108 protein-coding genes, 1 tRNA gene and 3 pseudogenes (1 of these 112 running past the window's edge) are annotated in these 111,902 nt (G+C 65.5%); 74 read left to right on the forward strand and 38 right to left on the reverse strand.

Annotated elements, in window-relative coordinates:
* The 3 genes and pseudogenes from VLK31_RS19260 to VLK31_RS19270 all read right to left on the reverse strand — a co-directional run.
* On the reverse strand, nucleotides 1-668 hold a 668-nt coding region (locus tag VLK31_RS19260; RefSeq protein WP_409170043.1), incomplete at its 3' end, for a transposase.
* Nucleotides 669-743: 75 nt separating this feature from the next.
* Nucleotides 744-1,202, reverse strand: a pseudogene (locus tag VLK31_RS19265) (IS21 family transposase); the annotation flags it as partial.
* Between the two features lie 295 nt (nucleotides 1,203-1,497).
* Nucleotides 1,498-2,535 carry an IS30 family transposase gene (locus VLK31_RS19270; protein ID WP_409170044.1) on the reverse strand — a complete coding sequence of 346 codons (1,038 nt, stop codon included), beginning with the start codon at nucleotides 2,533-2,535 and terminating at the stop codon, nucleotides 1,498-1,500.
* A gap of 241 nt (nucleotides 2,536-2,776) precedes the next feature.
* Here VLK31_RS19270 and VLK31_RS19275 point away from each other — a divergent pair, with 241 nt between their 5' ends.
* The 7 genes from VLK31_RS19275 (at nucleotide 2,777) to VLK31_RS19305 (ending at nucleotide 8,865) form a co-directional block, all read left to right on the forward strand.
* Nucleotides 2,777-3,358 carry a hypothetical protein gene (locus VLK31_RS19275; protein ID WP_409170045.1) on the forward strand — a complete coding sequence of 194 codons (582 nt, stop codon included), beginning with the start codon at nucleotides 2,777-2,779 and terminating at the stop codon, nucleotides 3,356-3,358.
* Nucleotides 3,359-3,718: 360 nt separating this feature from the next.
* Entirely contained in the window at nucleotides 3,719-3,922 is a 204-nt protein-coding gene (locus VLK31_RS19280; protein WP_409170046.1) for a hypothetical protein, read from the forward strand.
* Nucleotides 3,923-4,072: 150 nt separating this feature from the next.
* Nucleotides 4,073-5,323, forward strand: a complete 1,251-nt coding sequence (locus tag VLK31_RS19285; RefSeq protein WP_409170047.1) for a ParB N-terminal domain-containing protein — start codon at nucleotides 4,073-4,075, stop codon at nucleotides 5,321-5,323.
* Between the two features lie 360 nt (nucleotides 5,324-5,683).
* A complete protein-coding gene (locus VLK31_RS19290) occupies nucleotides 5,684-6,640 on the forward strand; it encodes a hypothetical protein (RefSeq protein WP_409170048.1) in 957 nt (318 codons plus the stop codon).
* A gap of 214 nt (nucleotides 6,641-6,854) precedes the next feature.
* The gene (locus VLK31_RS19295) at nucleotides 6,855-7,679 is read left to right on the forward strand and encodes a hypothetical protein (protein WP_409170049.1); all 825 of its coding nucleotides are present in this window, start codon (nucleotides 6,855-6,857) and stop codon (nucleotides 7,677-7,679) included.
* 89 nt (nucleotides 7,680-7,768) lie between these two features.
* Entirely contained in the window at nucleotides 7,769-8,116 is a 348-nt protein-coding gene (locus tag VLK31_RS19300) for a class I SAM-dependent methyltransferase (protein WP_409170279.1), read from the forward strand.
* Nucleotides 8,117-8,262: 146 nt separating this feature from the next.
* The gene (locus VLK31_RS19305) at nucleotides 8,263-8,865 is read left to right on the forward strand and encodes a YSC84-related protein (RefSeq protein ID WP_409170050.1); all 603 of its coding nucleotides are present in this window, start codon (nucleotides 8,263-8,265) and stop codon (nucleotides 8,863-8,865) included.
* Nucleotides 8,866-9,598: 733 nt separating this feature from the next.
* Here the strand turns inward: VLK31_RS19305 and VLK31_RS19310 are convergent.
* Nucleotides 9,599-10,723: a sensor histidine kinase gene (locus VLK31_RS19310; RefSeq protein ID WP_409170051.1), complete on the reverse strand. Its 1,125-nt coding sequence runs from the start codon at nucleotides 10,721-10,723 to the stop codon at nucleotides 9,599-9,601.
* A 49-nt stretch (nucleotides 10,724-10,772) separates the two neighbouring features.
* Complete coding sequence (locus tag VLK31_RS19315; RefSeq protein ID WP_409170052.1) at nucleotides 10,773-11,003, reverse strand: hypothetical protein; 231 nt, start codon at nucleotides 11,001-11,003, stop codon at nucleotides 10,773-10,775.
* Nucleotides 11,004-11,483: 480 nt separating this feature from the next.
* Here VLK31_RS19315 and VLK31_RS19320 point away from each other — a divergent pair, with 480 nt between their 5' ends.
* The 3 genes from VLK31_RS19320 (at nucleotide 11,484) to VLK31_RS19330 (ending at nucleotide 13,077) form a co-directional block, all read left to right on the forward strand.
* Entirely contained in the window at nucleotides 11,484-11,870 is a 387-nt protein-coding gene (locus tag VLK31_RS19320) for a response regulator transcription factor (protein ID WP_409170053.1), read from the forward strand.
* The gene (locus VLK31_RS19325; protein WP_409170054.1) at nucleotides 11,867-12,427 is read left to right on the forward strand and encodes a chemotaxis protein CheB; all 561 of its coding nucleotides are present in this window, start codon (nucleotides 11,867-11,869) and stop codon (nucleotides 12,425-12,427) included. Before VLK31_RS19320 ends, VLK31_RS19325 begins: the two co-directional genes overlap by 4 nt.
* A 191-nt stretch (nucleotides 12,428-12,618) precedes the next feature.
* Nucleotides 12,619-13,077, forward strand: a complete 459-nt coding sequence (locus tag VLK31_RS19330) for a hypothetical protein (RefSeq protein WP_409170055.1) — start codon at nucleotides 12,619-12,621, stop codon at nucleotides 13,075-13,077.
* A 268-nt stretch (nucleotides 13,078-13,345) separates the two neighbouring features.
* Here the strand turns inward: VLK31_RS19330 and VLK31_RS19335 are convergent, their stop codons facing one another.
* From VLK31_RS19335 to VLK31_RS19355, 5 genes are all read right to left on the reverse strand, one after another.
* On the reverse strand, nucleotides 13,346-13,933 hold the full coding sequence (locus VLK31_RS19335; RefSeq protein WP_409170056.1) for a hypothetical protein: 588 nt from the start codon (nucleotides 13,931-13,933) through the stop codon (nucleotides 13,346-13,348).
* 54 nt (nucleotides 13,934-13,987) lie between these two features.
* Entirely contained in the window at nucleotides 13,988-14,356 is a 369-nt protein-coding gene (locus VLK31_RS19340; RefSeq protein ID WP_409170057.1) for a hypothetical protein, read from the reverse strand.
* Complete coding sequence (locus VLK31_RS19345; protein ID WP_409170058.1) at nucleotides 14,357-14,533, reverse strand: hypothetical protein; 177 nt, start codon at nucleotides 14,531-14,533, stop codon at nucleotides 14,357-14,359.
* A gap of 662 nt (nucleotides 14,534-15,195) precedes the next feature.
* Nucleotides 15,196-16,065, reverse strand: coding sequence for an FAD-binding oxidoreductase (locus VLK31_RS19350; RefSeq protein WP_409170059.1), 870 nt, complete (start codon nucleotides 16,063-16,065; stop codon nucleotides 15,196-15,198).
* A 14-nt stretch (nucleotides 16,066-16,079) separates the two neighbouring features.
* Nucleotides 16,080-16,637 (reverse strand): ferric reductase-like transmembrane domain-containing protein, encoded by a 558-nt coding sequence (locus VLK31_RS19355; RefSeq protein WP_409170060.1) that lies wholly within the window; start codon nucleotides 16,635-16,637, stop codon nucleotides 16,080-16,082.
* Nucleotides 16,638-16,864: 227 nt separating this feature from the next.
* On the opposite strand from VLK31_RS19355, the gene VLK31_RS19360 reads away from it, so the two are divergent.
* The 12 genes from VLK31_RS19360 to VLK31_RS19415 all read left to right on the forward strand — a co-directional run bounded on the left by VLK31_RS19360 (nucleotide 16,865) and on the right by VLK31_RS19415 (nucleotide 29,158).
* Nucleotides 16,865-18,397 carry an NAD(P)H-hydrate dehydratase gene (locus tag VLK31_RS19360; protein WP_409170061.1) on the forward strand — a complete coding sequence of 511 codons (1,533 nt, stop codon included), beginning with the start codon at nucleotides 16,865-16,867 and terminating at the stop codon, nucleotides 18,395-18,397.
* Nucleotides 18,398-18,462: 65 nt separating this feature from the next.
* Complete coding sequence (locus VLK31_RS19365) at nucleotides 18,463-19,824, forward strand: MFS transporter (RefSeq protein WP_409170062.1); 1,362 nt, start codon at nucleotides 18,463-18,465, stop codon at nucleotides 19,822-19,824.
* Between the two features lie 31 nt (nucleotides 19,825-19,855).
* Nucleotides 19,856-20,842: a 2-hydroxyacid dehydrogenase gene (locus VLK31_RS19370; RefSeq protein ID WP_409170063.1), complete on the forward strand. Its 987-nt coding sequence runs from the start codon at nucleotides 19,856-19,858 to the stop codon at nucleotides 20,840-20,842.
* A 4-nt stretch (nucleotides 20,843-20,846) separates the two neighbouring features.
* Nucleotides 20,847-21,830: a zinc-dependent alcohol dehydrogenase family protein gene (locus tag VLK31_RS19375; protein WP_409170064.1), complete on the forward strand. Its 984-nt coding sequence runs from the start codon at nucleotides 20,847-20,849 to the stop codon at nucleotides 21,828-21,830.
* A gap of 41 nt (nucleotides 21,831-21,871) precedes the next feature.
* Nucleotides 21,872-22,069: a hypothetical protein gene (locus tag VLK31_RS19380; protein ID WP_409170065.1), complete on the forward strand. Its 198-nt coding sequence runs from the start codon at nucleotides 21,872-21,874 to the stop codon at nucleotides 22,067-22,069.
* Nucleotides 22,070-22,440: 371 nt separating this feature from the next.
* Complete coding sequence (locus VLK31_RS19385; protein WP_409170066.1) at nucleotides 22,441-23,829, forward strand: NAD-dependent succinate-semialdehyde dehydrogenase; 1,389 nt, start codon at nucleotides 22,441-22,443, stop codon at nucleotides 23,827-23,829.
* 13 nt (nucleotides 23,830-23,842) lie between these two features.
* Nucleotides 23,843-25,024 (forward strand): NAD(P) transhydrogenase subunit alpha, encoded by a 1,182-nt coding sequence (locus tag VLK31_RS19390; protein WP_409170067.1) that lies wholly within the window; start codon nucleotides 23,843-23,845, stop codon nucleotides 25,022-25,024.
* A 19-nt stretch (nucleotides 25,025-25,043) separates the two neighbouring features.
* Nucleotides 25,044-25,421 (forward strand): NAD(P) transhydrogenase subunit alpha, encoded by a 378-nt coding sequence (locus VLK31_RS19395; protein ID WP_409170068.1) that lies wholly within the window; start codon nucleotides 25,044-25,046, stop codon nucleotides 25,419-25,421.
* 10 nt (nucleotides 25,422-25,431) lie between these two features.
* Nucleotides 25,432-26,895 carry an NAD(P)(+) transhydrogenase (Re/Si-specific) subunit beta gene (locus VLK31_RS19400; RefSeq protein ID WP_409170069.1) on the forward strand — a complete coding sequence of 488 codons (1,464 nt, stop codon included), beginning with the start codon at nucleotides 25,432-25,434 and terminating at the stop codon, nucleotides 26,893-26,895.
* A 31-nt stretch (nucleotides 26,896-26,926) separates the two neighbouring features.
* The gene (gene adhP, locus VLK31_RS19405; protein ID WP_409170070.1) at nucleotides 26,927-27,961 is read left to right on the forward strand and encodes an alcohol dehydrogenase AdhP; all 1,035 of its coding nucleotides are present in this window, start codon (nucleotides 26,927-26,929) and stop codon (nucleotides 27,959-27,961) included.
* A 59-nt stretch (nucleotides 27,962-28,020) separates the two neighbouring features.
* On the forward strand, nucleotides 28,021-28,254 hold the full coding sequence (locus VLK31_RS19410) for an SHOCT domain-containing protein (protein WP_323498708.1): 234 nt from the start codon (nucleotides 28,021-28,023) through the stop codon (nucleotides 28,252-28,254).
* A gap of 10 nt (nucleotides 28,255-28,264) precedes the next feature.
* Nucleotides 28,265-29,158, forward strand: coding sequence for an oxidoreductase (locus VLK31_RS19415; protein ID WP_409170071.1), 894 nt, complete (start codon nucleotides 28,265-28,267; stop codon nucleotides 29,156-29,158).
* Between the two features lie 149 nt (nucleotides 29,159-29,307).
* Here VLK31_RS19415 and VLK31_RS19420 read toward each other — a convergent pair whose 3' ends face one another.
* Genes VLK31_RS19420 through VLK31_RS19430 form a run of 3 tightly spaced genes read right to left on the reverse strand, consistent with a single transcriptional unit; the run spans nucleotide 29,308 to nucleotide 32,455 of the window.
* A complete protein-coding gene (locus VLK31_RS19420) occupies nucleotides 29,308-29,688 on the reverse strand; it encodes a hypothetical protein (protein ID WP_409170072.1) in 381 nt (126 codons plus the stop codon).
* The gene (locus VLK31_RS19425; RefSeq protein ID WP_409170073.1) at nucleotides 29,685-30,074 is read right to left on the reverse strand and encodes a TraR/DksA family transcriptional regulator; all 390 of its coding nucleotides are present in this window, start codon (nucleotides 30,072-30,074) and stop codon (nucleotides 29,685-29,687) included. Before VLK31_RS19425 ends, VLK31_RS19420 begins: the two co-directional genes overlap by 4 nt.
* Nucleotides 30,071-32,455 (reverse strand): phosphoketolase, encoded by a 2,385-nt coding sequence (locus VLK31_RS19430; protein WP_409170074.1) that lies wholly within the window; start codon nucleotides 32,453-32,455, stop codon nucleotides 30,071-30,073. The genes VLK31_RS19425 and VLK31_RS19430 overlap by 4 nt, the downstream gene beginning before the upstream one ends.
* A 159-nt stretch (nucleotides 32,456-32,614) precedes the next feature.
* On the opposite strand from VLK31_RS19430, the gene VLK31_RS19435 reads away from it, so the two are divergent.
* The 10 genes from VLK31_RS19435 to rpe are packed head-to-tail and all read left to right on the forward strand — an operon-like array spanning nucleotide 32,615 to nucleotide 48,713.
* On the forward strand, nucleotides 32,615-36,484 hold the full coding sequence (locus VLK31_RS19435) for a GH36-type glycosyl hydrolase domain-containing protein (RefSeq protein ID WP_409170075.1): 3,870 nt from the start codon (nucleotides 32,615-32,617) through the stop codon (nucleotides 36,482-36,484).
* Nucleotides 36,469-37,509 carry a phosphogluconate dehydrogenase (NAD(+)-dependent, decarboxylating) gene (gene gnd / locus VLK31_RS19440; protein WP_409170076.1) on the forward strand — a complete coding sequence of 347 codons (1,041 nt, stop codon included), beginning with the start codon at nucleotides 36,469-36,471 and terminating at the stop codon, nucleotides 37,507-37,509. The genes VLK31_RS19435 and gnd overlap by 16 nt, the downstream gene beginning before the upstream one ends.
* Nucleotides 37,506-38,924 (forward strand): glucose-6-phosphate dehydrogenase, encoded by a 1,419-nt coding sequence (gene zwf, locus VLK31_RS19445; protein WP_409170077.1) that lies wholly within the window; start codon nucleotides 37,506-37,508, stop codon nucleotides 38,922-38,924. Before gnd ends, zwf begins: the two co-directional genes overlap by 4 nt.
* 4 nt (nucleotides 38,925-38,928) lie before the next feature.
* Nucleotides 38,929-40,752, forward strand: coding sequence for a glycoside hydrolase family 15 protein (locus VLK31_RS19450; RefSeq protein ID WP_409170078.1), 1,824 nt, complete (start codon nucleotides 38,929-38,931; stop codon nucleotides 40,750-40,752).
* Nucleotides 40,749-41,468, forward strand: coding sequence for an ROK family protein (locus VLK31_RS19455; protein WP_409170079.1), 720 nt, complete (start codon nucleotides 40,749-40,751; stop codon nucleotides 41,466-41,468). Before VLK31_RS19450 ends, VLK31_RS19455 begins: the two co-directional genes overlap by 4 nt.
* The gene (gene tal / locus VLK31_RS19460; protein WP_409170080.1) at nucleotides 41,465-42,556 is read left to right on the forward strand and encodes a transaldolase; all 1,092 of its coding nucleotides are present in this window, start codon (nucleotides 41,465-41,467) and stop codon (nucleotides 42,554-42,556) included. The genes VLK31_RS19455 and tal overlap by 4 nt, the downstream gene beginning before the upstream one ends.
* A complete protein-coding gene (pgi, locus tag VLK31_RS19465) occupies nucleotides 42,553-44,193 on the forward strand; it encodes a glucose-6-phosphate isomerase (protein WP_409170081.1) in 1,641 nt (546 codons plus the stop codon). Before tal ends, pgi begins: the two co-directional genes overlap by 4 nt.
* Entirely contained in the window at nucleotides 44,180-46,330 is a 2,151-nt protein-coding gene (tkt, locus tag VLK31_RS19470) for a transketolase (protein WP_409170082.1), read from the forward strand. Before pgi ends, tkt begins: the two co-directional genes overlap by 14 nt.
* A complete protein-coding gene (gene pgm, locus VLK31_RS19475; protein ID WP_409170083.1) occupies nucleotides 46,327-48,000 on the forward strand; it encodes a phosphoglucomutase (alpha-D-glucose-1,6-bisphosphate-dependent) in 1,674 nt (557 codons plus the stop codon). The genes tkt and pgm overlap by 4 nt, the downstream gene beginning before the upstream one ends.
* A complete protein-coding gene (rpe, locus tag VLK31_RS19480; protein WP_409170084.1) occupies nucleotides 47,997-48,713 on the forward strand; it encodes a ribulose-phosphate 3-epimerase in 717 nt (238 codons plus the stop codon). The genes pgm and rpe overlap by 4 nt, the downstream gene beginning before the upstream one ends.
* 9 nt (nucleotides 48,714-48,722) lie before the next feature.
* Here the strand turns inward: rpe and VLK31_RS19485 are convergent, their stop codons facing one another.
* Nucleotides 48,723-49,943 carry an acetate/propionate family kinase gene (locus VLK31_RS19485; protein WP_409170085.1) on the reverse strand — a complete coding sequence of 407 codons (1,221 nt, stop codon included), beginning with the start codon at nucleotides 49,941-49,943 and terminating at the stop codon, nucleotides 48,723-48,725.
* Nucleotides 49,944-50,112: 169 nt separating this feature from the next.
* On the opposite strand from VLK31_RS19485, the gene atpD reads away from it, so the two are divergent.
* From atpD to VLK31_RS19540, 11 genes are all read left to right on the forward strand, one after another.
* A complete protein-coding gene (atpD, locus tag VLK31_RS19490; RefSeq protein ID WP_409170280.1) occupies nucleotides 50,113-51,552 on the forward strand; it encodes a F0F1 ATP synthase subunit beta in 1,440 nt (479 codons plus the stop codon).
* Complete coding sequence (locus VLK31_RS19495; protein WP_409170086.1) at nucleotides 51,542-51,931, forward strand: F0F1 ATP synthase subunit epsilon; 390 nt, start codon at nucleotides 51,542-51,544, stop codon at nucleotides 51,929-51,931. The genes atpD and VLK31_RS19495 overlap by 11 nt, the downstream gene beginning before the upstream one ends.
* On the forward strand, nucleotides 51,924-52,268 hold the full coding sequence (locus tag VLK31_RS19500; RefSeq protein WP_409170087.1) for an AtpZ/AtpI family protein: 345 nt from the start codon (nucleotides 51,924-51,926) through the stop codon (nucleotides 52,266-52,268). The genes VLK31_RS19495 and VLK31_RS19500 overlap by 8 nt, the downstream gene beginning before the upstream one ends.
* Entirely contained in the window at nucleotides 52,261-52,602 is a 342-nt protein-coding gene (locus VLK31_RS19505) for an ATP synthase subunit I (protein ID WP_409170088.1), read from the forward strand. The genes VLK31_RS19500 and VLK31_RS19505 overlap by 8 nt, the downstream gene beginning before the upstream one ends.
* Complete coding sequence (locus tag VLK31_RS19510) at nucleotides 52,592-53,293, forward strand: F0F1 ATP synthase subunit A (RefSeq protein WP_409170089.1); 702 nt, start codon at nucleotides 52,592-52,594, stop codon at nucleotides 53,291-53,293. The genes VLK31_RS19505 and VLK31_RS19510 overlap by 11 nt, the downstream gene beginning before the upstream one ends.
* 9 nt (nucleotides 53,294-53,302) lie before the next feature.
* A complete protein-coding gene (locus tag VLK31_RS19515) occupies nucleotides 53,303-53,593 on the forward strand; it encodes a F0F1 ATP synthase subunit C (protein ID WP_409170090.1) in 291 nt (96 codons plus the stop codon).
* 3 nt (nucleotides 53,594-53,596) lie between these two features.
* Nucleotides 53,597-54,385: a F0F1 ATP synthase subunit delta gene (locus VLK31_RS19520; RefSeq protein WP_409170091.1), complete on the forward strand. Its 789-nt coding sequence runs from the start codon at nucleotides 53,597-53,599 to the stop codon at nucleotides 54,383-54,385.
* Complete coding sequence (locus VLK31_RS19525) at nucleotides 54,382-55,911, forward strand: alternate F1F0 ATPase, F1 subunit alpha (protein ID WP_409170092.1); 1,530 nt, start codon at nucleotides 54,382-54,384, stop codon at nucleotides 55,909-55,911. Before VLK31_RS19520 ends, VLK31_RS19525 begins: the two co-directional genes overlap by 4 nt.
* 9 nt (nucleotides 55,912-55,920) lie before the next feature.
* Complete coding sequence (locus tag VLK31_RS19530; RefSeq protein WP_409170093.1) at nucleotides 55,921-56,829, forward strand: F0F1 ATP synthase subunit gamma; 909 nt, start codon at nucleotides 55,921-55,923, stop codon at nucleotides 56,827-56,829.
* Between the two features lie 142 nt (nucleotides 56,830-56,971).
* Nucleotides 56,972-57,793 carry a PRC-barrel domain-containing protein gene (locus VLK31_RS19535; protein WP_409170094.1) on the forward strand — a complete coding sequence of 274 codons (822 nt, stop codon included), beginning with the start codon at nucleotides 56,972-56,974 and terminating at the stop codon, nucleotides 57,791-57,793.
* A gap of 23 nt (nucleotides 57,794-57,816) precedes the next feature.
* The gene (locus VLK31_RS19540; RefSeq protein WP_409170095.1) at nucleotides 57,817-58,638 is read left to right on the forward strand and encodes a PRC-barrel domain-containing protein; all 822 of its coding nucleotides are present in this window, start codon (nucleotides 57,817-57,819) and stop codon (nucleotides 58,636-58,638) included.
* Nucleotides 58,639-58,699: 61 nt separating this feature from the next.
* Here the strand turns inward: VLK31_RS19540 and VLK31_RS19545 are convergent, their stop codons facing one another.
* Nucleotides 58,700-59,734, reverse strand: a complete 1,035-nt coding sequence (locus tag VLK31_RS19545) for an NADP-dependent oxidoreductase (RefSeq protein ID WP_409170096.1) — start codon at nucleotides 59,732-59,734, stop codon at nucleotides 58,700-58,702.
* Nucleotides 59,735-59,957: 223 nt separating this feature from the next.
* Here VLK31_RS19545 and VLK31_RS19550 point away from each other — a divergent pair, with 223 nt between their 5' ends.
* The gene (locus tag VLK31_RS19550; protein WP_409170097.1) at nucleotides 59,958-60,617 is read left to right on the forward strand and encodes a hypothetical protein; all 660 of its coding nucleotides are present in this window, start codon (nucleotides 59,958-59,960) and stop codon (nucleotides 60,615-60,617) included.
* Nucleotides 60,618-60,641: 24 nt separating this feature from the next.
* Here the strand turns inward: VLK31_RS19550 and VLK31_RS19555 are convergent, their stop codons facing one another.
* Genes VLK31_RS19555 through tpiA form a run of 4 tightly spaced genes read right to left on the reverse strand, consistent with a single transcriptional unit; the run spans nucleotide 60,642 to nucleotide 63,485 of the window.
* Nucleotides 60,642-61,244: a histidine phosphatase family protein gene (locus tag VLK31_RS19555; RefSeq protein WP_409170098.1), complete on the reverse strand. Its 603-nt coding sequence runs from the start codon at nucleotides 61,242-61,244 to the stop codon at nucleotides 60,642-60,644.
* Nucleotides 61,241-62,281, reverse strand: a complete 1,041-nt coding sequence (locus tag VLK31_RS19560) for a class I fructose-bisphosphate aldolase (protein ID WP_409170099.1) — start codon at nucleotides 62,279-62,281, stop codon at nucleotides 61,241-61,243. Before VLK31_RS19560 ends, VLK31_RS19555 begins: the two co-directional genes overlap by 4 nt.
* A complete protein-coding gene (locus VLK31_RS19565; RefSeq protein ID WP_409170100.1) occupies nucleotides 62,278-62,742 on the reverse strand; it encodes an RpiB/LacA/LacB family sugar-phosphate isomerase in 465 nt (154 codons plus the stop codon). The genes VLK31_RS19560 and VLK31_RS19565 overlap by 4 nt, the downstream gene beginning before the upstream one ends.
* A complete protein-coding gene (gene tpiA / locus VLK31_RS19570) occupies nucleotides 62,739-63,485 on the reverse strand; it encodes a triose-phosphate isomerase (RefSeq protein WP_409170101.1) in 747 nt (248 codons plus the stop codon). Before tpiA ends, VLK31_RS19565 begins: the two co-directional genes overlap by 4 nt.
* Before the next feature lie 329 nt (nucleotides 63,486-63,814).
* On the opposite strand from tpiA, the gene VLK31_RS19575 reads away from it, so the two are divergent.
* Entirely contained in the window at nucleotides 63,815-65,161 is a 1,347-nt protein-coding gene (locus VLK31_RS19575; RefSeq protein WP_409170102.1) for a glucoamylase family protein, read from the forward strand.
* 15 nt (nucleotides 65,162-65,176) lie between these two features.
* On the forward strand, nucleotides 65,177-66,682 hold the full coding sequence (locus VLK31_RS19580) for a mercuric reductase (protein ID WP_409170103.1): 1,506 nt from the start codon (nucleotides 65,177-65,179) through the stop codon (nucleotides 66,680-66,682).
* Between the two features lie 167 nt (nucleotides 66,683-66,849).
* On the opposite strand, the gene VLK31_RS19585 is transcribed toward VLK31_RS19580, so the two are convergent.
* Complete coding sequence (locus VLK31_RS19585; RefSeq protein WP_409170104.1) at nucleotides 66,850-67,509, reverse strand: BON domain-containing protein; 660 nt, start codon at nucleotides 67,507-67,509, stop codon at nucleotides 66,850-66,852.
* 159 nt (nucleotides 67,510-67,668) lie between these two features.
* Nucleotides 67,669-68,208, reverse strand: coding sequence for a hypothetical protein (locus tag VLK31_RS19590; protein WP_409170105.1), 540 nt, complete (start codon nucleotides 68,206-68,208; stop codon nucleotides 67,669-67,671).
* A gap of 254 nt (nucleotides 68,209-68,462) precedes the next feature.
* Between VLK31_RS19590 and dnaK the strand changes: the two genes are divergently transcribed.
* Entirely contained in the window at nucleotides 68,463-70,409 is a 1,947-nt protein-coding gene (gene dnaK / locus VLK31_RS19595; protein ID WP_409170106.1) for a molecular chaperone DnaK, read from the forward strand.
* A gap of 45 nt (nucleotides 70,410-70,454) precedes the next feature.
* Here the strand turns inward: dnaK and VLK31_RS19600 are convergent, their stop codons facing one another.
* Nucleotides 70,455-72,026 carry an oleate hydratase gene (locus VLK31_RS19600; RefSeq protein WP_409170107.1) on the reverse strand — a complete coding sequence of 524 codons (1,572 nt, stop codon included), beginning with the start codon at nucleotides 72,024-72,026 and terminating at the stop codon, nucleotides 70,455-70,457.
* 180 nt (nucleotides 72,027-72,206) lie between these two features.
* On the opposite strand from VLK31_RS19600, the gene VLK31_RS19605 reads away from it, so the two are divergent.
* The gene (locus VLK31_RS19605; protein ID WP_409170108.1) at nucleotides 72,207-72,755 is read left to right on the forward strand and encodes a Dps family protein; all 549 of its coding nucleotides are present in this window, start codon (nucleotides 72,207-72,209) and stop codon (nucleotides 72,753-72,755) included.
* Between the two features lie 20 nt (nucleotides 72,756-72,775).
* A complete protein-coding gene (locus VLK31_RS19610) occupies nucleotides 72,776-74,941 on the forward strand; it encodes a copper-transporting P-type ATPase (protein ID WP_409170109.1) in 2,166 nt (721 codons plus the stop codon).
* On the opposite strand, the gene VLK31_RS19615 is transcribed toward VLK31_RS19610, so the two are convergent.
* From VLK31_RS19615 to clpB, 7 genes are all read right to left on the reverse strand, one after another.
* A complete protein-coding gene (locus VLK31_RS19615; protein ID WP_409170110.1) occupies nucleotides 74,898-76,031 on the reverse strand; it encodes an alkene reductase in 1,134 nt (377 codons plus the stop codon). The genes VLK31_RS19610 and VLK31_RS19615 overlap by 44 nt on opposite strands.
* Nucleotides 76,032-76,115: 84 nt before the next feature.
* Nucleotides 76,116-76,790, reverse strand: a complete 675-nt coding sequence (locus VLK31_RS19620) for an ABC-type transport auxiliary lipoprotein family protein (protein WP_409170111.1) — start codon at nucleotides 76,788-76,790, stop codon at nucleotides 76,116-76,118.
* A complete protein-coding gene (locus tag VLK31_RS19625) occupies nucleotides 76,787-77,728 on the reverse strand; it encodes an MlaD family protein (protein WP_409170112.1) in 942 nt (313 codons plus the stop codon). Before VLK31_RS19625 ends, VLK31_RS19620 begins: the two co-directional genes overlap by 4 nt.
* The gene (locus VLK31_RS19630; protein WP_409170113.1) at nucleotides 77,725-78,567 is read right to left on the reverse strand and encodes an ABC transporter ATP-binding protein; all 843 of its coding nucleotides are present in this window, start codon (nucleotides 78,565-78,567) and stop codon (nucleotides 77,725-77,727) included. Before VLK31_RS19630 ends, VLK31_RS19625 begins: the two co-directional genes overlap by 4 nt.
* 1 nt (nucleotide 78,568) lies before the next feature.
* Nucleotides 78,569-79,744 (reverse strand): ABC transporter permease, encoded by a 1,176-nt coding sequence (locus tag VLK31_RS19635; RefSeq protein WP_409170114.1) that lies wholly within the window; start codon nucleotides 79,742-79,744, stop codon nucleotides 78,569-78,571.
* 1 nt (nucleotide 79,745) lies between these two features.
* On the reverse strand, nucleotides 79,746-80,033 hold the full coding sequence (locus VLK31_RS19640; protein WP_409170115.1) for a hypothetical protein: 288 nt from the start codon (nucleotides 80,031-80,033) through the stop codon (nucleotides 79,746-79,748).
* The gene (gene clpB, locus VLK31_RS19645) at nucleotides 80,033-82,696 is read right to left on the reverse strand and encodes an ATP-dependent chaperone ClpB (protein WP_409170116.1); all 2,664 of its coding nucleotides are present in this window, start codon (nucleotides 82,694-82,696) and stop codon (nucleotides 80,033-80,035) included. Before clpB ends, VLK31_RS19640 begins: the two co-directional genes overlap by 1 nt.
* A gap of 219 nt (nucleotides 82,697-82,915) precedes the next feature.
* On the opposite strand from clpB, the gene VLK31_RS19650 reads away from it, so the two are divergent.
* Genes VLK31_RS19650 through VLK31_RS19660 form a run of 3 tightly spaced genes read left to right on the forward strand, consistent with a single transcriptional unit; the run spans nucleotide 82,916 to nucleotide 84,358 of the window.
* On the forward strand, nucleotides 82,916-83,293 hold the full coding sequence (locus tag VLK31_RS19650; protein WP_409170117.1) for a hypothetical protein: 378 nt from the start codon (nucleotides 82,916-82,918) through the stop codon (nucleotides 83,291-83,293).
* Entirely contained in the window at nucleotides 83,290-83,943 is a 654-nt protein-coding gene (locus VLK31_RS19655) for a PRC-barrel domain-containing protein (RefSeq protein WP_409170118.1), read from the forward strand. Before VLK31_RS19650 ends, VLK31_RS19655 begins: the two co-directional genes overlap by 4 nt.
* A gap of 46 nt (nucleotides 83,944-83,989) precedes the next feature.
* Complete coding sequence (locus VLK31_RS19660; protein WP_409170119.1) at nucleotides 83,990-84,358, forward strand: hypothetical protein; 369 nt, start codon at nucleotides 83,990-83,992, stop codon at nucleotides 84,356-84,358.
* Between the two features lie 267 nt (nucleotides 84,359-84,625).
* Here the strand turns inward: VLK31_RS19660 and VLK31_RS19665 are convergent, their stop codons facing one another.
* A complete protein-coding gene (locus VLK31_RS19665; protein WP_409170120.1) occupies nucleotides 84,626-85,426 on the reverse strand; it encodes a DUF1269 domain-containing protein in 801 nt (266 codons plus the stop codon).
* A 310-nt stretch (nucleotides 85,427-85,736) separates the two neighbouring features.
* Nucleotides 85,737-86,129, reverse strand: a pseudogene (locus VLK31_RS19670) (PRC-barrel domain-containing protein); the annotation flags it as partial.
* A gap of 351 nt (nucleotides 86,130-86,480) precedes the next feature.
* Between VLK31_RS19670 and VLK31_RS19675 the strand changes: the two are divergent.
* Nucleotides 86,481-87,197, forward strand: coding sequence for a Crp/Fnr family transcriptional regulator (locus VLK31_RS19675; RefSeq protein ID WP_409170121.1), 717 nt, complete (start codon nucleotides 86,481-86,483; stop codon nucleotides 87,195-87,197).
* 16 nt (nucleotides 87,198-87,213) lie between these two features.
* Here the strand turns inward: VLK31_RS19675 and VLK31_RS19680 are convergent.
* Nucleotides 87,214-87,342, reverse strand: a pseudogene (locus tag VLK31_RS19680) (DNA-binding response regulator); the annotation flags it as partial.
* A gap of 206 nt (nucleotides 87,343-87,548) precedes the next feature.
* Between VLK31_RS19680 and VLK31_RS19685 the strand changes: the two are divergent.
* The 6 genes from VLK31_RS19685 to VLK31_RS19710 all read left to right on the forward strand — a co-directional run bounded on the left by VLK31_RS19685 (nucleotide 87,549) and on the right by VLK31_RS19710 (nucleotide 92,084).
* On the forward strand, nucleotides 87,549-88,241 hold the full coding sequence (locus tag VLK31_RS19685; protein WP_409170122.1) for a Crp/Fnr family transcriptional regulator: 693 nt from the start codon (nucleotides 87,549-87,551) through the stop codon (nucleotides 88,239-88,241).
* Nucleotides 88,242-88,510: 269 nt separating this feature from the next.
* Complete coding sequence (locus tag VLK31_RS19690) at nucleotides 88,511-89,920, forward strand: class I SAM-dependent methyltransferase (RefSeq protein WP_409170123.1); 1,410 nt, start codon at nucleotides 88,511-88,513, stop codon at nucleotides 89,918-89,920.
* On the forward strand, nucleotides 89,917-90,744 hold the full coding sequence (locus tag VLK31_RS19695) for a universal stress protein (RefSeq protein ID WP_409170124.1): 828 nt from the start codon (nucleotides 89,917-89,919) through the stop codon (nucleotides 90,742-90,744). Before VLK31_RS19690 ends, VLK31_RS19695 begins: the two co-directional genes overlap by 4 nt.
* A gap of 95 nt (nucleotides 90,745-90,839) precedes the next feature.
* A complete protein-coding gene (locus VLK31_RS19700; RefSeq protein WP_409170125.1) occupies nucleotides 90,840-91,016 on the forward strand; it encodes a BON domain-containing protein in 177 nt (58 codons plus the stop codon).
* A complete protein-coding gene (locus VLK31_RS19705; protein WP_409170126.1) occupies nucleotides 91,013-91,498 on the forward strand; it encodes a BON domain-containing protein in 486 nt (161 codons plus the stop codon). The genes VLK31_RS19700 and VLK31_RS19705 overlap by 4 nt, the downstream gene beginning before the upstream one ends.
* A gap of 10 nt (nucleotides 91,499-91,508) precedes the next feature.
* Complete coding sequence (locus tag VLK31_RS19710) at nucleotides 91,509-92,084, forward strand: GNAT family N-acetyltransferase (RefSeq protein ID WP_409170127.1); 576 nt, start codon at nucleotides 91,509-91,511, stop codon at nucleotides 92,082-92,084.
* A 4-nt stretch (nucleotides 92,085-92,088) separates the two neighbouring features.
* Here the strand turns inward: VLK31_RS19710 and VLK31_RS19715 are convergent, their stop codons facing one another.
* Nucleotides 92,089-92,997 (reverse strand): MBL fold metallo-hydrolase, encoded by a 909-nt coding sequence (locus tag VLK31_RS19715; protein WP_409170128.1) that lies wholly within the window; start codon nucleotides 92,995-92,997, stop codon nucleotides 92,089-92,091.
* A 92-nt stretch (nucleotides 92,998-93,089) separates the two neighbouring features.
* Here VLK31_RS19715 and VLK31_RS19720 point away from each other — a divergent pair, with 92 nt between their 5' ends.
* Genes VLK31_RS19720 through VLK31_RS19735 form a run of 4 tightly spaced genes read left to right on the forward strand, consistent with a single transcriptional unit; the run spans nucleotide 93,090 to nucleotide 94,953 of the window.
* Entirely contained in the window at nucleotides 93,090-93,416 is a 327-nt protein-coding gene (locus VLK31_RS19720) for a metalloregulator ArsR/SmtB family transcription factor (RefSeq protein WP_068628668.1), read from the forward strand.
* Nucleotides 93,416-93,850, forward strand: a complete 435-nt coding sequence (locus tag VLK31_RS19725; protein WP_409170281.1) for a YeeE/YedE family protein — start codon at nucleotides 93,416-93,418, stop codon at nucleotides 93,848-93,850. Before VLK31_RS19720 ends, VLK31_RS19725 begins: the two co-directional genes overlap by 1 nt.
* 8 nt (nucleotides 93,851-93,858) lie before the next feature.
* A complete protein-coding gene (locus VLK31_RS19730; RefSeq protein ID WP_409170129.1) occupies nucleotides 93,859-94,299 on the forward strand; it encodes a DUF6691 family protein in 441 nt (146 codons plus the stop codon).
* Between the two features lie 9 nt (nucleotides 94,300-94,308).
* Nucleotides 94,309-94,953 (forward strand): DUF599 domain-containing protein, encoded by a 645-nt coding sequence (locus tag VLK31_RS19735; protein ID WP_409170130.1) that lies wholly within the window; start codon nucleotides 94,309-94,311, stop codon nucleotides 94,951-94,953.
* Nucleotides 94,954-94,980: 27 nt separating this feature from the next.
* Here the strand turns inward: VLK31_RS19735 and VLK31_RS19740 are convergent, their stop codons facing one another.
* Complete coding sequence (locus tag VLK31_RS19740) at nucleotides 94,981-96,513, reverse strand: AAA family ATPase (protein ID WP_409170131.1); 1,533 nt, start codon at nucleotides 96,511-96,513, stop codon at nucleotides 94,981-94,983.
* A 99-nt stretch (nucleotides 96,514-96,612) separates the two neighbouring features.
* On the opposite strand from VLK31_RS19740, the gene VLK31_RS19745 reads away from it, so the two are divergent.
* The 8 genes from VLK31_RS19745 (at nucleotide 96,613) to VLK31_RS19780 (ending at nucleotide 104,675) form a co-directional block, all read left to right on the forward strand.
* The gene (locus VLK31_RS19745; RefSeq protein ID WP_409170132.1) at nucleotides 96,613-97,089 is read left to right on the forward strand and encodes a hypothetical protein; all 477 of its coding nucleotides are present in this window, start codon (nucleotides 96,613-96,615) and stop codon (nucleotides 97,087-97,089) included.
* On the forward strand, nucleotides 97,086-98,333 hold the full coding sequence (locus tag VLK31_RS19750; RefSeq protein ID WP_409170133.1) for an efflux RND transporter periplasmic adaptor subunit: 1,248 nt from the start codon (nucleotides 97,086-97,088) through the stop codon (nucleotides 98,331-98,333). The genes VLK31_RS19745 and VLK31_RS19750 overlap by 4 nt, the downstream gene beginning before the upstream one ends.
* A 5-nt stretch (nucleotides 98,334-98,338) precedes the next feature.
* Nucleotides 98,339-99,604: an FtsX-like permease family protein gene (locus VLK31_RS19755; RefSeq protein WP_409170134.1), complete on the forward strand. Its 1,266-nt coding sequence runs from the start codon at nucleotides 98,339-98,341 to the stop codon at nucleotides 99,602-99,604.
* Between the two features lie 10 nt (nucleotides 99,605-99,614).
* Entirely contained in the window at nucleotides 99,615-100,277 is a 663-nt protein-coding gene (locus VLK31_RS19760) for an ABC transporter ATP-binding protein (RefSeq protein ID WP_409170282.1), read from the forward strand.
* A 93-nt stretch (nucleotides 100,278-100,370) separates the two neighbouring features.
* Nucleotides 100,371-100,763 (forward strand): hypothetical protein, encoded by a 393-nt coding sequence (locus VLK31_RS19765; RefSeq protein WP_237288534.1) that lies wholly within the window; start codon nucleotides 100,371-100,373, stop codon nucleotides 100,761-100,763.
* Nucleotides 100,753-103,638, forward strand: coding sequence for a cation-translocating P-type ATPase (locus tag VLK31_RS19770; RefSeq protein WP_409170135.1), 2,886 nt, complete (start codon nucleotides 100,753-100,755; stop codon nucleotides 103,636-103,638). Before VLK31_RS19765 ends, VLK31_RS19770 begins: the two co-directional genes overlap by 11 nt.
* Nucleotides 103,616-104,041, forward strand: a complete 426-nt coding sequence (locus tag VLK31_RS19775) for a universal stress protein (RefSeq protein ID WP_409170136.1) — start codon at nucleotides 103,616-103,618, stop codon at nucleotides 104,039-104,041. Before VLK31_RS19770 ends, VLK31_RS19775 begins: the two co-directional genes overlap by 23 nt.
* Nucleotides 104,042-104,129: 88 nt before the next feature.
* Nucleotides 104,130-104,675, forward strand: coding sequence for a BON domain-containing protein (locus VLK31_RS19780; protein ID WP_409170137.1), 546 nt, complete (start codon nucleotides 104,130-104,132; stop codon nucleotides 104,673-104,675).
* A 308-nt stretch (nucleotides 104,676-104,983) separates the two neighbouring features.
* Here VLK31_RS19780 and VLK31_RS19785 read toward each other — a convergent pair whose 3' ends face one another.
* The 3 genes from VLK31_RS19785 to VLK31_RS19795 form a co-directional block, all read right to left on the reverse strand.
* The gene (locus VLK31_RS19785; protein WP_409170138.1) at nucleotides 104,984-106,615 is read right to left on the reverse strand and encodes a hypothetical protein; all 1,632 of its coding nucleotides are present in this window, start codon (nucleotides 106,613-106,615) and stop codon (nucleotides 104,984-104,986) included.
* A 220-nt stretch (nucleotides 106,616-106,835) separates the two neighbouring features.
* Nucleotides 106,836-106,912: transfer RNA gene (locus VLK31_RS19790), tRNA-Met, on the reverse strand.
* Between the two features lie 54 nt (nucleotides 106,913-106,966).
* Nucleotides 106,967-108,460 (reverse strand): VWA domain-containing protein, encoded by a 1,494-nt coding sequence (locus tag VLK31_RS19795; RefSeq protein ID WP_409170139.1) that lies wholly within the window; start codon nucleotides 108,458-108,460, stop codon nucleotides 106,967-106,969.
* A gap of 136 nt (nucleotides 108,461-108,596) precedes the next feature.
* Between VLK31_RS19795 and VLK31_RS19800 the strand changes: the two genes are divergently transcribed.
* Together VLK31_RS19800 and VLK31_RS19805 are read left to right on the forward strand one after the other, a co-directional pair.
* Complete coding sequence (locus tag VLK31_RS19800) at nucleotides 108,597-109,262, forward strand: sigma-70 family RNA polymerase sigma factor (protein ID WP_409170140.1); 666 nt, start codon at nucleotides 108,597-108,599, stop codon at nucleotides 109,260-109,262.
* A 127-nt stretch (nucleotides 109,263-109,389) separates the two neighbouring features.
* Entirely contained in the window at nucleotides 109,390-110,667 is a 1,278-nt protein-coding gene (locus VLK31_RS19805; protein WP_409170141.1) for a hypothetical protein, read from the forward strand.
* Nucleotides 110,668-110,721: 54 nt separating this feature from the next.
* Here VLK31_RS19805 and VLK31_RS19810 read toward each other — a convergent pair whose 3' ends face one another.
* Nucleotides 110,722-111,501, reverse strand: a complete 780-nt coding sequence (locus tag VLK31_RS19810) for an enoyl-CoA hydratase (RefSeq protein ID WP_409170142.1) — start codon at nucleotides 111,499-111,501, stop codon at nucleotides 110,722-110,724.
* Nucleotides 111,502-111,660: 159 nt separating this feature from the next.
* Here VLK31_RS19810 and VLK31_RS19815 point away from each other — a divergent pair, with 159 nt between their 5' ends.
* Nucleotides 111,661-111,902 carry the 5' end (the start) of a DUF2325 domain-containing protein gene (locus VLK31_RS19815; RefSeq protein ID WP_409170143.1) on the forward strand. 361 nt of this gene lie beyond the right edge of the window, so the window shows 242 of its 603 coding nt (coding positions 1-242); it begins with the start codon at nucleotides 111,661-111,663; the stop codon falls past the right edge of the window.

A 111,902-nucleotide genomic window follows, 5' to 3' on the forward strand; every position in this document is an offset into this window, starting at 1 on the left:
CTGCAGGCCCGCACACCCGATGTGGTGTACTTCGACTCGCTGCCACGGCCTTCGGCCCAGGCAGCCTGACCCCGCAGGATCCACTTAAAAGTAATCGGAATCTGTTCAAACGAACGGGGCCACCTCTCTTCGCGCTCATCTGGATGAGGCGGTTCAAGCTTGCTTGTCATGGATGCGGGTGTTTGGGGGCCGAGCAGCTGGTTCTTCCAGTTGTACAGCGTCGGCCTGCAAACGCCCAGTCTTTGCGCGACCGCTTGTGCACTTTCTTGTCGGGTGCACAGGGCGATGACTGCAGCCTGCTTCAGCTTGGGTGGGCGTGGTGACGTGTCATGTCGAGCCACGCCTGGCGAGCACAACTGAGGATGCTCCGCCTGAATCCAGGCACGCAGAGAGTCGCGTGCCGGATAGCCGAGCGTCTTGATGGTGGCTGCAATGCAGCGCCCGTGCGCGAGGTAATGCTCGACGGCCAGCGTCTGCTGCGCCTGTGAGCATTTGGGCTTTGTGCGCGTATAGCCGCGCGGTAGGTCCGAGCCCTGCTCATACGCCCGATGCCAGTTCTTGAGAGCGTTCTCTGTGGGGTAACCCAGCTGGTGGATGGTCTCGGCGACTCGATGGCCGAGTTTGATGAAGAGCTCGACTGCTCGGATTCGATCTTCGTAGGAATACATGAACTACTTTCAAAGTAGTCCAAGAATTCCGCCGCACCCCCGGTGGGGTCAAATTTCGGCCGGCGCCAACAGCGGGAAGGCAACCCCGGCGATCACCACTGCCAGTTCGTCGCACACCGTGAAGTCCGATAGTCCAAGACGCCCTGGCGGATGTTCCTGCGCGAAGAAGACTTCGCGCTCCGGCCCATGCAGGGCGCGCCACTGGCGTACGCGGCGTTGCAGCGTGCGCAAGACCGCCGCGCCGTAGTCGCCCGGATAGCGACGCTGCAGTTCCTCCAGCAGGGTCACCGCACTGAGTGCGCTGTCGGTGTGAAGCAGTGGCACAACCTCGCTGTCCCACACCGACGCCAAGGGGTCAGTGCGAGTGCGCCAAGCTCGTTCCTTGCGCTGTGATGGCAATACCTCTTGGTGTTCGATGCGCCGTGCGCTGCGTTCACTGATGCCGGCCTTGGCCGCTGCGGCGGCCTGGCTGAGCTTCAGATGATGTTGCTTGTACTTCTGCACTTGATGGTCCGTGATCTTCTTGCCGGGCACGACGCGAACCTTCGTTGAATGACGATCGGTTCACGTTAAACCCGCCTCACCGCCGCTACGTAGGAGCAGTTGCTCGATTTTCACAGTCCGCGTGAATTCAAAACCCTCTGCGCCCTTGCCGCGGGTCGCGCCGTGATGAGCGGGCGACAACGGGTTGAAGCAGCGGACTTCACGGGCTGGAAGACGACGGCGCGAAAAACGTTGGGTTTCATCTAAAGATCAGGGCAGCGCTGTTGCTCGGATTCCCGGAGTTTTAGATCGGCGGATTCAAATCTGAAGTGCAACACCCACAGTTTCAATGAACGAGACTCGATTGTGGCTGTGCGTGGGTGATCAGCAATTGCCGGTACACAGCCAGAGGCGTTCTCACGCCCAGTCCCTTGCGGGGCCGGTTGTTGATCTCATCGGCAATGGCATCGAGCTGTTCCTGGCTGTAGCCGCTCAGGTCCGTGCCCTTGGGCAGGTACTGGCGCACCAGACCATTGATGTTCTCGTTGGAGCCGCGCTGCCAGGGGCTGTGCGGGTCACAAAAGTACACCGCAATGCCCGTGTTGGCCGTCAGCTCCTTGTGGCGGGCCATCTCCCGGCCCTGGTCGTAGGTGAGCGTCTTGCGCATCGGCGCGGCGATGCCGTTGAGCTTGTCCGTGAAGGCCTGTAGCACGCTGGCCGCACTGGCGGGCTTGGGGTGCGGTAGCTTGACCAGCATCAGCAGGCGGGTGGTGCGCTCGACCAGCGTGCCCACCGCGCTGGCGTTGGCTTGGCCCTTGATCAAATCGCCCTCCCAGTGGCCCGGGAACTGCCGGTCCTGTACCTCGGGTGGGCGCACATGGATGCTGAGCATGTCCGGGATCTGCCCGCGCCGGTCCTGGCCCTTGCTGCGGGGTGTGCGCTTGTTGTGCGCCTGGCGCAGGCAGGCCACCAATTGGCGCTTGAGCTCGCCCACGGGCTGGGCGTAGATGCAGTTGTAGATCGTCTCGTAGGACACGCGGTACGGATGGCCATTGGGGTAGATGCGTGCCAGTGTCAGGGCAATCTGTTCGGGCGACCAGCGCAGGCCCAGGCAATGGCGCACCACGGCGAACATGACGCCCTCGCGATCAAGCTTGCGAGCCGGGCGGGCCAACTGCCGGCGCTGTCGGCAGCGGCTGTGGGCCGCGGCGCTGGCGTAGGCCCCCTCGCAGGTGTTTCTCTGCAACTCGCGGCTGACGGTGGCGGCAGAGCGATCAAGCATGCGGGCGATCGCCCGCACGCCCAGACCCTGCTGGCGCAAACTGGCCAGACTCACCCGGTCTTCGGGCTGCAGGTGGCGGTATGTCTTTGAGGAAATCGGCATCTGCTGACCTTAGCGGTGAGCAGGTGTTGCACTTCAGATTTGAATCCGCCATCAATGCGCTGGTAATTCATGTACACGATAAACCATTTGCATCGAATTCAAGCCTAGAAAATCGGCGTTTAAAACGCGCCAAAACGGTGTTGATGCAGCTTTTTACCGAAATTTCTGAGCTAAATTACGAATCAGTGTTCATAAAGAACCGCTGGTTCTACACACCCCACGCTCAGAAAGCGAAGCTCCAATGAAAATCTTCCTCGTCCCATTCTTCCGCTCCGAAATTCCTCGCCCCACAGTCGACACCAATGTCGTCCACCAGGTCTTGGCTCTGGACTTCTCGGGCGGACCTGGCATGTTGCCTTGGCAAATCAATTGCTATGACCATGTCGATTTGCACCTCAGCGAGATCCCTGAGTGCAGGTTGGCACCAAAACCCAAGGGCAGGCAAGCCGGAAGTGCCGATCCGTGCGCGACCTGCGCCTGCCGCTTGCAGCTGGAAGATGCGTCCGTCCGATTTCAGGAGCGTCTTTTTGCGGCGGCCCGTGAATTTGCAAAGGTCGACCGATGGTTCGAGTGTGCTCGCCTGATCGGACCTCACCAGGTGGCGCGCCTGGCCATGGGATTCAAAGATGGCATCGAATGGGCTCGAGAGCCGATGCCGTTGGGCCGGCCCACCCCTTCAGAAATTGAAATGGACCGCATCCTGATCCGGACCAGTTTCTATCGGTATATACCGCCAATGGCCAAGGAAACGGTTCAGCCCAATCCGGCGCCATCGTCATCTGGCACAGATGAGCCTGATCAACTTGCACGTTTGCGCGCTTAGTTAGACATGATTCTTTGGCCGCGAGCCAGCGGCGCAAAAGAGCTGGGTCATAAAAATATAGCTTTGAAGCTATATTTTGAAAGGAGCGATTGCTTTCAAATGAGAAATCGGTGTTTTAAATTGCTTTTCAAAGCTCGACTTGCGCGAAATCGCCTTTTGAAACCTTTATATTTCTCTGTGTGGATTTGAAGACGGGAACGACACCTTGGTGCGCTAACACCAAAGTGCCGTCCGTCGGAAAAGACACTGCCGGCAAAAAACCGGTGACGTCACTGCAGCAATGTTTACGAGGTGCCTGGAATTGGAAGCCCGACAACCGCCCATTGCTGCAGACCAAAAACCTCAGAAAGGCCTTTTGACATGTCAACACTATCCGATCCCACGCCCGCGCACAACACCGCGCACTTGCTCCGCGCGAGCACCCTCGCACCGCCCGCGGCAGTGGCCAAACCCGGCAGTCGCTTCATCGAGCACGCGATGAAGGCACTCCTGCGGATCTTTGCCCGCGGCGCCACTGACGGTGGCCGGCACCGCACGGTGCAGACGCTCACCAGTGCGAACTGAGCCCTGAGCGCTTTTCCACCACTGGGGCTTGCGAGCCCCGTCTTGCGACATCAGGTCCGCTTGGTGTCGGACCACTGCGCGCCCGAGCGATGCATCGATGAGGAGCGCAGATCGATGAACTAAATCTGGTTTGACTGGAGCGTCACCGCCATGAGCGACCTTCGAAAATTTTCTCTTCTCTTTGGTGCGGAGCCGCCACCTGAGTACGGGCCGCCCGGCTCGTCAGAGTTGCCGAGCAATGACCCGACGACCGCTGACCTTGAGAGCGAGGCCTGTCTGGAGCGCTGTCCCCGTCGCCGCCCGCAAATTCAACTCAATTCGGACCCCGGAGATGGCCAAGCTGCTCTGGATGCCGAACGCACGGCTGATCCCATGCAGGAAAAGGGCGCCCTCCAAGCCTTGCCGCCCTTGGCACCTCTCCTCGGCCCCATCCTTCAACTGAACCCGCTCCAGGTCGAAGTGTCGCCCGCGGTCATCGGCCGGCATGGCAGCCGGGATGAAGCGGCCGATGAAGCCCTGCTGAATTCGATCCGGCACGGCGGTACAAATTCAGAGCCTGTCCTGGTGCGAATCCTGCCGCCGCTTGCTGGCCAAGGCACTCGCTACCAGTTGATCTATGGTCAGCGCCGACTGCACGCGTGCCGCGAAGCTGGCTTGCCGCTTCGCGCACAGGTTGAAGAACTGACCGAGACGGACGTTCTGCGCTACGTCTCGAGCAGCCATGCAGGCTGGCAGGAGCACGCGCTCATTGACATTGGCTGGTGGGCGAGGGCCCGGTTGGAAGCGGGGCAGTTCCCGTCGGCCGCGGCGTTGTGCGCATTCATGGCGTGGGACGCAGGGTCGCTCAGCCGCTGCATCAGTCTCACCGAGATGCCCAGGTCGGTGACTGATCTCTTCACGCGCTCCAAAGGTTTGCAGCATCGCCATGTCAGTCCGTTGAACAAGCTACTGACGGCTGATCGCCAGGGACTGGTGGTCCGGGCCAAGGCGGTGGCCATGGTGAACGAACAGGCGAATTTCAAGATGACGACCATGGAACTCTTCGAGGCATTGCTGCCGAAGAAACCGGCGTCCGAGAAGCTCAAGAAACCGCGCAAGGTGCCGTGCGCCGATTGCGTGTTTGGTCCTGGTGCGAATGCTGCAACTGTCAACCCTGATGCGGCGCCGGTGAACTGGCGTTCGCGTTCACCGACGTCGTTGCCAGTCGTCGAAGACGATGGCTTCGATTTCGGGGACGTGTCGTCGGATGCGGATGGCTTCACACGCATGCGCTACAGCTTCCAGGACCTAACCGAGAAGGACAGGGAGTGGATCGCAGACGAGGAACTCAAGATGCTGCGGCGTGCACCTTTTTATCTCGCCCTTCAGTCGAAGGCGGCCAAGAAAGGGGGCGCACCATGATTCACGTGAGCGTGTCAGATTCCGGTGGCGTGGAATTGAACGGTTCAAGTTGCGTGGTCGGGGACGTTCGACGGCGAGACGTTTTCGTAATCGCTGGTCGGAACCGAAATCGGAAAAAAGTTTTGGAGACGGAAGTCGGCGAGGTCGTGAGTGCCGTCAGCGTGAAAGTTGCGAGCCCGATGTGGCGGGCATGGCTGATCTTCACGAACCTTGGCGTGCTCGGTAAAGTTGACGATCACGAAAATGCCTTTCGATTTCGGGATGGTTCCGCTGGCGGAAGAGGGCGCGTGCTGGGCGCTGAGCGGCGCATAAAACTAGTACCGACTAGCTGTGTAAATTGGAGTCCGAGCACCCGGTGCGGTGAACACCACCATGGCTGACGCGCCGCGGGGCAGCCAGTTTGTGCACCTTGAGCATTACTCGCTCAAGGCCTCCTCTCATCCGCGCTCGAAGAAAGGCCGGGCCAACATCAAGTTCATCGTCGATGAAATGCTGCGCGTTCCAAGTGCCTCACGCCATGTACCCCATGTGAAGCCACCGACCTTGCTCTTTGGCACGCAGGCGGACATCGAGGCGCTGCCGGTAGTGTTGCAGCAGGGGGCCGCGGTTTGTCGGGATGCTAAAGGGCGCAAGCAGCGCAGCGACACGCCGCTTTTGATGGGTGTGATCTTCTCGTTTCCATCCAAGGCGGTCGATTCGGCCTACCTTGCTTGGGAGCGGGACACGATCCAGTTTGCGCGACAGCACTTTGGGACCAGGGCAGTGGCAATCGCCAGGCATGAAGATGAAGAGTTTCCTCACCTGCATGTGCTGGTGCATGACCAAGGGCGATCGGTGCATCGGATCTCCCCAGGGTATGTGGATGGCAAGCGATCGCGGTCGTCGCTGGGCAGGTTCCAAGATGCGTACCAAGCAGCCGTTGGTGCCCAGCATGGCCTGGCTCGATGCGGACCGCGGCGCGAGCGCGAGCCTTCGACCAAGGAGCACAAGCGCGTCAAGGCGGAGATTGAAGGCGCTCATGCCGAACTGGCGGCGCTGCGGCATGAAGCCAAGCGCATCAAAGCGCAGGTCGACGCGGATGCGGCGCGCGAAGAACTGGCGCGGAGAAATTTGGCGCGAACACGGCAGGCGCTTGAAGCATCGATGGCGTCGCTGCAGCAGGCGATGGCGCAGCGTGTGGTGCTGAATGCACGCCGGCTTGATTTGGAGGCGTTGGAAGTCTCAGTGAAGCGTAGGGCGGAAGCAATGGACGAGATCGAAAGAGAGCGGTTCGATGCCATGGTGGCCACGAAGGCACCCGGAAGGGCGAAGCCTTGACCGATTCTCGCCCTCACCCTTTCGGCTTACACCTCGGAAATTCTGCGATCCGGGCCAAGAAGTCAGCACGCTCTCGTGAGCAATGCGCCGGCTGTTTTAGTGGATGAGGTCGAGCACCAGTGAAAAGGCAGGGTTCGATCCTCCAAGGCCGCCGGTGCGACCTGGACACCGATGCGCTCGAGCGTCTCTCAAAAAATCACACTAGGGAATCAGTATGTTTCATAGTTCAACCAGCGGCGGCGCACCTGTTGCCGCTCCTTCGCCCGCTAGCTTGTCCAACACCGGTGCCGGTTCAGATCCACAGCACTCTCCGACATTGAATGACTCGCAGGAGTTTGCCGCGCTGTGGCACTTCTTCTACAAGTTCATGGAGTCGCTGACGCACCTACGGTGGTGTGAAGACAAGTTGTGGCGGCGGATTGATGGCTTCAGTTATAGCGAGCCTAAATCCATGCGAATACTGATCGAGATGATGGCCTTGAGTTCACCCAAGGACCGAATGCACGCACACAATCTGTTCTTGGTGTGGAAGCTCTGCTCTAGGCCCGCGCATGTCGCCTTCTCGCAGTATGCGGATGCATGGTTACGCGGTCTTCGGACCTTTTCGTTGCCAGAGCACTTGCCCAGCAGCCAATTCAGAGCGCCTCCTGAAGTGGTTGGAAGTTTTGAAACGGCAGCGCTTATTGCATGTCTGATCTACGGCGCAGTCGGTCACGTGGATACTTTTGAAGTGAGGGATGTGTGGGTCAGAGCGTCTCACTGGATCAATCTCGCTGTTTCGGATAGCGCGGAAGCTGGAAAGGCGTTTCGGTCGCTTTGTTGGGCGACGGCTCAACTGGATGCGACTCACAGGGCATACCGTCAAGACAAACTGAAAAAAAGCGGGGTGAGCCCTATCGGTATTTCAGCCGACTGGGTCCGGAGGTACCGACACGCGGAGATCAAGATCCACTGGGGAGCGTACATATATCAGGCGCGCAAAGCGGTGGGGCTTAGTGAGCATCAGTTTGACGTTGCTCGTAGGCAGCTGCAACGCTAAATTGCTCCCGATATGGTCTGGATGGCCCCGGCCTTGACTGACCACCGGGAGTGGGCTTTGTGATCCCGTCGATCGGGCGGAGTTTCATAGTGGGTGCTTCACCGGGCTGCGTTGGCCAGCTGGGCAGCATGAGCAACACCCAGCGTGTGATGGAGCGTGCGCACTTCGAGATTGCCGACATGGAGCCGCTGCGACCGCACTTCGCATTGACGCTTCGGCACTGGGTCATGCGACTGGAAATGCATCACGCGCAGGCGCTTCAATACTTCAGCGAATCAACATGGCGGGTCTGGCGTCTGTACATGGCGGCCGGTGCGCTCGAGTTCAAATCCGGAGTGATCGGTGTCTACCAAGTGCTGGCCAGCAAGCGCGCCAGTCGCGCCGCTGCGCTGCCGCTGGTGTGGCGACATCAGTACCCGCGCCCTTCGGCGGCATGAACGGTCACTCGATGTCTTCAGAGTTCGGTGCCGCACAGACGTCGAATGGCCCGGGCGCGACAGTCGAACGGGACGCTGCGCAAAAGGGGTTGGAACCTTCAACTTCACGCGGCGATTCTTTCGATACAAGAAACAAGGAAATGACCATGAAGCACATTAAATCGGCGATCGCGGCCGTCGTCGTACTGGCGACATTTGCCACGGGATGTTCGACGACTGCAAGCACGAGCACGGCAGAATCGGGCAATGCGGTCACGGGGAGCGGAACGCTGTCGCCTCAGGCGCGCAGGGAGCTCGATACCGGTTACCGAAATACGATGGCGCGGCTTTTTGAAACTGCACACGGAAGCAGCGAACTGGTCTCCAAGGCGCGTGGTGTTCTCGTCTTTCCACGCGTGATTTCGGCGGGGCTCGTCATTGGGGGTCAGTATGGCGAAGGTGAACTCAGGGTCGATGGCGTAGTCGACGGTTACTACAAGACGACCACTGGCTCGGTTGGGCTTCAGGCAGGTGCTCAGACGACCTCGCTGGTGTTTGTGTTCATGACACAAGATGCATTGGATCGATTTCGCGCCGGTCGAGGATGGGCTGGCGGCATCGATGCATCAGTAGCGGTTATGAAACTGGGTGCGAATGCGAACATCGACGTCAACGTTGCCCGCGCCCCCACGGTGGCCTTCGTGATGACAGGCAGCGGGCTGATGGCCAACCTGTCGCTCGAGGGTACCAAGGTTACGCGCATCGACTGAGGAAGGTCAGGCGTGCGAGTTCTTGCAAAAGGGCTCGTGCGTTTTGATCCTGCACCGCAAGGCCGCAGCCTTGCGGTGCGATCTTTCCAAACGAACAGCGACATGATTTCGCACGGCTTAGGCCCGCCCTACAGCATCTGATGGTGCGCCATGAGGGGCTTCGGTAGGATGCCAAATTGAGAGAGACGTCAATGCAAGCCGCCGAGCGTGCATTGGTCCGCGGTGAAATTAAGCGACCCACGCCCTGCGCTTCCTGGGTGCCGAAGTCAGTCCAGCAGCACCAGGTCTCCATGATCCCGAGCGGTCTTTGTCGCTTTGACGGACAACGCTACGGAGCGCTGCCCGTCTGCGCCCCAGACAGCGTCGTTGGACTGTCCGTCGCTCTCGATCAGGCACGGCTCGATCGGGATCGTCTGCGTGCGTCCAGTGTCCGCCCAGTAAGCGAGTGGGCTGGTGTGGTGATGCGTGTGGTGTGTGTCGTGAAGCTCATGTCCTGTTCTTGAGGCCCTGCCCGAGTGGGGCGCAGTTCTAGGCGACGATGGTCGACTTCGATGGCGTCAGTGCGGCGCGGCCCCTGTCCCTGTCTTCCGCTGTGCCGTGCACGACCTGCCGGTGCTTGTCGACCTTAAGCGCAGTCTCGAACTTGACGATCTGATCTTTGGGTACGCCGGGCTGAGTCAGCGCGGCACCCAACGCAGACAATCCGCTCACGCATTACCAACATGATCAAACGCTACTGGAGTGAATAACGCGGCAGGCTGATCGTGAACACGCAACCCGACCCGGGGACATCACGTACTGTGAGCGACCCGAGATCGGCCTCGACGCTTTGGCGCGCAATCGACAGACCGAGACCCAGGCCAGCCCTGGCATCCGTGTTTTTCTTGAACGGCACGAACATCCGGGCGACACCGTCGGATGGCAAACCGCCGCAGTGGTCCTCGACATCGATCCGAACGTGCTCGCCGAATGCATGGGCGCTCAGCGTCACGACACTGCCTGCATGGGTGAACTTGAACGCGTTCTGGAGCAGGTTCGCCAAGGCCGCGTGCAGCAGCACCCGATCCGCCTTGACAGTCAGAAGCGGATCGACCGAACCCACTTTCAGCGTGGCCGTACCTGCCAGCGCGTCGAGGCGGGCCATGCCGGCTGCATCCGCGATGAAGGCGGCGACCGAGAACGTCTGGCGTGGGTCCGGTGCCTCATCGCGAACTTCCGCAATGGCCCGGCCGATCAACAGGCCCAGTGTCGAAAGACTGCGCTTCAGGATGGCGCCGGTGGCACCTCCGATCGCCATGTTGCCGAGCTCGAGCGCGCGCACGGCCAGCGTGGCGGTCCCGAGCGAGTTGCGCAGCTCGTGCACCAGAAAACCGAGCCTCTGCTTTTCGTCGGCCAGCTGTTGCAGCGAGATCTGGCTGTCGCGCTGATGGCTGAATTCCGTGACAGCGTCGGCGATGGCGTTGTCCAGGCAACGATTGAGCGTTCGAAACTCTGCCACGGCGAAAGGCGCATCGCGTTCGAACGCCAGATCCGTGATCGCTTGACACAGGTCGCCGTAGTCGTGCACCACCTGGTCGACGGTGTAGCCGAGATCCAGCAGTTCCTTGCCGTGGGCTGCAGCGCTGACGCCGATCTCCGACAGCGCCATCGCGTCACCGCCCGTCGGCCCGGAGATTCGGATGCCGGCTTCGGGGTCGTCATTGGCTTCGGCGGCGAGCGTTCTCGTGAGCTGGTTCAGGAACATCGGCAGGCCGTGGGCCAGCTGCGCTCCGGTGGCCGCCCGGCGCGGGCGTTGTGCGACCTTCAACTTGCACCGCGCCAGCAGCTCGTCGTGGTTGGTGGTCAAAAAACTGCGCATGAAACGTCCTTGGCCAAAAGACGATTTAAGGAGGTGTGGTCGGCGCACATCACGCCGCGGCCGATTTGCTGATCAACGGCTCCGCATAGCCCTGCTCGTCCGTCGCATGGCAACTGCAGGCCGCGTGCTCCAGACCGGCCCGTTCCACAGGAGCCGCTCCTGGATGGTATTCAATGAGCCCGGCAGGTAGGCCAGGAACTTCTGCGTCACCGATAGCGACGACGTGCGCGCGGTCTTTCAACGGAACTAGATGCCGTTGATGATTTTCGGGCTGCAACATGTTGGTTCCTGAAGTAGTGGTAGCGGCACCTGCGTGTCGTTCGGGATCACGGACCGCTGTCGCTCGCATTCACCATGAGCCTCGGGCCGGGAAGCCAACTTGTCCGTCTGCTACCGCACATAAATCGAGATTGCGGTAGCTTTGAGACTTGCGCCGACCCGAAGCTTCATTTTTCGTCGGACGGGATGTGGTGAGTCGCTTCGATTGCCTTCGCATCAACCTTCACGCCGGCGCGGACTGCTTTTTTGTGTGCGTTACCGCACGGTGTCGTATGCAACCTCGCGCTAGTGTGGGTGCCAACTATGCCGGGCCATCGCCGTGAACTCTGCCCACTTCGCCGCTGAAAAAAGGGGCGTCTCCAAAAATCGCTCAGAAATGCGGTCGCGGCTCCCGTGCGCATCTAGATCGAACGTTTAGCAGGATTCTTGGAGCGCGGGACCCTATGACATACAACTCAACCTGGCATCTGCCTTCTCGACCATGAGCATTTTCATTGTGGACGATCACCCGTTGATGAGCGAAGCTGTGGCCACATTGCTGGGCCATTTGTATCCGTTCGAGAGAATTGTGGAATTCGGATCAGTCGCCGGACCTTTGACGAGCGAGGACTCTGGTCTCTTACTGATTTGCCTGGACCTCAACATGCCGGGCATCTCGGGTTGCGCTGGCATACGGGCGCTCAAAGAGCATTTTCCCACCGTGCCGCTCGTTGTGTATTCCGCTTCCAGGGCCGGCGATGAAGAACGGGATTGCTCGGAGGCGGGCGCCGATGCCTACATTGAAAAGTCAATCGGTTCTCGAGAACTCGCGACAACGCTGCGTCGAATCCTCTCCCGCCAGTCCAGTGCCGTTGCCCTGGCAAGATGAAGATGAATGCGCAGCGCAACATCATCGTCATCGGCACCGCCAGTGGTGGCTTTACCGCCCTGTGCAAACTGCTCGAAGGCCTTGCAGCGACGGTCGATGTGACCGTGCTTGCAGCTTTCGACTCCGGCTCGCTACCTGCCGCATCTGTGCTGCAAGTGCTCGGCCACCAGTCCCATCTCAAAGTGAGCTACGCCCACGACGGAATGGTTGTTCAGCAAGGCCAGCTCATTCTCTCGCCCATGGCGCAAAGCATGCAGATCGTAGAGCCCGGCGTGATTGAGCTTGTAGCGCTGACAAGCCGGCCGGTCGATCTCCTTTTCGAGACCGCTGCGGGCGTGTACGGGAATCGGGTGATCGCTATCGTGCTGACAGGTGGTGTTCGCGACGGCGCGCGGGGCCTGATCGCCGTAGAGGCGGCACACGGCGTCGGCGTGGTCCAGGATCCTGCCGACGCCCTGGCTGAGACCATGCCGAGGAGTGCAATTCGAGGAGATCATCCGAACTACTGCACGCGGATGGAAGACATGCCCAAACTGCTGGCGAGCCTCGTTCGTTAACTGCACCGAGCAGCATCGCCGAGTTGCCTGTCCTTCATGGAGATGCCGCGTGCAGCCGGAGCATTTTTTTTGCTCTCCGTCCGTGCGGTGCCGCACTGTCGGAACGACGTGACGTTGTCAACATGGCTTGTAGATAAGGCCCGAATGCGAAGTTCGATAGCTTGATCTCTCCACCCGACATGGATACCCCCATGACCTATGACACGCTCGACGCATGCGGATTCATCCAACTGCTGCAGTCCTTCCGCGCCAGTGGTGGCACGGCGCCAGGTGGGGTCCTCGACGGCTTGCTGGCGGAACACCCTGTCGGCGAAGCGATCAGTCTCGCCTCGCTGGTCGATACCGGCCGGGTGTTCGGATTCGAGTGGCGCAACAACTTGTGGATTCCAATGTTCCAGTTTGATGCGAGAGACCTGTCGACCGTGTCAGCGCCGCAGACCGTCCGGGCTGGGCTGCCAGCAGGTTTGTCAGGCTGGGCGGTGGCCATGTGGTTTGCGATGCCGAATGCACGGCTGGACGGCAGCAGGCCTGTCGACTTGCTTGCATCGGACGCCTCGGCTGTGGTCCAGGCCGCGCAAGGTCTGTCGTCCGCGGACGAATCGGCCCTCCTTCGGATGCCTCAGGCGAGGGACGTTGCCATCCCTGCGTGAACCCTCGCCTCGATCCCTGGCCATGAAGACTTTCACCCAACTCGCTCTAGGTTCATAGGCCAGTTGATGCCCGCGCCGCCCGTCCATGCTGCCGACACACGACGGGTGTTGTCGGCACCGTCTCCCGGAGGCGGTATACCGCTGATGGCCGTTTTGGCCAGCAGTCCCGATGGGCGTTCGTTCCCGATCTGCTACCGGAAATATCCTTTCGGACATGCTCTGGGCGGCCGCGGCCATCAACCGCAGTGCGCTTGGCGGGCGGACGTGGTCACGGGACCTTGCCAAGTGCAACCCGGAACGCCTCCAGCCTGCTTTCGTATGCCTGCGCGTCGCCATAGTCGAGGAAGCGGTTGTATCGCGCGTGCGTGCCCAGTATCTTGTGAGCATGCTTGATGGGGCAGAAGTACTGCTCTGTGCGCGCCAGGATCTCGGCCATGTAGCCCATCAGTCCGTTGCCGTATTCGCAGTACGTGCAGTGGAACTTTTCGATGAAATTCAGATAGCCGAGGTGGTGACGGTCGAACACGAGGTAGTCGCGGCGCCTTACCTTGGTGATGCCATAGATGGGAAAGCAGGCCCACTGGTAGAAGGTCACGCAAGCATCGAGCATCAGCAAGGGAATCACCATGCCGTAAATGAGCGGACCGGTGATCAGGTTCTGCGGCCGGTCGGTGACCAACCAGCGAAAAAAATTTCGCTTCAGCTTGCGATGCGCTTCCCTGGCGGAATGCTCGAATTCGACACGCTTGCCCTTGAGCTGGAAGAACATTCGGCCTTCTTGTTCGTGGACGGCGGCCCGCAACTCCGTTTCGAGGGTTGCCATCTGTCCGAGGAGCTGATTGATTCGTTCATTCATGGGGTGCAACCGGGGGAAACCGGCTGAGGACAGCCGGCTCGGGTGTCTGCGTTGTCAGGGGTTCGTAGACATGTCGTCGGCGATGAGTCCGCCGCACTCGGCGTGAACTTCCGCGCCCGATTCGATGTTGCCGCTCTCACCGAATGGACCGATGAAATGGTCAGGCGAAATGTCTGCTCCGTCGGGGCTGTCTCGCCCGGTCGCACTGGCGCGTTCGCCGCTCCCCGAAGCATCGCTGTCGCTGGCGGTGTCGACGATCAGAGAGCCGAGTTCGTCTGCATGGTCACCATCACCTCGCATGGTCCGCTCGCCCTGCACATCGCTTCCGCTGTCGCTGCTGTCGCTCGGGCCCAGGGCATTGACGTCCCTCCCGGCTGCGTACTGCGCAGCGGGTTCGCCACCCAGAAAACTGCTGTTCGTCATTCAGAGAAGCTCTTTTTTCATCTGCTGGACTTGTGCCGCACTCCGGCTGCCACTCTGTTCGCGGCCTTCCTTTGGCAGATTTTGATTTGGCACGAGCGCCGGATGGGCATACGGGCGCTTGTGCAGCGTGCCTGTGATGCGGCCCGTCGTGGGCGTGAACGTCGAGTCGACAGTCATGTGATTTCCTTGATTTAACTGATGGATTGACGTTACAGGTCGCCGGTCGATGGTTCTGTTCGGTAGCCCACACCCAGGCCTCACGCCGATCCTTCAAAGGCGGATTGTTTTCATGGTCGATCGAGGTCGAACCTGGTTCATGACGCACGAACTGAAGGGGGGGCGTGAAGGTGCGTCGATGAACTTGGCGATGGCGCTACAGCGGCGGCATACATGCTGTGCAGGTCGGTGTGAAGACGCCATGCCTCGCTTGTGCGCACTCGTACCACCCATTGGTCGATGCATGGAAAACATTGAAGGCGCGTCACCGTATTCGAGCAGCCTTCGGTTCGCTTGCGAACGGACCGGCGCGGCATCTGGATCCACTGTGCCGCATGGCCGGTTTGGCCGATTCAAGACAACAGGAGTCTCCCATGTCGTTCGCGAGCATCTCTTTACACACATCGCCTGTAGGCCACGATCGGCGGGCGTCCAGGCACCGTGCGCCGCACCGGCCTTTTGCCAATGTCTGTCCGGACTACCCTTGCTTCTGCCGTCTTTGGCGGTCCGATGGAAGCGCCGACTTTCAAGGCCGCGATTTGCGCCGAATCCAACTTTCGTCAGAAGATCCCGGATTTTTTCTGTACCGTACTCTGTGCTCCGCCGTAACATCGCAACGGCAATCAACGCATTTCAAATAATTCCTGGTGGAATGCGTCGGGGTGCATACCAGAAGAAATAAGGTCGCGGCGCACGGCTTTGCCTAGACCTGCAGGGCCGCAAAACCAGATGTCATTTGCCTTCCAGTTCGGTACGGTGTCCCGGATTCGTTTCCCGTCAAGCCTCCCGTCGCGCGCGCTGAGAATCGCATGCAAATTTACCCGCGCTGCAGATGCGTCGTGTTTTAAAAGATCGGATGCGCTGACGTCGAGCTCAGCTGTACAGTAAAACAGGTCAATCGGGTTGCCGTCGTTATGGATTGCCAATGCTTTCATGCGTGCAATGAACGGTGTGATACCGACGCCGCCCCCAATCCAGATCTGCCCTTGATTGCGACCAGTGAAGTCGAATTGGCCATACGGACCTTCGATTGTGACCAAATCTCCTGGTTTGATCGTAAGGGCCAGCGTTCGAGTGTAGTCGCCCAGCTCTTTGATGATGAACCGCATATGTCCATCTGCTTCCCACGCCGAAGAGATCGTAAACGGGTGGGCACCTTCGTTTAAGTTGAAGGTGACAAAGGCAAACTGACCGGCCTTGTGACCGGCCCACGCATTATTCAGCTGAACAAAAACTTCAAGCAGGTTCATGCTTGCGTACGACGCGACATATTTGACTTGGCCGACCACGCGGCGGCTCAGACCAACGCGGTCAAACAGGATCCACAGCGCTGCGATCGCTCCGGTAGTCATGAGCAACGCCATCACCGAGCCGATGAGTTGGTTCCAGTATGCGAACGGCATCAGCACTACCGCATGGAACCCCAGAACAAGAAAAAGCACGGCCAGAAGGCGATGGGTTTTCCGGAAGACCCGGTAGGGAACGCGCTTCACCAACGCTATGCCGATCAGCGCACGACAGCCCCATAGAAGGCCCATTCGCCGACGGACTCGGCTAGACCGCGCTCCGTTTGCAAAGCCCGAAAAAAAGGGTCAGTCTGCAGCGCGTGGGCCCCATGTTCCGGCCGGGGGATCAGTCCCAATTCCGCCAGCCACTTCGGTGCTTTTGTCAGCGTCCAGTGCAAAGAAATGGTGATCAGCGTGCTGATTCCGAGCCACTTGTGCAAGCGGTAGATTCTGTCCAGCCCGCCCAGCCACTGCTCGAGCCCCATCGGCCGCACCGCAAGGACCAGAGCCATGCTCATCGTGCCAATGCTTAGCATGCCGGTGTAGGCAATCAGAGAACTGCGCAAGACGAGCCAGTTGAAAGGCGCCAGAAGCATCGGGTCGGCAAGTAGCCATAGGCCAGTGATTGCGACCAGCAGGGTGGAGAGAGTAATTTGAATGTGCTTCAAGGCGGGCAATGCCGGCGTGACAGTGCTGTCCGCGGCCATCAGAGCGTTTAAGAAAAATGGGCCGCAGCGAAGGTGCGGGGGCGAACAGAGCATCCACTCAACGATGCCCATTGAGCAACTCAGCGTCTGTGCGCTGGCGAACATCTGCTCGCAAGAGAAGCTGGCTCTGATTGAGGTGCTGCGGTGTTGAGCCTCCAGGTGATGTCCTGCAGTCGGCTTCCATACTTGCGCGGAAAGACGGGCCTCTTCGTGCTGTAACGAACAGACCGGCACCGGCTTCGGGCTGCATCCTGTGCCAAAACTCCAGGAGATCCAATGCTTGCGAGGCGAGTCGACTCATGACGCATCCCGCTAATAGCCACGTTCACGTTGCCGCCAAGGCCCTGGACTGCACGACGGCGCTGCTTACCGCGCTGCAGATGGCCGAATCCGACCGCTTGACTGTGATTTCAGGCATCAGTGAGACCACGCTGATGGAGCACGCGGGGCGGCCGGTGGCGCAGGCCATCATCGACCGTTGGAGTCCGCGCCCGGTGCTCGTGCTGTGCGGTCCCGGGAGCAACGGTGGCGATGGCTTCGTGGCCGCGCGGCGGCTGGCCGAAGCCGACTGGCCGGTGCGCGTGGCGGCGTTGGTGCCGCGCGAGCAGTTGCACGGCGCGGCGGCCCACCATGCGGCGCTGTGGCGAGGTCCGGTCGAGCCACTGACGCCGGCCGCACTCGACGGCGCGGAGCTGGTGGTCGATTCTCTTTTCGGTGCGGGCTTGAGCCGCGCGCTGGAAGGCGCTGCGGCCGCAACGCTCGTGGCCGCCTTGGCAAGGCAGCTGACCATCGTCGCGGTCGATGTGCCGAGTGGCCTGATGGCCGACACCGGGGTCGACGCGGGTGCGGTGCCGTCGGCCCTTACCGTCACGTGCTTTCGCAAGAAGCCCGGCCATCTGCTGCAACCGGGCCGCCGCCTGTGCGGCGAACTCGTGGTGGCTGACATCGGCACGCCCGCATCGGTGTTCCCGGCCATGTCGAAACATGGCGTGCCCGATACCTTCGAGAACGACCCCGCCCTGTGGGCCGACGCGCTACCCGGCCTGCAGGCAGACGGCAACAAATACACGCGTGGCCACGCGCTCGTCTGGGGTGGCTGGCCGACCACGGGCGCGGCCCGCATGGCAGCTCGCGCGGCGGCGCGAATCGGCGCAGGCCTGACCACCGTCGCCGTGCCAGAGGTCGCGCTGCCGGTCTATGCCGCGGCGCTGACCAGCATCATGGTGAGCGGGGTCGCGCGGCACGAAGACTTCGAGCGCCTGCTGGCCGACCGTCGCTACTCGGGCCTGCTGATCGGCCCGGGTGCCGGCATCGGGCCCGACACCCGCGCGCGGGTGCTCGCCATGTTGCGCACGGGCAGGCCGACCGTGATCGATGCCGATGCGCTGTCGGCATTCCGTGACGAGCCCGATGGCTTGTTCCGAGCCGTCACCGGGTCGTGCGTGCTGACGCCGCACGAAGGCGAGTTCTCGCGCCTGTTCGATACGACCGGCGACAAGCTCACCCGTGCCCGCGCCGGTGCGCACGGCAGTGGCGCCATCGTCGTGCTCAAGGGCAGCGACACCGTGATCGCGGCGCCCGATGGCCGCGCTATCGTCAACGCCAATGCGCCGCCGACGCTGGCCACCGCCGGTGCGGGCGACGTGCTGGGCGGCATGGTGCTGGGGCTGCTGGCGCAAGGCATGGAACCCTTCCTGGCAGCTGCGGCCGCCGTGTGGCTGCATGGCGAGGCCGCGGCCGGATTCGGTCCCGGCCTGCTGGCGGAGGACTTGCCCGATCTTCTGCCATCAGTGCTTCGGCGTCTGAGTGGCTTTGTTCGTCGTTCGTACTGAAGCGCACAGACGGTCGCCCTGTCGCCACGCATGCTCATGCCCATGCAACTCCAACGTAAACCATCATGACCACCCAGACTCCTTCTCACAACTTTCATGCAGCGAAGCCGCATGAAGCGCAACCCGTTGTCGATGGCGCCGCGCCGCACGATCTGAAGCCGCTCTTCCTCGTGGCGTGGCTGCTGTGTGCCGTCTTTTATTTCTTTCAGTACGCCGTGCGCTCTGCGCCTGGCGTGATGCAGACCGAGCTCACCCACGCCTGGGGCGGCAACCACATCGGCGCGATGATCTCCGCCTACTACGTTGCGTATGCGCTGATGGCGCTGGTGGCCGGTGTGCTGCTGGACCGCTACGGCGCGCGTCGCACCATTCCGTTCGGCATCGCCGTCGTTGGCATCGGATGTCTGGTCTTTGCGCAGGGTAGTGAGGCAGCAGGCATGGCTGGCTTCGTGCTGCAGGCGCTTGGAGCGATCTTTGCGTTCATCGGTTCGTCCTATGTTGCCGCGCGTTATCTGCCGGCGCGCATGCTGGCGATGTTCATCGGTTTCACGCAATGCCTGGGAATGGCCGGAGCGGCGTTCGGCTCCAAGCCGGTGCACATGGCGATCGATCCGGCCGGCAGCTTCCATGTCGGCTGGCAGTCCGTGTGGATCGCCTTCGCGGTCGCGGGCTTCGTGCTCGCCGTTGCAACCTGGCTCGTGATGCCCAAGGAGAGCGGAGACAGCCCGAGCCATCACGGCGCGCTGTCTTTCGCCAGTGTCGTCGCCCCGTTTAAGACGGTGTTCGGCAACGTGCAGAGCTGGCTCGCCGGCATCGTCGGCGGCTTGCTTTTCCTGCCCACGACGATCGGCGCACTGGTCTGGGCCACCGCTTTTCTGCATGGTGGCGAACACATGACGATGGCAGCAGCAGCATCCGACGCGGCAATGGTGCCGATCGGTTGGGTGATCGGCTGCCCGCTGCTGGGCTACATCTCAGACAAGATCGGCCGCCGGAAGCCCGTGCTGATCGTCGGCGCACTGGTGATGCTCGCGGCCGGCCTTGCCGCGATCTACGTTCCGGTGGGCACGCTGCCGCGCTTCTCGGTCGCGCTGCTGCTCGGCGTCGCGTCCGGTGCCGCGATGATTCCTTTTTCCATGATGAAAGAGCTGAACCCGTCACAGGTCAAAGGGACGGCGGCCGGCGTGATGAACTTCCTCGTCTTCGTAATGACCGGAATCATGTCGCCCTTCATCTCGCACTTGATGCTGCCCGACCAGGGAACGCCGATGACGCTGGGCGCGTTCCAGACGGCCTTGCTGCCGCTGGTGGGCGGCGTGATCGTAGCTATCGTGCTGAGCTTCTTCCTGCGCGAGTCCGGCACAGCTGGCGCGAAGCACAGCCCTTCGATCGCCGGCGTGGCATCGCCCAAGGTCGTCAGCGCCTGACTCCCACGACACCCCACAAAGAAGCTTCACCATGGACATCGCAGTCTTCAGCACCCAATCCTACGACCGCCGCTTTCTCGACGCCGCGGCCGCGGGCCACCACACGCTCCACTACATCGAAGCCCGCCTGACGCCCGACACGGCGGTGTTGGCGCGCGGCGCGAAGGCAGTCTGCGTCTTCGTCAACGATCAAGTCGACGAGTCGGTGCTCGGCCAGTTCAAGAGTCTGGGCATCGGTCTGGTCGTCTTGCGCGCGGCCGGCTACAACAACGTCGATCTGGCGGCGGCGAAGGCGCAGGGGATTGCGCTCGGCCGGGTGCCTGCCTATTCGCCAGAAGCCGTCGCGGAACATGCGGTGGCCTTGATCCTGTCACTCGATCGAAACATCCATCGCGCCTATGCGCGGGTGCGTGAAGGCAACTTCGCGCTCGAAGGCTTGCTCGGCTTCAACTTGCATGGCCGCACGGTCGGCATCGTGGGAACCGGTCGTATCGGCACCAGCATGGCGCGGATCATGACGGGCTTCGGATGCAAGGTGCTGGCCCATGACATTCAGCCGAATCCGCTGTGCGCCGAGATCGGCGTCAGCTACGTGCCTTTGGCACAACTGCTCGGCGCGTCGGACATCGTCACGCTGCACTGCCCGCTCACGCCACAGACGCAGCATCTCATCGATGCCGCCGCGATCGCCAAGATGAAGCACGGGGCGATGCTCATCAACACAAGCCGCGGACCGATCCTCGACACGAAGGCGGCAGTCTCGGCCATCAAGAGCGGCGCTCTTGGCCACCTCGGACTCGATGTCTACGAAGCGGAGGGTGCGCTGTTCTTCGACGACAAGTCCGACGACGTGATTCGCGACGACGTGTTCGAGCGGCTGCTGACATTTCCGAATGTTCTCGTCACCGGGCACCAGGCCTTTTTTACCGAAGATGCGATGACGGCCATCGCCGCGACGACCATCGCCAACATCGATGCGTTCGCAAAGAATGGAAAACCAATGCACGAAGTGAGCTGAAGTCATGCACGCCATGGTTCTGAACAAGATCGGTACTTCGCTCGAATGGACCGAGTTGCCCGACCGGCAGCCCGGGCCCGGCGAGATCCGCGTCGCGGTGGGGGCTTGCGGCGTCTGTCGCACCGATTTGCATGTCGTCGATGGCGAACTGCCGCACCCGCATGTGCCCATGATCCCGGGGCACGAGATCGTTGGCCGCATCGACGTCCTCGGCGCAGGCGTGACAGACCTCGTACTGGGCCAGCGTGTCGGCATTCCATGGCTCGGCCACACCTGTGGCGTCTGCCCGTTCTGCAAGATGCAGCGCGAGAACCTGTGCGACCGCCCGCTGTTCACGGGCTACACCCGCGATGGCGGCTTTGCAACGGCCACGGTTGCCGATGCGCGTTTTGCGTTTCCGTTGGGCGAGCGGGGCAGCGACGAGTCGCTCGCGCCCTTGCTGTGCGCCGGCCTGATCGGATGGCGCGCACTGACGATCGCAGGCGATACCAAAACGCTGGGCCTCTATGGCTTCGGCGCAGCCGCCCACATCCTCGCGCAGGTAGCGAAGTGGCAGGGCCGTTCGGTATTCGCCTTCACACGGCCGGGCGATCGCAAGACTCAGGACTTCGCACGCAGCCTCGGCGCGACCTGGGCCGGTGACTCCGACCAGGTGCCGCCGCAAGCACTCGATGCGGCCATCGTCTTTGCCACGGTCGGCGACCTGGTGCCGCTGGCGCTGAAGGCCGTGCGCAAGGGGGTTAGGGTGGTGTGCGCCGGCATCCACATGAGCGACATCCCGCGCTTCCCCTACAGCCTGCTGTGGGAGGAACGACAGCTGTTGTCGGTCGCCAACCTCACGCGGCAGGACGGGCTCAATTTCCTCGGCCAGGTGCCGCGCATGGGCATCGTCACGAAGACCACGCGCTACCCGCTGGAGCGTGCGAACGAGGCGCTCGCCGATCTGCGCGCTGGACGCTTCGAGGGTGCGGCCGTGCTGGTGCCGTGAACGTCAGCGGGTTTCGGTCTCCGGTCTCTGAGAGATCATCGATGAAGATCGATTCGAATACCTTTCGCGCGCAGCCACGGAAAGCGCTGATCCTGGATCGGCAACCGACGCGGATCAATGCGCTGTGCCGGTCGGAGAAGCAATATCGTCACCGCTTGCAAAGACACGTCGAGCACATGAGCGCTCTGCAGGCACTGCTGCAAGCGTCCAACCGCCATGCACTCCTGCTGGCCTTCTAGGCGATGGATTCCGCAGCGAAGTACGGTGCGATCCAGCATGTGATCTGAGCACTGGCAGCGGCGTGGACTCGCCCCGGTACATCGGGCCTGCGGACGATAACGACGCTGCACGGCTGATCGTCTCGCGCATCGTCCTGGACACCCTCAAGAAAATGAGGATGGCCTTTCCACGACCGACGCCGTCCCACCGTCAGGAGTTGAAGGTTGCTCGCGCAAAGTTGACGCGGTGATGTCAAGCGATGCACGCATCGATTGCGATCTCGGCCCACCCATCAAAAAAGGTCACTTTGTCTTCCTGAGTACGTTGCCGCACAGACCCTTGAATGCCAAGCGCGCATCGTTGTGTCCACCCCCCAACCCAGGAACACACCATGGCTTACGAGAGCATCAATCCCTTCAATGGCAAGACCCTCAAGACCTTCGAGCATCTGAACGGTGCGCAGCTGGAAGCCTCGCTCGCGACCGCGCAAGCGACCTTCGAGACCTGGAAGCACACGAGCTACAAGGAGCGTGCCGTCATCGTCGACAAGGCCGCCGCGCTGATGCGCGCCCATGTGGACGACTTCGCCAAACTGGCGACCCTCGAAATGGGCAAGCGCATCGACGAGGCCCGCGGCGAAGTCAAGTTCAGTGCCGACATCCTGGCCTATTACGCCCAGCACGGCGCCGAGTTCTTGGCGCCGACGAAGCTGCATCCGAAGGTCGGCGAAGCGCACATGGAAAGCAGCCCGTTCGGCGTGCTGTTCTGCGTCGAGCCCTGGAACTTTCCGTTCTATCAACTGGCACGCATCGCCGGCCCGCACCTGATGGCGGGCAACACGGTGGTGGTGAAGCACGCCGGCTGCGTGCCGCAGTGCGCGATCGCGTTCGAGAAGCTGTGGATCGATGCCGGGGCACCGAAGGGCGCCTACACCAACCTGCTGATCTCGCACGAACAGTCGAACATCGTCATCGACGACCCACGCATCAAGGGCGTGGCGCTGACTGGCAGCGTGGCCGCTGGTCGCAGCATTGCCGCACGCGCCGGGCAGAACCTGAAAAAGTCGTCGATGGAACTGGGCGGCAGCGACGCCTTCATCGTGCTCGACGATGCCGACCTGGCCAAGACCATTCCGTGGGCCGTGTGGGGCCGCATGTACAACGGCGGACAGACCTGCTGCGCGGCCAAGCGCTTCATCGCGGTCGAATCGATTGCCGACAAGTTCATCGACCAGTTCAAGACCGCACTGTCGGCCCTGCAGCCGGGCGATCCGATGGACGAGAACACCAGCCACGGCCCACTCTCCACCGAAGCTGCGCTGGTGCAGTTGCTCGCGCAGGTCGATGCCGCCGTGAAGGGCGGGGCCAAGCTGCTGATGGGCGGCAAGCGGCTCGACCGCCCGGGTGCGTTCATGGAAATCACGATCCTGACCGACATCAAGCCCGGCAACCCGGCCTTCCGCGACGAGTTCTTCGGCCCGGTCGTTTCGTTCTACCGCGTGAAGGACGAGGCCGCGGCCATCGCGCTGGCCAACGACTCCGACTTCGGCCTCGGCGGCTCGGTCTGGACCCAGGATGTCGCACGTGGCAAGCGCGTAGCGACCGCTGTCGACACCGGGATGATGTTCATCAACAACATCGACTGGTCGGATGCCGAGTTGCCCTTCGGCGGCATCAAGGACTCGGGCTACGGCCGTGAACTCGGCAACATGGGAATCCAGGAGTTCGTCAACAAGAAGCTCGTGCGCACGGTGCAGGCCGACGCGCCGGTCATTGGCTGAGCCCGGCATCGCGATGTACGTCAACCTCGCTGTTCTCGCGGAGACGCAGCCGCACGAAAAGCGCGTGGCGCTGGTGCCCGCGGTGGTCCCCAAGCTCCTCAAGCTCGGTGCCCGGCTGCACATGCAGACCGGCGCCGGGCGCGCCGTGCACCTGCCCGATGCCGCCTTCAAGGACGTGGTCTTCATGGAGGACCGCCTGGCCATGGTGGCCGATGCCGACGTGGTGCTGGCGGTGCAACCGCCCGCCCTCGAAGTCATCGACGCGATGAAGCCCGGCGCCCTGCTGATCTGCTTCGTATATGCCGACAAGGCGCACGCCTTCGTGCAGCGGCTGCTCGACAAGAAGATCACCTGCTTCGCGATGGAGCGCCTGCCGCGCATCACGCGGGCGCAGAGCATGGACGCGCTGTCCAGCCAGTCGGCGTTGGCCGGCTACTACGCCGTGCAACTCGGCTCCACGCACATGGGCCGCATCCTGCCCAAGCTGACTTCCGCGGCCGGCGCCATCGGACCGGCCAAGGTGCTGGTGATGGGACTGGGGGTGGCCGGGCTGGAGGCGGTGGCCACGGCGCACCGGCTCGGCGCCGTGGTCGAGGGCTACGACGTGCGGCCCGACACGGCGGAGCAGGTGCGTTCGCTCGGCGCCACCTTCGTCGAGACCGGTGTCGATGCGCGCGGTGAGGGCGGCTATGCGCGTGAGCTCAAACCCGACGAGCAAGCCAAGGTCGCCGATGTGTTGACGAAGCACATCCAGCAATCCGACCTCGTCATCACCACCGCGGCGATCCCGGGCAAGCCAAGCCCGAAGCTGATCAGCCACGCACAGGTCGCCGGCATGAAGGCCGGTGCCGTGATCGTCGACCTGTCGGCCGAAGGTGGCGGCAACTGCGAGGACACCGTGCCCGGCGAGACGGTGCAGGTCGGCCCGGCGCTGATCGTCGCGCCGTTGAATGTGCCCTCGATGGTGGGCAGCGACGCGAGCGAGTTGTTGGCGAAAAACCAGTTCAACCTGCTCGAGCTGATGCTGAAAGACAACGTCATCACGATCGACTGGACCGATGAGGTGCTGGCGAAAACGGCGCTGTGTCACGACGGCAAACGCACCGAGGACGCACCCAAGCCGGCCGACGCAGCCGTCTCTGGAAAGAACGCGCCCGCGCCTTCCAAAACCCCTGCCACGCGCACAACGGCTTGAGCCGAGAACGGACCCGATCATGAGTTTCGCGATGAACATCACCGGCCTGCTGGCCCTCACCATCTTCATGCTGGCCGGCTTTGCCGGCTGGGTGATCATCGGCCACGTGCCGGCGATCCTTCACACGCCGTTGATGTCCGGCTCCAACTTCGTCCACGGCATCGTGGTGGTCGGCGGGCTGTATGCGCTGCTCAATGCAAGCACCGTGGAACAGCAGGCCTTCGGTTTCTTCGCCGTGCTGCTGGGTGCGGGCAATGCGGCCGGCGGCTACGCCGTCACCGACCGCATGCTGGCGATGTTCCAGACCAGCGGCAAGAAACCTGGCGCCAGAAAGCATGGCAAGGGCGCAGGCCACAAGAAGCCAGCCATCAAGGTCGTTGCTGGCGGCAAGCATTGAGCACCACGCCATGTTGAACTTCCTTCCTCCCTCTCTGGCCCCGCTGATCGTCGGCCTTGCCGGCATCGCCGCGTCCTTCCTGTTCCTGTTCGGCCTGCAACGCATGTCGTCGCCTGTGACTGCGCCCTCGGGCATTCGTGTGGCCGGCGTGGGCATGGTCGTGGCGGTGCTGGCCAGCTTTCTGTATGCGCTGGGCGTGGACGAAGCCGCGCGCCCGCATCTGTGGGTCAATTTGGCGCTCGCCATCGTGGCGCTGGCGCTCGGCGGCGGCGTGGCGTGGTGGGCCGGCCGCACGGTGGCGATGACCGCCATGCCGCAGATGGTGGCGATCTACAACGGCATGGGTGGTGGCGCGGCTGCGGGCATCGCTGCGGTGGAGCTGTTCGGAAATAAGGCGAGCGACGCCACTGCCCTCGGCGTGACACTGCTCGGCGCGCTGATCGGTGCGGTGTCGCTCTCGGGCTCGCTGATCGCCTGGGCCAAGCTGCAGGGCGTGTTGAACAAGCCGCTGCGCGTACCGGGGCAGCAGCTCCTCAATGGCGCGGTGATGCTGGTCACCGTGGCGCTGGGTGTGTTCATCGTCTGCGTGGCCTACAAGCTGGTCGACTCGCCCGTCGCGATGCCCGCCATGGTCTGGACCTTCCTGGCACTGGCGCTGGCCTTCGGGGTGCTGATGACCTTGCCCATCGGCGGTGCCGACATGCCGGTGGTGATCTCGATCTACAACGCCTTCACGGGTCTGGCGGTAGGGCTCGAAGGCTACGTGCTGCAGAACCCGGCGCTCATGATCGCCGGCATGGTGGTCGGTGCCGCCGGCCTGCTGCTGACGCTGCTGATGGCCAAGGCCATGAACCGCTCGGTGAGCAACGTGGTCTTCACCAACTTCGGCGGGCCGTCCAAGCACAAGCGCAGTGCGGTCAAGGGGGAACTCAAGCCGATGGCGCCGGGCGATGCAGGCATCGCGATGCGCTATGCCAAGTCGGTGATCATCGTGCCCGGTTTCGGCTTGGCGGCGGCGCAGGCGCAGGGCAAACTGTACGAGTTCGTGAAGATGCTGCAGGCCGGTGGTGTCAGCGTGAAGTTCGCGATCCACCCCGTCGCCGGCCGCATGCCGGGCCAGATGGACGTGCTGCTGGCCGAGGCCGGCGTGCCCTACGACATGATCTTCCAGCTCGAAGACATCAACGAGGAGTTCGCCACCACCGACATCTCGCTCGTCATCGGCGCCAACGACGTGGTCAACCCGGCCGCGCGCAGCGACAAGGGCTCGCCGATCTACGGCATGCCGATCCTGAACGCCGACAAGGCCGGGAAGTGCTTTGTGGTCAAGCGCGGCGAGGGCAAGGGCTATGCCGGCATCGTCAACGCACTGTTCTACGCCGACAACACCTGCATGGTCTATGGCGACGCACTGGCCGTGCTGCAGCAGATGACCGAATCGGTCAAGAGCCTCGGCCTGCCGGCCGCTGCGTGAACCCACCCCCGAAAACCCCAGAAAGCACACCATGACACCCAAGATGCAAGCCGCCGTCGTTGAAGCCTTCGGCCAGCCGTTGAAACTGATGGAGGTCGACAGGCCCGTGGCCGGCCCCGGCCAGATCCTCGTCAAGACCGAGGCCTGCGGCGTCTGCCATACCGACCTGCACGCCCGCAACGGCGACTGGCCCGCCAAGCCCAAACTGCCGTTCATCCCGGGCCATGAAGGCATCGGTATCGTCACGGCGCTGGGCGCCGGCGTCACGGCGGTGAAGGAGGGCGATCGCGTGGGCGTGCCATGGCTGTATTCGGCCTGCGGCCATTGCGAATATTGCCTGCAGGCCTGGGAGACGGTCTGTGCGAAAGCCGAGTACGGCGGCTACACGAAGAACGGCGGCTTCGCCGAATACATTGTGGCCGACCCGAACTACGTGGCGCACATCCCGGCCGGACTCGCACCCACGGCCGCGGCGCCGCTGATCTGCGCGGGCATCACCAGCTACAAGGGCATCAAGGAGACGAAGGCCCGGCCCGGCGAGTGGATTGTCATCTCGGGCATCGGCGGCCTCGGGCACCTGGGCGTGCAGTACGCCAAGGCCATGGGCCTTCACGTGTGCGCAGTGGACATCGACGATGCCAAGCTCGCGCATGCGACCAAGCTCGGCGCCGACGCGGTCGTCAACGCCAGGCACCCGGACGCCGTTAACGCCGTCATCAAGGTGACCAGTGGCGGCGCGCACGGCGTGCTGATCACTGCGCCGTCGCTGCCGGCCTTCCAGCAGGGCGTGGCGATGACGCGGAAGATCGGCACCTGCGTGCTGGTGGGCATTCCACCGGGCGACTTCCCGACGCCGCTCTTCGACGTGGTGGCGAACTGCATCACCATCCGCGGCTCGTTCGTGGGCAATCGACACGACATGGCCGAGGCACTCCAGTTCGCCGCCGAAGGCAAGGTCAAGGCCGACATCGAATTGCAGCCGCTCTCGGCGATCAATGACGTGTTCGAGCGACTGTCCAAGGGCGAAGTGCCGTCGCGCGTGGTGCTGGATTTCTCGGCCCGGTGAGATCAGCGCGTCCACCAGGCTTTTTGGGGCATATCCCTTTCACTGAAGGAGTTTGAAAAATGGCAGGCACATATTGGAACGACTGGTACTCGGGTTGGGGCTGGTTCCTATGGTTCGGGATGATGATCCTCATCTTCTCGAGCGCCGGGAACTGGGGCTACACCTACCGCGTGCACCGCAACTACGGCAGGCCCCTCGGCAAGGAAGCGCAGGACATCCTGAGTGAGCGGTATGCGCGCGGGGAGATCACCCACGACGACTACAGCCGCATGAAAGCGGCCATCCTGGCGTAAGGAAAGACGAATGAATACCCAAATTCAAAATGCCATTTCGACCGAGCCGCCTGTCTGGTTCATCACCGGCTGCTCCACAGGCTTTGGTCTAGAACTCGCAAGGCAGGCCATCGACCGTGGCTACCGGACGGTGGTGACCTCGCGCGATCCGGCCACCCTGGAAGGCTTCGCTGCGACCGACAAGGTCCTCGTGCTTGCGCTCGACGTGACCCAGCAGGACCAGGTCGTCGCAGCTGTCCAAGCGGCGCAGGAGCGCTTCGGCGTTATCGACGTGTTGGTAAACAACGCCGGCATCGGCTACTTCGCCGCCGTCGAGGAGGGTGAAGAGGCAGAAGTGCGCAAGATGTTTGATGTCAACGTCTTCGGCCTGACCCGCATGATCCAGGCCGTGTTGCCCGAGATGCGCAAGCGTCGGCGTGGCTGCATCGTTAACTTCTCGTCCTTGGCCGGCATCCGCGGCATGCCGGCACTGGGGCAATATTGCGCCACCAAGTTCGCGGTCGAAGGTCTATCGCAGGCGTTGCGGCAGGAGGTCGCTGAACTGGGACTGCAGGTGATGGTGGTCGAACCCAGCGGGTTTCGCACCGACTGGGCCGGCCGCTCCGCCAACGAGAGCAAACACCAGATCGACGACTACGTCGCCACGGCCGGCAATGTGCGGCGCCAAATCCGCGCGTCCTCTGGTCAGCAGCCGGGCGACCCCGTGCGTGCCGTCGATGCCCTCATCGATGCGGTGGTCTCAGGCCATCCGCCACACCATCTGCTGCTGGGCAACGACGCCTTCGACGGCGCGATGACCCAGGTCGAAGCATTGCGCACCGAGTTCGCGGCGGGCGAGGCCGTGGCGCGCGCCGCCGACTTCCCCCAGCCTGTGCGTGCTACGGCTGTTGGTGCTGTCGTTTGAGACCCCGGCAACCGATGCGATGAACCGCGACGCGGCATTGCTCACAACACGCAGAGGACGCTGATGGAAAACGCCGGCCGCCCCGTGGCCCGGGCCATTCTCGAGAGGCGGTGGTCCCGGTGTCCTGACGGGCCCGTGTGCGCCGAGACTCAGGTCGGCACGCGAGTGCCGACCATGCGGTCGTGCTTCACGAAGAAGCTGCGTGCCAGCGCGATGAGCTGGTTATCGGTCGGGTGGTCCACCACCTCGTAGCCGGCGATGCGGGGCATCGTCTGCGGCCGGTGCTTCTCCACATAACGCTGGAAGTCGGCGACGCTCGTGTTTCCCCCCACGACCAGCACTTCGGCGATGCCGTCGAACGCATCGCAGACGGAACCGAAGAACTCGTGTTCGGTGCGCACGCCACTGTGATGCTGGCGTGTGAACTTCAACTGCTCGTGCACATGCTGCTCTACCCTTTCGTCGGGTGCGAACTGCAGCAGGTGGGCGGATTGATGGTCGACAAAAGCGACCGCGTGAAAAAGGCTCATGGCTTGGATTCCCGTTCGTGAAGGGTTTGGCAGGTGATGCATCGCAGGGCTTGGGGTTCGATCTGCAGGCGGCCGAACGGAATCGCGGCGTGGCAATCGACGCACAGGCCGTAGGCGGAACCATGAATACGTTCCAACGCTGCGCGGATCGCCGTGTACTCGCCGCTGTCGATGTCCGCCACGATGCCTTCGACCTCGTGGGTCCCTTCGCGCTGGCGTGCGTCGTCGGCGTCCTGCAGCAAGACGCGGCGGGCAGCTTCGACCTGCGACTCACCCTCCAGCTGCAAGGTGCTCAGGCGTTCGAAGGCGATGCGCCGGGACTCGAGCAGCGCCGTGAGGACGAGGCGCTGCGCGTGCGAAAGATGAGAGGGTGTGCTTGCGCTCATCGCTTGTCTCCCTGGGTCGCGGCGCCCCATGTCCATTCGAGGATCTCCGGCATGTCCTGTCCATGCACGTCGATGTAGAGCTTGTGCGCGACCAGCTTGTCACGGCACATCTGCTTGAGGTAGTCGGCCCGGCTGCTCAGGTGCGGCAGGCAGTCCAGCACCTTCTGCACCAGGTGAAAGCGGTCCAGCTCGTTCTGCACGCGCATGTCGAAGGCCGTGGTGATGGTTCCCTCTTCCTTGTAACCGTGGACGTGCAGGTTGCGGTTGGTGCGGCGGTAGGTCAGGCGGTGCACCAGCGACGGGTAGCCGTGGAAGCCGAAGATCACGGGCTTGTCGCGCGTAAAGAGCGAGTCGAAGTCGGCTTCGTCGAGTCCGTGCGGGTGCTCGCTGGCCGACTGCAGCTTCATCAGGTCGACGACGTTGACCACGCGGACCTTCAGTTCCGGCAGATGCTCACGCAGGATGGACGTGGCCGCCAGGATTTCCAGCGTCGGTGTGTCGCCGCAACAGGCCATCACCACATCGGGTTCCGCGCCCTGGTCGTTGCTGGCCCAGGGCCAGATGCCGATGCCCTCGGTGCAGTGCACCACGGCGGCTTCCATCGTCAGCCACTGCGGCAGCGCATGCTTGCCGGCCACCACCACGTTGACGTAGTTGCGGCTGCGCAGGCAATGGTCGAACACCGAGAGCAGGCAGTTGGCGTCGGGCGGCAGGTAGACGCGCACGATGTCGGCCTTCTTGTTGATGACGTGGTCGAGAAAGCCCGGGTCCTGGTGCGTGAAGCCGTTGTGGTCCTGCTGCCAGACGTGCGAGGCGAGCAGGTAGTTCAGCGAAGCGATGGGCCGTCGCCACGGCAACTCGCGCGTGACCTTGAGCCACTTGGCGTGCTGGCTGAACATCGAGTCGACGATGCGGATGAAGGCCTCGTAGCTGTTGAACAGCCCATGCCGGCCGGTCAGCAGGTAGCCTTCGAGCCAGCCCTCGCACTGGTGCTCGCTCAGCATCGAGTCGAGCACCCGACCGCTCGGGGCGAGGAACTCGTCGTTCGACACGGTGCTCGCATCCCACTGCCGCATCGTCACGTCGAAGACCGAACCAAGCAGGTTCGACAAAGTCTCGTCGGGGCCGAAGACGCGGAAGTTGCGCTGGTCCTGGTTCAGCCGCACCACGTCGGCGAGGAACTTGCCAAGCACCATCGTGTCCTGCCCTTGCAGCGCACCGGGAGACGGGACGGTCACCGCATGGTCGCGGAAGTCAGGCATGTGCAGGTCGTGCAGCAGCAGGCCGCCGTTGGCATGTGGATTCATGCCCATGCGCCGGTTGCCTTCTGGTGCGAGTGCGGCCAGTTCGGGCAGCAGGCGCCCGTTCGCATCGAACAGCTCTTCGGCCCGGTAGCTCTTCATCCACTGCTCGAGCTGGGCGACATGTTCGGGGTGTTCGGCATTCACCAACAGAGGGACCTGGTGCGAGCGGAAGGTACCCTCGTTAGGCAGTCCGTCGACCATCTTCGGCCCGGTCCAGCCCTTGGGTGAGCGGAGCACGATCATCGGCCAGCGTGGCCGGGTCGTGCTCTTGTGCTCGCGCGCATCGCGCTGCGCCTGCTGGATCAACGCGAGGGCTTCATCCATCGCGGCGGCCATCCGCTGGTGCATCGTCTCCGGGTCGTCGCCTTCGACGAACAGCGGCGCCCAGCCGCAACCGCGAAAGAACTGGTCGAGTTCGTCGTGCTCTATGCGAGCCAGCAGCGTCGGGTTGCTGATCTTGTAGCCGTTGAGATGAAGGATCGGCAGGACCGCGCCATCGGTGGCCGGATCGAGCATCTTGGTCGATTGCCATGCGGTGGCGAGCGGACCGGTCTCGGCTTCGCCGTCGCCGACCACGCAGGCCACGATGAGCCCGGGGTTGTCGAAGACGGCGCCGAAGGCGTGGCTGAGCGAATAGCCCAGCTCGCCGCCCTCGTGGATCGAGCCCGGCGTCGTCGGTGCCACATGGCTGGAGATGCCCCCGGGAAATGAGAACTGCTTGAACAGCTTCTTGAGCCCCGCCTCGTCCTGCGTCACATCGGGATAGACCTCGCTCCAGGAGCCTTCGAGGTACACGTTTCCAACGATCGCGGGACCGCCATGCCCCGGGCCGGCGATGTAGAACATGTCCAGGTCGTGGGCCTTGATGACGCGGTTCAGGTGAACGTAGATGAAGTTCTGGCCTGGCGTCGTGCCCCAGTGGCCGACCACCAGCGGCTTCACATGCGACAGCTTCAACGGCTCCTTGAGCAGTGGGTTGTCGTAGAGATAGATCTGCCCGACCGACAGGTAGTTGGCGGCTCGCCAGTAGGCGTCCATCCTGTGCAGCAGGTCCGGGCTGAGCGAAGCGTTCTTCATGGGCAAGGATTCCGGGAGGTAAGCACTCGGTTGTAGAAGGCACGGGCCCCGTCGTCTGTGCGTCAGCGAACAGACGTTCCCTGGGGCGAGATTCAGACTCGTTTGCTTCGACGGGTGCAAACCATGTTTCTGTGCTCCGTCGCCCATCCAAGGAGTCGCATGACGTCGGTGCAGCTGTTGTCGAACGGGCGCTACCACGCCATGGTCACCGACGCGGGCGGTGGGTACAGCCACTGGAACGGCCTGGCGCTCACCCGGTGGCGGGAGGACCCTACTTGCGACGCCAGTGGTGCGTTCTGCTATGTCCGGGACATCGACGCTGGCCAGGTGTGGTCGACGACCCGACACCCCGCCGCAGCCCCGACCGGCGTGTACGACGCGCACTTTTCTCCGGGGACCGCGACGCTCGGTGTTCAAGCGCATGGCATCGAAATGCAGACCGTGATCGCCGTGTCGGCCGACGACGACGTTGAGCTGCGGCGCCTGCGCATCACCAACCGTTCGTCGACCCGCCGAAGGCTCTCATTGACGAGCTGTGCGGAGCTCGTGCTGGGATCGGCTGCTGCCGATGCGGCGCACCCGGCATTCGAAAAGCTTTTCGTCGAGACCGAAGTGCTGTCCGAGTTCAGGGCGGTCGTGTGCAGGCGGCGTGCACGCTCGCGAGATGAGAAAACGCCAACGTGGTTCCATCAGGTCGTTTGCGAACAGCCGCCGTCGCAGCCTCTGTCCTTCGAGACGGATCGCGCGAGGTTCATGGGCCGCGGTCGCGGCGCGACCGATCCGCAGGCCATGGACGACACGTCACCGTTGTCCGGCAGCGCCGGTCCCGTGCTCGACCCGATGGCTGCCATCCGTTGCGCGGTGTCGCTGGCCCCTGGCGAGTCGACGACGGTCGATTGGATCAGCGGCGTCGGCGCCACCCGTGAAGCCTGCCTGGACCTGATGCGCAAGTACCGGGACCGCACCGTGACCGACCGTGTGCACGGTGCCGCGAGGGCCGCCGCGCAGGCCGTGCTCGATCAACTGCATGCGAGTGCCGAGGATGCGCGGCCGTACGCCCAACTGGCGGGCGCGCTGCTGATGCCCGATGCTCAATTACGGGCCGATCCCGCCGTGCTGACCAGAAACCGGCAGGGTCAGTCAGGCCTGTGGCGTTACGCGGTCTCGGGCGATCTGCCAATCGCGCTGCTGCTGGCCGCCGATCCACTTCGGCTCGATCTGGCACGTCAACTTCTCCGCGCGCACGCGTACTGGCGTCTGTCCGGCCTCGCCGTCGACCTGGTGGTGCTTGTCGACGACAGCGGCGATGCCGGGGCGTCGTTGCAGCAGCAACTCATTGCGCTCGTCGATGTCGAGTGGCTCGGCAAGCCTGGCGGTGTCTTCGTGCGCGCGCTGGGGCAGGTGCCAACTTCCGATCGCGATCTGTTGCAGGCCGTGGCCCGTGTCGTGCTCGACGATCGCGATGGGCTGCTGCCGCAGCAACTCGCGCGACGTCGGCCGGTGGGCGACCGTGTCTCGCCACTGGACAACGCCGTGGCCGCGCCCGCGTCCGAAGTCTCTGCCGAGCCGTCGCCACCGCTCGCGCGGCGTGACCTGATCTTTCGCAACGGCATGGGCGGCTTCACGCCGGATGGGAGCGAGTACGTGGTCACGGTCACACCAAATCGCATGACGCCGATGCCCTGGGTCAATGTCCTGGCGAATCCGTCCTTCGGCACGCTCGTGTCCGAGAGCGGCAGTGCCGCGACCTGGAGCGAGAATGCTCAGGCTTTCCGGCTCACGCCTTGGTCGAACGACCCCGTGTCGGACCCCAACACCGAGGCGTTCTACCTGCGCGACGAAGACAACGGACGCTACGCCTCGGCCACCTTGCTACCGTGCCCCGGCGTCACGCCCTACGTGACGCGCCATGGCTTCGGCTACAGCGTCTTCGAGCACCGCGAAGACGACCTCGAGACCGCACTGACGATGTTCGTGGCCATCGATGCGCCGATCAAGTTCTCGGTGTTGAAGGTGATCAATCGGTCAGAGCGGGTACGGCACCTCAGCGTCACCGGCTACATCGAATGGGTCCTCGGGGATGAACGACGCAAGACGGCGATGCACGTTGGCACCCGCGTCGACGCTGGCGACCGCACCGTGTACGCCACTAATGCGTACACCACGGATTTCGTCGAGCGAACCGCCTTCTTCGATGTCGACGAGGCCGCTTCGGCCGGCACGAGTGTGTGTTGCGACCGCCGCGCGTTCATCGGGCACGACGCCAGCCTGCGCCATCCCGCAGCGATGGCGTCACGGCACCTCTGCGGCGCGGCCGGCGCGGCGCTCGATCCGTGCGCCGCGCTCCGCGTTCCGTTCACGCTGGCGGCGGGGGAGGCGCGCGAAATTGTGTTTCGCCTTGGTGCCGGCACCACGCCGCAGGCGGCGCAAGCGCTCGCGATGCGCTGGCGCGGGGCGAGCGCGGCGCACGAAGCCCTGGCCGCCGTGCACCGGCATTGGAAAGACACGCTTGGCGCGGTGCAGGTCGAGACGCCCGAGCCGTCGCTTGACCTGCTGGTGAACGGTTGGCTGCCATACCAGACCCTGGCGTGCCGCCTGTGGGCGCGCAACGCGTTCTATCAGTCGAGCGGCGCCTTCGGCTTTCGCGATCAGCTGCAGGACGTGATGGCCCTCGTGCACGCGGCACCCGGGCTCGTTCGCGAGCACCTGCTGCGCAGCGCGGGCCGTCAGTTCCCCGAAGGCGACGTGCAGCACTGGTGGCACCCGCCGTCGGGCCGCGGCGTGCGCACGCGCTGTTCGGACGACTACCTGTGGCTGCCGCTCGCGACCTGTCGGTATGTGCTCGTCACCGGCGACACGGCGGTGCTCGATGCGCCCGTACCTTTCCTTTCGGCAAGGGCGCTTGAGGACGGCGAGGTCTCGTGCTACGACCTGCCTGGCGAGTCGCCCGAATCAGCCAGCCTGTATGGGCACTGCATGCGCGCCGTCTCGCGCGGCCTGCGCTTCGGCGCACACGGCCTGCCGTTGATCGGCGGCGGCGACTGGAACGATGGCATGAACCTCGTCGGCGTGCACGGCAAGGGCGAAAGCGTCTGGCTCGCCTTCTTCCTGGACACGGTGCTCGTGCAGTTCGGGCGACTGGCCGATCGACGGGGCGATGCGCCTTTCGCACAGCGTTGTGCCAACGAATCGGTGAGGCTGCGCGCTGCGATCGAGCGCAGCGCCTGGGACGGTGGCTGGTATCGACGGGGCTGGTTCGACGACGGCTCGCCGCTGGGCAGTTCCGCCGATGTCGAATGCCGCATCGATGCGATCGCGCAGAGCTGGGCCGTGCTGTCGGGCGCGGCGGATGCGGGTCGCGCGCGCGCGGCGATGGAAGCGCTCGACAGTCGTCTCGTGGACCGCGACGCGGCCCTCATTCGACTGCTCGCCCCGCCATTCGACCATTCAGATCCGAGCCCCGGCTACATCCAGGGCTACCTGCCCGGCGTGCGCGAGAACGGCGGGCAGTACACGCATGCCGCCGTGTGGTCGGCGACGGCGTTCGCGGCGCTCGGCGATGCGCCGCGCGCATGGGAACTCGCCCGCATGCTCGATCCGGTCCGCCACGCCGACTCGCCTGATGCGCTCGCAACGTACCAGACCGAGCCTTACGTCATGGCGTCGGACGTCTATGCGTTGCCTCCGCACGCGGGCCGTGGCGGCTGGACCTGGTACACCGGGTCGGCCGGATGGATGCTGCGCTTCGTGCTGGAGTCGCTGCTGGGCTTGCGGGTCGAGTCGGATGCGCTGCGGATCGTTCCCTGCGTGCCGGAACAGTGGGGTTCGTTTCGATTGAACTATCGGTATCGCGAGACTGTCTATCGGATAGAGGTGCTGACCAAATCATCTGAGGGTGAAGGCCCTGCTTTGATGCTGGATGGCATGGCGCTGTCCGGCTTGGTCATTCCCTTGATCGACGATCGCCGCGAGCATGCGGTGGTCATTCGCATCCACCCCACAGGAGGCATTGAATGCAGATCGGCATGATCGGACTCGGGCGCATGGGCGCCAGCATGACAACTCGCCTGCTGCGCGGGCACCACGACTGCGTGGTTCACGACGCACACGCCGATGCGATGGCGCCGCTGGTCGCGCTGGGCGCGCATGGCACCGACTCGCTGGAGGCCTTTGTCGCGGCACTCGCGCCGCCGCGCGCCGTCTGGTTGATGGTGCCGGCGGCCGTGGTCGACAGTCTTCTCGCGTCGTTGTCCCCGTTGCTTCAAAGCGGCGACGTCGTCATCGACGGCGGCAATTCCTATTACCACGACGACTTGCGCCGCGCGGCTTCGTTGCACGAATCGGGAATCCAGTATCTCGACGTGGGAACGAGCGGAGGCGTGGCCGGCCTCGAGCGCGGCTACTGTCTGATGATCGGCGGCGATGACGCTTCCGTGCAGCGCCTTGCGCCGGTGTTCGCCACGTTGGCGCCTGGCCCCGGCCTGTCGGCGCCGACACCGGGCCGGCGCGCCGACGCTGGCACCGCCGACCAGGGCTGGCTGCACTGCGGGCCACACGGCGCGGGGCACTTCGTCAAGATGGTTCACAACGGCATCGAGTACGGCATCATGGCCGCGTATGCCGAAGGCCTGAATATCCTTCGCGGCGCCAATGTCGGGAAGCAAGCGCGCACCGACGATGCGGAGACCACGCCTTTGCGGCACCGCGAGCGCTACCAGTACGACATGAACCTGCCGGAGATCGCCGAGGTCTGGCGGCGCGGCAGTGTCATTGGCTCGTGGTTGCTCGACCTGACCGCCGAGGCGCTGGCCGCAGATCCGACGCTGGCCCAATTCAAGGGCCGCGTGTCCGACTCGGGCGAAGGCCGCTGGACGATTCAGGCGGCCATCGATGAAGCCGTGCCAGTGCCGGTCCTGAGCGCGGCGCTCTATGGGCGCTTCAGTTCGCGCGACGAGGGCGACTTCGCCAACCGCGTCCAGTCGGCGATGCGGCACGAATTCGGCGGCCACGTTGAAAAGCCGCATCCCGATCCTGGTTCCAAGGGGGCGGCATGATTTCCGATACCCAGGTCTCCCCCGCTGCGCAGAAGCTCGCGTCCGCTGACGCGCTGGTCGTGTTCGGCATCACCGGGGACCTGGCGAGCAAGCAGATCTTTCCGGCGCTCTATGCGATGTGCAAGCACGGGACGCTGAACGTACCGGTGATCGGCGTCGCCACGTCGGACTGGGGATCGGAGCAACTCCATGTCCGTGCCACGGAGAGCATCACGCGCGACCACGCCGACGTCGACCGCAAGGTGCTCGACCGGCTTCTGGGGCTCATGCACTACGTGCGCGGCGACTACCGTGATGCCGGTACGTTCGATGCGCTCAAGAAGGCCCTTGGCGGCGCGAAGTGCCCTGCGCATTACCTGGCCATTCCGCCCTCGCTGTTCCCGACCGTCATCGAGGGGCTGGCCAGGGCCGGCCTGGCCACCGACGCCCGCGTGATTGTCGAGAAGCCCTTCGGGCGTGACCTCGCATCGGCGCGAGAGCTGAATCGCGCGGCGCTGGCGGCCTTTGCCGAGGACGCGATCTTCCGCATCGATCACTTCCTCGGCAAGGAGGCGATCATGAACCTCCTGTACTTCCGCTTTGCCAATTCGTTTCTCGAGCCGATCTGGAACCGCGACCACATCGCGAGCGTCCAGATCACGTTGGCCGAGACCTTCGGCGTCGAAGGGCGGGGCGCTTTCTACGAGAGTGCCGGTTGCCTGCGCGACGTGGTGCAGAACCACCTGTTCCAGATCGTCGCCTTGCTGGCGATGGAGCCGCCCGCGGGCCGTGGTTTCGAAGCCGTGCACCGTCACAAGGCCGACGTGTTCGCCGCGATGCGCACGTTGCAGCCCGACGATCTGGTACGGGGGCAGTACCTTGGGTATCGGGGCGAAGCGGACGTCGCCAACGATTCGGATGTCGAGACCTATTGCGCCCTCCGATTGCACGTTGATTCGTGGCGCTGGGGTGGCGTACCGTGGTACCTGCGCTCTGGCAAGTGCCTGCCCGCGAACGGATGCGAGGTTGTCGTGCGCCTAAAGGCACCGCCCCAGAACCTGTTCGGCGACGCCGCGGTCCGGGAAGACGCGAACTATCTGCGCTTTCACCTGTCTCCGCATTCGACGATCGCGCTTGGCGCGCGCGTCAAACGCGCCGGCAAGGAGTTCGTCGGAGAGCAGCGCGAGTTCTCGCTGCTGGATGAAGAGCCGGACGCACAGACGCCCTATGAACGCTTGCTGACCGACGCGATGAATGGCGACGGCGCGCTGTTCGCCCGTGAGGGCTCGATCGAAGCGGCGTGGGCGGTGGTGGAGCCGGTGTTGGTCCAGCACCCGCCAGTGACTGTCTACGCCCCCGGCACCTGGGGCCCGCCGGCCGCGAATCACCTGATTGCCGCCGACGGCGGTTGGCACAACCCTGTTGCGGAGGTGTGAGCGCATGCCCTTGCCCATTGAAGACTACGGCCTGATCGGTGACGGCCACACGGCCGCGCTGGTGGGGCTCGACGGGTCGATCGACTGGCTGTGCCTGCCGCGGTTTGACTCGGGCGCGTGCTTTGCAGCGCTGCTGGGCAGCCCCGCGCACGGACGCTGGCAGATCGCGCCGCGCGGTACCGTGATCCGGACGCAGCGACGCTATCGGGACGGCACCCTCATCCTCGAGACCGACTTCGAGACCGAGACCGGTGCGGTGCGCGTGATCGACTGCATGCCGCTGTCGAACGAGCGCTGGGACGTGCTGCGCATCGTGGAGGGGTTGCAAGGACATGTGAAGATGCACATGGAGCTGATCATCCGCTTCGACTACGGCTCCATCGTACCGTGGGTGCATCGCTCCGAAGGCACGCTTTTCGCGACCGCCGGACCGGCCACGCTCGAACTCCATACGCCGGTGCAAACGCGTGGTGAGCACATGACTTCGAAGGCCGACTTCGAAGTCGGTGCCGGCGAGCGTGTGCCCTTCGTGCTCAATTACCGGCCCTCCCATACGCCCGCGCAGGAGGCCATCGACGCCGATCAGACGCTCGCGCAGACGCAGACCCTCTGGCGCGAATGGTCGCAGCAATGCAGCTACCAGGGACGCTGGCGCGAGCCTGTGTTGCGCTCGTTGATGACCCTGAAGGCGCTCATCTACCAACCCACCGGGGGCATCGTGGCGGCGCCGACCACCTCGCTGCCGGAGCAACCGGGCGGGGTGCGCAACTGGGACTACCGCTACTGCTGGCTGCGCGACGCGACTTTCACGCTCAACGCCCTGCTGCTGGCGGGCTACACCGAGGAGGCGCTGGCCTGGCAGGAATGGCTGCTGCGCGCGGTCGCGGGAAGCCCGGCGGACATGCAGATCCTCTACAGCGTGACCGGCGAGCGTCGGCTCCAGGAGATCGAGCTCCCATGGCTGCCAGGCTACGGCGACGCCGGCCCGGTGCGCATCGGCAATGCGGCGGCGACCCAATTCCAGCTCGATGTCTACGGGGAAGTCATGGACACGCTGCATCTCGCGCGGGCCGCCGGGCAGACGCCGCAGCCGCACGCCTGGCGCATCCAGTGCGCGCTGCTCGCGTTTCTCGACACACACTGGAGCGATCCCGACGAAGGCATCTGGGAAATCCGCGGGCCTCGGCAGCACTTCACGCACTCCAAGGTGATGGCCTGGGTGGCGTTCGACCGCGGCGTCAAGGCGGTCGAGCGGCATGGGCTGGCGGGGCCGGTCGATGCTTGGCGACGCACGCGGGACGAGATCCATGCGCAGGTCTGCCGATCCGGGTTCGATCCAAAGCGCAACAGCTTCGTGCAGCACTACGGCAGCACCGAACTCGATGCGAGCCTGCTGCTGATCCCATTGGTGGGCTTCCTGCCGCCGGACGACCCGCGCGTGCTCGGCACCATCGAGGCGATAGAGCGCGAGCTGGTGGTCGACGGCTTCGTGCTGCGCTACATGACGGCCACCGGTATCGACAGCCTGCCGCCGGGCGAGGGCGTTTTCCTGCCGTGCAGCTTTTGGCTCGCCGACTGCCTGGCCGTGACCGGCCGTCACGCCGAGGCCGAGGCACTGTTCGAGCGGCTGCTGGCGTTGCGCAACGACGTCGGTCTGCTGTCCGAGGAGTTCGACCCCCGCACCGGGCACATGCAGGGCAATTTCCCGCAGGCGCTGAGCCACATGGCGATGGTCAACACGGCACGACTGCTGTCGCTGGCGTCGGAGCAGGTGAAGGCATCGACCCAGAAGGGCGAACGCCCCGCCGCCGCGAGTACCGCGCCATGAAATCGCCCGTTGCAAAAGTGCCTTCGAAGATTCTGGTGATCGATGTCGGCGGCTCGCACGTCAAGTGCATGTTCAGCGGCGAGACCACGCGACGCAAGTTCGCATCCGGGCCCGTGCTGACGCCGCAGAAGATGGTCGAGGGCGTTCTGGCGATCGTCGCCGACTGGGCGTTCGACGCGGTCTCGATCGGCTACCCCGGCGTCGTGCAGCACGGCATCCCAGCGCTGGACCCTCACCACCTGGCCCCGGGCTGGATCGGCTTCGACTTCGAGGGCGCGTTCGGGCGGCCGGTGCGCATCGTCAATGACGCGGCCATGCAGGCGCTGGGCAGTTATCAGGGCGGAAAGATGCTCTTCCTGGGCTTGGGCACCGGGCTGGGCTCCGCGCTCATCGTCGACGGTCACATCGTGGCGATGGAACTGGGCCATCTGCGCCGCAGCAAGAAGCACGACTACGAGGATCTCCTGGGCAAAAAAGGTTTCAAGCGTCTGGGCAAGAAGAAGTGGCGACGAAAGGTCTGTGCCGTCGTGGAGGGGTTCAGTGCGGCCCTGTTGCCTGACGAAATCGTGGTTGGCGGCGGACAGGCCGAACGACTCAAGAAGCTGCCTTCGCGGACCCGGCGCACCGACAACGCGGCCGCCTTCGTCGGTGGTTTCCGACTCTGGGATGAATCGACGCCCGACGCCTCTAACACCACCTACAAGGATCTTTCATGACACCGACATTGGCATTGCACACGCTGGGCCAGAGCCTCTGGCTCGACAACATCACGCGACACCTGCTGCGCAGCGGCACGCTGGCACGCTACATCGCGGACCTGTCAGTGACCGGACTGACCTCGAACCCGACGATCTTCGAGAACGCAATCGGGAGCGGTGATTCCTACGACGCCAGCATTCGCGTCCTCGATGCTGCCGGTCTTTCCGGCGAGGCGCTGTTCTTCGAGCTTGCGCTCGAAGACCTGACGCAGGCGGCCGATCTGTTCAGACCCATCCACGACGCCACCGAAGGTGCGGACGGCTGGGTCTCGCTGGAAGTCTCGCCGCTGCTCGCCGACAACACGGCGCACACCATCGAGGCTGCGAACCGCCTGAGCAAGAAAGCCGCTCGTTCCAACCTTTTCATCAAGATTCCGGGAACGCCCGAGGGTGTTCGCGCGATCGAAGAGGTCATCTTCGATGGCGTCCCGGTCAATGTCACGCTGCTGTTCTCGCGAGAGCACTACCTGGCGGCGGCCGAGGCCTACATGCGCGGCATCGAGCGTCGCCTGGAGGCCGGGCTCGACCCGAAGGTGGCCTCGGTTGCGTCGATCTTCGTCAGCCGGTGGGACGTGGCGGCCAGCAAGGAGATGCCGTCGCCTTTTCACAACCGCCTGGGCATCGCCATTGCGACGCGCATCTACAAGGCTTACAGCGAGCTGCTCGCGTCAGACCGCTGGAAGCGGCTTGCCGCAGCCGGCGCCCAGCCGCAGCGCTTGCTGTGGGCGAGCACCGGCACCAAGGATCCGGCCGCATCGGACACGCTCTACGTCGAGGCGTTGGCGGCTGCAGCAACGATCAACACGCTGCCCGAGAAGACGCTGCTTGCGTTCGCCGACCACGGCAAGGTCCTGCACGCGATGCCCATGGACGGCGGCTATGCCGAAGACGTGATCGCGGAGTTCCGGCGTGAAGGCCTGGACGACAACGCGCTGGCGACCCGGCTGCAGCGCGAAGGGGTCGATTCATTCTCCAATTCATGGCACGCCCTGCTGACCCGCATCCGTGAGAAATGCGCCACCCCGGTGCTGGGCGCTCCTGCATGAGCGGCGTCGGCACCAGCCGGGCCTGGCAGGCCCTGGTCACGCACCATGCGCACATGGGGAATGTGCATCTGCGGCAGTTGTTCGCCGACGACCCACAGCGCGGCGGCCGCTGGGTGGCCGAAGCGGCCGGCCTCTACCTCGACTACTCGAAGAACCGCATCGACGACGAGACCATCCGACTGCTGCTCGATCTGGCCAGGCACTGCGGTTTGCGCGAGCGCATCGACGCGATGTTTCGCGGCGATGCCATCAACACGACCGAGCAGCGTCCGGCGCTGCACATCGCCTTGCGGGCGCCGCGCGGCACACGCATCGAGGTCGATGGCGTCGACGTCGTGACCGAGGTGCATGCGGTGCTCGACCGCATGGCCGGGCTCGCCGAGGTGGTGCGCAGCGGCCGCTGGTTGGGGCACGGCGGCAAGCGCATTCGCCACGTCGTCAACATCGGCATCGGCGGCTCCGACCTCGGGCCGGTGATGGCCCATGAGGCGTTGCGCCACTACAGCCAGCGCGACATCGACTGCCGCTTCGTCTCGAATGTCGATGGCACGGCCCTCGTTGAGGCCACACGCGACCTCGACGCGGGCGAAACGCTGTTCATCGTCTGCTCCAAGACCTTCACGACGCGCGAGACCCTGGCCAATGCCCACGCAGCGCGCGCCTGGTGCCTGGCGCAATTGCGCGACGAGCGGGCCGTGGCGCGCCACTTCGTGGCCGTGTCGACCAATGCCGAGGGTGCATCGCGGTTCGGCATCGCGCCTGAGAACGTATTTGGGTTCTGGGACTGGGTGGGTGGCCGATACTCGATGGACTCCGCCATCGGGCTGTCGCTGATGATCGCGGTCGGACCGGCGCACTTCCGCGAGATGCTCGAAGGCTTCCACGCGATGGACGCGCACTTCCGCACAGCGCCGTTCGACCGGAACCTGCCGGTGCTGATGGGGTTGCTCGCGGTGTGGAACACCGACTTCCTGGAAGCGCCGACGCAGGCCGTGTTGCCTTACGACCAGTACCTGGCACGCTTCCCTGCCTATCTGCAGCAGCTCACGATGGAGAGCAACGGCAAGCATGTCACACGCTCGGGCGCGCCGGTCGGCGTCGCAACCTCGCCCATCGTCTGGGGCGAGCCGGGCACCAACGGGCAGCATTCGTTCTATCAGTTGCTGCACCAGGGCACCCGGCTCGTGCCCTGTGATTTCATCGGCTTCTGCCAGGGGCTGAACCCGCTCGGTGATCAGCACGACCTGCTGATGGCCAACCTCTTCGCCCAGTCCGAGGCGCTGGCTTTCGGCAAGACCACCGCCGAAGTGCGGGCCGAAGGCATCGCCGAGGAATTGGTGGCGCACCGTGTGTTCGAAGGCAACCGTCCGAGCAACACGCTGCTGGCGCAGCGGCTGACGCCACGCACGCTCGGCGCGCTGGTGGCGCTGTACGAGCACAGCGTGTTCACGCAGGGCGTGATCTGGGACATCGACTCGTTCGACCAGTGGGGCGTCGAACTCGGCAAGGTGCTGGCGGAGAGAACCGCCGCCGAACTCGCTGCTGTGGACACGCCGGATCTGGCGCACGACAGCTCGACCGACACATTGATACGCCGCTACCGGCGCCTGCGCGAGGAACGCCATGACATCCACTGACCCAGCGACGCTCGACCAGCTGTGCATCGACACATTGCGCACGCTCTCCATCGACCAGGTGGAGCGTGCGCATTCCGGTCACCCCGGAACGCCGATGGGCGCGGCGCCGACGGCCTACTGCCTGTGGCAACGCTTTCTTCGCTTCGATCCGCAGGACTGCGGCTGGCTCAACCGCGACCGCTTCGTCCTGTCGTCCGGCCATGCGTCTGCGCTGCTCTACGGGCTGCTGTATCTGTGCGACGTCAAAGAGGCCAAAGGCACAGGCGATGCGATTCAGGGGAGTCATGCCGTGACCATGGCCGACTTGCAGAGCTTTCGCCAGGAAGGAAGCCGCTGCACCGGCCATCCGGAGCATGGCTGGACGGCCGGCGTCGAGACGACCACCGGGCCACTGGGGCAGGGCGTGGCCACCAGCGTGGGCATGGCCATCGCCAGCGACTGGCTTGCGGCCACCTTCAACCGCCCCGGCTTCACGCTGTTCGATCACAAGGTCTACGCGCTGGCGGGCGACGGCGACATGATGGAGGGCCTCAGCGCCGAGGCCGCCTCGCTCGCGGGGCATCTGCGCCTGGCCAACCTGTGCTGGATCTACGACGCCAATCACATCAGCATCGAGGGTTCGACCGCGATCACCTTCACCGAAGACGTGGGCGCACGTTTTGAGGCCTGTGGGTGGCAAGTGCTCCATGTCGCTGACGCGAACGACATCGCGCTGCTCTCGCAGAGCTTGCAGGCTTTCGTGGAGACGCGTGACCGGCCCACGCTCGTGATCGAGCAGAGCCATATCGGCTACGGCGCACCGCACAAGCAGGACACGAAAGAAGCGCACGGGGAACCGCTCGGCGACGCTGAGGTGCGCCTGACCAAGGCTTTCTACGGCTTCGATCCGGATGCAAGGTTCGCCGTGCCCGACGGCGTGCAGGCGCACTTCGCCGCGCATTTCGGCCAGCGGGGCACCGATGCGAATGAACGGTGGAAAGCGAACTTCGCCGCGTATCGGCTGGAATACCCCGATCTGGCCACCCAGCTGGATTGCCTTCGCGACGGGGCACTGCCCGAAGGCTGGGACGCTGCGCTGCCGACCTTCGAGGCGGATGCGAAGGGCCTGGCCACACGCGACGCGTCCGGCACGGTGCTCAATGCCATCGCTGCACGCGTGCCCTGGCTGCTCGGCGGCGCGGCCGACCTGGCGCCATCGACGAAGACGCAGCTGAAATTCGACGCCGCTGGCGTGTTCGAACCACCGGCTGTGGATGGCACATGCGCCGTCGCGTACGACCCGGGACGCGCCAGCCGTGCCGGGCGCAACTTCCATTTCGGAATCCGCGAGCACGCCATGTGCGCGGCGGCGACCGGCATGAGCTTGTCGGGGCTGCGCGCGTTTGCGTCCAGCTTCTTCGTCTTCACGGACTATGCCCGGGGCTCGATCCGCCTGGCCGCCATGATGGGCTTGCCGGTGATCTACATCTGGACGCACGACTCGATCGCGATGGGGGAGGACGGACCGACGCATCAACCGATCGAGCAGCTCGCATCGTTTCGGGCCATGCCCGGCATGGTCCTGATCCGGCCGGCCGACGCCAACGAGGTGGTCGAGGCGTGGCGCGTGGCGATGCGGCTGACCGATCGCCCGGTGAGCCTGGTGCTGTCGCGCCAGGCCTTGCCGACTTTCGACCGCTCGGTGTACGCCAGTGCTGCGGGCGTCGCGCGCGGCGCGTATGTGCTGGCCGATGCCGACCACGGAACGCCCGATGTGCTCCTGCTCGCCACCGGCAGCGAAGTGGCGTTGTGCATGGCCGCGTACGAGCAACTCAAAGGCGAAGGCATCGCGGCCCGGGTGGTCAGCATGCCATCGTGGGATCTGTTCGAGTGTCAGGACGCGTCGTACCGCGAGCGCGTGCTGCCCGAAGCCGTGCGCGCCCGCGTGTCGGTCGAGGCGGCTGCTGCGCTCGGGTGGGATCGCTACGTCGGGCGGCAAGGCGCGATCATCGCGATGCGCTCGTTCGGTCTGTCGGCGCCGGGCAAGGTGGCGCAGGCGCATTTCGGTTTCGACGTCGAGCACGTGGTCGCTGCCGCGCGCGAGCAGGTCGCCCAGCATGCGACATCGGTGCGGCAAGACGATGCGCAAAGCACATGACGAGCACGCGAATCAGTCCGCTTGCGGGCAAGCCGGCACCGGCCTCGGTCCTGATCGATGTGCCCCGGCTCGTCGCGGCCTACCGGTCAGAGCGGCCTGACCCCACGGTCGCGGCGCAGCGCGTCGCCTTCGGAACCTCGGGTCACCGCGGCTGCGCCTTCGACGTGTCGTTCAACGAGTGGCACGTGCTGGCGATCACGCAGGCGATCTGCGACTACCGCAGGGCACAAGGGATCGCGGGGCCACTGTTCCTCGGCATGGACACCCATGCGCTGTCCGGGCCCGCCTGCGCCAGCGCGCTCGAGGTGCTTGCGGCCAATGGCGTCGATGTGATGCTGGCGATCGACGATGAATACACGCCGACGCCGGCGATCTCGCACGCGATCGTCAACCACAACCGCGGCAAGCGCCCCGGTGACAGCCTGGCCGATGGCATCGTCGTCACGCCCTCGCACAACCCGCCGCGTGAAGGTGGCTTCAAGTACAACCCGCCGCACGGCGGGCCGGCCGGCGGCGAGGTGACGCGGGTGATCGAAGCCGCGGCGAACCGCTTCCTGGAACACGGCCTCGACGGTGTGCGACGCCAGCCGCACGCTCAGGCGCTGCGTGCGCCGACGACGCATCGCCACGACTACATCGGCAACTATGTGGAAGACCTCGGCCATGTGATCGACATGGATGCGATCCGTGGTGCGAAGGTTCGCACGGGCGTCGATCCGCTCGGTGGTGCCGGCGTGCACTACTGGGCCGCGATCGCCGAGCGCTGGAGCATCGACCTGACGGTGGTCAGCGAGGTGGTGGATCCCACCTTCGCCTTCATGACGCTCGACTGGGACGGGCAGATTCGCATGGACCCGTCGTCGCGCTATGCAATGCAGCGCCTGATCGCCGTCAAGGACCGCTTCGATATCGCGTTTGCCTGCGACACCGACCATGATCGCCACGGCATCGTCACCCCGGGCATCGGTCTGCTGCCGGCCAACCATTATCTTTGCGTGGGCATCGACTTCCTGTTTCGCCACAGACCCCAGTGGAGCACCCAGGCGGCGGTCGGCAAGACGGTCGTCAGCACGCAGCTGATCGAACGGGTCGCCAGACGGCTCGGCCGCCCGGTTTTCGACGTGCCAGTGGGCTTCAAATGGTTTTCGCCCGGCCTGAGCGATGGCAGCCTCGGCTTCGCGGGCGAGGAGAGCGCCGGTGCCGCCTTCCTGCGCCGGGATGGTTCGACCTGGACGACCGACAAGGACGGCATCATCGCGGCGCTGCTCGCGGCGGAGATCACCGCCCTCGGCGCTGGCGACCCGGGTGCGCGTTACGTCGAACTGGCGAACGAACTGGGCAACCCCTTCGCAGACCGCGTGGAGGCGCCTGCGACGGCACTGCAGAAGCAGCAGCTGGGGACGCTGTCGCCCGACCGGATCATCGCGACCGAACTTGCGGGCGAGAAGATCGAGCGCGTCATCGACAAGGCCCCCGGCAACGGAGCGGCGATCGGTGGCATTCAGGTCAGTTCGGCCTCTGGCTGGTATGCGGCGCGGCCCTCGGGGACGGAGGACATCTACAAGATCTACGCCGAGAGTTTCAAGGATGAAGCACACCTCAGGCAGATCCTGAACGAGGCCCAGGCGACCGTCGATCAATCGCTTTCCGTTAGGAACCTCGACCAATGACCCCGACAGCGAACAAATTCGTCATTGCAGCGAGCATTCTCTCGAGCGACTTTGCACGTCTTGGGGAAGAGGTGCGCGATGTGATCGCCGCGGGTGCCGACTGGATCCACCTCGATGTGATGGACAACCACTTCGTGCCGAACCTTTCCTTCGGCCCCATGGTTTGTGCCGCGTTGCGCCGGCACGCTGTCCGTGCGGACGGCCAGCCGGTTCCGATCGATGTTCATCTGATGGTGACGCCAGTCGAGACGCTCGCGCGGGCATTCGTACGCGCTGGCGCCGACCGCGTCAGCTTCCACATCGATGCCGTGAGGCATGTCGATCGAACCTTGCAGGTGATCAAGGAGGAGGGCGCGCTTGCCGGGCTGGTCTTCGATCCGGCCACGCCGCTGTGTGGCCTGGAATGGGTTATCGACAAGGTGGACCTGGTCTTGATCATGAGCGTCAACCCCGGCTTCGGCGGTCAGCAGTTCATCGAATCTTCGCTCGGAAAGCTCCGGGCCGCTCGACGGCTGATCGACCAATGCGGGCGGAACATACGGCTGGAGGTCGACGGAGGTGTCAACGCCGAAAACATTCGCCGCGTTGCGGACGCGGGCGCCGATACTGTCGTGTCCGGTAGCGCGATCTTCGGTGCAGCCGATTACCAGCATGTCATCGATGCCATGCGTGCGGCATTGGCGTTGCCGATCACGCAGTCGGCGCCGCGCTGACGCTGACGGTCAGACGTGGCCGATGTCTCGACACAGCGACGTCGCGTGCAATGCGATCTGTTCGTCCTCCTGCGACGGCAGCACGCGCACCTGGCAGCGTGCGCCCGGTCGATCGCTCGGTGGAGCGCTGTCGTCGCCCCAATGGACACCGATCGATGACAGCCCTCGACAGATGTTCGAACGGACCGCGACGTCGTTTTCTCCGATGCCGCCGGTGAAGACGATCAGATCGAGGCCGTCCAGCACGACGCTCATGGCGCCCAACTGTTTGCGAACGGACTGGCAGAACATGTCGATGGCCAGGCGTGCCGCGGCGTTCGAAGCGGCGGCCTCGTGCAGCGTGCGCATGTCGCCGCTCAACCCCGAGATGCCAAGCAGTCCGCTGCGGTGGTCGACCAGGTCTTCGAGCATCGCTGCGTCGAACTGCCGCTCGCGGGCCAGATAGACCAGGACGCCGGGATCGAGATCACCACTGCGGGTTCCCATGATCACGCCGCCGCTCGGGGTGAGTCCCATGCTCGTGTCTACGGAAATGCCATCGCGCACCGCGGTGATGCTGGCGCCATTGCCGAGGTGGGCGATCGCCAGCCGATGCGGTACGCCGTCGGAACGCTCGGCCGCCAGCTGACGCACGATCGACTCGCAGGAGAGGCCATGAAAGCCGTAGCGTTGAATGCCCAAAGCGATCATCTCGCGTGGCAACGGCAAGATTCGTGCGACATCCGGCAGCGTCTGGTGGAACGTGGTGTCGAAGCATGCCATCTGCGGCAGGCCGGGGAAGCTGGCCTTTGCGCAACGGATTAACGACAGCGCTGCGGGCATGTGCAGGGGCGCGAAGGCGATCGCGGCCTCGAGTTCGCGCAAGACGCTATCGTCGACCCTGCAGTGGTCCCGGTGGGCGGTGCCGCCATTGACGAGCCGATGCCCGATGACCTGCGGCGATGGCGCATGAGACGTTGCCAGCAGATCGACGATCCGCCCGATCGCTTCAGCCTGACTGGCCGGCGCAGCCGATTCGCTCAGCAGCAGCGTGCCGTTCTCGTCCTGCGCGTGGAAGGCTCCACGCTGCTGTCCGAGTCCTTCCGCCTCGCCGCTGACGAGCCGCAGCACCTGCGTCCCGCGCACGCGATAAAGGCCGAACTTGAGCGACGAGGAGCCGCTATTGAATGCCAATGCGTGCAACTCGCGAGAAATATCGGTAGGTGCTTGTGGGCGATTCGGTGCATCCATGTTCATCTTCCTGACGCCCAGAAGACGTTATGCGCGGCACGGTCGCGGTGACCATTCCGCGGCTGCAGCGTAGGCGGGAATGGTGCGTGCGTCCGTGCGCTGCCGCACGCACGGCCGCTATGTTTGCCAACGCACAGACCAGCAGGGCTACCGTGTCTACGGTGGGTCCATGGAAAAAATTCCTTCGAATCTCGGCAGCGTCACGGCAGTGCGCGGCAGCGTGGTCGATGTACGGTTTAAAGGCATGTTGCCGATGATCCATTCGGTGTTGCACGCGGGCGATAACGACAGCATCGTCATCGAGGTGTTGACCCAACGCGACGAGCGCCACGTGCGCGGGATTGCGCTGACGACCACGGAGGGGCTTGCCCGCGGCGCGCAGGTGCGCGACACGGGTGGGCCGTTGCGCGCGCCGGTTGGCAAGGCCATCGTCTCGCGCATGTTCGACGTGTTCGGCAATGTCATCGATCGGGGCGAGCCGCTGGCGAAGAGCGAATGGCGCTCGGTGCACCGCGACCCACCCGCGCTGTCGCGGCGCTCGACCACCTCCGAAGTCTTCGAGACCGGCATCAAGGTCATCGACGTGTTGACGCCGCTCGAGCGCGGCGGCAAGGCGGGTCTGTTCGGCGGCGCGGGCGTGGGCAAGACGGTGCTGCTGACCGAGATGATCCACAACATGGTCGACCACCAGGACGGCGTGAGCATCTTCTGCGGCATCGGCGAACGCTGTCGCGAGGGCGCGGAACTCTACGACGCGATGAAGGAGGCGGGCGTGCTGGCGAAGATGGTCATGATCTTCGCCCAGATGAACGAGCCGCCGGGTGCGCGCTTTCGCGTCGGAGACGCGGCGCTGACCATGGCCGAGTACTTTCGGGACGACGAGCACCGCGACGTGCTGCTGCTGGTCGACAACATCTTTCGCTACATCCAGGCGGGCATGGAAGTCTCGAGCCTGATGGGGCAGATGCCTTCGCGGCTGGGCTACCAGCCCACGATGGGCACCGAACTCGCGGGCTTCGAGGAGCGCATCGCCAACACCGACAGCGGGGCGATCACGTCGATCCAGGCGGTCTATGTGCCGGCGGACGATTTCACCGATCCGGCGGCGGTGCACACCTTCTCTCACCTGTCGGCCTCGATCGTGCTGTCGCGCGAGCGGGCCAGCGAGGGACTGTATCCGTCGATCGACCCGCTGCAGTCGAGCTCCCGGATGGCGACCCCGGGCATCGTGGGCGCGCGCCACTACGCGCTCGCGCAGGAGATTCGGCAGACGCTCGCGCAGTACGCGAAGCTCAAGGACATCATCGCCATGCTCGGCCTCGAACAGCTGTCGCCGTCCGACCGCAAGGTGGTCGCACGAGCGCGGAGGCTGGAGCGCTTCCTGACGCAGCCTTTCTTCACCACCGAGCAGTTCACCGGCCTCAAGGGCAAGCTCGTGGGCCTGGCGGACGCGCTTGACGGTTGCGAACGCATCCTCGCCGACGAGTTCAACGACCGGCCCGAGAGCGCCCTGTACATGATCGGCGCGATCTCTGAAGCGAAAGCCAAGGCAAAGCCGCAATCTGCGAAGGCCGCCGATGCACAGCCCGAGACCGCGCATGCGACTTAAGGTGCTGCTGCCGTTCGAGGTGTTCGTCGACGACGGCGCTGTGTCGCGCATCGTCGCGCAGACGCCGCAGGGCGCATTCGGCCTGCTGCCGCATCGGCTGGACTGCGTGGCGGCGTTGGCGCCCGGCATCCTGACCTATGAAAACGCGGCGCGCGAAGAGGTGTTCGTCGCGGTGGACCAGGGTGTGCTCGTGAAGACCGGCGCCGAGGTGCTCGTGTCGGTGCGTCGCGCGCTGCGTGGCACCGATCTCGCGCAACTGCACGCGGCGGTGACGCAGCAGTTTGAGCGGCAGGGTCAGCAGGACCAGGATCTGCGCTACGCGATGACGCGGCTGGAGAGTGGGTTCCTGCGGCGCGTCGCGGGGTTCGAGCATGGCTGATCCCCAGGGCGAATCGGATCGCCGCACCGCGCGGGCGCACACGCTGGCCGACGAGGTCGGTACCCAGGCTGCGCGCAAGCTGAAGGCGCGTCGCGATGGCGCGCCCGGTGTGTTCTTCGGCCTCGGGATGATGGGACTCGTTGGCTGGTCTGTGGTTGTGCCGACGCTGCTCGGCGCCGCGCTGGGCGTGTGGCTCGACCGCCATCACCCGGGCGCGCACCCGTGGACGCTGGCCTTGCTGGTCGGCGGGCTGGCGCTCGGTTGCCTGAATGCCTGGCATTGGGTGGCGCGGGAAGACCGGGCCATGCACGAGGGCGAGGGCCACGACGATGCATGAACTGTTCGCCAGCCTGATGACGGCGCCGCTCGCGGTGCTGCTGCCCGTCACGGGCGGTGCGGTCCTCGGCCTGATCTTCTACGCCGGTCTCTGGTGGACGGTGCGTCGCGCAGCGACTTTCCAGCGGCCGGGCCTCAGCATGCTGGCCAGCATGCTGCTGCGCATGGGCATCACGCTCGGCGGGTTCTATCTGGTGGCCGGCGGAGACCTACGGCGAATGCTGCTGTGCCTGTTCGGCTTCGTGCTGGCCCGCGTTGCTGTGACGTGGTTCACGCGCCTGCCACCGACCCCCGGCCGCATGCACACCGAAACCGGAGCCCGCCATGCGCCTTAGTCCCGACGAATGGATCTTCTGGCAGCACGGCTTCGTCAAGCTCAATGCCACCATCGTCTTCACCTGGGCGCTGATGGGGGTGCTGGTGCTCGGCTCGGCGCTCGTCACGCGCAAGCTCAGCACCGGGCGCACCCAGTCGCGGTGGCAGAGCCTGCTGGAGATCGTGCTGACGGCGATCCTGCAACAGATCGAGGAGGTCGGCCTCGTGGAACCCAGGCGCTATTTGGGGTTCCTCGGCACGCTGTTCCTGTTCGTCGCGGCGTCCAGCCTGTGCACGGTCATCCCCGGCTTCGAATCGCCGACTGCGTCACTTTCGACCACCGTGGCGCTCGCGGTGAGCGTGTTCATCGCCGTTCCCTTCTTCGGCATCGTCGTGCAGGGTGTCGGCGGCTACCTCAAGACCTATGTGCAGCCCACGCCGGTGATGCTGCCCTTCAACCTCATCAGCGAGGTGTCGCGCACCCTCGCACTGGCGGTGCGCCTCTTCGGCAACATGATGAGCGGCGCCATGATCGTCGGCATCCTGCTGAGCATCACGCCGTTCTTCTTTCCGGTCGTCATGACGATGCTGGGCCTGCTCACCGGCATGGTGCAGGCGTACATCTTTTCCATCCTCGCCGCCGTGTACATCGCGGCAGCGACCCGCACCCGCACCCGCACACCGATCCCCAAGCCCGCTGCGAACCACTGAAAGCATTCCATGGACAGCCTTACCTACATCGCCATTGCCTCGATCGCCATCGCGGGCATTACCACCGGCTTCGGGACCATGGCGCCGGCACTCGCCGAAGGCCGCGCTGTCGCGACCGCGCTGACCGCGCTCGCGCAGCAGCCCGACGCCTCGGCCACGATCACCCGCACGCTCTTCGTCGGCCTGGCGATGATCGAGTCGACCGCGATCTACTGCTTCGTGGTCTCGATGATCCTGATCTTCGCCAACCCGTTCTGGAACGCCGCGCTGGAACAGGCGGTCAAGGTTTTGGGAAAGTAGCCAATGCTGATCGACTGGTTCACCGTCGGTGCGCAGGCGCTCAACTTCATCGTGCTGGTGTGGCTGATGAAGCGCTTTCTCTACAAGCCGGTGCTCGCCGCCATCGATGCGCGCGAAAAACGCATCGCCGCCCAGCTCGCAGACGCCGACAAGAAGAAGGCCGCTGCGCAGACCGAGCGCGCCGATCTACAGCAAAAGAACGATGCCTTCGATCAGCAACGCGCCGCGCTGCTGGCGCAGGCCACCACCAGCGCAGAGGCCGAGCGTCATAAGCTGCTCGATGCCGCACGCGCGGCAGCCGACGCACTCGCAGCGGCGCGCCGACTCTCGACGGCCAGCGACGCCACGACACTCGACCAGGCATTGCGCCAGCGCGCGCAGGCTGAGGTGTTTGCGGTCGCCCGCCAGGCGCTGACCGACCTGGCCACGGTGGACCTGGAGGCCAGCGTTTGCGAGCTCTTCATCGCTCGCCTGCACTCGCTCGAAGGTACTGCGCTGCAGGAGATGGCCACTGCGTTGAAGTCGGCGAATGACGGCGCGCTCGTGCGCACCGCGTTCGCGCTGCCCACCGCGCAGCGCACGGCCGTGCACAAGGCGGTGAACGAGACCTTCGGTATCAAGCTCAGCTTGCACTACGAGGTGGCACCGGCGTTGGTCGGCGGCATCGAACTGAGCGCCAACGGGCACAAGGTGGCGTGGAGTATCGCGGACTACCTCGCGTCGCTGGAGCGCGGTGTGCATGAACTGCTCAAGCCGGCCGCGGTGCCCAGCTCCGCCGGGCGTGCCGCGTGAAGGCAGCACCCGGCAACCTGCAGCAAAGCTTCGACGCGGTGTTCTCGGCGCTCGACCAGGCGCGCGCGGACTTCGTGCCCCGGCTCGTGGTGCGCGAGGTCGGCACGATCCTTTCGGTGGCCACCGGCGTGGCACGCGTTGGTGGACTGCCCGGCGTGGGCTATGCGGAAATGATCCGGTTTCCGGGTGGCGTGTCCGGCATCGCCTTCAATGTGGACGAGGACGAGATCGGTGTGGTGCTGCTGGGCGACAACACCCAGCTGCGCAGCGGCGACGAGGCGCTGCGCGAAGGCCGCGTGATGGATGTCGCCGTCGGTGACGGCTGGCTCGGGCGGGTGATCGATCCGCTTGGCAAGCCGCTCGATGGACTCGGCGCGTTCACCGGCGATCGGCGTGCGCCGATCGAGCGCCCGGCGCCGGCGATCATGGACCGCGCACCGGTTACCGTGCCGCTGCAGAGCGGCCTCAAGGTGATCGATGCGCTCATTCCCATCGGGCGCGGCCAGCGAGAACTCATCCTCGGCGATCGCCAGACCGGCAAGACCGCGATCGCGATCGATGCGATCGTCAACCAGCGCAACAACGATGTGGTGTGCGTCTATTGCGCGATCGGCCAGCGTGCCTCCGCTGTGGCCAAGGTCGTGGCCGTGCTGCGCGCGCAGGGTGCGCTCGCGTACACCGTGGTGGTGGTGGCCGAGGGCAACGACCCGCCGGGCCTGTCGTACATCGCGCCGTACGCGGCCACCAGCATCGCCGAGCATTTCATGGAAGCGGGGCGGGACGTGCTGATCGTCTACGACGACCTCACGCAGCATGCGCGTGCCTACCGCGAACTGTCGCTGCTGCTCGGGCGGCCGCCGGGCCGCGAGGCCTTTCCCGGCGACATCTTCTACATCCATTCGCGGCTGCTGGAACGGGCCACGCATTTGAACGAGGCGCGCGGCGGCGGCTCGCTCACCGCGCTCCCCATCATCGAGACCGAAGCGCAGGACATCTCCGCGTACATACCGACCAATCTCATCTCCATCACCGACGGCCAGATCTACCTGTCGCCCACGCTGTTCCAGCTGGGCGTGCTGCCTGCGGTGGATGTGGGCAAGTCGGTGTCGCGCGTGGGAGGCAAGGCCCAGCTGGCGGCGTTCCGTGCCGTGGCCGGCGACCTCAAGCTCGCCTATGCGCAGTTCGAGGAGCTGGAGACCTTCGCGCGCTTCGGCGCCCATCTGGACGACGACACGCAGCAGTCGATCACGCACGGCCAGCGCATCCGTGCCTGCCTGAAGCAGCCGGAGCTCTCGCCAGTGACCGTGCCGGCGCAGATCGCCACCGTGCTTGCATTGACCGCTGGACTGTTCGACCCGGTCCCGCTGGAACGCATGGCCGAGGCGGAGCAGGCTGTGCGCACCGCCGCTGCCCACGGCATTCCGGCCGCATTGGGTGAACGGCTGCGCAGCGCCAAGGCGCTGAGCGAAGAAGACCGGGCCACGATTGTCGACCTGGCGCGCGCCGCGATCGCAGGTTTGGGCTGAGACCACGCGGTGAAGCAGGACAGCCCCGCCAGTCTGCGCCGCAAGATCGGCAGTGCGGGCGACCTGCAGTCGGTCGTCCGCGCGATGAAGGCGCAAGCGGCAGCCAGCGTCGGCCAGTACGAACGGTCGGTGGCCGCGCTGGGCGACTACGCGCGCAGCGTCGAACTCGGGCTGGGCGTGTGCTTCCGCATGGAGGCGCTCCACTTGGTGCCGGTGACACCGGCTCCGAAGGCGGCGGTCGGGGTCCGCGCGATCGTCTTCGGATCCGACCAGGGGCTCGTCGGCCGTTTCAACGATCTGGTGGTCGACCATGCGCGCGCCTCGCTGGCCCGAATGCCCGCGCCAGCACAGGTCTGGGCCGTTGGGGAGCGCGTGCACGCGAGCCTGCTCGACACCGACATGCCGTTGCTCGGCGTCTTCGCGGTGCCGGATTCTGTCCAGGCGATCGCGGCGCTGGTCGATGAGATTCTCCTGACCGTTCTAGAGGAATCTTTCGGGACCGAGCGGCGTGAAACCGCGGCCGAGGTGCACCTCTTCTACAACCGGCCTGGCGCCGGCTCGACCTTCGCGCCGGTCGGCCAGCGGCTGCTGCCACTGGACGATGAATGGCGTCGCCGACTGGCGCAGCAACCGTGGCCGACCGCCATGCTGGCCGAGACGCTGGGCGACCCGACGGCCACGCTGCGTGCCCTGATCCGCGAGTACCTGTTCGTCTCCCTGTTTCGCGCCTGTGCCGAGTCGCTCGCGAGCGAGAACGCGAGCCGGCTGGCGGCCATGGACCGCGCCGACCGCAACATCGACGAGATGCTGGGCACGCTGGGCGACGCCTTGCACCGTTTGCGCCAGGCGCGGATCGACGAAGAACTGTCGGATGTCATCTCGGGATTCAAGGCGCTGCGCGACCAGGTTGACACCTGACCGGCGTCGTCGTTGCCGCATCGCGTGCGGTGGCGAACAGACGGCAGTGGCGGTTGCGATGACATTGGTCCCTTGAACTCCTCCACCCGCGATGACGCATTCCGCCGATCGATCCGATTCGGCATTCTGAAAGGACACTCCCATGCTGCGCAGCACCCATGAGCTAGAGAAGTACGCGATCCAGGCCACCGATGGCGAGATCGGCGACGTCAAGGATTTCTTTTTCGACGACGACACCTGGGTCGTCCGCTACCTGGTGGTGAGCGCCGGCTCCTGGCTCACGAGCCGCAAGGTTCTGGTATCGCCGATCTCGATCCACGAACCCAACTGGGTGGCCAGGACCTTCCCGGTCTCGATCACGAAGGAACAGGTCAAGAACAGCCCCGACATCGACACCGAAAAGCCCGTCTCGCGCCAGAACGAAGAGGAGTACATGGGGTACTACGGCTACGGCAGCTACTGGGACGGCGCCGGCTTGTGGGGCGGCGGCCTCTATCCCTACGGCATGGTTCCTGGCTACATGGGCTACGGCATGGACCGCGTCGAGCGGGAACGCGAGATGGAAGCCTACCTGCGCACCGAACGGCAGCGCCATCGCAACGACGATCCGCACCTGCGCAGCTGCAAGGCCGTCACCGGCTATCACCTCGAAGCGAACGACGGAGAGATCGGCCATGTCTCCGGCTTCCTGGTGGACGAGAAGACCTGGGCCATCCGCTACCTGATCGTCGACACGAGCAACTGGTGGATGGGTCACAAGGTGCTGGTGGCGCCGGAGTGGATCACCGGCGTGCACTGGTCGAGCAAGACGGTGTCGGTCGACCTGAGCCGCGATGCCGTGAAATCCGCGCCCGTCTATGACTCGAGCGAGAGCTGGACGCTGCAGTCGGACCTCGACCTGCGCGGCCACTACGGACGTGCCGGCTACTGGTCGGATTCTTTCGCTGCCGCAGACGCACTTTGAAACTTTCTCCAAGGCCCCCAATCATGAAAAATACTTCCTCACTGTCGGTCATCGCATCGCTCGTCGCATCGGTTTGCATCGGCGTTGTCTCACCCGGAGCAATCGCCAAGCCCGCCGCCGCGAAGCCGGCGCAGCAATGCCTTTCTGACCTGAAGGCATTTGACGGCCAGTTGCAAAAGGACGGCTACTGGCTTCACAGCTACGGCTACGGGTATGGCTATCCGATGTACGGCTATGGCTACGGCTACGTTGCGGAACCCTCCGCCGCGGGCGTGGGCTATTCCAACGTGCGTCCGGGCTACGAGGTGCGCACCTTAATCGCTTCGGCCAACATCCTGGCGCAGCGCGGTGACCAGCAGGCCTGCGAAGATTCACTTAGCGCTGCACGCACCGTCTACACCGCTTATGCGGCGGACCTGAGCAGTGGCAAGGTTCCGCGCATGGACGTATCAGCCTGGCGCCGCCAGCAGATCGCGGCAGCCGTTCCCGTCTCCGGCAGTGACGTGGCGTTTCGCTCTGACCAGCTGGTCGGTGCGGGTGTGGTCAATCCGCAGGGGGAAGACCTTGGCAGCGTCGACGACATCGTGGTGAGCCCCCAGACCGGCAAGGTCGCCTACCTCGTTATCGGTCGGGGGGGCATCTTCGGTATCGACAAGAAGTACGTGCCCGTTCCGTGGGAGAGCTTCAAGGCTGCGGCCGGCAACAAGCTGCTCGTGCTGGCCACGGTGAAGTCGACGATGGAGTCCGCGCCGCACGTGAAGAAAGACCAGAACTTCCAGAGGGACAACTTTGTGGCCGAGAGCGTGAAGGTCAACGCCTATTGGACTGCGCACGCAGGACAGTGATCCACCGAGGCAACAAGTGGTGAAACCCTGATGGCATGTGGCCGCCTTGCGGCCACATGCCTCATTCGTATGCCAGTTGCACGATCAACTTGCCGAAATTCCGGCCCTGCAGCATGCCCATGAAAGCATCGGGTGCGTTCTCCAGACCGAACACGATGTCTTCTCGAACCTTGACCTTCTCTTCGCGCACCCACTCGCGCATCGCGCCAGCGAACTCGTTCCAGCGCGAGCCGTAATCCGCCATCGTGATGAAGCCCTGCATGCGGATGCGCTTCTTCAGCAGCGTGGCCTCCAGCAGTCCCAACCTGTCGGGACCGGCCGGCAACGTGGTGGCGTTGTAGCCCGCGATGAGCCCGCACACGGGAATGCGCGATCGGGTGTTGAGCAGGGGCAAAACCGCGTCGAACACCTCGCCGCCCACGTTCTCGAAGTACACGTCGATGCCTGCCGGACAGGCAGCCGCGAGCGCGTTCGGCATCCCCTCGGCAAGGTGATCGATGCAGTCGTCGAAACCCAGTTCGTTGACCACGTAACGACACTTCTCGTTCCCGCCAGCGATACCCACGACACGGCAACCCTTGAGCCGGGCGACCTGCCCGACCACCGAGCCGACCGCGCCGCTGGCAGCCGCGACCACGACGGTTTCGCCGGCCACCGGCTGGCCGATGTCCAGCAGCCCCATGTAGGCGGTGAAGCCCGGCATGCCGAGCACCCCCAGCGCGCGCGAAGGGTGCGGGTCCCCCGGGTACAGCGCGTTGAGCCCCTCGCCATCCGCCAGTGAATAGTCCTGCCAGCCGGCCGCCCCCACCACCAGTGCGCCAGGATCGAAACCTGCGTGTGCGGAATGCTCGACGCGCGAGACGGTGCCACCCACCATCACGTCGCCGAGGGCCATGGGCGTCGCGTACGACGCTGCGTCGCTCATGCGACCGCGCATGTACGGGTCCAGCGACAGGTACAGCGTGCGCAGCAGTACCTGCCCCGGACCGGGCTGCGGCACCTCGCCGTGCTCCATGCGGAAGTCCTGCGCGGTCGGCGCGCCGTTCGGTCGGGCGTTCAGGACGATGCGGCGATTGAGGGTGGGTGTCTGCGTCATGGGTTCGGCTTTCGTGTCGGATCGAAGGAGAGAGGGTTGAGCGTGCAAGGGCGGGGCGGTCGGAAAAGGGTGGTGCGGTCACTGTGCGCGGTGCCTGCCGCGAGGTCTGTTCGTTGGCGCACACGTGACCGCGGCGCGCGCGCCGTGCCATCCTCTGTCTTCGCCGCTGGCATGGGTACGGCAGCGAACAGACGCGGTACGCGAGGCGTCTCAAAGTGAACCCATGAGTGACACCCTGGATTTCTCCTTCGATGACGGCCAATGGGTCGTCCGCGACCTGGTGGTCGATGCGAGTGGTTGGCTCGAATGCCGGGCGATGCCGGTCTTTGCGAGCCCGATCCGGCCGAACGACGGACCTGGGGTTTCGACGCGCGACCAACCGGCCTGCGGCGAGGCTTCGCACTGGCGCAGCTGCAATGCATTGACGGGCTATCGCGTCCATGCGCTCGATGGCGATGCCGGGCTTGTCCAGGACCTGCTGGTCGACGCGGAGAGTCGGGCCGTGCACGCCATCGTGATCGACACGCGCCACTGGTGGACGGGGCACAGCGTTCTCATCGCACCTGAGTGGGTCACCGGCGTGCGGCCGCCGGATCGCAGCCTCTCTGTCGGCTTGACACGCGACGCGATCCAACGCTCGCTGCCTTATGAACTCAATCGATGGCGCGTCGCCGCCACCCGCACGGGCGACGAGGGCGGCCCGCCGATCGAGGACGAGGTCCAGCGGGGCACGCGTCCTTCAGTCGAGGAGGCCGCGAACATCCTCATCCAAAAATCATGGCTGCAGGGCGAATCTGTTCCCGCTGGGCAGGCCGGCGAGACGGACGTTCAACGGCTGCGTCACTTTGGGTTCGAGGTCACGACGATCGCAGCTGCGGATTGAAACGTCTCTGGGTCAAGGCCGGTTTCACGAGATCTCGAGCGTGGGCATCTCGTTCCACAGCTCGATCACCCGCCGATGCGGATGGGCGGGCTCGTGGCCCAGGATGCTGACCGAAGCCGGGTGCAAGGCGAAGTGGGCTCCGGCGATCAGCGGTAGACCGATCCATCGTGCGGCCAACGCGGCGCCGAACTGGCCATGCGAGAACAGCGCAACGTTGCCTTCCCGCTTGCTCAGATGGCCGATGAGCCGGTCTGCGCGGATTGCCAGTTCGTCCGGCGTCTCGCCGTTCGGACACCCGTCGCGCCAGACGTTCCAGTCGGGTCGCGTCTTGCGAATGTCGGCACTGCGCAGTCCTTCGTCATCGCCGTAGTCCCATTCGACGAGATCGGTCTCGATGCGGCTCAGCGCGTCGAGCCCCGCCAGCGCGCATGTCTGGCGGGCTCTCAGCGCGGGGCTTACCAGCACGTCGGAGAAGGCGATGTTGCGCAGCCGCGGCGCGAGCGCGCGCGCCTGCACCTCGCCGTGCGCGGTCAGGCCCAGGTCGGTCAGACCCGTGTGTTGACCAGTCAGCGTCCATGCGGTTTCGCCATGCCGCACGAGGTACAGCTGCAGCAGCGTCGTGCTCATGCGGTCTCCATCGCGAGGCTGTACTGGCCCCGCACGGCGGCGCCGTTGCACGTTGCGCGATGCAGCAGCGCCTGCTGGGCTGCCACCCGGTTGGCGTCGTTGCCGGCCCAGGCCGCGAGCGCGGGCTGCTGGAGTGCCCGGCCGAATGAGAAGGTGAGAGGCCAGGGGCTGCGCACCAGCACGGTGCCGCCGCGGCGGTGCATGGCGTTCAGCCGTACCGTGGCCAGCGCAGCCGGCTGCCCCCCCGAGAGAAACGCAATGCCTGCCACGGCGGCGGGCACGGAACGCAGCAAGCAATCCAGCGTGGCATCCGCCACGGCATCGATGTCGTCCTGCACAGGGCAGTCGGTGCCCGGCAGGACCATGTTCGGCTTGAGAATCATCGCCTCGAGCACCACGCCCTGCTGGTCGAGCTGCTCGAAGACCTGGTGCAGCACGCGGTGCGTGGCTTCGCCGCACTCGACCAGGGTGTGCGCGCCGTCCATCAGGACTTCTGGCTCGACGATCGGCAGCAGCGAGGCTTCCTGGCAGAGGGCGGCGTAACGCGCCAGCGCATGCGCGTTGGCCGCGATGCAGGCGGGGCCGGGCATGCCGGTCTCGATGCTGAACACCGCGCGCCACTTGGCGAATCGCGCGCCCTTTTCAAAATAGGCCTTCAGCCGCGCGCGAAGGCCGTCCAGCCCCTCGGTCACTCGCTCCCCGGGGTGGCCTGCAAGCGGCTTGGCGCCCAGGTCGACCTTGATGCCTGGGACGATGCCGGCGTCTTCGAGCACTTGCGTGAAAAGCACGTCGTCTCTGGTTCGCTGATGCAACGTCTCTTCGAAGAGGATCGCGCCACTGATCGTGCGGCCGAGCCCGGGCGTGCTCACCAGCAGCTCACGGTAGGCACGCCGGGACTCTTCCGTCTGCGGAATGCCGGCGCTCCCGAAGCGCCGGTTGCAGGTGCCGGTGCTCTCGTCCATCGCCAGCAGGCCCTTGCCATCGGCCATCAGCCGGAGAGCGGTGTCTGCGAGCAGCGGCCTGTCGATCGTGATCATGGTTCGAATCTCCTGTGTTCCAGTGCCCGGACCTTTTCCAGACGGCGTTGATGGCGCGGGGCGCCCGAGAAGCGCGCGTGGAGGAACACATGCACGAGGTCGAGCGCGTAGCGCGTGCCGATCACCGCGCCGCCCAGGCACGCAACGTTCATGTCGTCGTCCTCGACGCCCTGGTGTGCAGTGAAGACATCGTGAACCAGTCCGGCACGGACACCGGCAAACTTGTTCGCGGCTATGGCCACGCCCACGCCGCTGCCGCAAAGTGCGATGCCGCGCGTGATGTCTCGCCGGGCAACGGCGCTGGCCAGAGGAGCCACGAAGTCCGGGTAGTCGTCCGAGGGGTCGAGCTGAAAGGCGCCGAAGTCCTCGACCTGACAGCCCCATCCTCGCAGTGCGCGCACGAGTTCCGCCTTGAGTGCGTAGCCGCCGTGGTCGGCCGCGATGCCCACGCGCAGATTCATGGCGCCGCCGCCCGTACGATGGCTTCGAATTCATCCGGCTTCAGGCTCGCCCCGCCGACCAGCACGCCGCCGACATCGGAAAGCGCAAGGATGCTGCGCGCGTTGGCAGGCTTGACCGAGCCGCCATAGACGATACGCACGGCGTTCCCGGATGCGCCCAGCCGGGCGACCAGGCACTGCCTGATATGCCCATGCATTTCGGTGATCTGGGCGGCAGTCGGCACCTGTCCACTGCCGATCGCCCAAAGCGGCTCGTAGCCGATGGCGAAGGCCGAAGCGGCGATGCCCTTCGGCACGCTCAGGGACAACTGCGCTGCACAGGCGTCCAGGGCGCCGCCGCCTGCACGCTCCGCTTGCGTTTCGCCGATGCAGATGATCGCGAGCAGACCGGCGGCCACTGCAGCGTTCGCCTTCGCAGCGACCCGCTCGCTGCTTTCGCCTTGATGTTGACGGCGCTCGGAGTGTCCGACGATGACTGCCGATGCTCCCGAGTCCTTCAGCATCCGCGCACTGATCTCACCCGTCCAGGTGCCGGAGGTCTCGTGATGACAGTTCTGTGCGCCGATGGCGACGAAGGAGCCTGCTATGCGCGCGGCGCGCTCGATCAGGGTGAACGGCGGACAGATCAGGACATCTGCCTTCGCGGGACGGTCAGTCATCGACACGCCAAGCGCCTCGATGTCTGCCAGTTGCGCGCTCAGTCCATGCATCTTCCAGTTTCCGACGACGAGCGGCCGCGTCACGTCGACTGGACCCGAATGTGGGGGTTGGGTGTCGTCAAGCTGTGCTCCTTTGGAAATGGAGAATGGGCTTTCCGGGTCGGCGCGTCTGTGCGTTGGAGAACAGACCCTGGCCGCAAGCGCGGCTGCGTGTGCGACAGCGAACAGACATTGCGGACGAACGCGTGGACAGTGGGCCTTTCTTTGACTTGGAGGCCACCTGCCATGTGCCCGTTTCGCACCACCGCCGACATGCCGGGCTTCGAGGACAGGACGAGCCTCGAACCTGAGCCAGCGTGCGTGTCCATCCCGGCTTTCAACGGATTGCCTGACGCCGTGCCGCCATCGGCCCCATGGTGGCAGCGCCTGCGCTGGAAGGTCAGGCCGACAATGGTTCCGCAGTGAAAGCCCAGGGAACGTTGACTCGCGCCGACGAGCGGATGATCGACGATCTTCAACGCGGTGCCTTCGACTACTTCCTGCGCCACACGCATGTTCACAGCGGGCTGGTCGCAGACACCTCACGACCGGACGCGCCGGCCAGCATTGCTGTCGTCGGCTTCGCGCTGTCTGCCTATCCGGTAGCGGTCGAGCGCGGATGGATCGCCAGGGAAGACGCAGTCGGTCGATGTCTCGACGCATTGCGCTTCTTCGCCGGAAGCGACCAGTCCGGCGCGGCCGACGCGACAGGCTGGCGCGGCTTCTACTTTCATTTCCTGGACGGCGATACAGGCCGACGTGCATGGTCGTCGGAGCTGTCGTCCATCGACACCGCGCTGCTGGTGGTCGGCATGCTGACGGCCGCCGCTTATTTCGATGCCGCGACCCCTTCCGAGGACGAGTTGCGCAGGCTCGCGAACCTCCTTTATGACCGAGTGAACTGGAACTGGTCCGAGCACGATGACGATGCGGTGGCGCTCGGCTGGAAGCCGGAATGCGGCTTCCTCAACTACGGCTGGCAAGGCTACAACGAGGCCATCGTCCTGTATGCGCTCGGCCTGGGTTCGGACACGCACCGGCTGACAACGGCCAGCTTCGAAACATGGACCGAGACCTACCAGTGGGAGAACCTCTACGGTATCGATTTCCTCTACGCCGGGCCGCTGTTCGTGCACCAGTTCTCGCATGCGTGGATCGATTTCCGCGGCATCCGGGACAGCTTCATGCGCGAGAAGGGCTGCGACTACTTCGAGAACAGCCGGCGTGCCACCGAAGTGCAGCGGCAGTACGCGATCCGCAATCCGCGCGGCTTCGGCGGCTACGGGCAGGACGGCTGGGGCCTGACGGCCAGCGACGGTCCCAGCGTCGAGCCGAAGACGGTGGCGGGTCGCCGCCAGGCGTTCTACGGGTATGCCGCGCGCGGGGTTCCCTGGGGTCCGGACGATGGAACGCTCAACAACGCCTGCGTGGCCGCCTCGCTGGTGTTCGCGCCCGAGATTGCGCTGCCCGCACTGCGCCGGCTGGTCGTCGAAGCGGGCGCGACGGGTGGGAACGCGTTGTACGCGAGCGGCGTCAACGTCACCGCGGGCGGCGACACGCCCTGGATCTCTGAAGGGGTGTTTGGCCTCGACCAGGGGCTGACGGTCCTCATGATCGAGAACTTCCGCACCGGCCTGCCTTGGCGTTTGACCCGCAGCATTCCTTGTCTGCGTGCCGGTCTGCGGCGAGCGGGTTTCACCGGTGGTTGGCTGCAGCCTTAGCGCATCCGATTCCTTATGCCCGCGTTCTCCCAAGCCGCCCAGCCCGCCGACGCGCGTCTGGCCAACACCCGGCCGGCCGGTTGGTGCAGCCCCAAGCCGCTGCTGCGCTACGACTTGCTGATCATCGGCGCGGGGCCGGCAGGCTTGGCGGCGGCGCGCGCCGCCGCGGCCCTGGGAGCCCATGTGGCGCTGGTCGAGCGCCATGAGCTCGGTGGCAATTCGTTGAGCGACGGCTGTATTCCGTCCAAATCGTTGATCCGCACGGCGCGGTTGTTGGCGGAGATGCGCAATGCGGAGAACTTCGGCGTGACTTCTCCGGGCGAGCTGGCGTTCGACTTCGCTGCGGCGATGCGACGGATGCGGCGCGTCACGGCGCGCATCAGCCGACGGGATTCGGCGATGAACCTGGCGCGCGCCGGCATTCATCTCTTCTTCGGCGTGGCCCGATTCACCGGGCCGGATGCGATCGAGGTCGACGGCATGCCGCTGCACTTCAAGAAGGCGCTCATCGCGACCGGATCGCGCTCCCTTTTGCCCGACATTCCGGGCCTCGACGAAGCCGGCTACCTCACCAACGAGACGGTGTTCGACCTCGATGTTCTGCCGCCCAGCCTGATGGTGATCGGTGGCGGCCCGCTCGGTTGCGAGCTGGCCCAGGTGTTCGCGCGCTTCGGGTCGCGTACGCTGATCTCGCACAGCGAGCCGCTCTTCCTGCCGCAGGAGGAACGCGACGCGGCGCAGATGGTGTCCGACGCGCTGGCGCGCGACGGCGTGGAAATCCACCTCAACAGCACGGTCACGCGCGTGCGCATGGAAGACGGCCGCAAGGTGGTCGACCTGGTCAACGACGGCACCACGGCCACCACGCGCGTCGACACACTCCTGACCGGCATCGGCCGCGTGCCCGCCGTGCAGGGCCTCGGGCTGGAATCCGCGGGCGTGGCCTACGACGCAGAGGGCGGCATTCATGTCGACGACTTCCTCTGCACCAGCAACCGCCGCGTCTTCGCCGCGGGCGATGTCTGCCTCACGCACAAGTTCACCAACACCGCCGAGGCCTCGGCCCGCATCGTGGTCCGCAATGCGTTGCTGCTGGGGCACGAGCGCATGAGCGCGCTCACGATCCCGTGGTGCACCTACACCGACCCCGAGGTCGCGCACGTCGGCCTTTACGTGAGGGAGGCAAGGCAGCAGCGCATTCCGGTCAAGACCTTCACGATCCCGATGCACGACGTGGACCGCGCCATCGCCGATGGCGAGGAAGACGGCTTCGTGAAGATCCATGTCCGCGAGGGCAGCGACACGATCCTCGGCGCGACCATCGTGGCCCGGCATGCCGGAGAGATGATCAACAGCATCTCGCTCGCGATGGTGACGGGTATCGGGCTGCAGGCACTGTCCAGGGTCATCCATGCCTATCCGACGCAGGGCGCAGCCATCCGGCAAGCGGCGGATGCGCATGCGCAGACGCGCTTTACGGCAGCGCGCTTCATGCGGTTGAGCAAGTGGTGGGCGCGCTGACATCCAAGCGCAAGCAGTTCACCCATCGCGGTCGTTTCGAAGTCAACCAATGACAGCAAGACCGCGTTCGCGGCGTCGAAAATCTTGCTGTCATCACCACGCTCAACTTTCGGCGCCTGAACGTGGCGGAGGATCGAACTCAGCGATGCTGATGTTCCACCGAAAAATCATTCGTACTCGACCAGCAGTTCGTTCGCCACGGTCCATACACCGGGCGCATTCCACGCGATGCGGCTTGCTTCGTCTTTCTGATGCCAGGAATCCACCGTTCCGGTGAGCGTGGCCTTGTGGCCGGAGACCTTGACCTGGATGTCCTGGTCGGAGACGGACCAGTTGCGATTCAGCGCGCTTTCGATGTCCGCCTTTTCAATGGCATCGTCCGTTGGGGACTTGATCTTGATGTTGTTCGAAACGCCTGCGACGCCCTCCAGACTTTTCACGGCCTTGGCTGCGGCATCGCTTTGGAAATTCCATGAAAGATCGCCTTCCAGAGTGACCCATCCTTTTTCGACTTTGGCTTTGACCTTGCCGGAGGGAACCTCCCAGTTCCACTTGAACGCGTTGACGACTTCGGCAGCAATGTCGTTGTCGTCTTTCTTGGCCCAATTGCTGGGGTACTTGATTTCGATCTTTTCCACCACGGCCGTGACGCCCGTGACCCGCTTCACTGCGTCTTCCGCTTCGGATTTCTTGGCGTAGCCGTCGACAGAGCCGGTCAGCGTCACGACGCCGTCCTTGGCCGAGACGCCGATCTGGGACGCACTCAACGTGGGTTCCCACTTGAGTTCCGCCATGACGTCCTGCTGAAGTTGTGTATCGGTTTTCATCTTCGATTCCTTGAGTTGGCTGGCGTTGAGATTGCGTGGCGCCGGCGTCTCCTCGTTTCTGACGATTCGATCTGCAAGAGCCACGCGTCATCTTGGGTCGCCTCAAGGCCGAGGTCTGTTCGTTGCCGCACGGTGCACGCAGTAGTCGGTCGGGCGTGCTCAAGTGGGCAGTGCAGCGACGCATTCGGCAGCGCGTCGGCGTTGTGCGTCGTGCACCGCTGCGTATCCCTCTCGCAACGCGCGGGCATCCGCCAGTGCGTGATGACGGCCGATGCCGTCGCGCTGCATCGATGCCGTCCACGACGAGTCCATGGCTTCATTGGAGGCGTGTTCGCGCGAGAGAAATCCAACCTGGTGCGGCACGAGCACCTTGGACCATCGTCCCCAGCACATGGCTGAAACCAGGGCGTTGCGCAGCAGGTCGAAATCCGCCTCGTAGTCGTACACGACGGCGATCGACGTCCGACGAAGACCCGAGAGCCATTTGTCCACGTGACGGCCCAACTCGATGCTCGATCGAACCTGGAGCGGCATCAACCCCCATTGCGGAAGCACTGTGCGCTTGACGAAGGCGTTGACCGGTATTCGGTCGTCTGCGATTTCCACATAGAACTCCCTGCCGTCGTCCGCCACCAGGCCGATCGAGAGCAATTCGGGAGCTTTCAGCGAACTGAATTCGGTGTCGATGAAGAGATTCATCGCGTTACCAGGCGGCGTGATTTCGGGGTGGTGTGACATTCGGAATCGACCAAACTTCATGGCCACAGGGTGGCGGTGACCCGAGCTTCACGGCGCCCCGCGCTTCAGTCTGTTCGTTGTCGAACAAAGGCGTCCAGCGAGCCCATGTGACCCAAATGCAGCGTGCGGTAGCCCACAGACCGTTGGCGTGCATGCGCACAGACTGATCGAAATTCGCGACGACCCATTCATCCCACTGAAGGAGCAATCACACCATGTCCAAAATTATCGGCATCGACCTCGGCACCACCAACTCGTGCGTGTCGATCATGGAAGGCAACACTGCGCGCGTGATCGAAAACTCGGAAGGTGCGCGCACCACGCCGTCGATCGTGGCCTACCAAGAGGACGGTGAAGTCCTGGTCGGTGCCTCTGCCAAGCGCCAGGCGGTCACCAATGCCAAGAACACGATCTACGCAGTCAAGCGCCTGATCGGTCGCAAGTTTGAAGAAAAGGAAGTGCAGAAGGACATCGACTTGATGCCCTACAGCATCTGCAAAGCCGACAACGGCGACGCCTGGGTCGACGTGCGGGGCAAAAAGTTGGCACCCCAGCAGGTCAGCTCAGAGATCCTGCGCAAGATGAAGAAGACCGCCGAAGACTATCTCGGCGAGCCCGTCACCGAAGCCGTCATCACGGTCCCCGCGTACTTCAACGACGCGCAGCGCCAGGCCACCAAGGACGCCGGCCGCATCGCGGGCCTGGACGTCAAGCGCATCATCAACGAGCCCACCGCGGCGGCCCTGGCCTTCGGCCTGGACAAGCATGAGCAGGGGGACCGCAAGATCGCCGTCTACGATTTGGGCGGCGGCACATTCGACGTGTCGATCATCGAGATCTCGAGCGCTGATCGCGAGAAGCAGTTCGAAGTGCTGTCGACCAATGGCGACACCTTCCTCGGCGGCGAAGACTTCGACCAGCGCATCATCGACTTCCTCGTGACTGAGTTCAAGAAGGAGCAGGGCGTCGATCTGACCAAGGATGTGCTCGCCCTGCAGCGTCTGAAGGACGCCGCGGAAAAGGCCAAGATCGAACTGTCCGGCAGCGCCTCTACCGACATCAACCTGCCCTACGTGACCGCCGATGCGTCCGGCCCGAAACACCTGAACATCAAATTGACTCGCGCCAAGCTCGAAAGCCTGGTCGAGGAACTGATCGAGCGCACCATTGCGCCATGCCGAGCCGCCATCAAGGATGCCGGCGTGAGCGTCTCGGACATCAACGACGTGATCCTGGTCGGCGGCATGACCCGCATGCCCAAGGTGCAGGAAAAGGTGAAGGAGTTCTTCGGCAAAGAACCGCGCAAGGACGTGAACCCCGATGAAGCCGTGGCCGTCGGCGCCGCCATCCAGGGTCAGGTGCTCTCCGGCGACCGCAAGGACGTGCTGCTGCTGGACGTGACCCCGCTGTCGCTCGGCATCGAGATCATGGGCGGTGTGATGAGCAAGATGATCGCCAAGAACACCACGATCCCGACCAAGTTCGCGCAGACCTTCTCCACCGCCGAAGACAACCAGCCGGCCGTGACGATCAAGGTGTTCCAGGGCGAGCGCGAGATCGCTTCGGGCAACAAGGCGCTGGGCGAGTTCAACCTCGAAGGCATTCCACCGGCTGCGCGCGGCACGCCGCAGATCGAAGTGAGCTTCGACATCGACGCCAACGGCATCCTGCACGTGGGCGCAAAGGACAAGGGCACCGGCAAGGAAAACAAGATCACCATCAAGGCGAACTCGGGCCTCTCGGAAGCCGAGATCCAGAAGATGGTGAAGGACGCGGAACTGAATGCAGTGGAGGATAGGAAGAAGGTCGAACTTGCACAAGCGCGCAACGAAGCCGAGGCCACCATGCACGGCGCCAAGAAAATGCTTGCCGAGCAGGGCGCTCAACTTGAAGGCGCCGAGAAGCAGGCCATGGAAGGCGCGATCAAAAAGCTTGAAGAAACCCTGGAGGGAGAAGACAAGGCCGCGATCGAGGAAAAGACCCGGGCACTGACGGCGGCGAGTCAGAAGCTCGGCGAGAAAATGCATGCGCAAGCGCAGCCCGAGCAGGCTGCGTCCGGGCCTTCGGCGGGCACCGGCCAGAGAAGCCCTGAAGCTGCGATGCAAGACACCGCCGATGACAGCGTGGTCGACGCCGAGGTGAAAGAGGTCAGGAGCACCTGAATTCGGCGAGCGGCATCCGGACTGAGCAGGTGATCGCGTTGTGGGTCAACGCATTGCCTTGACCAGGGCATCGAACTTCGCATGCAACGACGCATCGTGCGGCGTCACTGGCGGGATGGCCTTGGTGATGTGCAGCAACTCGTACACCGCCATCTGTGCCGCTCGCACCGAGAACTCGACGGTGAAGACGGTGTCCAGCGGAATCTCGACGAACTGGCTGATGAAGGCGAAGTTCTTCGTTCCTGGCGGCACCGGCAGCGGTCGGTCTCCGGGCGCGCGCGGCATGAACATGCTGGTGATGTAGGGCATGCGACAAGGAATGCAGTTGGCCGTGGCCACGGTTTCCAGGTCGAAGCGCAGGTGCCCGCAAAGCTCCTGCAACAGCTCCGCACCGGTGCAGTCCGCCATCGCCTTGGCAACGAAGTTGCCGATGCGGTCGGGGAAGAGGCCGTAGCCCCAGAACACCTGCACGCCGGGCGGCTGGTTGGCGAAATGCGGCTGGTGCGCCAGCACGATGGACATCAGCCAGTTCGAGTCCTTGAAGGTGACCAGTCCGCCGGTGCCGGCTTCGTTGCCGGAAAAACGCTGCATCCGATCGAAGAAGTCGGAGTCTTTCAGCGTGACGGTGAACGAAGCCCAGTCAGACTGCGCGACGCAGCTGTTGAACACTGCGGGGTTGCCGAAGGCCGGTCGGCCCTCGGCCAGCTTTTCCCACAAGGTCCAGCTGCCGTTGTGCGCCTTCGTCAGCTTGGGCGGTGCCAATGTCATCGAGCCCAGGCTGGATGAATCGGTCATCGAGCCGTTCTGCACGAAGACGAGGTCGCCGTCTTCCATCTGCATGCTCTCGGGCTGGCCCTTCAAGCTGAAGTGCATCGCAATGACTTCAAACATGCCGCCTTCCGTCTTGTGATCCAGATCGGTCACCGTGCAGTCGGTGATGATGTGCACCCCCTGCGTTTGAAGCCAGCGCTGCAGCGGCACGACCATCGAGTCGTACTGGTTGAACACCGTGCGCTTGACGCCGGCCAGCGTCTCGATGCGGGAAAACTCCAACATGAAGCGGTGCAGGTAGCGGCGCAACTCGACCGCGCTGTGCCAGGGCTGGAAGGCGAACGTCGTGACCCACATGAACCAGAACGGCGTCTCGAAAAAGGCGGGCGACAGGTGGTCCGTGATGCAGCTGCTGCCCAGCGAAGACTCGTCGGAGTTCACCAGTTTGAGAAGCTCGGCCCGGTCGTGCATCGAGAAGCCCATGGACGCCACCGGCACCTTGGCGCGGCGGCGGTCGACCAGCCGCGCCAAGGCGTGGGAAACATGCTTCTCGTTGAATGCCAGCGTCTCGTCGAACACGCTGCAACCCGGCTGCGTGAGGGAGGGTATGGACTTGAGCAAATCCCAGGTGCACTCGTAGTTGTCGGTGGTCAGCATGCGGCCGCCGCGCATCGAGTAGCCGTGATCGGCATCGCCTGCGGCGTCCAGGCTGCCACCCAGCAAGCTGCCGGTCTCCAGGATCGAGATCTGGCTGCCCGGTATCCCGCCGTCGCGGATCAGAAATGCGGCGCCGGCCAGCGAGCCGATGCCGCCGCCGATGAAATAGGCCTTGCGTGTTGAAGTCATGTTGAAAGCTTCCTCAAGAGTGTGGTTACCGCACTCAACTTAGGCGTGGCGCGTCTGCCGGTCTGTGCGCTTGGCAACACAGGGCACCAAGCGCTGAGTGCGGTAACACACAGACCAGGAATGCTGGATGCCCGAGGCTGCAGCAAGCCATCGATCCAACAACCGACTCAAGGAAATCACATGAAGAAACCAGACGCCAAAAAAGTGCAGGACCTGAGGAAACGGCAGGAGGCGCCGCTGGTCACGCCCACGGACCTCAAGGGCGACTCGACCCGTGACATCGCCGCCGCCATGAATGGCATCCTTGCCGATGTGTTCGCGATCTACCTCAAGACCAAGAACTTCCATTGGCACATGAGCGGGCCTCACTTTCGCGACTACCACCTGTTGCTTGACGACCAGGGGGACCAACTCTTCGCGATGACCGACCCGATCGCCGAGCGCATCCGCAAGGTGGGCGGCACCACGCTACGCTCAATCGGCCACATTGCCCGCACGCAGCGGGTGCTCGACAACGATGCTGATTACGTCGAGCCGCTGGACATGCTGGCGGAGCTGCGCGAAGACAACAAGACGCTGGCAGCGAGCCTGCGCGAGGCGCACGGGGTCTGCGAGCAGCACCGCGACATCGCGACCACCAGCCTGATCGAAAGCTGGATCGACGAGACAGAGCGGCGGACCTGGTTCCTGTTCGAGGCCAGCCGCAACGGCGGGACCACCGAACATTGAAGCCGGTCAGGTCAAGCGCTGTGGAACTGCAAACCGCTGATCCGACGTCGCAGTACGTCTGCCCCATGCACGCGCAGATCGTTCGTGCATCACCGGGCGCCTGTCCGATCTGCGGCATGGCGCTGGAGCGCCGGGTGGCCGCCGCCGACGAGGCGCCGAACACGGAACTCGTGGCGATGACGCATCGGTTCCGGTGGACGGTGGGGCCAGCCGTTGCCGTGTTCCTGCTCGCCATGTCGGACATGCTCCCCGGTGCACCGATGCGTGCATTGATCGGTGGAAGAGCCGAGGCCTGGACCGAATTTGCACTCGCCACCCCCGTGGTGTTGTGGGGCGCATGGCCCTTCTTCGTACGCGCATGGCAATCGCTTGTCAGCCGCAACCTGAACATGTTCACCCTGTTCGGTCTGGGCATCGGCGTGGCCTGCGGCTACAGCGTCGTTGCCTTGATTTTTCCGGTCATCTTTCCCCCGACGTTCCGCGACCATGACGGTGTGGTGGCCGTCTACTTCGAGGCCTCCGCCGTGATCGTCGTGCTGGTGTTGCTGGGTCAGATGCTGGAGCTCGGCGCCCGCAGCCAGACCCACGATGCCATCCGCGCGCTGTTGCACCTGGCGCCCAAGACCGCGCGCCGCGTTGCAGCCGACGGTGGCGAGGTCGACGTTCCGCTCGACGCCGTGGTGGTGGGGGACCGGCTGCGCGTGCGCCCTGGCGAGAAGGTGCCCATCGATGGCGTGGTGCTCGAAGGCACCAGTTCCGTCGACGAGTCGCTGGTCACCGGCGAATCCATGCCCGTCGAAAAGAAGGCCGGAGACGCCCTGATCGGTGCCACGCTCAATGGCACCGGTGCGATGCTGATGCGCGCCGACCGGGTCGGGGAGGGCACCATGCTGGCGCAGATCGTGCGCATGGTCGGCGAAGCCCAGCGCAGCCGCGCGCCGATCCAGAAACTGGCGGATCAGGTGGCCGGCTACTTTGTCCCCGCTGTCGTGGGCATTGCCGTCCTCACGCTGGTGGTCTGGGCCTTCTTTGGACCCGAGCCCAGGATGGCGCATGGCATCGTCAATGCGGTGGCGGTGCTCATCATCGCCTGCCCTTGCGCGCTCGGCCTGGCCACGCCGATGTCGATCATGGTGGCCACTGGCAAGGCAGCGGCTGCCGGGGTGCTGTTCAAGAATGCCGAGGCCATCGAAATGATGCGCAAGGTCGACACGCTGGTGGTCGACAAGACCGGCACGCTGACCGAAGGCCGCCCGAAGGTGGTGGCCGTGGTGCTCGCGAAGGCGGGCTCGGGCCCTTCATCCGGCATGGACGAGGATGCCCTCGTCAGGCTGGCCGCGAGCCTGGAGCAGGGCAGCGAACACCCGCTGGCGGCTGCCATCGTCGCCGACGCGCAGGGGCGCAAGCTGGCACTCGTGAGCGCCACGGAGTTCTCGGCCAAGACCGGGAAGGGCGTGACCGGCCGCATCGATGGTCGGCCGGTCGCGTTGGGCAATGCGGCGCTGCTGACCGACCTGAAAGTCGACCCGGGCGCCTTGGTGGCTCGCGCCGAGGCGTTGCGCCAGCTCGGCCAGACGGTCGTGTTCGTGGTGGCGGACGGCCAGGTCGCCGGACTGATCGGGGTGGCGGACACCGTCAAGGCGAATGCGGCTCAAGCCATCCAGGAACTGCGCAAGGAAGGCTTGCGCATCGTCATGCTCACGGGCGACGCCAAGACCACGGCCGACGCTGTGGGCAAGGCCCTGGGCATCGACGACATCGTGGCCGGTGTGTTGCCCGACCAAAAGGCCGCCACCATCAAGAAGCTGCAGGCGGAGGGCCGCGTGGTAGCCATGGCCGGCGACGGCGTCAACGACGCACCGGCACTGGCCCAGGCGCAAGTCGGCATCGCCATGGGTACCGGCGCCGACGTGGCGATGAAGAGTGCCGGCGTCACATTGTTGAAAGGCGACCTCGGTGGCATCGTGCGTGCGCGCCGTGTCAGCGAAGCCACGCTGCGCAACATCAAGGCCGGGCTCTTCTTCGCCTTTGTCTACAACCTGCTGGGCGTGCCGCTCGCGGCCGGCGTCCTGTACCCGTGGTTCGGCGTCCTGCTGAGCCCGATGCTGGCCGCGGTGGCCATGAGCCTGAGTTCGCTCTCGGTCATCGGCAACGCGCTTCGGCTGCAACGGTTGAAGTTGCAATGAGCGGCAGCGCATCCGGTGCATCCGGATAGTCGGTGTAGCCCTTTGCGCCCTTCGAATACCAGCTGGCCATGTCCCCGAGCGCCAGGGGAAGATGTTCGGCGAAACGCCTCGGCAGGTCCGGGTTGGCAATGAACGCGCGTCCGAAGGCGATGGCATCGGCCTGACCCGCATCCAGCGCCGCCTGGGCTTCTGAGAGGGTGAAGTCCGAGTTCAGGATCAACGGGCCGCGGAACACCTTGCGAATCGCCGGGTGTACCGGCGGCGAGTCTGCCTGTCCGAAGGTGCCGTTGCGCAGCGGTTCGCGCAGCGCGAGGTATGCCACATCGAGCCCATCCAGGGCCGCGGCCGCTGCTGGGAACAGGATCTCGGGATGGCTGTCGTTGACCCCCTGCACCTCGCCATTGGGTGACAGGCGCACGCTGGTGCGCTCGGCGCCTACGGTGTCCACGACGCGTTGGGTGATCTCGACCAGCAGGCGGATGCGGTTGGGCACGGAGCCGCCATAGGCATCGTCACGGAAGTTGCAGTTGTCGCGCAGGAACTGGTCGATCAGGTAGCCGTTGGCGGCATGAATCTGCACGCCGTCGAAACCCGCGGCGATCGCATTGCGGGCCGCCAGTGCGTAGTCGTCCAGCAGGCGCCGGATATCGTCGGCTGTCATGGGTCGTGCCTGCGCATAGGGCTGCTTGCCGTGGTCGTCCGTGTAGGCGTCGCCCGGCGCGGTGGTGGCCGATGCCGAGACGGGTGGCGTGCCGCCGATGAAGCTCGGATGCACCAGTCGGCCCATGTGCCAGAGCTGCAGCGCGATGCGGCCGCCGGCCGCGTGCACCGCCGCCGTGACCGGCTTCCAGCCCTGGACCTGCGCATCGGTCCAGATGCCCGGCGCGCACGGGAAGCCGCTTCCCTCACGGCTGATGCCCGTGGCCTCGCTGATGATCAGGCCGGCGCCGGCGCGCTGCGCATAGTAATCCGCCATGAGTGGCGTCGGCACGTGATCACGCGTGGCGCGGCCGCGCGTCAGCGGTGCCATGAAGATGCGGTTGGCTGCCGTGAAGCTGCCGATGCGGATCGGGTCGAACAATGAAGGCATGAGGGGTTCCTTGGAGTTAAGCGTCAGCTTGCGAGTGCCGCCGCCTCGTGTCTGTACTCCGCCGAACGCCTGGCTGTCGATGGCTCAGGGGGCAGCAGGTCGCGGATGCGATGCGGCCACCCCCGCGCAGTAGCGGGCCAACTGCGCCATCACCTGTTGCACCGCCACATTGGCCGCGACCACGCCGCCGTACGGGTCGTCGCTGGCCGCCGGCACCGTTTCGTCGAAGGTCTGCCAGGAGATGACCTGGCGGGTGGTGTTGTCCGACAGCGTGGCGCGCAGCGTGAGGCTCACGCGGCTGGGTGTTTCGCCGAAGTCCTGCTGCAGCCGCAGCACTTCGGTGTCGAGCCGCAGTTCAGCGGCGATACCGCTGGTCGATGCGCCGGCGGCGCGAAAGCGCCCGGTGCGCTCGATGGCCGACACGATGAGCGGCGTGAGCATGCGCGCGGGCGTGTCGGCCCACTCGTTGTGGGCGAAGTGTTCGAGCTGGTGGGCGACCCGCACGTAGACGATGTGTTGGCTGTCGAAGCCCGGTGCGGAACGCGTCGGATTGACGATGAGCGCCGGCGCTGTGGCGGCAGCGACCACAGCGTGTGCATTTGCCTCAAGCAGCGCGGGGCTGCCGTCGAGCACGTAGACGGCTGGCGGTATCACCTCATTCGGGAAGAGCGCGGCGCAGCCGCCGACCAGCGTCATGCTCAACGTGGCAGTGATGCCGATGAGGGTCCTGCGCGTGCCCGTAAAGATGGGGGGTTTCATGGCGTGGTTGTCGGCTGTGGGTTGGTTTCGCCGGGGCCGTTCGGCACCGGGCCGCGACCGCGAAGGAGGCCTGCGGGGTCGCGTGCGGTCTGCTCGCTCAGTCGCCGCAGCGAGTTCGACAGGTCGCTCAGTTCGCCCAGCAGGCGCTGGATTTCGGGCAGCGTGTCTGCCGTGAAACGCTGTGCATCGCCGCCGACGGCGTTCACCGTCTTCGAGGTGGCTGTGCCCGCCAGCGCGACTTCGTTGCCCATCTTCTCGACCGCGTCGGCGGCGCGTCCCATGCGCGCGACGATCGGGCCCAGCTGCGCCGTCAAGCGTGCGCTGCGGTCGGCGGTCTTCGCCGCATTGACGATGCCGGCATCGATGTCGTCCTTGCGCGCGGCGATGGTGCGGGTCACCGTGGCGATGTCGGCCAGCGCGCTCGTCAGCGCGGCGCGGTTCTCGGAGCTGAGCAGGGCGTCGATGTTGCTCGACGTGCGGTCCAGCTTGGTCAGCACGGTGGTGAGCACGTTCTCCAGTCTGGCGCTCAGCGACGGCTTGGTGCGGATCACCGGATATGGCGCCGCGGCGCTCGGCGGCAGCAGTGGTGCATCGCGGCTGCCGCCGCCGAGCTCGACGTAGGCGATGCCGGTGAGCCCTTGCGTCTTGAGCACGGCCACGGTGTCGGTTTTGATCGGCGTCCCGCGCTCGATGGCGAAGGTCAGGTGCACCCGCTCCGGGTTTTCCGCGTCGAGCTGGATGTCGCCGACCTTGCCGACCTCCACGCCGTTGTACTTGACTGGCGCGTTGAGGTTGAGCCCTGCGACAGACTCGTCCTCGATCGCGAGGTAGGTGTCGTACTTCTTCTGCAGCGTGCCGCCCGTGGCGATCCACAGCACGCCGGCAATCAACACCGCGCCCAGCAGCAGCACGAAGGCGCCGACGACCGTGTAATTCACCTTGGTTTCGATGGGGTGCTCCTGTTCCGGGGCGCGGAGGCTTTCGCGGTCACGCGCTGTTCCTGTGCCTGCGCGGCGCGCCCGCGCGCGCCGTCGAAAAACTGGCGGATCGACGGCTCGTCCCGTCGGGAGAGCTCGGCCATCGAGCCCACGCCCTGCACCTTGCCGTCGGCCAGCACCGCGACCCGGTCGGCCACCTGCCAGAGCAGGTCGAGGTCGTGCGTGATCATGAAGATCGTCAGCCCGAACAAGTCGCGCAACTTGAGCACGAGGTCGTCCACGCCTTCGGCGCTGACCGGGTCGAGGCCGGAGGTCGGCTCGTCGAGGAAGAGCAATTCGGGGTCGAGCGCCAGCGCCCGTGCCAGCGACGCGCGCTTGAGCATGCCGCCGCTGAGCTCCGATGGGTGTTGGGCGCCGACCTCGGCCGTGAGTCCGGCCATCGCCAGCTTGGCCATCGCGAGCTCGTCGATCAGCGCGTCGTCGAGCTTCGTGTGCTCGCGCAGCGGGAGGCCGACGTTCTCGCGGATGGTCAACGCATCGAAAAGGCCGCCATGCTGGAACATCACGCCCCAGCGCTGGCGCAGTGCGGCGGCGGCATGCTCGCCGATGCCGGTCAGCTCGTGGCCGAGCACGCGAATCGAGCCCGCGTCGGGCTTGTGCAGCAGGATGATCTCGCGCAACAGCGTCGACTTGCCCGACCCGCTGCCGCCGATCAGCGCGAAGATCTCCGAACGATTGACCGTGAAGGTTACGTTCGAGTGCACCACGTGGCTGCCGAAGCGCGTGACGACCTTGTCGATCTCGATGACGGCATGGGATGGGGCCGGCGGGCTGGTCATGTCAGAGATCCAGCGCGCTGAACACGATCGAGAAGAGCGCGTCCGCCACGATCACGAGGAAGATCGACTGCACGACGCTGCGGGTCGTTTGCCGCCCCACGCTGTCCGCGCCGCCCCTGGTGCGAAAGCCCTGATAGCAACCGACGACCGCGATGATGGCCGCGAAGACCGGCGCCTTGCCGATGCCGGTGAGCGCGGTCGAGGTGACGACCGCCTTGACGAAGCGGTCGAGGAAGTCGACGAAGCCGACGTCGAGCTGCTGACGCGCCATGACCATGCCGCCGAAGACGCCCAGCACATCGGCGAACACCGTGAGCAAGGGCAGCGCGATCATCAGCGCGATCACCTTCGGCAGCACCAGCATTTCCTGCGGGTCGATGCCGAGCGTCTGCATCGCATCGATTTCCTCGGTCACCGCCATCGTGCCGATCTGCGCCGCGTAAGCCGAACCCGAACGCCCGGCCACGATGATTGCGGTGATCAGCGGCGCGAACTCCCGCAGCATCGAGATGCCGACCAGATCGGCCACGAAGATGTTGGCGCCGTACTGCCGCAACTGGCTCGAGCCCTGATAGGCCACGACCACGCCCAGCAGGAACGCCAGCAGGCCGACGATCGGCAACGCATCGAATCCGGCAGTGCGGATGTTGAAGAGCACCGGCCGCCAGCGCCAGCGCGTGGGGTGCACGATGCAGTGCGCAATCGATTCCGCGATCTCGCCGACGAAGCCCACCATGCCGTGCGCTTCGCGCAGCGCCGAGACGGCGCCTCGGCCGACTGACCCAAGCGCACCCGGCGCCGGCGGCGCCACGACGGCGGGTCGCGCCGTTTCCTCCGTGAACTGGCGGGTCACCAGGTCCATCAGGGCGGCGAAGCGTTGCGGCAGGCCGCCGAGGCTGGCGTCGCCGCCGGACTGGCGGGCCTGCCGCAGCAGCCGCTGGATGACCCAGGCGCCGGCGGTGTCGAGCGCGGCGACACCGCTCGCGTCGACGACGAGCGCCACGCCGTTCATGGCCGGCAGTGCATCAAGACCGCGTTCGATGTCGCACATGTCAAGCGCGGTCCACCGTCCGGTCAGCACGAGCGATTGCGGCGAAGTCTGCGAGAACGCCGCAGGATGGGCCGCTGCGGCCTGGCCCGGAGGCGACGTGGACCGCGGTGCGACTGCGCTTGCCACGTCAGAGAAAGGGCGACGGTGCGCTCTGCCGGCGTGCGGTGCGCACGATGACGCCGTCGGGCAGGGCGCGTGTGTTGCGCTTTGCGGCCGCGCGTCCCTGGGGCGTGACGCGCATGACGATGGCATGGCCGACATAGCAGTGGCCGCCGCGCTCCGGCATGGCCAGCGGGATGTCGGCTTCCACCAGCCCCCATCGGCACAGCAGTTGCAGCTTGTCGATGTCTGCTTGCTGCACGATCTCTGCAGGAAGCTGCGCCGTGCACAGTCGCTGGAGGAGTTGGTAGGCCATCAGATGGCCTCCTCGACCCGGGCAGGTCGCTGAGCGCGCGAAGACGCGGTTGGCTGCAAGTCTTCGTCTGCGGGGTGAGTGATCGTGAACTGGCCGGGCGACCTGATTGGATCGCAATCGACCTGGATCGTGTCCTTCGGCCCGAAGCTGCCGTCGAGCAGCAGCTTGCTCAGCGGGTTCTCGATACGCTGCTGGATCGCCCGCTTGAGCGGCCGCGCGCCGAACACCGGATCGAAGCCGACCTTGGCGATCTCGGCCAGCGCAGCGGGCGACACCTCGAGCGTGTAGTCCATCTTCGTGAGCCGCGCCTGCAGCACCTTGAGCTGGATCGCGGCGATCGATTCGATGTTCTTCGCGTCGAGCGCATGAAACACGACCGTCTCGTCGATGCGGTTCAAGAACTCGGGCCGGAAGTAGTTCTTCAGCTCGTCCCACACCGCGTCCTTGATGTCCTGGCTCGGCTGGCCCACCATCGACTGGATGATCGGCGAGCCGATGTTGCTGGTCATCACGATCACCGTGTTCTTGAAGTTCACGGTGCGGCCCTGGCCGTCCGTCAGACGACCGTCGTCGAGCACCTGCAAGAGGATGTTGAACACGTCCGGGTGCGCCTTCTCGACCTCGTCGAGCAGCAGCACGCTGTAGGGCTTGCGGCGCACGGCCTCGGTCAGGTAGCCACCCTCCTCGTAGCCCACGTAGCCCGGCGGCGCGCCGATCAGGCGGGCCACGGAATGCTTCTCCATGAACTCGCTCATGTCGATGCGGATCAGGTGGTCTTCGCTGTCGAACAGGAAGCCGGCCAGCGCCTTGCACAGCTCGGTCTTGCCCACGCCCGTCGGGCCGAGGAACAGGAAGGAGCCGGTCGGGCGGTTCGGGTCACTCAAGCCTGAACGGGAGCGCCTGATCGCATTCGCGACCGCACCGATGGCCTCGTCCTGCCCCACCACGCGCTCGTGCAGCTTGGCTTCCATCACGAGCAGCTTGTCGCGCTCGCCCTGCATCAGCTTGGCGACCGGGATGCCGGTGGCGCGCGCCACGACTTCGGCGATCTCTTCGGCGCCGACCTGGGTGCGCAGCAGCGTGGGCGCGCTCGACTTGCCCTTGCTGGTCTCGCTCTCCTGGGCTTCTTTCAGGCGCTTCTCCAGCGCCGGCAGTTGGCCGTACTGCAGCTCGGCGACCTTGTTGAAGTCGCCCTTCTGGGTGAACTCGGCGATCTGGAAGCGCATCTTGTCGATCTCTTCCATCACGGTCTTGGAGCCCTGGGCCTGGGCTTTTTCGGCTTGCCAGATCTCGTCGTAGTCGGCGATTTCCTTTTGCAGCTTGACGATCTCGTCCTCGATCAGGCCGAAGCGCTTGACCGACGACTCGTCCTTCTCACGGCGCACGGCTTCGCGCTCGATCTGCAGCTGGATCAGGCGGCGGTCGAGCCGGTCCATCACCTCGGGCTTGGAGTCCATCTCGATCTTGATCTTGGCCGCAGCCTCGTCGATCAGGTCGATGGCCTTGTCGGGCAGGAAGCGGTCGGTGATGTAGCGGTCGGAGAGCTCGGCCGCGGCAACGATGGCCGGGTCGGTGATCTGCACGCCATGGTGCACTTCGTACTTTTCCTGCAGGCCTCGCAGGATCGCGATGGTGGCTTCCACGCTCGGCTCGCCGACGATGATCTTCTGGAAGCGGCGCTCCAGCGCGGCATCCTTTTCGATGTACTTGCGGTATTCGTCGAGCGTGGTGGCGCCCACGCAGTGCAGCTCGCCGCGCGCGAGGGCCGGCTTCAACATGTTGCCCGCGTCCATCGCGCCTTCGGCCTTGCCGGCGCCGACCATGGTGTGCAGCTCGTCGATGAAGACAATGGTCTGTCCTTCGTCCTTGGCAAGTTCGTTGAGCACGGTCTTCAGGCGCTCTTCGAACTCGCCACGGAACTTGGCGCCGGCCAGCAGGGCCGCCATGTCGAGCGAGAGCACGCGTTTGCCCTTGAGCGAATCGGGCACCTCACCGGCCACGATGCGCTGGGCCAGGCCTTCGACGATGGCGGTCTTGCCGACGCCGGGTTCGCCGATGAGCACGGGGTTGTTCTTGGTGCGGCGCTGCAGCACCTGGATGGCGCGGCGGATCTCCTCGTCGCGGCCGATCACAGGATCGAGCTTGCCCAGGCGCGCGCGTTCGGTCAGGTCCATGCAGTATTTCTTCAGGGCTTCGCGCTGGCCTTCGGCGTCAGCGCTGTTGACGCCCTGGCCGCCGCGCACCGCATCGATGGCGGATTCGAGGGACTTGCGGGTCATGCCGTTGGCACGCGCGAGGTTGCCGACGTCGGCCTTGGAATCGGCCACGGCCAACAGGTAGAGCTCGCCCGCGATGAACTGGTCGTTGCGCTTGATGGCTTCTTTTTCTGTGGCCTGCAGCAGCTTGCCGAGCTCCGGGCCGACCTGGACCTGGTCGTTGCCTTGCACCTGCGCCAGCTTCTTGATCGCCGCCTCTGCCGCCTGAGTGAGGCCGGGCACGTTGACCCCGGCGCGCTCGAGCAGCGCGCGCGGGCCTTCGTCCTGCCGCAGCATCGCGGCCAGCAGATGGACCGGCTCGATGTAGGCGTTGTCGTTGCCCAGTGCGAGCGATTGGGCATCGCCAAGGGCTTCCTGGAATTTGGTGGTGAGTTTGTCTTGGCGCATGGGTTGACTTTCGGACTGCAGGAGGGGCTCACCAACGCCGACGTTGGTCGGGGCATCGGGGTGCGGTAACAAGCCCACGACGTCACTGTTGCGTCGAAAGCGTGCTGCGTCTGTGCGGCAGCGCACGCCGCGTGCATGTCGGTCAGCGTGCGCTAACGCACGGACCCAGGCGCAGGTGACGCGCACGATCGACGCCACGCACTGTTCACAAGGATTTCCATGTCACTCTTTCAGGCCATCGTCTGGCTCGACCACCATCACGAAGAGATTCTGCAGTTCGATGCGACCCAAGTGACGGCGCAGCAGGTCAAGTCGCATATCCACTACACGCGCCGCCACGACAGCAAAACGCACAGCGAGCACGCGTTCTTTTCCGAGATATGTGAAGCGCTCTCCGGCGTCGACCCGATGCTGGTAGCCGGTTCGGCTGTGGCGCAGGCCGAGTTCCGCCACTATGTCGAAAAATTCCAGCCATTGGTGGCGGCACGTGTCGTCCGTTGGCAGACGCTCGACCATCCGAGCGCGAGCGAGCTGATCGCGCTGGCGCGCCGCTATTTCATGGCGCATTCGGAAGTCGCGGCGGGACAGTTCGAATGATCCGCACGTTCGGCGGTAATACGCTGGCGGCAGCGGTGCTCGGCATCGCCTTGTGGGGGTCTGCATCGCCCGCCGCGCTCGCCCAGGTCGCGGGGTCCACTGTGTTGGGCATCACGACGACCGAAAGCAGCCGTGCGGCGATTGGCTGGAGCGCCAGGGAAAGCATCCTTGGCAGGGACGTCTACAACGAAACCGGCGAGAAGCTCGGCAAGGTTGAGGACCTGATCGTTGACCGCGTGCGCAACGTTTCTTTCCTGATCATCGAGGTCGGTGGTATCGCCGGCATGGAGCGTCATGCGGTCGCGATACCGGCGGTGCAGGTGCAGTTGGTCGGCGACCGGATGGTGCTGTCGGGCGTGACCCGCGAGGTGATGGCGGGCCTGCCGCCGTTTATCTACGCGCCGATCACGCGGTCGCAAAGCTCGATTGTCGACAGGGCTGAGCGCGACATCGACAAGGCCCGGCAGCAGCTCGCGCAGCTGCAGTCTCTGGCCCGCCCGGAGGCCGGTCTCGAACTGGCGGTGGACGACGTGCGAGAAAAGATCGATGCGATGAACACTGCCGAAGACGGCAGCTGGAAGGCAGCCGAGCGCGAGGTGCGGGTCGCTGACACCCGCTTGCGCAAGGTCATGAAGTCCCTGTCGCGGTGACACATGCCGCGGTCGCTCCCTAACCCACAACAGTCTAGGATTCCAAATGAAAAAGTTCATCTTTCCGCTTGCGCTCATTCTGGCGCCATGGATCGCTCCCTCCGCGCTGGCGCAGGGTCAGGGAGAGGCTGATTCCGCCGGAGCCAAGTCGCCTCCCACGCAGGCGACCAGTCCGACGGAGCGACGTGATGCGAGGGCGGCGCGGCGACGCACGGGCGTCGGCGCTGCACGCGGAGCGCAACCAGGCGAGGGCGCAAGCGAGCCTGAACGCGATGCGCCTCTCCCACCGCGGTTTTCGGCCGCCGAGCGCAAGGCGGCGGCACTGCAGCGCAGCCAGGCCAACAGTGCCGCCAACAAGGCGGGCCGCTTCTCGCGTGGCGGCAATGGCGATGCGCCGGAAAAGCAAAAGCGCTGAGGCGACAGGGGGTACCTCATGGCATCCAGGAAGTCCAACACACGCAAAAGGCGCCGCGCCAATCCACAGAAGCTCGCCAGATGGAAAGGCCACGCGGCTCAGCCTCTGCGTGATCGCTTAGCTGTGCAGGCTGCAGTCGACCGGTGGGACAACGAGGGCGGAGCAGGACCGGGCGGACGACCTCAGGCGGCGGATGTTCCTTGATGCACTGACCGCGCAGTCGAACGTGGCGACGGCACCAGGAGAAGACTCCTGTGCTCTGCTCGTCTAGGCGCTCAGGGCTTCTCTGGTCAGTCCCCATGCGCGGCTGAGTTTCGCGCTGCGCTCCGCGTAGGCCGTGTGGACACGCTCCAGCCGGGTTTCGAGTCGTGCGCGGACCTTCCCTTGCGCCTTGGCAATTTGCGCTTCGATTGCGTGGACCCTGAGCTCTGTCTCCTGCCGGAATTCCGCCAGCTTCTTGGTCGCGCGAGCGGTCGTTTGCGCAAGATTGGTCTGCGTGGACGACAGCGCGGCCCGCAGCCGGGTCTGCGCTGCGCCGCTCGAGTGCTGGCACTCGGCCTCGAGTCCGCTGATTTCCGCCTTCATCGCGACGATGTCCTGGTCGAACTGGTCTTGCAGCATTGCCATGCGCGCGCGCCGGATCACCGAGCCGCCCAAGTCGTCCATCGCGGCGTCGACGGGCGTAACCCAGTCCTCCTCGACCTCGGCCACCACGGCCGTCGTGCCGGGTTTGAGAAAGGTCGATGCCTCCTCGATGAAGCCAGGACCAACTCCGGCAACCCAGTAGTCCCGAACGGTGCCCAGCAGCGTACCCGCTGCAGCACCGGCGACCACGCCCACCGGTCCGGCCAGCAGACCGATCAGCGCGCCGACAGCCAGTCCCATGCCGGCGCCGACACCAAATGAGTCCACAGCCTTTTTGACGCTCACCAGGCCCTTGGCATCTTTTGAAATCACGCCGAGCGCGTAGAGGGTGATGTCGCCTTCGCTGTCGAGGTTCCGCAGGACACGTGTTCCCGCCTCGGCGTCGGCTTCGGTGCCGAAAACGACCACGAGCAGTTTGTTCATGCGTATTCTCCTGTGGGTGAGCCGGTCAACCGGTCGTGGTGCCGACCGACTTCTTCAGCCGCGCCAGGGCGGCACTGACGTCGCCCTCGAACTCTTTCCAATGGGCCGCGCCGGCGCGGTTCATCTCGGCCAGCTTGTCTTCCGCTTCGCGCAAGTCGACGCGTATCGCGGCGTTGTGCTGGTCGAGCTTTTGCTTCATGTCCCCCGTGGCGGCCGAAGCCTTCTTGTCGAGTGTCGCCATGTCGCGCTTGGCCGAGGCGATGTCGCGATGGGCATCGGCCACGAAGCGATTGCGCCCGGCGTTGCCGTTGGCGTAGTGGAAGGGCGGCAGGGCCTTGAGTGCGTCCTTGGTGGCGCCCGGCATGAGAAGCTTGCCGTCTTGCTCCCGCACCTGCGCGATCGGCACAGCCACATCGTGCTGGGCCATGCCCAGGAAGCCGCCAGCGCCGATGATGACGTAGGACACGCTGCGCTCGGGGTCGACGATCAGGTCTTGCACTTTGCCGATCTTGGCGCCCGCGTCGTTGTAGACGGTCTTGCCCAGAACGCTCTTCTTGACGCTCCATCCGACCGCAAGCCTTTCAGTTTCGGTGATGCTGACGCCGACAGTGGTGGTGGAGCCTGCGATCTGGGCCATGGCGGCGGTTGCAGTGGTCAGGACACCCGAGATGGCGAGTGCGGCGAACAGAATGGTTTTCTTCATGATGGTCTTTCTCAGGTTGGGAGGTCTTCGCAATCTGTTTTATCGACACAGAGGGAGGCGGTCTGTGCGTTAGCGAACGTCGTGCGGACATCGGGCCGGCGCGTGATTGCCATTCCCCATGCATTTGTGGTGGCGCAGTCTGTGCGGCAGCGCACATAGAAATGCATTTGTTTGCGCGCCCACTCATTGACTGTGTCGAATCCAACATAGAGCCTTTCTTTTGATGGACTCCATTTAGCGACCACTCTATAAGTGCGAAAGCGAACATAGTCTCGCTAGCGCTCGCACAAGCGGGTTTTCATCCGTCGACCGCAGTCGGTCGAGCGTCTCCATGCCAAGGAACCTCTCTCCATGCCGAAATCGATCGACCCCATGCAGAACGGACTGCTCTCCTCGCTGCCTGCGGCAGAGTGGGCACGCTGGCGCGATCAGCTCGAGATGGTCTCTTTGCCGCTCGGGAAGGTCTTGCACGAGTCGGGAGGTGTGCAAAGCCACGTTTATTTTCCCACCACGGCGATCGTGTCCCTGCTCTACATGATGGAGAACGGTTCATCGGCTGAGATTGCTGTGGTGGGCAACGAAGGCGTGGTCGGCATCTCGCTTTTCATGGGGGGCGAGTCCACAACCAACAGAGCAGTGGTGCAGAGCGCGGGCCGTGCCTTCCGCCTCCCTGCTGCGGTGCTGAAGGAGGAATTCAAACGCTCGCCGGTCCTTCACCTGCTGCTGCGCTACACGCAAGCGCTGATCACGCAGATGGCGCAGACGGCCGTCTGCAACCGACATCATTCGCTCGACCAGCAGCTGTGCCGCTGGCTGCTGCTCAGCTTGGATCGGCTGCAGGGCGACGAACTGATCATGACGCAGGAACTGATCGCCAATATGCTCGGTGTGCGGCGTGAGGGGGTGACCGAGAGTGCGCTCAAACTGCAGAAAGCCGGCTTGATCCGGTACTCCCGAGGGCACATCACGGTGCTCGATCGTCCCGGCATCGAGGAGCGCAGCTGCGAGTGCTATGCAGTGGTCAAAAAGGAGTACGACCGCTTGCTGCCCGACGAGATGGCGGTTTGAGAGCAGGCATGCGAGCTCAGGTGATGAGCTGGTTGTTGAAGGCGAAATAGGTCAGGTCGCTGTTGGTCGAGAGACTCAGCTTTTCCGGCAGACGCGAGCGGCAGGTGCTGACCGTCTTGACCCAAAGCGCCGGCCCGGCCGCAATCGCGCTGGTCATCCAGAGTGCGAATGGCACCCAGGCCGGGCTCGGGCAGTGCAAGCACGAGCACATCGAGCTTCTTCGTGCTTTTCGACAGCCTGCGCGACGCGCGCCCGTCTGGTCGCCCGCGCCACCATAACGGCGCTATGTGTGCTGGCAGACAGTCGGCGGTGCGAAATTACACCAAGGTGGGTTTCCCCAAGGAGACTCATTTGCCCAATAACCAAAACCATTTGATGCACATGCTCCCGCGCCAGGAGCGCGCGAGACTGCTTTCCATCTGCAAGCCGGTGGAGCTGGTGCTCGGCGACGTGCTCTGCCGGCCTGGCGAAACGCTGCGGCATGTGCATTTTCCGGTGGACAGTTTCATCTCACTCGTGACCAACACCGACGACCACCCGGGCCTGGAGGTCGGCATGATCGGGCGAGAAGGCATGTTGGGCGCACACCTGGCGCTCGGCGTGGCACGCGTGCCGCTGCAGGCGCTGGTGCAGGGGGCCGGCACTGCGTGGCAGGCCGATGTGGCGGCCTTTCGGCGTGTGTGGCCGCAGAGCCTCTCGCTCCACCGTGTCATGGGGCGATACGTTTACGTCCTGATGGCGCAACTTGCTTCGTCGGCAGCGTGCCTGCGCTATCACCTCATCGCGCCGCGTCTGGCGCGCTGGCTTCTCATGAGTCAGGATCGCGCGCACGCCGATCACTTTCGCGTGACCCAGGAATTCCTGGCCTACATGCTGGGCGTACGGCGTGTCGGCGTCACGGCCGCTGCAGGCGCCTTGCAAGACGCCGGCCTGATCAGTTACAGGCGCGGAAACATGGCGATCCTCGACCGGAGCGGGTTGGAAGCGGCGGCCTGCAGCTGCTACGCGGCCGACGCGGCCGTCTACACCCAACAGCTGCGCTGAAATCATGCGCTGGAACGTAGAAGGTCGAAGTACGGCGGCGCTGTTATCGGCCTGCACTGGCTGATGCTGCTGCTCATCAGCGCGGTGTATGCGTGCATGGAGCTGCGCCGCTGGATGCCCAGGGCCAGTGCATGGCGGCAGAGGCCTTCGCATTCACTGTTCGCCAGCGCACAGACCCTGCGCCTGCGGGGTCCTAGCCTCGAGGCCATGAATACCCACACCGCATCACGGAGCGCCTCGAAGGTCGTCGGCCGGGTCAGGACCCTCGCATGAAGCCCGGGACCGGCGAACTGCACTCTGCGTTGGCAGGCGGGGAGGCGGACCTGGCCGACGCGGTGTTCGGCCAGAGCCATGCGCCGGCCGACAGAGACGTCACGGTCCGCAAAGCGTCGCGTCTGCTGGCGCGGCTGTTCGATGGCTTTGCCTGCGATGGGGCGATCCGGCTGTGGGACGGTATGCTGGTGCCGCTGGGCCCTGCGCGTAACGCCACCCCTGCCTTCACGCTTGTCTTTCGGAACCCGCAGGTCATCGGCGCGATGGTGCTTGGACGAGAGCGGCTGCGTCTGGCCGAAGCCTATTTCCGCGGTGACATCGACATCGAAGGCGACTTCTTCAAGGCGCTGGGGCTGAAGGACCATCTGATGGCCATCCGCCTGTCGTGGGCCGATCGGCTGCGCGTGCTGGCGCCGGCGCTGCGACTGGCCTGGCCCGGGCGGGGCGATGGCCAGCTTTCCGCTGCCGGCACGCCTTTACATGCCGACCGTGTAAAGGCGCATTCGAAGTCGGAGAACCGCGTGGCGGTGCAGTTTCACTACGACCTCTCCAACGCGTTCTATGCGCTGTGGCTCGATCGCGCGATGGTCTATTCCTGCGCGTACTTCGCATCGCCGGTGCAGGGGCTGGACGAGGCCCAGGCGGCGAAGCTGGACCATATCTGCCGCAAGCTGCGGCTCCAGCCGCAGGACCGTCTGCTCGACATCGGCTGCGGCTGGGGCGCCTTGCTGCTGCACGCTGCGAAGCACTACGGCGTCGAGGCGCATGGCGTGACGCTCAGCCGCAAGCAACTGGCCGTGGCGCAGCAGCGGATCGCGGCCGCGGGCCTGGGGCATCGCGTGACGGTCGAGTTGCGCGACTACCGCGATCTAGGCGCCGCGCGCTACGACAAGATCGCCAGCGTCGGCATGTTCGAGCACGTTGGCCTGCGCAACCTGCCGGCCTACTTCGACATGGTGCACCGCCTGCTCAAGCCGGGCGGGGTCTTCCTCAACCACGGCATTACCCACCACGTCGAAGGCTGGAAGAAGACGCTCTCGACCGAGTTCATCAATCGCTACATCTTTCCCGACGGACAGCTCGACACAGTGAGCAACGTGCAGCGCGTGATGGAGGCGAGCGGGTTCGAGATCGCCGATGTCGAGTCGCTTCGCAGCCACTACGCGCTGACGCTGCGTCACTGGGTGCGCCGCCTCGAGTCGCACCACGCGGAAGCGCTGCAGTTCGTCAATGAGGCGACCTACCGGGTGTGGCGCCTGTACATGGCGGCCTGCGCGCTCGAGTTCGAATCCGGCGAGATCGGCGTGTATCAGCTGCTCGCCACACGACGCGATGGCGGCGTGAACCCGCTGCCGCTGACGCGCGCACATCTCTACGCCACCGGCGTCGACAAGGAAAAGTCATGACCTACGCAACCCTCATGGTCCATCTGCAGCCCGGCCGCTCGAACGTGGCGGTGCTCGCGTGGGCCCGCCGGCTGGCGGGCAGTTTCAATGCCGCCGTCGTCGGCATCGCCGCGACCCAACCCATGCCGATGGCCGTCGGCGACGGCCTGATGGCGGCCGACCTCTACGAACTGAGCCGCGACGAGATGACCGGGGAGGTCGGCCAGGCGGAGGCCGAGTTCCGGAGCGCACTGGCCCCGACGGTGACCGATCTCAGCTGGCGATCGGCGTCGCTGATGACCTCGTTGCCCGACTACATGGCGCGCGAGATGCGCAGTGCCGACCTGCTGCTGACCGGCGTCGACGCCAGCGACTACTTCGACAACATGCGCCGCGTCGACACCACCGACCTGATCATGCGCGCCGGCCGGCCGGTGCTGCTCGTGCCGGCGCTGGCCGAGACGCCGCGCATGGACCGCATGATGATCGGCTGGAAGGACACGCGCGAGACGCGCCGTGCCGTGGTCGACGCGCTGCCGCTGCTGCGCATGGCGGCGCACGTGACGCTCGCCGAAGTGCGCGGCGAAGCCACGCGCGCCGAGGGCGACAGTCGCCTGGCGGACGTCGCTGTCTGGCTGGCCCGGCACGGCGTCGACGCCGAGTGCGTGTCCTCGCCACCGGGGGGCGACGATGCGACCGTCCTGTTCGCCCTGGGCCAGGACCGGGGCATCGACATCACCGTCGCCGGCGCGTACGGCCACAGCCGCCTGCGCGAATGGGCGCTGGGCGGCGTCACGCGCGACCTGCTCGTGAGCGGCCAGCGCTGCTCGCTTGTCTCGCACTAGCGCCGCTGCACATCGGGCCAGCGGGTGCGTTACCGCACAGACCCGAAGGCCGGCCGCCGCGCAAGCTGGTGTCTTTGCAACCAGGACGAACCGCCATGACCAAGACCGACAGCCAGATCCAGTACGACGTGCTCGCCGAACTCGCGTGGGAACCCTCGGTCGACGCGGCTTCGATCGGCGTCGAGGTGCACGACGGCATCGTGACGCTCGCCGGCCATGTGCAGAGAGCTTCAACGCCAAGTGGGAGGCCGAGCATGCGGCCAAGCGCGTGAGCGGCGTCAAGGCGCTGGCCATCGAGATCGACGTCAAGCTGCCCGGCAGCGACACCCGCACCGATGCCGACATCGCGCGCTCGGCGGAGAACGTGATCGAGTGGATGACCTACCTGCCCAAGGACGCGGTCAAGGTGCTCGTCGAGAACGGATGGATCACCCTGAGCGGCCAGGTCGACTGGGCGTTCCAGAAGGAGGGCGCCGAGTCGGGCGTGCGCTCGCTCATGGGCGTGACGGGCGTCAGCGACCAGATCGTGCTCAAGGCCAAGGTGGCGATGAGCGCCGTGAAGGACGACATCGAGACCGCGCTTCAACGCCGCGCCCATGCGGCGGCGCGCGACATCACGGTGGCGATCGACGGGTCGGACGTGACGCTCGCGGGCACGGTGCACAGCTGGTCGGAGCGCTCGCTGGCGCGCCGCACCGCGTGGAGTACGCCGGGCGTGCAGCGCGTGATCGACCACATGGTCGTGACCGATTGAGGGGCCTGCCATGACCGACGTTCAAGCCGAAGGCTGGGTACGCATCATCCGCGGCGGCGACCGGGTGCTCATTCGCCCGCTGCACTCGCAGGATGCCGAGATGGAGCGTCGCTTCATCGAAGCGTTGTCGCCGGTCGCACGACGTTTCCGCTTTCTCGAAACGATGAAGACGCCGAGCGAAGCGCTGCTCAAGCAGCTGACGGTGCTCGACCCCGCGACCGATGCGGCCTTCGTGGCGGTGACGGTGACCGGCTCGCGCGAAGCGCCGATCGGCGTGGGCCGCTTCAGCGCCGACCGCGGCGGCAGGGACTGCGAGTTCGCGGTCACCGTGGCCGACGCGTGCCAGCAGAAGGGCCTCGGCACGCTGCTGATGGAGCACCTGATCGCGACCGCCCGCCAGCGCGGCCTGCGCAGCATGTACTCCAGCGACGCATGGGACAACGAACTGATGCGCCGGTTCGCCGCGCACATGGGCCTGCGCCACGAGCCCGACCCGGACGACGCCACCCAGGTGCGCTACAGCCTCGACCTTAAGCCGCTGCCGCCGGCCGTGAACATGCTCGCAGGGCCAGGGGCGGCGCGCTGACTCTTCACTGCGGCGTGCGCGTGGGCGCAGGCACCGCGCCGTGAACCGGCAATGCATTCAGCGGAATGCGCAGGTAGGAGACCCCGTTCTCGTCGGCCGGCGGGAAGTGACCGGCGCGCACGTTGACCTGGATGGACGGCAGGATCAGCGTGGGCACATCGAGCGTGGCGTCGCGTGCCTGACGCATCGCCACGAATTCGTCTTCGCCGATGCCGTCGTGTGCATGGATGTTGTGTGCGCGCTGCTCGGCGACGGTGGTTTCCCAGTGCGCCGCACGCGAGGCCGGCGGATAGTCGTGGCACACGTACATGCGGGTCTCGGGCGGCAGGGCGAGCAGCCGCCGCATCGAGCCGTACAGCTGATGGGCATCGCCGCCGGGGAAGTCGGCGCGTGCACTGCCGACGTCCGGCATGAAGAGGGTGTCGCCGACGAACACGGCGTCCTCGATGAGGTAGGCCATGTCGGCCGGTGTGTGGCCGGGCACCAGCAAGGCGCGGGCCTCGATGCTGCCGATCATGAAGGTCTCGCCGTCCTTGAACAGGTGATCGAACTGGCTGCCATCGAGCAGGAAGCTGCGCTCCAGGTTGTAGAGCTTCTTGAAGGTGGCCTGCACGACACGGATGTTCTCGCCGATGGCGATCTTGCCGCCGAGGCGCTCCTGCAGGTAGCGCGCGCCCGAGAGGTGATCCGCGTGGGCGTGGGTCTCGAGGATCCAGTCGACCTGCAGCGCGTGGCGCTCCACGCAGGCGATGACCTTGTCCGACGACGCGCCCGCGGTGTGGCCCGACTTGAAGTCGTAGTCGAGCACGGGGTCGATGACGGCGGCGCGCAGGGTCGCAGGGTCCCACACGAGGTAGGTGACGGTCCAGGTCCCGGGGTCGAAGAAGGCCTGGGTGATGGCGCGGTGGTTCATGGCGGATTCTCGCTTTCGTGATTTTGAATCTATTGAACAATAATATATCTAGGAATATAATGAAACAACTTCTTTAACACTTCGATCGACTCATGAAAGCAGCCTCGCCTCCGGCGCTCGACCCCGAAACACTTCGTCTTGCAGCCGACAAGGCGGTCGGCGCGCTCAAGCTGCTCGCCAACGTGGAACGCATGTTGTTGCTGTGCCAGCTTTCGCAAGGCGAGATGTGCGTGAGCGAACTCGAGGTGCAGCTCGGCATCCGGCAGCCGACCCTCTCCCAGCAACTGGGCGTGCTGCGCAACGAAGGCGTGGTCAACACCCGCCGCGAAGGCAAGAACATCTTCTACAGCGTGGTCGATCCCGACCTGCTCGAGATCCTCGCGGTGCTCTACCGTCTCTACTGTCCCAAGGAAAAATGATGACGATTGCATGGAATGCATTCACCCCCTGGTCGGCCCTGTCGGGCGGGGTGCTGATCGGCCTCGCTGCGGCGATGTTCGTGTTGCTGAACGGACGGATCGCCGGCATCAGCGGCGTCCTCGGCGGGTTGTTCAGACCGGTCGGCGGCGACGTGGCCTGGCGGGCGGCCTTCGTGATCGGGCTGGTCGGCGCGCCCGTGGTCTACGGCCTGTTCGCCGTGTTGCCGACCCCTCGGATCGATGCGCAGTTCGGCGCGCTGGTGGCCGCAGGGCTGCTGGTAGGCGTCGGCACCCGCTACGGCGCGGGCTGCACCAGCGGCCACGGTGTGTGCGGATTGGCGCGCCTGTCGCCGCGCTCCTTGGTCGCCACGGTGGCCTTCATGGCGGCCGGCTTCGTCACGGTGTTCGTGATGCGTCACCTGTTCGGTCTCTGAGGAATCCCATGACCACCGTTTTCGTCTCCCTTCTCTCGGGCCTTGTCTTCGGACTGGGCCTCATCCTCTCCGGCATGGCCAACCCGGCCAAGGTGCTGGGGTTCCTCGATCTCGCCGGCGCATGGGACCCCTCGCTCGCGTTCGTGATGGCCGGCGCCATCGCGGTCGCCGCGATCGCGTTCGCGGTCGCCAGGAAGCGCTCGGTGCCGCTGCTCGGCGCGGCCATGAAGCTGCCCACTGCGCGCGACATCGACCGCCGCCTGGTCCTCGGCAGCGTGTTGTTCGGCATCGGCTGGGGCGTGGCGGGCTTCTGCCCGGGGCCCGGGTTGGTCGCGCTCGGCATGGGGCAGGCCAAGGCGCTCGTGTTCGTGCTCGCGATGCTGGCAGGCATGGGGGTTTTCGAGTTGCTGGAGCGCCGCCGGCAGGCCGTGCAGCCGCGTGCCACCTGAGGCCCGACGATGAACGTCGACATGGTCTGGCTGTCCACGCTGGTCACCTTCATGATGCTCTTCGGCTATGAGGCCACGGTGGCCGTGGCGCAGCGACGCCGGCCGGAGCGCATGGCGCGCACCGCGCATGCCGCCCTGCGTGAGGACTGGTTCGCTGCAGTGTCGCTGCATGGGGGGTCCGAGCTGCTGTCGGTGCAGACCCTGCGCAATGCGCTGATGTCGGCCACCATGACAGCCTCGACCGCGGTGCTCGGCCTCATGGGCACGGTCACGCTCGCGGCGCCGTCGCTGCATGTGAGCCTGGGCGAAGCGGCCGCATTGCCACGCCTCACGCCCCGGCTCGTGCTCGAGCTGCTGCTGCTCACCTTGCTGTTCGCGTCATTGGTCTGCTCGGCCATGGCGGTGCGCTACTACAACCATGCGGGCTTCATCAGCGGGATGCCGCTGGAATCGGAGGCGCGGCAACGCTGGGCCCCCGCCGGCGCGGCCTATGTGCGGCGCGCGGGGCTGCTCTACAGCTGGGGCCTTCGGCACCTGATCCTGGTGGCGCCCATCCTCGCGTCCCTGCTGCATCCGTTCGCCGGGCCCGTGGCGGCGGTGCTGATCGTGGCGGTGTTGTCCCGCTTCGATCGCGCCGCAGTCCACGAGGGATAGCCCACCGCGTGGCTGCACGTCGTGCGGTCAGGCGGCCTCGAGCCACTGCCGGGCCAGGCTCTCCGGTGCGGCCATCGCGGCGGCGTCCGCCACGATGGCGGCGGCGGCTTCCATCCCCTGCAGTGGCTCATCCACGCCCGCCAGCTTCTCGAGCACCGACAGATCGGCCTCCGAAGGGTCCGCGCCGGCCGCCATGCGCAACTGGATGCGTTGGCGAAGCACCGGCAGCGCCGCCCGGCAATCGAAGATGGCAAAGGGTGCGCGTCGCGATGCGGCAAGGTCGGCGAACGCGGCCCTCTCCGAATGGCGCAGGAACGCCGCGTCGACGATCACCGGCCAACCGCTCTGCAGGGCGGTGCCGGCCACCGCTTGCAGGCGCGCGTAGGTGCGGCGCGTGGTCGCCGGGTCGTAGATGCCTGCGGGCACATGGTCCCGGGACGGGGCCAGCGCGTCGAGCCCGAACAGGCGCTTGCGCTCGACGTCGGACCGCACGCAGACCGCACCGGCCGCCTCGAGCACGCCTTGCGAGACGAAGCTCTTGCCAGACCCCGGGAGGCCGTGGGTGATGGCGAGCCGCGGGTCGGTGCTGCGCGACAGCGCTTCGGCGAGCGCCGTGTACGCGGCCGCGTCGCAACCCTCGACGGCGTGCACGCCCTGCTGCGCGGCGAGCGTGGTCACCTGCGCGCGGACCAGCGCGCGGCACACCATGGCGAAGCGCAGGCCGGGCAGGGCGTCGTAGTCGCCGCTCGCTGAAAAGTAGGCGTTGAGAAAGCGGAAGGCCAGCGCGCGGCGGTCGTGCGCGAGCAGGTCCATGGCCAGGAAGGCGATGTCGTCGACCACGTCGGTCCAGCGCAATGCGGCATCGAACTCGATCCCGTCGAACGCGGCCGCCTCGCCGTCGAGCTGCAGCACGTTGCCCAGGTGCAGGTCGCCGTGGCATTCGCGCACGCGGCCGGCGCGCTGCCGTGCGGCCCACCAGGGCGCGAGGGTCGCGAGTTGCGTCTCCAACCACGCGGCCAGCGCCGGCGTGCCGACCGTTTCGCGCAGGCCGAGCACCACCTTCTCGTGCGCCGCGGGCGATCCGAATGCGCTGCCCGCGGGTGCCACGGCGGCGTCGCGATGGAAGGCGGCGAGCGTCTGCGCTAGCGCGTCGACGTGGTGCGGGGCCAGCGTGCCGGCCCGCAGCATCTCGCGCCACAACGCGCCGTCCGGGAAGCGCCGCATGCGGACCGCGGCATCGACTGCTTCGCCCGGGCCGCCGAAGGTGGCGCCATGGCCGTCGTCGCCGATCGGCACCACGTCGGGGTAGAGCGACGGCGCCAGGCGGCGGTTGAGCCGCAGTTCCTCTTCGCAGAAGCGCTGGCGCGCGGCCAGCGTCGTGCAGTCCAGGAAGGGCAGGTGCAAGGGCTTCTTGAGCTTGTAGGCCGTCGACTGGCCGAGGAGCAGCCAGGAGATGTGGGTTTCGATCAGTTTCGCCGGCGCGCCGTCGCGGGCCGTGAGCGACGCCTGCAGGGTCGCGACGCGCGCGGTCGCCGCGGCCAGGAGGGGAGAGGTCTTCACCCGACACACCATACAGGCAAGGGTGGGTTCGGCAGCGCACAGACCCGCGGCCCGCAGGGCGCGAGCATGCGGCACTACGCCACAACGCCGAGGCCCCCCATGAACGCCGTGCAATCAGCGCCTTCGATCCGTATCGCTTCGGCGCCGCCGCCCTGTTTCGAATCGACGCCCGCCGCACCGGGCACGCGGGCCTTCCTTCACCTGCTCGAGGCGTTCCGTGCCTCGGGCGGTACCGCACCGGGCGACGCGATGAGCGAAATGATGAAGGACCATCGGCGCGGCGACCTGGTCACGCTGGCGCGGCTGATCGTGTCGCGGCAGGTCTTCGGGTTCGGCTGGCGTGGCAGCCTGTGGCTGCCGATGTTCCAGTTCGATCCGGCGGACCTCTCGGTGGCGTTCGCGCCGCAGGCGGTGCGGCTCGAACTGCCCGACGCGCTGGACGGCTGGGCCGTGGCCTGCTGGTTCGCCGAGCCGCACGAAGTGCTGGGCGGGCACCTGCCGGTCGATCTGGTCGGCAACGACCTGCGTGCCGTGCGCGATGCCGCGCGCGCCACCTGCGCCCGGCTGCGGACGTGAGCGACCAGCCGCCGGTCCCGCCCGCGCCATCGTGGTGGCGCCAGCATCGGTGGGCCATCGGCGCGGCGCTGCTCGTCCTCGCGGGATCCACGGTGCTCGGCTGGCGCTGGTGGCAGGGGCCCGTCGTGCCCGTCGATGCGGTGGTGCGCCGCGACTTCGTGCAGACCGTGGTGGCCAGCGGGCGCGTCGAGGCGCCGCACCGGGTGGACATCGGCGCGCAGATCACCGGGACCGTGCAGCAGGTGCCGGTGGAAGAGGGCGAGCGGGTGCATGCGGGCCAGCTGCTGATCAGCCTGGAGTCGGCCGAACTGGCCGCGGCCACCGCGCAGGCCGATGCGGCGGCGGCGCAGGCGCAGGCCCGGCTGCGGCGGCTGCGCGAGGTGCAGGCACCGGTCGGCGTGCAGTCGGTGCGCCAGGCACAGGCCGCGCTCGTCAACGCCAACACCTCGCTCGGACGCAGCCAGGCCCTGTTCGCGCAGGGCTTCGTCGGCCGCGCCGCCCTCGACGACGCACGCAAGGTGGCCGAGCTCGCGGACGCCGAAGTGCGCTCGGCGCAGATGCAGCTCGACAGCCTGGGCCGCACCGGCAGCGACACGGCGCTCGCGGTTGCGGACGTGGCGTCGGCCGATGCCAATGCCCATGCGGCGCGGGCCCGTGCCGGCTACGCGGTGATCGTGGCGCCGCTGGCCGGCACGCTCATCGGCCGCAGCGTCGAGCCGGGCGACGTGGTGCAGCCTGGCAAGGTGCTGATGACGCTCTCGCCTGCGGGTCGCACCCAGCTGGTGGTGCAGATCGACGAGAAGAACCTGCGCCTGCTGGCGCTCGGCCAGCCGGCGCGGGTGTCGGCCGACGCGTACCCGCAGGAACGCTTCGACGCGGTGCTTTCCTATGTGAACCCGGGCGTCAACGCGCAGACCGGTGCCGTCGAGGTCAAGCTCGACGTGCCGCAGCCGCCGCCGGTGCTCAAACAGGACATGACGGTCTCGGTCGACATTGAAGTGGCGCGCCGCCCCGCCGCACTGGTCGTGCCGGCGACGTCGGTGCACGACGCGGACGGCGCGGCGCCCTGGGTGCTGCGCATCGAGGGGCGCCACGCGGTGCGGCGGGCGCTGCGCATCGGCCTGCGCAGCGGCGGCGTGGCCGAGGTGCTCGAAGGCCTTGCCGAAGGGGATCGCGTCGTCTCCATGTCCGCCAAGGCCGAGGCCGGTGCGCGCGTGCGCGCCGCTGCGGTCGCCAACCCCTGAGCGCGATGTTCAACCCGCTGCTGCCCTTCGAATGGATCGTCGCGATCCGCTTCCTGCGCGAAGGCCGCTTGCAGACGGTGTTCATCATGGCGGGCGTGGCGATCGGGGTAGCCGTGATCGTGTTCATGTCCGCGCTCATGGCCGGGCTGCAGGGCAACTTCATCCGCCGGGTGCTCTCGGCGCAGGCGCACATCGAACTGCTGCCGCCCAAGGAGGTGTCGCGCCCGTTGCGCATGGGCGCGCATGCCGCGCCGGGTGAGGTGGAAGGCGCCATCATCCAGCCGCCGCTGCAGCGGCTCAAGTCCATCGACCAGTGGCAGTCGGTGACGGCGCAGATCCGCACCATGCCCGAGCTGAAGGTGGTGGCCTCGGTGGCCGGCGGCTCCGCGCTGGTGGTGCGGGGCAACGCCAACCGCGCGGTGTCGGTGGCGGGCGTGGAGCCGGCGCAGTACTTCCGCATCGTCGACCTGGAATCGAAGATCGTGCGCGGCCGTGCGCAGCTGACGACGAGCGACATCCTCATCGGCACCGAACTGGCGGACGACCTCGGCCTGCAGGTGGGCGACAAGCTGCGGCTGTCGACCGCGACCAGCGCCAGCGGGACGGACGCCACGGGCGCCGCACTGACGCTCACCATCACCGGCATCTTCGATCTCGGCAACAAGGGCGCGAACGCACGCAACACCTTCGTCGCGCTGCGCACCGCGCAAAGCCTGCTCGGGCTGCCGGGCGGCGTCACCAGCCTCGAGGTGACGGTGGAGGATGTCTATGCCGCCGAGCGCATCGCGCAGCGGATCACCGCCGCCACGGGAGTCCAGGCCGACAGCTGGATCAAGACCAACGCGGAGTTCTTCAGCGCCGTGAACGCGCAGACGCTGGCCAACACGGCGATCCGCTTCTTCGTCGGCCTGTCGGTCGCGTTCGGCATCGCCAGCGTGATGGCCGTGGTGGTGGTGCAGAAGGCGCGCGAGATCGGCATCCTGCGCGCGATGGGCATTTCGCAGGCGCAGATCATGCGGCTGTTCCTCCTGCAGGGCGGGCTGCTCGGGCTAGCGGGGTCGGTGGCGGGCTGCCTGCTGGGCGCCGGCATCCTCGTGCTGTGGCAACGCACCGCACTCAATGCAGACGGCACGCCGTTGTTCGCGCTGGCGCTGGAGCCGATGCTGTTCGTCTATGCGCTGCTGCTGGCCATGCTCACCGGCCTGGCCGCGGCCTTCGCGCCGGCACGCCGTGCTGCGCGCCTCGACCCCGTGGTGGCCATCCGTGGATGACGTGGTGCAGATGCGCGGCGTGCGCAAGGCCTACAACCTCGGCACGCCGATCGAGACCGAGGTGCTGCACGGCATCGACCTGACGATCCGGCGCGGCGAGTTCTGCGCCATCGTCGGGCCATCGGGCTCGGGCAAGAGCACGCTGCTGAACATCGTCGGCCTGCTCGACCGGCCGACCGCGGGCACGGTGAGGGTGTGCGGCGAGGAAACCACCACGCTGGACGACCATGCCCTCACCCGACTGCGCGGGCATTCGATCGGCTTCGTGTTCCAGTACCACCACCTGATCACCGCGTTCACCGCGCTCGAGAACGTGATGATGCCGATGCTGGGCGCCGCAGAGTTCCCGAACGAGGCGATGCGCCAGCGTGCGCTGGCGCTGATCGCCAACGTGGGCCTCACGCCCTGGCAGGACAACCTGGCCGGCAACCTGAGCGGCGGCCAGCAGCAGCGCGTGGCAGTCGCGCGCGCCCTCGCGATGAACCCGGCGGTGCTGCTGGCCGACGAGCCCACCGGCAACCTCGACACCCAAAGTGCGGACGAGGTTTTCGCGCTGCTGCGTCGCTTCAATACCGAGCAGGGCACCACGGTGCTGTTCGTGACGCACAACCCCGCACTGGCCGCTCGCTGCGACAAGACCATCGAGGTGGTCGACGGTCGGCTGACGGGCTGACGCCGCACGTTCGCCAGCGCACAGACGGGCGACGGATGCCGCGGCATGGTGGAGGGCACGGCGGCTTTCCGACCGTCGCAAAGGAGCCCACGCATGAACCCGCATTCCCGATTCCGCCGCACCGGTGCCCTGGCCATGGCCACGCTGCTGGGTGCTCTCGCCCCGGTGCTTGCAGTTCGCGCACAGACGCCGATGCAGACCCCGCTGCAGGCCCCGGCGCAGAGCCAGGGCCGGGGCGAGCTGCTCTATTCGACCCACTGCGTCACCTGTCATACGACCGAGATGCACTGGCGCGACAAGAAGGCCGCCACCGACTGGTCGTCCCTCATGTTCCAGGTGCGCCGCTGGCAGGATGCCTCGGGGCTGGGCTGGAACGAGAGCGACATCCAGGCCGTGTCGCGCTACCTGAACGAGCGCTTCTATCGCTATCCGCCGATGGTGGCGCCCGTGGCGCGCGCCCAACCTGTCGGGCCGGATGGTCGCTGACGGCGCAGCAGGGTCTGCCGGCGATCGCTCCGTGCAGTCGGCCGAGCGGGTGCTGCAGTCGCTCTCGGTCGATGCGGCGCGTGGGCTCTCTGCGCAGCAGGCCGCGCAACGGCTGACCGAGCACGGCCGCAACGCGCTGCGCGCCGCGCCGCCCGTGCCCACGTGGCGACGGGTGCTGGCCCAGTTCCGCGATCCGCTGGTCTACCTGCTCGGGTTCGCCATCGCGGTGGCGCTCGGTGCCTGGGCGCTCGAGGGTTTCGTGGGCTGGCCGCTCGACGCACTGGTGATCGCGACGGTGCTGTTGCTCAACGCCGTGCTCGGCTTCGTGCAGCAGGCGAAGGCCGCGGATGCCGTGGCCGCGCTGGCCCGCATGACGGCGGTGATGTCGTCTGTGCTTCGCGACGGGCGGACCCTGCGGGTGCCGAGCGCCGAGCTGGTGCCGGGCGACATCCTGTTGCTTGCCGAAGGCGACGCGGTCGGCGCCGATGCGCGCCTGCTCGAGGGCTCGTCGCTGCGCGTGCTGGAGGCTTCGCTCACGGGCGAGAGCGAGGCGGTGCAGAAGGACCCTGCGACGCTGGTCGCCCCCGGCGCGCTGGGCGACCGGCTCGACATGGTGTTCAAGGGCACCGCCGTCGCCCAGGGCGTCGGCCGTGCGGTCGTCACCGCCACCGGCATGCAGACCGAGATGGGCGCGATCGCCGGCATGCTGGACGCCACGGTCGAGGCGCCGACGCCGCTCGGCATCGAGGTGGCGCGCATCGGTCGCGTGCTGGGCATCGCCGTGGTGCTGATCGCGGCCGTGGTGGTGGCGACGATCCTGCTGGTGTCCGGCCACCCCACTGCGGCCGAGGTCGTGGCCGTGCTGCTGCTCGGCGTGTCGCTCGCGGTGGCAGCGGTGCCGGAGGGCTTGCCCGCCATCCTGTCGGTGGTGCTGGCCATGGGGGTGCAACGCATGGCCAGGCACAAGGCGATCGTGAAGAACCTGTCGTCGGTCGAAACGCTGGGCGCAGCATCGGTCATCTGCACCGACAAGACCGGCACGCTCACGCGCGCGGAGATGACCATCGAGCGGGTGGTGACGGCTTCGGGCACCACGTGCATCACGGGCGCCGGCTATGTGCCGGAGGGCCGTGTGGAGCTCGACGGCGCCGAGCTGCAGGCCGGGCCGTTGCGCCAAGAGCAGACCGTCGTGCTGGCGGGCGGCAGTCTGGCCGGCGATGCGCAGCTGCACCAGGGTGAAGGCGGCGCATGGACGATCCAGGGCGATCCGACCGAGGCCGCCTTCCTCGTCGCCGAACGCAAGATGGGGCTGACCGCGCAGCGGCAGCAGCGCTTCGAGCGTGTCGCCGAGATCCCGTTCACGTCGGACCGCAAGATGATGTCGACGATCGAGTGCGATCACGCGCACGGCGACCAGCTCATGCTCGTGGCCAAGGGCGCGCCCGGCGTGCTGTTGTCGCGGTGCCAGCGTGTGCGCGTCGGCATGGACGTGAAGCCGCTGGACGCCACGATGCGTACGCGCATCGTGGCCGATGTCGACGCGCTGTCCGATGCCGCGCTGCGCACGCTGGCCGTGGCCTATCGGCCACTGACCGCGCAGGAATCCGCTTCGATGACGCGAGGGGGCGATGCGCCCACGCCACGCGAAGGGCTCGAGGTGCTTGAAGACGACCTCGTCTTCGTCGGCACGGTCGGCATCATCGACCCGCCGCGTGCCGAGGTGGCGGTGGCGATCCGCGAGGCGCAGCACGCGGGCATCCGCGTGGTCATGATCACCGGCGACCATCCGCGCACCGCAGCCCGCATCGCGCAAGACCTGGGCATCGTGCCGGCGGGCGCCGTCGCGCTCACCGGGCTGCAACTCGATGCGCTCGACGACGCGAGCTTCGCCGAGGCGGTGCTTCACACCTCCGTGTTCGCGCGGGTCGCGCCGGCACACAAGCTGCGCATCGTCGCCGCACTGCAGGCCGCAGGCAACGTGGTCGCGATGACGGGCGACGGGGTCAACGACGCGCCGGCGCTCAAGGCGGCGGACATCGGCATCGCCATGGGCATGACCGGCACCGAAGTCACGCGCGAGGCCGCGCGAATGATCCTGGTGGACGACAACTTCGCGACCATCGTCGAGGCGGTGCGCGAAGGCCGCAGCATCTTCGACAACATCCGCAAGGCGTTGCGCTACCTGCTCTCGTCCAACATGGGCGAGGTGCTGACCGTATTCCTGGGCGTGGTCGGCGCCGGCGTGCTGGGGTTGGCCGGCGCGGGCGGTGGTGTCGTGCTGCCGCTGCTGGCCACGCAGATTCTCTGGGTCAACCTGGTGACCGACACCGGGCCCGCGCTCGCGATGGGGATCGATCCGCCCGCCGACGACGTGATGGCGCGCAAGCCGCGTGCGCGCGGCGAGCGGGTGATCGATGCGCGCATGGGGTCCGAAGTGCTCCAGGTCGGTCTGGTGATCGCGCTCGTCACGCTGCTGACCATCGACATCCTCCTGCCCGGCGGGCTGATCGAAGGCCACCAGGACCTGACCACCGCGCGCACCGCAGGCTTCACCGTGCTGGTGCTGGCGCAACTCTTCAACTGCTTCAACGCGCGTTCCGATCGCCGCAGCGCCTTCTCGCAACTCTTCGTCAACCGCTGGCTGTGGGGCGCGGTCGCGCTCTCGGTCGTGCTGCAGGTGGCGGTGGTGCACCTCGGCTTTCTCAACCTGGCCTTCAGCACCGCGCCCCTGTCTGCGCAGCAGTGGGCGCTGTGCGTCGCCATGGCCAGCGTCGTGCTCTGGTACGGCGAGCTGCGCAAGTGGGCCGGCCGCACCTTTCATTCACAAACCCGATCCACTCCGAAAGAAGACCATGAAAATCCTTGTCGCCACTGACGGCTCCAAGCACGCGCTGCGGGCCGTCAAATACGCTGCCGAACTGATCGGCCACCTGCGCCAGGCCTCCAGCGTGACGCTCGTGAGCGTGCACGACGACACGGGCCTGCGCCATGCCAAGGCCTTCGTCGGCAGCCAGGAGGTCGCCGACTACCTGCGCGAGCTCAGCGACAAGGAACTGAAGCCGGCGCGCAAGCTGCTCGACCTCGGCGGCGTGAAGCACGACGCGGAAATCCGCACCGGCCACGTGGCGCAGGAGATCGTCGATTGCGCGAACACCGGCAAGTTCGACCTCATCGTGCTGGGCGCCAAGGGACGCGGCGCCTTCGCCGACCTGCTCATGGGGTCGGTGGCGCAGCGCGTGCTCGCGACGGCACGGCAGCCCGTGGTGCTGGTGAAGTAGCCCCTGCCGGCGCGCTCGGTGTGGCAGCGCACAGACCCGGAGCATCGCGCGCGCGATGCTCCGGCTTTGCAACACGAGGCGCAATGCAATGAAGAAAACAGATGCCCGACTCCGGCGCGATGTGCTGGCCGAACTGGCCTGGGAGCCCTCCGTCGACGCGACATTCATCGGGATCGACGCCCGCGCGGGTGTGATCTCCTGGAGCGGCCGCGTCGCGACCTACACCGAGAAATGGCGAGCGCGGCATGCCATCGAGCGCGTCGCGGGGGTGGCAGCTCTGGTGGGTGAGCTGGCCGTCGAACTGGGTGAAGAAAACGTGCGCGTGGATGCCGACATCGCCCGTTCCGCCCAGAATGTGATCGAGTGGATCACCTACCTGCCGGTCGGCTCAGTCTACGTCGAGGTCGAGAACGGGTGGGTCACGCTGGCAGGCCAACTTGCCTGGCCATTCCAGAAGCAGGGCGCCGAGCAATGCATCGCGTCGCTCATGGGGGTAACCGGAATAAGCAACGAAATCCGGCTCGCCGTGGAGGCGAGCGCGATCACTATTAGCGCCCACCTAGACGCTCCACCGGAGCGCCGCGTGCATACAACGCACGCGGGATTCGCGCCGAGATCAGAGGCACTGATGTGAGACGTTGTGAGAACGGCCTGCCGACTGCCAGAGCTCCAGCTGCTGAGGATCACTGCAAAAACCAGGCACTACGGGTCTGTAAATCAGAGCTCGGGCCTACGAACAAATAGGCAATCGTCACCCCCATGGCGGAGGTTATAAAATGGACGTCCCAGACGTTGCCTTTTGGAATACTCCCGACGTCTTCCTGCGGAAATTTGCAGAAATTTGCTACGTTTTGGAATACTCATCGGCCGCAAACCCGCATGGATGCTCACTGACCCCCGGCCTGTCACTCCGGGGCAGCCGCCAGATTGGGTCGGAATGCATCAGCTCGCATGGTCATCGCTTTCAGATGGATTCAGTCGACGACGCACTTCTTCCGCACTGGCTTCGCGTAACTTCGGCCACCCGCTGACGAATTCTGTACCCTGGCGCACGGTGTTCTCACGCACGATGTCAGCCGCAATCTTGAGACGGCGGTAATCGATCGGTGGTCGAACGCAGCGCTCCAACGCTTCCTTCAATGGCATCAGCGGGAACTTCACATTCATCCGCGGTCGATCCGCGTGCGTGTATGTGCTCAGCGTCACGCTACGAGCTTCCTTGGCGGTGATCAGGCCTGTTCGCACGGCATGATCCTGCGCCTGGTGACCGACGATCTGCATGCTGAGACTGAGAGGCGTGCCTCCGTCCTGCAAGGCGGTGATGGCCGTGTGCCTGAAAGAGTGGAACACCAGCAGAGGATGGACGACCCCGCAGACATCCAACAATTTGGCGAACGCATCGCCACAGAGCTTCGACGGCAGTCGCATGGCGGTCTTCCCCGTGAGGTCTCTGTGCGGGAACAGGCTCTTGGCGCCAAGCACGCGCATCTGCTGGATGTATCCCAGGAATCCGAGATCGATCAGAGGCTGGACGATGGGCAAGCGCCGAACCGAGTTCCTGTTTTTCGCGAACTCCGGCTTCACGTCCATGTACCAGATGCCGGAGTCTTCCTCGCATCCGATCGAGCGCATTTCCATGGTGACCAGTTCCTTGAGCCGGGTTCCAAGGTGCAGGGCGAGCAGGGGCGTCCAGAAGAGGTCGCTGGAGCGGCCCTCCATCAGGTAGCGCTCCGGCTCGAAGATCGTCTTGATGTGATGTGACTCGAACGGCAAGTACTCCGCCTTCTCGTCTTTTGCCTGCTGCGTCAGCTTCCGTCGCCGTTCAGCGAGACCATCTACCGGATTTTCCGTGGTGGCCTGCAATTCTTGATGGGCCCAGGTGAAAAACGCACTCTTGTCCGAGAGCCGTTTTAGCTGGCTCGAGGCCTTGAGTGTCTTGACCTCCTCGGCATCTTCGTCGGGTTGTACGGGCTCATGTGAGCCATGCGTCACCTTGGATTCCTGACGACCGAGGCGCTCGGCGGATGCATCCATGAAGCTCGCGAGGTGATGTGTGTGGATGTGATGAACCCAAGGGTCCTTGTCGAGGCGGTCATCGATGCCGACGACGTACTGCCCGACCTTCTGCAAGAACTCGTGACGGTCGTAGGTGGTTCTTGGCACCGTCGTCTTATTCTTTAGGGCGTTGTCCCTGAAGCGCTCGAGTGCAGCCGAGAACCGCATCGGATTCTTTGGGACCGGGCCGCTGCCGTAAGGCGACGAGACTGGCGCTGGTGCAACAGCAGGAGCCTGGATTGCAGCTGCAGTTTCGGTTGGCAGCTGGATCTGCGAGGGCTGGTGGCATCCCGAAATTGCCGCCACCACATTGCCAGTTCGCCCGAGGATGTCGAGGAAGGTGGCTTTCCATGTCGGGCGCTGGTCGAGCTCGGCCAGGAACCGACCGAGACGATCCTGGTCATCGTCGTCGGCAACGGAGACATTGCCGACGGTCCACGTACTGATCGTGTTTTGGAAATTGTTGAAAGCAGACGGGCGGTGCGGCATTGGAACTCCTTCGATGAACGCGTTGAGCACTGCCACAAGTCTGCGGGCTTGGGAAGGGTCTTTGGTTCGAAGGGAGCTGCGCAGCTCACTAGGGGAAACACTTTTCCCTAGGAGCACTCGTACGAAGTAAACGCCCGTTTTCTTGCGGTATAAGCGCGGGGATGAAAATCCCATCTGGTGGCACCCTCAAGTGGCACCCCTGAAAAACAAAAAGCCTTGCAAGTCGTTGACTTACAAGGCTTTTCTTGACTGGTGGCTCTTCACGGATTCGAACCGCGGACCTGTGGATTATGATTCCATCGCTCTAACCGACTGAGCTAAAGAGCCGTTGGTGCCGTACAGCACCAAGCCCAAGATTATATCCCAGCATTCAGGCGGTTTTCAACCACCCGCGGGCAACTTCCCCAATTCTTCAGCAACCAGGCGCACGATCAGCCTGTCCAGCGTCTGCACCGAATAGTTGCCGACGTCGTGCACAGTCTGCGTGCCGGGGCCGCTCGCCGGGTTGGCCGCGTCCTTGTAGGTCAGGAACACGAAGCGCCCGCCGGTGTACTGCGCAATCTGCCGCTGGATGTATTCGCCCTGCTTGTCCAGCCCCGACGCGCCCACGCTCAGCACCTTGATGCCCTTGCCCAGCGCGGCGACCATGTCGTCGTCGTACTGCGGGCCGCCGTAGTCCAGGTGCGGCGGTGCATCTGCCAGCAGCACCACCAGGCGCGTGGTGCCGTTGCCGCGCCAGCTGAGCTTGTGCACGGTTTCGTTCAGGGCCTCGTTCATCGCCTCGGGGTAGTCGCCGCCGCCGGCGGCCTGCAGTTTGTCGAGCACGCTCTGGAAGGCATTCAGGTCGTTGGTGAAGTCGTGGCGGCGCACCAGAAAGTCGTCGGTGCGGTCGCGGTAAGCCACCAGGCCGAAGCAGGTGTCGGGGCGGCTGGGCAGCCGGGCGACCTGGTCGGCAATGGCGCGCAGCGTGGTCTTGAGCTTGGCGATTTCGTCGTCCATGGAACCGGTGGCGTCGATCAGAAAGACCAGGTCGAGCTGCGCGCGCCGGGGCGCAGCGCCGGGCTGGCCGTCGAGCACCACGTCGACGGCGTTCTTCTGGCCGCGCTGCAGAAAGGCTGTGCGCTGCTGGCCGTTCTTGCGCACGGTGACTTCATACATCTCGCTGTGCGCCTTGTCGAAGGCATTCGGGTGCAGCCAGGCGCGCCCGCCGGCGTCGGTGCGGGCCCACATGGCGGCGCCGTTGGGCGCCTGCACGGCCACCTCGGCATCGGGCACGACGGTGCCGCGCGCGTCGTGCACCTGCAGCAGGTAGCGCGCGCTGATGTCGCGCTCGCGGTGCTCGACCGGCGTGCGCTCTCTAAAGGCGAGGTAGTCGCTGAAGTCGGCGTTGTCGTCGACCATGCCGGCGGTGACGGGCTCGTTGGCGGGGCGCGGGGCATGCGCCGGGGCTTGCATCGCCACGCGCGGTGCTGAGGGGGAGGCAGGCACGGCGATGGCGGCGGGTGCGGCTTCTGCAAGAGGCGCGGCGAGAGACCCGGCAATCACGGGTGACGGCTTGCGCAGTGCCTCCAGTGGCGCGGCCGTGTCGGCAAGGGAGCGCCTGTCTCGGCTCTCGCTTCGGTCGAGCCGCGCAACGCGCTGCAGGCCCGGCGTTTCGTGCGTCTGCACAGGTCGCGCGCAGTGCGTGGCGGACGGCGCCTCGAAGTTGGGCAGCGCCTGCGCCACCTGCATGCGGCTGTCGGGTGCCGGCGTGGGCCAGCGCACGCCGCTTGCAATGGCAGGGGGCTCGGTGGCGGCGCAGGCTGTCAGCAGCAGTTGCGCGCACAGCAGCACGGCAAGCGGCCTGCGACACCGGGGAAACAAAGCGGGGGTCATGAAAGCACTCCGGGTGGTTGGATGCAGGCTGATACGGCGGTCCGCCCGCCACGGGGTTAGGCCCGCGTCACTTTTTTTGCCGGCCCCAACCCCGATGCCTTTCGCCGCCCGTACAAGCTCGGGTGAGAATCCCCCGATGTCCGCGCTCCCCCGCGCCCCTTCCGCCAACCACGCCCCAGAGCGCCAGGCCATGCCCGACGACCAGTTGATGCTGGCCTACGCGCAAGGCGACGCCGCCGCGTTCGACGTGCTCTACGCGCGCCACGAAGGCGGGCTGTTCCGATTCGTCAAGCGGCTGCTGGGCGCGCGGCTGGTGGCGCAGGCCGACGAGGTGTTCCAGGACACCTGGGTGCGCATCATCTCGGCGCGCGAGAGCTTCTCGCCGCAGGGCGCAACCTGGCGCACCTGGGCTTTCACCATCGCGCACAACCTGGCCATGGACCGCCTGCGCGTGAGCGGGCGCGAGGTAACGCTCGACGCGCATGCCGACGACGACGGCGACGCAGTGCCCATGCTCGATCGCGGTGTGCGTAGCGCCGTCGATGCCGCCGCGCATCCGTCGGCCGAAGAGCTCGCGTTCTGGCGTGCGGCGGGCCGCCGGCTGCTGGCCTGCCTCGACGAACTGCCCTCCGACCAGCGCGCGGCCTTCCTGCTGCACCACGAAGACGGGCTGACCGTGGAGGCGCTGGCGGCGAGCCTGGAGATTGGTTTCGAGACGGTGCGCAGCCGCTTGCGCTACGGGCTGCAGAAGCTGCGCGGCTGCATGGCGCGCTACCTGTCGGTACTGGAGCAACGGGCATGAGCGTCGCGCCGAGCCGCCCCAAGCAAAGCTCGCACCGGAACGCGCAGCGTGGAGGTTGCTTGATGACCCCCGCGCCGGGCCGCTCCACGCCAGCTCACACCGCGGTGCGACGCACGAAGGTACGCCAATGAACGGCACCCCCACCCAATTCGAAGACGGCAACGACGGCGACCTGCGCGACCCGGCGCTACGCCGCGCGCTGGCCCACGCGCCTGACCGCGATGCAACGCCCGATCCGCGCACGCGCGACGCGATTTTGAAGATGGCGCACAACCTCGCGGGGGCACCGGTGTCGACGGCGCCCGCGGCCAACAGCGCCAGTACCGGTGTTTTGCCGTGGTGGCGCCGCCTGTGGGGCGGTGGTGGCGCACAGGGTTCGCGCATGCCATGGAACGCGGCTTTCGCCACGGTGCTGGTGGCCGCATTCGTCACCGTGCTGTGGCGCAGCGAGCCGGTGCCTCAGGCGCGGCTCGACGGCGAGGCGCGTGTCGGCGGGGCTGCCGCGCCTGCGGCTGAAGCACCTGCGGCGCCTTCTGTAGCGAACGAGTCGCTGAAGCCTGCGCCTGCGGCCACTGCTGCCCCTGAACCCGTGCCTCCGCCGGCTGTGGCCAAGCAAGCGCCCGCTGCTTCGTCCGCACCGTCTGCCGATGCAGCCGCGCAAGCCGCGCCAGCACGCGCACCCGCGGCCGAGCAGCGTGCCCAGGTGCTGCGCGATGCGTCGTCCGCCAAGGAAACGACGCGCGCGCAGTCTTCACGCAAAGAGGCGGCGCCTGAGCCCGTGGTGCCAGCACCGGCACCGGCACCGGCCATCGCTGCCGAGCAATCCGCCCCGGCCCCCGCGCAAGACGAGCGCCGCGAAGAGCGTGTGGAAAGAGAACGCCGAAGCGCCTTTGCCGCACCGGCTGCGCCTGTCTCACCAACTGCGCCTGCAGCCGCCGCCACGCCGCCGCCGGCCATCGCGGCTGCGCCCCTCTCACGTTCTGCGCCGCAAGCCTCGGCGCTCGCCCGCCAGGACGATGCCAACGCGCAAGCCTCCGGCGCGCTGCAAGACGCCGCGCCGCGCGCGGCCAAGGCGGCACCGCCTCAGACGGGCGCTTTGTCGTTCTCCGCGTTGGAGCGATGGACATCTTTCAGCGCAGGTGGGGGGGCGCGGCGTGCGCGTGGCGACGTCGAAGGACTGCCTGCGCTGGTAGGCACAGTGGCGCGTTCCGCCACCGCACCCGATGCGCCGCTCGACGCGCCGGTAGAAGCGCGCCTGTCGCTCTACCGCGGCGACGCGCTCATCGCCGTGCTCGAGATTGCCGGCGACCAGGTGCGCTGGACGCCGCAGCCCGGCGGCAGCGCGCGGGTCGGCACGCCGCCGGCGCAGGCGCTTGATGCGCTGCGCTCGCTGCTGGCGCGCTGAACGAACAAAAAAACGAAAGATCGGCCCGACGCTATGTTCGGGCCGGTCACGCCATCAGGCGTTCTTGAAGTCCGGTACGCGCTTGTTCAGGAAAGCGTCCATGCCTTCCTTCTGGTCGACGGTGGCAAACAGCGCATGGAACAGACGGCGCTCGAACATCACGCCGTCGCTCAGGCTGCCCTCGAAGGCGCGGTTGACCGATTCCTTGGCCGCCATCACCGAGATCTGCGAGTAGCCGCAGATGATCAGCGCCGCACCCAGCGCCTCGTCGGCGAGCTTTTCGTAGGGCACCACGCGGCTCACGAGGCCCGCGCGCTCGGCCTCGGCGGCGTCCATCATGCGGGCGGTGAGCACCATGTCCATGGCCTTGCTCTTGCCCACCGCGCGCGGCAGGCGCTGCGTGCCGCCGGCACCGGGGATCACGCCGATCTTGATTTCGGGCTGGCCGAACTTGGCGGTGTCGGCCGCAATGATGAAGTCGCACATCATCGCCAGCTCGCAGCCGCCGCCCAGCGCAAAGCCGGCCACGGCGCCGATCACCGGCTTGCGGATCGAGCGAATGGTTTCCCAGTTGCGCGTGATGTAGTCGCCCTTGTACGTGTCGATGAAGCTGTACTTGGCCATGGCCGCAATGTCTGCGCCCGCGGCAAAGGCGCGCTCGCTGCCGGTGAGGATGATGCAGCCGATGGCCTCGTCCGCGTCGAAGGCCTTCAGGGCCTGGCCCAGTTCGGTCATGAGCGCGTCGTTCAGCGCGTTCAGGGCCTTGGGGCGGTTGAGGGTGATGATGCCGACCTTGCCTGCTTCGGTCCGCACTTCGATGTTTTCGTAGCTCATGGGTGTCTCCGGGGGAACGTGGAAATCGGGGAAAAAACGCGGTTCACTATACCCAGCATGGGGGGCGCCTGCCTGTTCGCCGGCATCGTGGCCGATGCGGTCGCTATCGCCACCAGTTGAGAATTATTCTCAACTAGAATCGCGGCCATGGAGTTGCCGATGCAAGAACATGCCGTGTTGCTGCGGGCCTATGCCCGCGTGCAGGAGCGTTGCTCGCGCCTGCTGGCGGAGCAGGCCGCGCGGGTCGAAAGGCTCGAGGCGCAGATCGTGCGATTGCGCGGCGCGCTGGTGGCGCGCGACTCGGCCATTGCCATCGTGCGCGAGGAATTGGCCGTGCGCGCCGCCACGGGCGGGGCGCTGCCCAAGCGGCTGAACGCCTTGCTGTCGCCGGGCAGTCGACG

The organism is Variovorax sp. H27-G14 (assembly GCF_046156345.1).
GTDB lineage: Bacteria > Pseudomonadota > Gammaproteobacteria > Burkholderiales > Burkholderiaceae_C > Variovorax.

Coding starts and splice junctions, on each gene's coding strand:
- VLK31_RS19370 (WP_409170063.1), top strand. CDS start 19,856: ATGGACATCGCAGTCTTCAGCACCCAATCCTACGACCGCCGCTTTCTC.
- dnaK (WP_409170106.1), top strand. CDS start 68,463: ATGTCCAAAATTATCGGCATCGACCTCGGCACCACCAACTCGTGCGTG.
- VLK31_RS19780 (WP_409170137.1), top strand. CDS start 104,130: ATGAAGAAAACAGATGCCCGACTCCGGCGCGATGTGCTGGCCGAACTG.
- VLK31_RS19535 (WP_409170094.1), top strand. CDS start 56,972: ATGCTGCGCAGCACCCATGAGCTAGAGAAGTACGCGATCCAGGCCACC.
- zwf (WP_409170077.1), top strand. CDS start 37,506: ATGATTTCCGATACCCAGGTCTCCCCCGCTGCGCAGAAGCTCGCGTCC.
- VLK31_RS19395 (WP_409170068.1), top strand. CDS start 25,044: ATGAGTTTCGCGATGAACATCACCGGCCTGCTGGCCCTCACCATCTTC.
- VLK31_RS19745 (WP_409170132.1), top strand. CDS start 96,613: ATGAACGCCGTGCAATCAGCGCCTTCGATCCGTATCGCTTCGGCGCCG.
- clpB (WP_409170116.1), bottom strand. CDS start 82,696: ATGCGCCAAGACAAACTCACCACCAAATTCCAGGAAGCCCTTGGCGAT.
- VLK31_RS19390 (WP_409170067.1), top strand. CDS start 23,843: ATGTACGTCAACCTCGCTGTTCTCGCGGAGACGCAGCCGCACGAAAAG.
- VLK31_RS19270 (WP_409170044.1), bottom strand. CDS start 2,535: ATGCCGATTTCCTCAAAGACATACCGCCACCTGCAGCCCGAAGACCGG.
- VLK31_RS19565 (WP_409170100.1), bottom strand. CDS start 62,742: ATGAATCTGCGCGTGGGCATCGCGGCCGACCACGGCGGCTACGCACTC.
- VLK31_RS19365 (WP_409170062.1), top strand. CDS start 18,463: ATGACCACCCAGACTCCTTCTCACAACTTTCATGCAGCGAAGCCGCAT.
- VLK31_RS19430 (WP_409170074.1), bottom strand. CDS start 32,455: ATGAAGAACGCTTCGCTCAGCCCGGACCTGCTGCACAGGATGGACGCC.
- VLK31_RS19690 (WP_409170123.1), top strand. CDS start 88,511: ATGAAGCCCGGGACCGGCGAACTGCACTCTGCGTTGGCAGGCGGGGAG.
- VLK31_RS19425 (WP_409170073.1), bottom strand. CDS start 30,074: ATGAGCGCAAGCACACCCTCTCATCTTTCGCACGCGCAGCGCCTCGTC.
- gnd (WP_409170076.1), top strand. CDS start 36,469: ATGCAGATCGGCATGATCGGACTCGGGCGCATGGGCGCCAGCATGACA.
- VLK31_RS19325 (WP_409170054.1), top strand. CDS start 11,867: ATGAAGATGAATGCGCAGCGCAACATCATCGTCATCGGCACCGCCAGT.
- VLK31_RS19495 (WP_409170086.1), top strand. CDS start 51,542: ATGCGACTTAAGGTGCTGCTGCCGTTCGAGGTGTTCGTCGACGACGGC.
- VLK31_RS19545 (WP_409170096.1), bottom strand. CDS start 59,734: ATGACGCAGACACCCACCCTCAATCGCCGCATCGTCCTGAACGCCCGA.
- VLK31_RS19775 (WP_409170136.1), top strand. CDS start 103,616: ATGAAAATCCTTGTCGCCACTGACGGCTCCAAGCACGCGCTGCGGGCC.
- VLK31_RS19540 (WP_409170095.1), top strand. CDS start 57,817: ATGAAAAATACTTCCTCACTGTCGGTCATCGCATCGCTCGTCGCATCG.
- tal (WP_409170080.1), top strand. CDS start 41,465: ATGACACCGACATTGGCATTGCACACGCTGGGCCAGAGCCTCTGGCTC.
- VLK31_RS19675 (WP_409170121.1), top strand. CDS start 86,481: ATGCCGAAATCGATCGACCCCATGCAGAACGGACTGCTCTCCTCGCTG.
- VLK31_RS19760 (WP_409170282.1), top strand. CDS start 99,615: ATGCGCGGCGTGCGCAAGGCCTACAACCTCGGCACGCCGATCGAGACC.
- VLK31_RS19580 (WP_409170103.1), top strand. CDS start 65,177: ATGCCCGCGTTCTCCCAAGCCGCCCAGCCCGCCGACGCGCGTCTGGCC.
- VLK31_RS19385 (WP_409170066.1), top strand. CDS start 22,441: ATGGCTTACGAGAGCATCAATCCCTTCAATGGCAAGACCCTCAAGACC.
- VLK31_RS19710 (WP_409170127.1), top strand. CDS start 91,509: ATGACCGACGTTCAAGCCGAAGGCTGGGTACGCATCATCCGCGGCGGC.
- VLK31_RS19620 (WP_409170111.1), bottom strand. CDS start 76,790: ATGAAACCCCCCATCTTTACGGGCACGCGCAGGACCCTCATCGGCATC.
- VLK31_RS19515 (WP_409170090.1), top strand. CDS start 53,303: ATGGACAGCCTTACCTACATCGCCATTGCCTCGATCGCCATCGCGGGC.
- VLK31_RS19510 (WP_409170089.1), top strand. CDS start 52,592: ATGCGCCTTAGTCCCGACGAATGGATCTTCTGGCAGCACGGCTTCGTC.
- VLK31_RS19280 (WP_409170046.1), top strand. CDS start 3,719: ATGTCAACACTATCCGATCCCACGCCCGCGCACAACACCGCGCACTTG.
- tkt (WP_409170082.1), top strand. CDS start 44,180: ATGACATCCACTGACCCAGCGACGCTCGACCAGCTGTGCATCGACACA.
- pgm (WP_409170083.1), top strand. CDS start 46,327: ATGACGAGCACGCGAATCAGTCCGCTTGCGGGCAAGCCGGCACCGGCC.
- VLK31_RS19665 (WP_409170120.1), bottom strand. CDS start 85,426: ATGAACAAACTGCTCGTGGTCGTTTTCGGCACCGAAGCCGACGCCGAG.
- VLK31_RS19320 (WP_409170053.1), top strand. CDS start 11,484: ATGAGCATTTTCATTGTGGACGATCACCCGTTGATGAGCGAAGCTGTG.
- VLK31_RS19435 (WP_409170075.1), top strand. CDS start 32,615: ATGACGTCGGTGCAGCTGTTGTCGAACGGGCGCTACCACGCCATGGTC.
- VLK31_RS19800 (WP_409170140.1), top strand. CDS start 108,597: ATGTCCGCGCTCCCCCGCGCCCCTTCCGCCAACCACGCCCCAGAGCGC.
- VLK31_RS19315 (WP_409170052.1), bottom strand. CDS start 11,003: ATGTTGCAGCCCGAAAATCATCAACGGCATCTAGTTCCGTTGAAAGAC.
- VLK31_RS19755 (WP_409170134.1), top strand. CDS start 98,339: ATGTTCAACCCGCTGCTGCCCTTCGAATGGATCGTCGCGATCCGCTTC.
- VLK31_RS19355 (WP_409170060.1), bottom strand. CDS start 16,637: ATGGGCATCGTTGAGTGGATGCTCTGTTCGCCCCCGCACCTTCGCTGC.
- VLK31_RS19650 (WP_409170117.1), top strand. CDS start 82,916: ATGTCACTCTTTCAGGCCATCGTCTGGCTCGACCACCATCACGAAGAG.
- VLK31_RS19660 (WP_409170119.1), top strand. CDS start 83,990: ATGAAAAAGTTCATCTTTCCGCTTGCGCTCATTCTGGCGCCATGGATC.
- VLK31_RS19730 (WP_409170129.1), top strand. CDS start 93,859: ATGACCACCGTTTTCGTCTCCCTTCTCTCGGGCCTTGTCTTCGGACTG.
- VLK31_RS19500 (WP_409170087.1), top strand. CDS start 51,924: ATGGCTGATCCCCAGGGCGAATCGGATCGCCGCACCGCGCGGGCGCAC.
- VLK31_RS19575 (WP_409170102.1), top strand. CDS start 63,815: ATGGTGGCAGCGCCTGCGCTGGAAGGTCAGGCCGACAATGGTTCCGCA.
- VLK31_RS19725 (WP_409170281.1), top strand. CDS start 93,416: ATGACGATTGCATGGAATGCATTCACCCCCTGGTCGGCCCTGTCGGGC.
- VLK31_RS19450 (WP_409170078.1), top strand. CDS start 38,929: ATGCCCTTGCCCATTGAAGACTACGGCCTGATCGGTGACGGCCACACG.
- VLK31_RS19605 (WP_409170108.1), top strand. CDS start 72,207: ATGAAGAAACCAGACGCCAAAAAAGTGCAGGACCTGAGGAAACGGCAG.
- VLK31_RS19345 (WP_409170058.1), bottom strand. CDS start 14,533: ATGACTGTCGACTCGACGTTCACGCCCACGACGGGCCGCATCACAGGC.
- VLK31_RS19335 (WP_409170056.1), bottom strand. CDS start 13,933: ATGAATGAACGAATCAATCAGCTCCTCGGACAGATGGCAACCCTCGAA.
- VLK31_RS19555 (WP_409170098.1), bottom strand. CDS start 61,244: ATGAGCACGACGCTGCTGCAGCTGTACCTCGTGCGGCATGGCGAAACC.
- VLK31_RS19310 (WP_409170051.1), bottom strand. CDS start 10,723: ATGCGCAGTTTTTTGACCACCAACCACGACGAGCTGCTGGCGCGGTGC.
- VLK31_RS19585 (WP_409170104.1), bottom strand. CDS start 67,509: ATGAAAACCGATACACAACTTCAGCAGGACGTCATGGCGGAACTCAAG.
- VLK31_RS19655 (WP_409170118.1), top strand. CDS start 83,290: ATGATCCGCACGTTCGGCGGTAATACGCTGGCGGCAGCGGTGCTCGGC.
- VLK31_RS19330 (WP_409170055.1), top strand. CDS start 12,619: ATGACCTATGACACGCTCGACGCATGCGGATTCATCCAACTGCTGCAG.
- VLK31_RS19415 (WP_409170071.1), top strand. CDS start 28,265: ATGAATACCCAAATTCAAAATGCCATTTCGACCGAGCCGCCTGTCTGG.
- VLK31_RS19695 (WP_409170124.1), top strand. CDS start 89,917: ATGACCTACGCAACCCTCATGGTCCATCTGCAGCCCGGCCGCTCGAAC.
- VLK31_RS19275 (WP_409170045.1), top strand. CDS start 2,777: ATGAAAATCTTCCTCGTCCCATTCTTCCGCTCCGAAATTCCTCGCCCC.
- VLK31_RS19615 (WP_409170110.1), bottom strand. CDS start 76,031: ATGCCTTCATTGTTCGACCCGATCCGCATCGGCAGCTTCACGGCAGCC.
- VLK31_RS19810 (WP_409170142.1), bottom strand. CDS start 111,501: ATGAGCTACGAAAACATCGAAGTGCGGACCGAAGCAGGCAAGGTCGGC.
- VLK31_RS19770 (WP_409170135.1), top strand. CDS start 100,753: ATGGTCGCTGACGGCGCAGCAGGGTCTGCCGGCGATCGCTCCGTGCAG.
- VLK31_RS19700 (WP_409170125.1), top strand. CDS start 90,840: ATGACCAAGACCGACAGCCAGATCCAGTACGACGTGCTCGCCGAACTC.
- VLK31_RS19420 (WP_409170072.1), bottom strand. CDS start 29,688: ATGAGCCTTTTTCACGCGGTCGCTTTTGTCGACCATCAATCCGCCCAC.
- VLK31_RS19340 (WP_409170057.1), bottom strand. CDS start 14,356: ATGACGAACAGCAGTTTTCTGGGTGGCGAACCCGCTGCGCAGTACGCA.
- VLK31_RS19380 (WP_409170065.1), top strand. CDS start 21,872: ATGAAGATCGATTCGAATACCTTTCGCGCGCAGCCACGGAAAGCGCTG.
- VLK31_RS19600 (WP_409170107.1), bottom strand. CDS start 72,026: ATGACTTCAACACGCAAGGCCTATTTCATCGGCGGCGGCATCGGCTCG.
- atpD (WP_409170280.1), top strand. CDS start 50,113: ATGGAAAAAATTCCTTCGAATCTCGGCAGCGTCACGGCAGTGCGCGGC.
- VLK31_RS19560 (WP_409170099.1), bottom strand. CDS start 62,281: ATGATCACGATCGACAGGCCGCTGCTCGCAGACACCGCTCTCCGGCTG.
- VLK31_RS19795 (WP_409170139.1), bottom strand. CDS start 108,460: ATGACCCCCGCTTTGTTTCCCCGGTGTCGCAGGCCGCTTGCCGTGCTG.
- VLK31_RS19765 (WP_237288534.1), top strand. CDS start 100,371: ATGAACCCGCATTCCCGATTCCGCCGCACCGGTGCCCTGGCCATGGCC.
- VLK31_RS19735 (WP_409170130.1), top strand. CDS start 94,309: ATGAACGTCGACATGGTCTGGCTGTCCACGCTGGTCACCTTCATGATG.
- VLK31_RS19640 (WP_409170115.1), bottom strand. CDS start 80,033: ATGGCCTACCAACTCCTCCAGCGACTGTGCACGGCGCAGCTTCCTGCA.
- VLK31_RS19485 (WP_409170085.1), bottom strand. CDS start 49,943: ATGGATGCACCGAATCGCCCACAAGCACCTACCGATATTTCTCGCGAG.
- VLK31_RS19410 (WP_323498708.1), top strand. CDS start 28,021: ATGGCAGGCACATATTGGAACGACTGGTACTCGGGTTGGGGCTGGTTC.
- VLK31_RS19305 (WP_409170050.1), top strand. CDS start 8,263: ATGAAGCACATTAAATCGGCGATCGCGGCCGTCGTCGTACTGGCGACA.
- VLK31_RS19285 (WP_409170047.1), top strand. CDS start 4,073: ATGAGCGACCTTCGAAAATTTTCTCTTCTCTTTGGTGCGGAGCCGCCA.
- VLK31_RS19630 (WP_409170113.1), bottom strand. CDS start 78,567: ATGACCAGCCCGCCGGCCCCATCCCATGCCGTCATCGAGATCGACAAG.
- VLK31_RS19505 (WP_409170088.1), top strand. CDS start 52,261: ATGCATGAACTGTTCGCCAGCCTGATGACGGCGCCGCTCGCGGTGCTG.
- VLK31_RS19520 (WP_409170091.1), top strand. CDS start 53,597: ATGCTGATCGACTGGTTCACCGTCGGTGCGCAGGCGCTCAACTTCATC.
- VLK31_RS19400 (WP_409170069.1), top strand. CDS start 25,432: ATGTTGAACTTCCTTCCTCCCTCTCTGGCCCCGCTGATCGTCGGCCTT.
- rpe (WP_409170084.1), top strand. CDS start 47,997: ATGACCCCGACAGCGAACAAATTCGTCATTGCAGCGAGCATTCTCTCG.
- VLK31_RS19720 (WP_068628668.1), top strand. CDS start 93,090: ATGAAAGCAGCCTCGCCTCCGGCGCTCGACCCCGAAACACTTCGTCTT.
- VLK31_RS19715 (WP_409170128.1), bottom strand. CDS start 92,997: ATGAACCACCGCGCCATCACCCAGGCCTTCTTCGACCCCGGGACCTGG.
- VLK31_RS19375 (WP_409170064.1), top strand. CDS start 20,847: ATGCACGCCATGGTTCTGAACAAGATCGGTACTTCGCTCGAATGGACC.
- VLK31_RS19360 (WP_409170061.1), top strand. CDS start 16,865: ATGACGCATCCCGCTAATAGCCACGTTCACGTTGCCGCCAAGGCCCTG.
- VLK31_RS19455 (WP_409170079.1), top strand. CDS start 40,749: ATGAAATCGCCCGTTGCAAAAGTGCCTTCGAAGATTCTGGTGATCGAT.
- adhP (WP_409170070.1), top strand. CDS start 26,927: ATGACACCCAAGATGCAAGCCGCCGTCGTTGAAGCCTTCGGCCAGCCG.
- VLK31_RS19805 (WP_409170141.1), top strand. CDS start 109,390: ATGAACGGCACCCCCACCCAATTCGAAGACGGCAACGACGGCGACCTG.
- VLK31_RS19295 (WP_409170049.1), top strand. CDS start 6,855: ATGTTTCATAGTTCAACCAGCGGCGGCGCACCTGTTGCCGCTCCTTCG.
- VLK31_RS19590 (WP_409170105.1), bottom strand. CDS start 68,208: ATGAATCTCTTCATCGACACCGAATTCAGTTCGCTGAAAGCTCCCGAA.
- VLK31_RS19550 (WP_409170097.1), top strand. CDS start 59,958: ATGAGTGACACCCTGGATTTCTCCTTCGATGACGGCCAATGGGTCGTC.
- pgi (WP_409170081.1), top strand. CDS start 42,553: ATGAGCGGCGTCGGCACCAGCCGGGCCTGGCAGGCCCTGGTCACGCAC.